The organism is Psychrobacter sp. TWR1-1-1, assembly GCF_049895865.1.
Classification (GTDB): Bacteria; Pseudomonadota; Gammaproteobacteria; order Pseudomonadales; family Moraxellaceae; genus Psychrobacter; species Psychrobacter immobilis_A.
Genome location: NZ_JAFCTE010000004.1, coordinates 173,015 through 280,691, shown reverse-complemented (window position 1 = coordinate 280,691; position 107,677 = coordinate 173,015). Strand labels below are relative to the sequence as shown.

Annotated in this window: 76 protein-coding genes, 1 other RNA gene and 2 pseudogenes (1 of these 79 only partly in view); 39 read left to right on the top strand and 40 right to left on the bottom strand. The window is 43.0% G+C overall.

The window, feature by feature from the left end; all coding sequences use genetic code 11:
* Nucleotides 1-113 precede the first annotated feature (113 nt).
* Nucleotides 114-725, top strand: a pseudogene (locus tag ACP69U_RS06375) (IS3 family transposase); the annotation flags it as partial.
* Between the two features lie 498 nt (nucleotides 726-1,223).
* Nucleotides 1,224-1,922, top strand: a complete 699-nt coding sequence (locus ACP69U_RS06370) for a hypothetical protein (RefSeq protein WP_426138143.1) — start codon at nucleotides 1,224-1,226, stop codon at nucleotides 1,920-1,922.
* Nucleotides 1,923-2,000: 78 nt separating this feature from the next.
* On the opposite strand, the gene ssrA is transcribed toward ACP69U_RS06370, so the two are convergent.
* Together ssrA and ACP69U_RS06360 are read right to left on the bottom strand one after the other, a co-directional pair.
* Nucleotides 2,001-2,378: a transfer-messenger RNA gene (ssrA, locus tag ACP69U_RS06365) on the bottom strand.
* Nucleotides 2,379-2,463: 85 nt separating this feature from the next.
* Nucleotides 2,464-3,135, bottom strand: coding sequence for an alpha/beta hydrolase (locus ACP69U_RS06360; RefSeq protein ID WP_426138142.1), 672 nt, complete (start codon nucleotides 3,133-3,135; stop codon nucleotides 2,464-2,466).
* 363 nt (nucleotides 3,136-3,498) lie between these two features.
* Here ACP69U_RS06360 and ACP69U_RS06355 point away from each other — a divergent pair, with 363 nt between their 5' ends.
* The 3 genes from ACP69U_RS06355 (at nucleotide 3,499) to ACP69U_RS06345 (ending at nucleotide 6,470) form a co-directional block, all read left to right on the top strand.
* Entirely contained in the window at nucleotides 3,499-4,293 is a 795-nt protein-coding gene (locus ACP69U_RS06355) for a response regulator (RefSeq protein WP_426138141.1), read from the top strand.
* A gap of 69 nt (nucleotides 4,294-4,362) precedes the next feature.
* A complete protein-coding gene (gene creC, locus ACP69U_RS06350; RefSeq protein ID WP_426138140.1) occupies nucleotides 4,363-6,153 on the top strand; it encodes a two-component system sensor histidine kinase CreC in 1,791 nt (596 codons plus the stop codon).
* A 116-nt stretch (nucleotides 6,154-6,269) separates the two neighbouring features.
* On the top strand, nucleotides 6,270-6,470 hold the full coding sequence (locus ACP69U_RS06345; RefSeq protein WP_426138139.1) for a hypothetical protein: 201 nt from the start codon (nucleotides 6,270-6,272) through the stop codon (nucleotides 6,468-6,470).
* Nucleotides 6,471-6,620: 150 nt separating this feature from the next.
* Here ACP69U_RS06345 and aroC read toward each other — a convergent pair whose 3' ends face one another.
* Together aroC and prmB are read right to left on the bottom strand one after the other, a co-directional pair.
* Nucleotides 6,621-7,724, bottom strand: coding sequence for a chorismate synthase (gene aroC, locus ACP69U_RS06340; RefSeq protein WP_426138138.1), 1,104 nt, complete (start codon nucleotides 7,722-7,724; stop codon nucleotides 6,621-6,623).
* A 104-nt stretch (nucleotides 7,725-7,828) separates the two neighbouring features.
* On the bottom strand, nucleotides 7,829-8,995 hold the full coding sequence (gene prmB, locus ACP69U_RS06335; RefSeq protein WP_201501570.1) for a 50S ribosomal protein L3 N(5)-glutamine methyltransferase: 1,167 nt from the start codon (nucleotides 8,993-8,995) through the stop codon (nucleotides 7,829-7,831).
* Nucleotides 8,996-9,285: 290 nt separating this feature from the next.
* Between prmB and ACP69U_RS06330 the strand changes: the two genes are divergently transcribed.
* Nucleotides 9,286-10,725 carry a L,D-transpeptidase family protein gene (locus ACP69U_RS06330; RefSeq protein WP_426138137.1) on the top strand — a complete coding sequence of 480 codons (1,440 nt, stop codon included), beginning with the start codon at nucleotides 9,286-9,288 and terminating at the stop codon, nucleotides 10,723-10,725.
* Nucleotides 10,726-10,840: 115 nt separating this feature from the next.
* Here the strand turns inward: ACP69U_RS06330 and ACP69U_RS06325 are convergent, their stop codons facing one another.
* Entirely contained in the window at nucleotides 10,841-11,053 is a 213-nt protein-coding gene (locus tag ACP69U_RS06325; protein ID WP_087814154.1) for a hypothetical protein, read from the bottom strand.
* 290 nt (nucleotides 11,054-11,343) lie between these two features.
* On the opposite strand from ACP69U_RS06325, the gene ACP69U_RS06320 reads away from it, so the two are divergent.
* The 5 genes and pseudogenes from ACP69U_RS06320 to ACP69U_RS06300 all read left to right on the top strand — a co-directional run bounded on the left by ACP69U_RS06320 (nucleotide 11,344) and on the right by ACP69U_RS06300 (nucleotide 18,604).
* Nucleotides 11,344-13,122, top strand: coding sequence for a DUF389 domain-containing protein (locus ACP69U_RS06320; RefSeq protein WP_426138136.1), 1,779 nt, complete (start codon nucleotides 11,344-11,346; stop codon nucleotides 13,120-13,122).
* A gap of 162 nt (nucleotides 13,123-13,284) precedes the next feature.
* The gene (alaS, locus tag ACP69U_RS06315; protein ID WP_426138135.1) at nucleotides 13,285-15,957 is read left to right on the top strand and encodes an alanine--tRNA ligase; all 2,673 of its coding nucleotides are present in this window, start codon (nucleotides 13,285-13,287) and stop codon (nucleotides 15,955-15,957) included.
* A gap of 325 nt (nucleotides 15,958-16,282) precedes the next feature.
* Nucleotides 16,283-17,569 carry an aspartate kinase gene (locus ACP69U_RS06310; protein WP_055124395.1) on the top strand — a complete coding sequence of 429 codons (1,287 nt, stop codon included), beginning with the start codon at nucleotides 16,283-16,285 and terminating at the stop codon, nucleotides 17,567-17,569.
* A gap of 369 nt (nucleotides 17,570-17,938) precedes the next feature.
* Nucleotides 17,939-18,106, top strand: a pseudogene (gene csrA, locus ACP69U_RS06305) (carbon storage regulator CsrA); the annotation flags it as partial.
* A 123-nt stretch (nucleotides 18,107-18,229) separates the two neighbouring features.
* Nucleotides 18,230-18,604 carry a HopJ type III effector protein gene (locus tag ACP69U_RS06300; protein WP_045445094.1) on the top strand — a complete coding sequence of 125 codons (375 nt, stop codon included), beginning with the start codon at nucleotides 18,230-18,232 and terminating at the stop codon, nucleotides 18,602-18,604.
* A gap of 86 nt (nucleotides 18,605-18,690) precedes the next feature.
* Here the strand turns inward: ACP69U_RS06300 and ACP69U_RS06295 are convergent, their stop codons facing one another.
* Both ACP69U_RS06295 and ACP69U_RS06290 read right to left on the bottom strand, forming a co-directional pair.
* Nucleotides 18,691-19,002 (bottom strand): YeaC family protein, encoded by a 312-nt coding sequence (locus ACP69U_RS06295; RefSeq protein WP_045451872.1) that lies wholly within the window; start codon nucleotides 19,000-19,002, stop codon nucleotides 18,691-18,693.
* A gap of 81 nt (nucleotides 19,003-19,083) precedes the next feature.
* Nucleotides 19,084-20,088, bottom strand: coding sequence for an NAD(+) kinase (locus ACP69U_RS06290; protein WP_227675922.1), 1,005 nt, complete (start codon nucleotides 20,086-20,088; stop codon nucleotides 19,084-19,086).
* Between the two features lie 299 nt (nucleotides 20,089-20,387).
* On the opposite strand from ACP69U_RS06290, the gene ACP69U_RS06285 reads away from it, so the two are divergent.
* Nucleotides 20,388-21,110 (top strand): Bax inhibitor-1/YccA family protein, encoded by a 723-nt coding sequence (locus ACP69U_RS06285; protein ID WP_045445091.1) that lies wholly within the window; start codon nucleotides 20,388-20,390, stop codon nucleotides 21,108-21,110.
* Between the two features lie 204 nt (nucleotides 21,111-21,314).
* On the opposite strand, the gene ACP69U_RS06280 is transcribed toward ACP69U_RS06285, so the two are convergent.
* Nucleotides 21,315-24,095: a heavy metal translocating P-type ATPase gene (locus tag ACP69U_RS06280; RefSeq protein WP_426138134.1), complete on the bottom strand. Its 2,781-nt coding sequence runs from the start codon at nucleotides 24,093-24,095 to the stop codon at nucleotides 21,315-21,317.
* A gap of 480 nt (nucleotides 24,096-24,575) precedes the next feature.
* Between ACP69U_RS06280 and mrcB the strand changes: the two genes are divergently transcribed.
* From mrcB to purH, 6 genes are all read left to right on the top strand, one after another.
* Entirely contained in the window at nucleotides 24,576-27,053 is a 2,478-nt protein-coding gene (gene mrcB / locus ACP69U_RS06275; protein ID WP_109590361.1) for a penicillin-binding protein 1B, read from the top strand.
* Nucleotides 27,054-27,088: 35 nt separating this feature from the next.
* Entirely contained in the window at nucleotides 27,089-27,898 is an 810-nt protein-coding gene (locus ACP69U_RS06270; protein ID WP_426138133.1) for a tetratricopeptide repeat protein, read from the top strand.
* A gap of 122 nt (nucleotides 27,899-28,020) precedes the next feature.
* Nucleotides 28,021-28,947, top strand: coding sequence for a 50S ribosomal protein L11 methyltransferase (gene prmA / locus ACP69U_RS06265; protein WP_201501574.1), 927 nt, complete (start codon nucleotides 28,021-28,023; stop codon nucleotides 28,945-28,947).
* Between the two features lie 196 nt (nucleotides 28,948-29,143).
* Nucleotides 29,144-30,436 carry a DUF3426 domain-containing protein gene (locus tag ACP69U_RS06260; RefSeq protein ID WP_426138132.1) on the top strand — a complete coding sequence of 431 codons (1,293 nt, stop codon included), beginning with the start codon at nucleotides 29,144-29,146 and terminating at the stop codon, nucleotides 30,434-30,436.
* A 275-nt stretch (nucleotides 30,437-30,711) separates the two neighbouring features.
* Nucleotides 30,712-31,071 carry a DNA-binding transcriptional regulator Fis gene (gene fis, locus ACP69U_RS06255; protein ID WP_087816165.1) on the top strand — a complete coding sequence of 120 codons (360 nt, stop codon included), beginning with the start codon at nucleotides 30,712-30,714 and terminating at the stop codon, nucleotides 31,069-31,071.
* Between the two features lie 153 nt (nucleotides 31,072-31,224).
* Nucleotides 31,225-32,805 carry a bifunctional phosphoribosylaminoimidazolecarboxamide formyltransferase/IMP cyclohydrolase gene (gene purH / locus ACP69U_RS06250; RefSeq protein WP_426138131.1) on the top strand — a complete coding sequence of 527 codons (1,581 nt, stop codon included), beginning with the start codon at nucleotides 31,225-31,227 and terminating at the stop codon, nucleotides 32,803-32,805.
* A gap of 202 nt (nucleotides 32,806-33,007) precedes the next feature.
* Here purH and ACP69U_RS06245 read toward each other — a convergent pair whose 3' ends face one another.
* Nucleotides 33,008-34,882: a SurA N-terminal domain-containing protein gene (locus ACP69U_RS06245; RefSeq protein ID WP_426138130.1), complete on the bottom strand. Its 1,875-nt coding sequence runs from the start codon at nucleotides 34,880-34,882 to the stop codon at nucleotides 33,008-33,010.
* A 382-nt stretch (nucleotides 34,883-35,264) separates the two neighbouring features.
* On the bottom strand, nucleotides 35,265-35,537 hold the full coding sequence (locus ACP69U_RS06240) for an HU family DNA-binding protein (protein ID WP_045445077.1): 273 nt from the start codon (nucleotides 35,535-35,537) through the stop codon (nucleotides 35,265-35,267).
* Nucleotides 35,538-36,056: 519 nt separating this feature from the next.
* Here ACP69U_RS06240 and ACP69U_RS06235 point away from each other — a divergent pair.
* From ACP69U_RS06235 to fdx, 8 genes are all read left to right on the top strand, one after another.
* Entirely contained in the window at nucleotides 36,057-36,701 is a 645-nt protein-coding gene (locus ACP69U_RS06235; RefSeq protein WP_045451866.1) for a hypothetical protein, read from the top strand.
* A gap of 541 nt (nucleotides 36,702-37,242) precedes the next feature.
* Nucleotides 37,243-37,752, top strand: coding sequence for an Rrf2 family transcriptional regulator (locus ACP69U_RS06230; protein ID WP_045451863.1), 510 nt, complete (start codon nucleotides 37,243-37,245; stop codon nucleotides 37,750-37,752).
* Nucleotides 37,749-38,975: an IscS subfamily cysteine desulfurase gene (locus ACP69U_RS06225; RefSeq protein ID WP_201501579.1), complete on the top strand. Its 1,227-nt coding sequence runs from the start codon at nucleotides 37,749-37,751 to the stop codon at nucleotides 38,973-38,975. The genes ACP69U_RS06230 and ACP69U_RS06225 overlap by 4 nt, the downstream gene beginning before the upstream one ends.
* A gap of 198 nt (nucleotides 38,976-39,173) precedes the next feature.
* On the top strand, nucleotides 39,174-39,584 hold the full coding sequence (iscU, locus tag ACP69U_RS06220; RefSeq protein WP_201501580.1) for a Fe-S cluster assembly scaffold IscU: 411 nt from the start codon (nucleotides 39,174-39,176) through the stop codon (nucleotides 39,582-39,584).
* Between the two features lie 248 nt (nucleotides 39,585-39,832).
* Nucleotides 39,833-40,153: an iron-sulfur cluster assembly protein IscA gene (gene iscA, locus ACP69U_RS06215; RefSeq protein ID WP_045445072.1), complete on the top strand. Its 321-nt coding sequence runs from the start codon at nucleotides 39,833-39,835 to the stop codon at nucleotides 40,151-40,153.
* A 118-nt stretch (nucleotides 40,154-40,271) separates the two neighbouring features.
* Nucleotides 40,272-40,853 carry a Fe-S protein assembly co-chaperone HscB gene (gene hscB / locus ACP69U_RS06210; RefSeq protein WP_055124405.1) on the top strand — a complete coding sequence of 194 codons (582 nt, stop codon included), beginning with the start codon at nucleotides 40,272-40,274 and terminating at the stop codon, nucleotides 40,851-40,853.
* Nucleotides 40,854-41,127: 274 nt separating this feature from the next.
* The gene (hscA, locus tag ACP69U_RS06205) at nucleotides 41,128-43,008 is read left to right on the top strand and encodes a Fe-S protein assembly chaperone HscA (protein ID WP_426138129.1); all 1,881 of its coding nucleotides are present in this window, start codon (nucleotides 41,128-41,130) and stop codon (nucleotides 43,006-43,008) included.
* A 91-nt stretch (nucleotides 43,009-43,099) separates the two neighbouring features.
* Entirely contained in the window at nucleotides 43,100-43,438 is a 339-nt protein-coding gene (gene fdx, locus ACP69U_RS06200; RefSeq protein WP_045445066.1) for an ISC system 2Fe-2S type ferredoxin, read from the top strand.
* 120 nt (nucleotides 43,439-43,558) lie between these two features.
* Here the strand turns inward: fdx and ACP69U_RS06195 are convergent, their stop codons facing one another.
* The 5 genes from ACP69U_RS06195 to ACP69U_RS06175 all read right to left on the bottom strand — a co-directional run bounded on the left by ACP69U_RS06195 (nucleotide 43,559) and on the right by ACP69U_RS06175 (nucleotide 51,527).
* Complete coding sequence (locus ACP69U_RS06195) at nucleotides 43,559-44,836, bottom strand: adenylate/guanylate cyclase domain-containing protein (protein ID WP_227681671.1); 1,278 nt, start codon at nucleotides 44,834-44,836, stop codon at nucleotides 43,559-43,561.
* A 659-nt stretch (nucleotides 44,837-45,495) separates the two neighbouring features.
* Complete coding sequence (locus ACP69U_RS06190; RefSeq protein ID WP_045445060.1) at nucleotides 45,496-45,927, bottom strand: HIT domain-containing protein; 432 nt, start codon at nucleotides 45,925-45,927, stop codon at nucleotides 45,496-45,498.
* Between the two features lie 249 nt (nucleotides 45,928-46,176).
* Nucleotides 46,177-49,950 carry a transcription-repair coupling factor gene (gene mfd, locus ACP69U_RS06185; protein ID WP_426138128.1) on the bottom strand — a complete coding sequence of 1,258 codons (3,774 nt, stop codon included), beginning with the start codon at nucleotides 49,948-49,950 and terminating at the stop codon, nucleotides 46,177-46,179.
* Nucleotides 49,951-50,188: 238 nt separating this feature from the next.
* Nucleotides 50,189-50,722, bottom strand: coding sequence for a ribonuclease E activity regulator RraA (gene rraA, locus ACP69U_RS06180; protein WP_426138146.1), 534 nt, complete (start codon nucleotides 50,720-50,722; stop codon nucleotides 50,189-50,191).
* A 103-nt stretch (nucleotides 50,723-50,825) separates the two neighbouring features.
* Nucleotides 50,826-51,527, bottom strand: a complete 702-nt coding sequence (locus ACP69U_RS06175) for an NAD-dependent epimerase/dehydratase family protein (RefSeq protein ID WP_426138127.1) — start codon at nucleotides 51,525-51,527, stop codon at nucleotides 50,826-50,828.
* 540 nt (nucleotides 51,528-52,067) lie between these two features.
* On the opposite strand from ACP69U_RS06175, the gene rpsT reads away from it, so the two are divergent.
* On the top strand, nucleotides 52,068-52,334 hold the full coding sequence (gene rpsT / locus ACP69U_RS06170; protein ID WP_426138126.1) for a 30S ribosomal protein S20: 267 nt from the start codon (nucleotides 52,068-52,070) through the stop codon (nucleotides 52,332-52,334).
* Nucleotides 52,335-52,479: 145 nt separating this feature from the next.
* Here the strand turns inward: rpsT and ACP69U_RS06165 are convergent, their stop codons facing one another.
* From ACP69U_RS06165 to ACP69U_RS06075, 19 genes are all read right to left on the bottom strand, one after another.
* Complete coding sequence (locus tag ACP69U_RS06165; RefSeq protein WP_426138125.1) at nucleotides 52,480-53,316, bottom strand: histidine phosphatase family protein; 837 nt, start codon at nucleotides 53,314-53,316, stop codon at nucleotides 52,480-52,482.
* A 184-nt stretch (nucleotides 53,317-53,500) separates the two neighbouring features.
* Nucleotides 53,501-54,298, bottom strand: a complete 798-nt coding sequence (locus ACP69U_RS06160) for a metallophosphoesterase (RefSeq protein WP_372815952.1) — start codon at nucleotides 54,296-54,298, stop codon at nucleotides 53,501-53,503.
* A gap of 155 nt (nucleotides 54,299-54,453) precedes the next feature.
* Nucleotides 54,454-55,152, bottom strand: a complete 699-nt coding sequence (gene pyrF / locus ACP69U_RS06155) for an orotidine-5'-phosphate decarboxylase (protein ID WP_426138124.1) — start codon at nucleotides 55,150-55,152, stop codon at nucleotides 54,454-54,456.
* A 74-nt stretch (nucleotides 55,153-55,226) separates the two neighbouring features.
* The gene (locus ACP69U_RS06150; protein ID WP_045451852.1) at nucleotides 55,227-55,640 is read right to left on the bottom strand and encodes a lipopolysaccharide assembly protein LapA domain-containing protein; all 414 of its coding nucleotides are present in this window, start codon (nucleotides 55,638-55,640) and stop codon (nucleotides 55,227-55,229) included.
* 172 nt (nucleotides 55,641-55,812) lie between these two features.
* Nucleotides 55,813-56,118, bottom strand: a complete 306-nt coding sequence (locus tag ACP69U_RS06145; protein ID WP_045445047.1) for an integration host factor subunit beta — start codon at nucleotides 56,116-56,118, stop codon at nucleotides 55,813-55,815.
* A 326-nt stretch (nucleotides 56,119-56,444) separates the two neighbouring features.
* Entirely contained in the window at nucleotides 56,445-58,136 is a 1,692-nt protein-coding gene (gene rpsA, locus ACP69U_RS06140) for a 30S ribosomal protein S1 (RefSeq protein WP_055124414.1), read from the bottom strand.
* A gap of 310 nt (nucleotides 58,137-58,446) precedes the next feature.
* Nucleotides 58,447-59,229 carry a (d)CMP kinase gene (cmk, locus tag ACP69U_RS06135; RefSeq protein WP_426138123.1) on the bottom strand — a complete coding sequence of 261 codons (783 nt, stop codon included), beginning with the start codon at nucleotides 59,227-59,229 and terminating at the stop codon, nucleotides 58,447-58,449.
* Between the two features lie 171 nt (nucleotides 59,230-59,400).
* Entirely contained in the window at nucleotides 59,401-59,976 is a 576-nt protein-coding gene (gene tadA, locus ACP69U_RS06130) for a tRNA adenosine(34) deaminase TadA (protein WP_426138122.1), read from the bottom strand.
* Between the two features lie 12 nt (nucleotides 59,977-59,988).
* Nucleotides 59,989-60,726, bottom strand: a complete 738-nt coding sequence (locus tag ACP69U_RS06125; protein WP_055124416.1) for a uracil-DNA glycosylase — start codon at nucleotides 60,724-60,726, stop codon at nucleotides 59,989-59,991.
* 175 nt (nucleotides 60,727-60,901) lie between these two features.
* A complete protein-coding gene (locus ACP69U_RS06120) occupies nucleotides 60,902-63,475 on the bottom strand; it encodes an AAA family ATPase (protein WP_198329768.1) in 2,574 nt (857 codons plus the stop codon).
* A gap of 722 nt (nucleotides 63,476-64,197) precedes the next feature.
* A complete protein-coding gene (locus ACP69U_RS06115; protein ID WP_087814601.1) occupies nucleotides 64,198-64,605 on the bottom strand; it encodes an ATP-dependent Clp protease adaptor ClpS in 408 nt (135 codons plus the stop codon).
* 102 nt (nucleotides 64,606-64,707) lie between these two features.
* On the bottom strand, nucleotides 64,708-65,574 hold the full coding sequence (locus tag ACP69U_RS06110) for a hypothetical protein (RefSeq protein ID WP_426138121.1): 867 nt from the start codon (nucleotides 65,572-65,574) through the stop codon (nucleotides 64,708-64,710).
* A 101-nt stretch (nucleotides 65,575-65,675) separates the two neighbouring features.
* Nucleotides 65,676-66,743, bottom strand: coding sequence for an N-acetyl-gamma-glutamyl-phosphate reductase (gene argC, locus ACP69U_RS06105; RefSeq protein WP_055124420.1), 1,068 nt, complete (start codon nucleotides 66,741-66,743; stop codon nucleotides 65,676-65,678).
* Nucleotides 66,744-66,853: 110 nt separating this feature from the next.
* Nucleotides 66,854-67,990, bottom strand: a complete 1,137-nt coding sequence (gene hemE / locus ACP69U_RS06100; RefSeq protein WP_426138120.1) for a uroporphyrinogen decarboxylase — start codon at nucleotides 67,988-67,990, stop codon at nucleotides 66,854-66,856.
* A gap of 293 nt (nucleotides 67,991-68,283) precedes the next feature.
* Nucleotides 68,284-69,456, bottom strand: coding sequence for a glutamate 5-kinase (gene proB, locus ACP69U_RS06095; protein ID WP_045445028.1), 1,173 nt, complete (start codon nucleotides 69,454-69,456; stop codon nucleotides 68,284-68,286).
* 79 nt (nucleotides 69,457-69,535) lie between these two features.
* On the bottom strand, nucleotides 69,536-70,753 hold the full coding sequence (gene cgtA, locus ACP69U_RS06090) for an Obg family GTPase CgtA (protein ID WP_426138119.1): 1,218 nt from the start codon (nucleotides 70,751-70,753) through the stop codon (nucleotides 69,536-69,538).
* A 293-nt stretch (nucleotides 70,754-71,046) separates the two neighbouring features.
* Nucleotides 71,047-72,492, bottom strand: coding sequence for a glyceraldehyde-3-phosphate dehydrogenase (locus ACP69U_RS06085; RefSeq protein WP_201553594.1), 1,446 nt, complete (start codon nucleotides 72,490-72,492; stop codon nucleotides 71,047-71,049).
* Nucleotides 72,493-73,003: 511 nt separating this feature from the next.
* Nucleotides 73,004-74,254 carry a lipocalin family protein gene (locus ACP69U_RS06080; RefSeq protein ID WP_426138118.1) on the bottom strand — a complete coding sequence of 417 codons (1,251 nt, stop codon included), beginning with the start codon at nucleotides 74,252-74,254 and terminating at the stop codon, nucleotides 73,004-73,006.
* A gap of 440 nt (nucleotides 74,255-74,694) precedes the next feature.
* The gene (locus tag ACP69U_RS06075) at nucleotides 74,695-75,798 is read right to left on the bottom strand and encodes an NUDIX domain-containing protein (RefSeq protein WP_193009486.1); all 1,104 of its coding nucleotides are present in this window, start codon (nucleotides 75,796-75,798) and stop codon (nucleotides 74,695-74,697) included.
* A gap of 296 nt (nucleotides 75,799-76,094) precedes the next feature.
* Between ACP69U_RS06075 and hemP the strand changes: the two genes are divergently transcribed.
* Nucleotides 76,095-76,253, top strand: a complete 159-nt coding sequence (gene hemP, locus ACP69U_RS06070; RefSeq protein WP_227672156.1) for a hemin uptake protein HemP — start codon at nucleotides 76,095-76,097, stop codon at nucleotides 76,251-76,253.
* A gap of 259 nt (nucleotides 76,254-76,512) precedes the next feature.
* Here hemP and ACP69U_RS06065 read toward each other — a convergent pair whose 3' ends face one another.
* Both ACP69U_RS06065 and ACP69U_RS06060 read right to left on the bottom strand, forming a co-directional pair.
* Complete coding sequence (locus tag ACP69U_RS06065) at nucleotides 76,513-81,507, bottom strand: translocation/assembly module TamB domain-containing protein (RefSeq protein WP_426138117.1); 4,995 nt, start codon at nucleotides 81,505-81,507, stop codon at nucleotides 76,513-76,515.
* A gap of 165 nt (nucleotides 81,508-81,672) precedes the next feature.
* Nucleotides 81,673-85,272: an autotransporter assembly complex protein TamA gene (locus tag ACP69U_RS06060; RefSeq protein ID WP_426138116.1), complete on the bottom strand. Its 3,600-nt coding sequence runs from the start codon at nucleotides 85,270-85,272 to the stop codon at nucleotides 81,673-81,675.
* 464 nt (nucleotides 85,273-85,736) lie between these two features.
* Here ACP69U_RS06060 and ACP69U_RS06055 point away from each other — a divergent pair, with 464 nt between their 5' ends.
* The 7 genes from ACP69U_RS06055 to ACP69U_RS06025 all read left to right on the top strand — a co-directional run bounded on the left by ACP69U_RS06055 (nucleotide 85,737) and on the right by ACP69U_RS06025 (nucleotide 95,374).
* Nucleotides 85,737-87,068: an MFS transporter gene (locus ACP69U_RS06055; protein WP_426138115.1), complete on the top strand. Its 1,332-nt coding sequence runs from the start codon at nucleotides 85,737-85,739 to the stop codon at nucleotides 87,066-87,068.
* Nucleotides 87,069-87,267: 199 nt separating this feature from the next.
* On the top strand, nucleotides 87,268-87,906 hold the full coding sequence (coq7, locus tag ACP69U_RS06050; protein ID WP_201539625.1) for a 2-polyprenyl-3-methyl-6-methoxy-1,4-benzoquinone monooxygenase: 639 nt from the start codon (nucleotides 87,268-87,270) through the stop codon (nucleotides 87,904-87,906).
* A gap of 279 nt (nucleotides 87,907-88,185) precedes the next feature.
* Entirely contained in the window at nucleotides 88,186-89,355 is a 1,170-nt protein-coding gene (locus ACP69U_RS06045) for a hypothetical protein (protein WP_060490700.1), read from the top strand.
* 320 nt (nucleotides 89,356-89,675) lie between these two features.
* The gene (locus tag ACP69U_RS06040) at nucleotides 89,676-92,150 is read left to right on the top strand and encodes an esterase/lipase family protein (protein ID WP_426138114.1); all 2,475 of its coding nucleotides are present in this window, start codon (nucleotides 89,676-89,678) and stop codon (nucleotides 92,148-92,150) included.
* A 503-nt stretch (nucleotides 92,151-92,653) separates the two neighbouring features.
* Nucleotides 92,654-94,150: a cytochrome ubiquinol oxidase subunit I gene (locus tag ACP69U_RS06035; RefSeq protein ID WP_426138113.1), complete on the top strand. Its 1,497-nt coding sequence runs from the start codon at nucleotides 92,654-92,656 to the stop codon at nucleotides 94,148-94,150.
* Complete coding sequence (cydB, locus tag ACP69U_RS06030) at nucleotides 94,150-95,166, top strand: cytochrome d ubiquinol oxidase subunit II (protein ID WP_045445007.1); 1,017 nt, start codon at nucleotides 94,150-94,152, stop codon at nucleotides 95,164-95,166. Before ACP69U_RS06035 ends, cydB begins: the two co-directional genes overlap by 1 nt.
* A 91-nt stretch (nucleotides 95,167-95,257) precedes the next feature.
* Complete coding sequence (locus tag ACP69U_RS06025; RefSeq protein ID WP_372815413.1) at nucleotides 95,258-95,374, top strand: DUF2474 domain-containing protein; 117 nt, start codon at nucleotides 95,258-95,260, stop codon at nucleotides 95,372-95,374.
* 161 nt (nucleotides 95,375-95,535) lie between these two features.
* Here ACP69U_RS06025 and murU read toward each other — a convergent pair whose 3' ends face one another.
* Entirely contained in the window at nucleotides 95,536-96,279 is a 744-nt protein-coding gene (murU, locus tag ACP69U_RS06020; RefSeq protein ID WP_045451815.1) for an N-acetylmuramate alpha-1-phosphate uridylyltransferase MurU, read from the bottom strand.
* 115 nt (nucleotides 96,280-96,394) lie between these two features.
* Nucleotides 96,395-97,477, bottom strand: coding sequence for an aminoglycoside phosphotransferase family protein (locus ACP69U_RS06015; protein WP_426138112.1), 1,083 nt, complete (start codon nucleotides 97,475-97,477; stop codon nucleotides 96,395-96,397).
* Between the two features lie 417 nt (nucleotides 97,478-97,894).
* Between ACP69U_RS06015 and ACP69U_RS06010 the strand changes: the two genes are divergently transcribed.
* Entirely contained in the window at nucleotides 97,895-101,044 is a 3,150-nt protein-coding gene (locus tag ACP69U_RS06010; protein WP_426138111.1) for an LPS-assembly protein LptD, read from the top strand.
* 150 nt (nucleotides 101,045-101,194) lie between these two features.
* Complete coding sequence (locus ACP69U_RS06005; RefSeq protein ID WP_201503077.1) at nucleotides 101,195-102,598, top strand: peptidylprolyl isomerase; 1,404 nt, start codon at nucleotides 101,195-101,197, stop codon at nucleotides 102,596-102,598.
* A gap of 495 nt (nucleotides 102,599-103,093) precedes the next feature.
* On the opposite strand, the gene ACP69U_RS06000 is transcribed toward ACP69U_RS06005, so the two are convergent.
* Entirely contained in the window at nucleotides 103,094-104,218 is a 1,125-nt protein-coding gene (locus ACP69U_RS06000; protein WP_426138110.1) for an endonuclease/exonuclease/phosphatase family protein, read from the bottom strand.
* Nucleotides 104,219-104,601: 383 nt separating this feature from the next.
* On the opposite strand from ACP69U_RS06000, the gene asd reads away from it, so the two are divergent.
* Complete coding sequence (gene asd / locus ACP69U_RS05995; protein ID WP_426138109.1) at nucleotides 104,602-105,735, top strand: aspartate-semialdehyde dehydrogenase; 1,134 nt, start codon at nucleotides 104,602-104,604, stop codon at nucleotides 105,733-105,735.
* A gap of 164 nt (nucleotides 105,736-105,899) precedes the next feature.
* Here the strand turns inward: asd and ACP69U_RS05990 are convergent, their stop codons facing one another.
* A complete protein-coding gene (locus ACP69U_RS05990; protein ID WP_426138108.1) occupies nucleotides 105,900-106,550 on the bottom strand; it encodes an SOUL family heme-binding protein in 651 nt (216 codons plus the stop codon).
* Between the two features lie 236 nt (nucleotides 106,551-106,786).
* On the opposite strand from ACP69U_RS05990, the gene tgt reads away from it, so the two are divergent.
* Nucleotides 106,787-107,677, top strand: partial view of a tRNA guanosine(34) transglycosylase Tgt gene (gene tgt, locus ACP69U_RS05985; protein WP_426138107.1) — the 5' portion only. 261 nt of this gene lie beyond the right edge of the window; only the first 891 of its 1,152 coding nucleotides appear in the window; its start codon is at nucleotides 106,787-106,789; its stop codon lies beyond the right edge, outside the window.

Sequence of the window (107,677 nt, the reverse complement as noted above, 5' to 3'; positions counted from 1 at the left end):
GCCTGCCGCTTCAATCAGCATGCGAACGGCGCGTTCTTTAATCTCAGGAGTATAGGTTTGTCTTTTCATTGTCGTATTCTCTCAGAATATTAGGTCTCCGACAATCCCGGGGCGGTTCATGGCGTGGTAAAGGCAAGATTACCACCAACAGCCGTGACGACCAAAAACGCGCTGATGATCTAGTCAATCGTAACTTTAGCGCCCATCGCCCTAACCAGCTCTGGGTGGCGGACTTTACCTATATCAAGACCATGAGTGGCTGGGTCTATACCGCCTTTATCATTGATGTGTTTGCCCGCGTCATTGTGGGCTGGAAAGTATCTAATCGCATGAACAAAGACATGGTGATGGCCGCTTTAAATCAATCGATAACAGATAGGAACAATCCTAAGGATGTCATTCATCATAGCGATAGAGGGGTTCAGTATTTATCTATTCGCTACACGGATAAAATGAAGGACTCTGGAGTTATCGCCTCTGTGGGTACAACAGGCGATTCATACGACAACGCATTGGCTGAAACGGTTAATGGGCTTTATAAGACTGAAGTAATCCATTATTTAAAAGAGAACTGGAACGGTGTAAATGATGTTGAACTGGCAACCCTTGAGTGGGTAGATTGGTCCAATAAAACACGACTACATAGTACGATTGGTTATGTGTCACCTTTTGAGTTTGAAAAGCGGTATTATGATAATTTAACCCTGTCAGGCATCGCTGCCTGACTCAAGTAAATCACTCTCCGATATACTTGGGGCGGTTCACCATTACTTACTGGTGGCTTTAATAAAAAAATACTTACCAAATCCTCATTCTGAAAACAAACCTACACCTTATCGTAATAGTAAGCTTATACTTGATCCAAGATTTCCTGAGAGATGAGAAATGAAAAAAATATTTATAGGATTTTACTAACAATATTATCTATTACATTAGCAGGTTGCAGTAATGCGGAGAATAAAAATCAATCAGTGCTACCTCAGACTAATAAAGAAGATATTTTTTTAGATAAACTAAAAATGCAATCATTAAAAACATCCAAACCTCAATTAAAATGCGCATAGTTTAATCTAGATAATATAGATAACACTGTATGCACCTACTGGAAAGACTCTGAGAAATTTGAGAAAGAGATAAAAATCCAAGAATATGAAATTTACCCTTCGCTTATAGAGGTCCATGAATTATCTCCGACTGAATATAATTTTTTTACAACTACAAATATGTATTATAAAAACAAGAGTTATGAGGCTAATATTTTTCCAAATTCTAGAGTCCAACTATCAAATGGAAATGAAGTTATCAACTTAATCTGTAATAAAGATAGTTGTTCTAAGCCATTTTTATGGGGCTTTGCTACAGAGTCAACTATAAGAGATAATCCTAAATTAGCTGATGCGATGATGACTAAGATATCATCTATATATAACTATAACTATAACTATAACTATAACTATAACTATAACTATAACTATAACTATAAAACCTACCTTAATAAAATGAGCAAGCAATCAATTAAAGATAAACTAGCGGTCAAAGTATACTTTATAAAGCCAAATATAGATGACTATGTCTATGTTATTCGACATGTAGATAAAGATTCACCACTAAAGAACACTATTCAAGAATACTTGAACGGTTTAACACCAGAAGAGAAAAAACTAGGGTTTGAGTCTAGTAATTTCGGCAATGAAAATTTTACAGTGAAAATTGAGAACCACATCGCTAAGATTCATTTTACTTCTAATGACTTAACTAAAGATTTGAGATCGCCACAGCAAGTGATCGATTTTACAATGGCTATCATTGTAACAGCCGAGCAATTTGATACTGTTAATGATGCACAGATTTGCGTCAATAATACTTATAATTACGAAATAACTTTTTTTGCTAATGAAGAATCAGTTGATTGTCCCTTTTAACTTTTATTTCAACTATCTACATTTAAAATTAAACCAAAAAAAAATCCGACCACATTAAGTGATCGGATTTTTAATATTTGGTGGAGATGGCGGGAGTTGAACCCGCGTCCGCCAGCATTACGCTCATGAATCTACATGTTTAGTTTCTGTCTTTAGTTTTAATCCGCACCGATCCGACAGTCAGGATGAATTGGACGATTCTCTACTTTTGAACCCAAGCAATTGAGACAATCACTTGTGGCGAGCCTACATGCGGACGCTTCAACTTAGTTGACCAACTGTAGGTGATCAGCAACTAAGTAAACAGGTTTAAACCATGTAAACAGGGTTTAAGCTGCTAGAGCGTAATTTTCGTCGTTTGCGACTATAACAATATATGTTTGATTAACGAGAGGACATATACTCTCGACATGCATCATTGAGTTTCATTACCAGCGTCGAAGCCAGAACATCCCCAATAAGGTTATATATTATATAGGACTTATAGGTCGACTTTCAACCTATATAATATCTATATTACATTACGTTACAGCTGCACTCTCTAAGCCAGTACTTTATTGAGCCATTTACCGATATTTTGAATCTGCGGCATGCAAACTTGATGTGCCATCGGATAAGTATGATAAGCAACATTATAGCCTTTAGCGGATAATAACTGCTGCGCCTGCTCGCCCAAAATTACAGGAACAACTGGATCATGCGTACCATGCTCAATCAATACTGGCATGTCTTTATTAGCAGCGCTATAGCTAATATTATCATTAGTCGCTAGATAAGTAGAGAGTGTCATCAAACCAGCTAAACGCTGCGGGTAGCCAAGTGCCACATGATATGCCACTGCCCCACCTTGCGAAAATCCTGCGATTACAATGTGTTCAGGCTTAACACCACGCTCTATCTCACGGCTGATCAAATCACGGATTTGCTGCGCAGACTCTTCAATCTGAGCGACATCGACTTTACGCTCTAGGCTCATCTCTAAGATGTCGTACCATGCTGGCATGACCATACCACCATTCACCGTCACTGGGCGCTTTGGTGCATGCGGGAAAATAAAACGCACTGCCATATTATCCGCTAAACCGAGCTGTGGTACCACTGGCTCAAAATCATGACCACTCGCGCCCAAACCATGTAGCCAAATAACGGCTCTATCTATCTTTTTTTGCGTTGGGTTATGCTCAACGATGACCGCATCTAAATAGTCACTCATATTTTTAAATTCCTTTAAATAAAAATGGTAGGTACATCAAACTTATTTTTAGTAAAACTGACATTCGCACTATATTTCAATATTTTTTATAATAATACTGATTATTTTACAGCCTTTCATCAAAACCGCTAGTCAAAAAAGTCTTCGCTAATAATGCCAATTTCCATCAACTTTTCACATCTTTTAAGGCCTGATAGCAAAAGCGAGTGCGACTTTTGTGCTACGATAAATTCGTCAACTTAGATAGCACTCTAGCTACTACTGTATGATACCCTACTATCATTTTTCAATGTTCGTATCTCATTAGATATTAATAACCCCTTCATCTTAAATAGTTTCTCTTTATATAGCGATATAGAGCTTATGACCCATATTTTACTGGTAGAAGACGATCCTGCTATCGCGATGTCACTGAAAGTCACTTGCAAGCTTGAAGGCTGGCAAATCACTTGGCTTGATAACGCCAGTAACGTGTTGCCTTTTCTGCGCAATTTACATAATAGTGCTGAAGCGCAAGATCTATCGGCAATTATTTTGGATGTTGGGCTGCCAGATGGTGATGGTCTCAGTCTCTGTCAACAAATACGCCACACCCCTGATATTGCTGGCTTAAAGGACATTCCTATCATCTTCTTGACGGCTCGTAGCGATGAGGTCGATCGTATTTTGGGTTTAGAAATGGGCGGCGATGACTATTGTGCCAAGCCATTTAGCCCGCGCGAGTTGGTTGCTCGCCTAAAAGCCATTTGGCGACGTGAGCAATTATTGTCTCAGTCCTCCACCTCCCCTACAATAGAAGCCAGCGATACAGTCAACCCTGCCTCTCCAAATAATATGTCGGGGCAAGCCTTAACCTTTGAATGTCAGTCTGGCATCTGGCACTACCAACCGCTTAATTATTCGTTAATGTGGCAAGAGCAGAAGCTTGAGCTGAGTAACACCGAACGCAAAATCTTATTGACCTTGTTAAAAGCGCCCAATCAAGTCTTTAGCCGTGAGCAACTGCTGAGCGCGGTGAGCGATTACCCTGATCATCGCTTGGCGAGAACTATAGACAGTCATATCAAGTCCATTCGTAAGCAACTAGCGACCGTCAATGCCAGCATCGATGTCATTCATACGCATCGCGGCTTGGGTTACGCCTTGTGTCCCGCCTAGCTGCACTACCCATAGCCATATTTTGATTAAAACCGACCTTCTATAACGTCAAATAATATACCTAAAAATATGAATCATAAAACCAACGATAGTGCTAACAGCCATCCTAATACTCATATTAATAAGGCTGATAACAGCGCGCATGCCAGCCAAAGCAATTGGTATGCAAAACTGCATCCTATCGGCACCGCGCAGCAAACGACTAAACCAAAACGACTACTGAATTTAAGTATATTTTTTAGGATTTGGCTCGCGTTGGCGTTAGTGCTGATTATCTGCGGTGTGGTCGCATTTACTCAGCTGTTTGGTTATGTCAAACCGACGGCGCAGCAGGTCATCGAAGATACGTTGTTAGACACCAGCAAATTGCTGGCAGCAAGTTTGCAGATGCCATTATCTTCAGGACAGCTATACGATGAGCAGTATCAAACGAAACTCGATGCGGCATTTATCGGTGCGCCCACGATAAGTAAAACAACAGATCCAGAATATAAAAATAAAAGCCCTAGCAGCTTTCGGGTATATGTCACCGATGATAAAGGGATTGTCATATACGACTCACTACCCGAACCTGACAATGATGAAGGACAAGATTACAGCCGCTGGAATGATGTCTATCTAACATTAAATGGTCAGTATGGCGCGAGAAGTACAACGCTAGATCATAATCAGCGAGATGGTACGGTGATGTATGTGGCACAGCCGATAAAGGATGAAACTGGCAACTTGATTGGTATCATCAGCGTTGGCAAGCCTGTCGCTAGCGTGTTGCCTTATTTAGACGATACGCGCAATCGCATGCTGATCACAGCACTGCTCATGAGTATTGCTGCCCTTATATTAGCAGGACTGGTCGCATGGTGGCTCAAGCAAAGCATCAGTTTAGTGACCCAATATACCAGTGCGCTGGCAGAAGACACCAAAAAACCCTATTTTTACTTAGGCCATGAACTTAATAGCCTAACGGATACCATTGAGTCTATGAAACATCGATTGGAAAATCGCGCCTATGTCACCGACTATGTTCATACCCTGACCCATGAGCTCAAAAGTCCGTTAACCGCCATTCGTGCTAGTAGTGAGTTGCTAGAAGACGACGGGCTCGATAAAGAAGATCAACAGATGCTCATCCAGTCCATTGGTGAACAAAGTATCAAAATGCAACAATTGATTGATCGGCTGCTATTACTTGCCAAAGTTGAGCAACCGACTTTTAAGCTGAATCGCCAGCTGACCCCTCTACTACCGTTGTTGCAAACCCTTGCAAAAGACAATAGCGCTAAATTGCAACAGCAGCACCTAGCGCCTATCGACATCTATCTTAATGATAAATGGGTGACTGAAACAGCGACTTTATCACCAAATGCCTTGGCAAATACCAACGTTTTCGCTGACCAGTTTTGGTTGGTACAAGTGCTGCAAAATGTATTGGACAATGCCATTCATTTTGCCGATAGCACAGTTTCTATTTATCTGCACAGCATCGCGCAACATGGTTCAGCGCAAACTGTGACTATTGACATCTTTAATAATGGTAAATTGCTCCCTGAGTATGCCGTTGATAAAGCGTTTGACCGTTATTTTAGCTTATCGCATCAGAGCCAAGCTGCTGAAAAAGCCTCAGAGCATGCACCAGATAAATCTTCCAAGTTAGAAATCAAACAAGCACAGCAGCCCAATGTCACAAGTAATACCTTAAAAAAAGGCACTGGCCTTGGTTTAACCCTTGTGAAGCAAGTTATTGAGCATCATGGCGGTCAGGTAACTATTAATAACGTCCATGATAATAACGATAAAATTGGTACTGATAAGAATCAGCGTTCTGGTGTCATGGTTAGCTTAACCCTACCCTTGGCTTAAAAATAAACATCTATGCCAGTTCATGAATTTTCCATCATTCCTACACAGGTTTTCTATCTGCTTGTTTTACGATAGCGTTATTCAAATTCGTAACCCATATTAAGGATAGAAAGACGATGAAAGACGCTATTGAACAAAATAAAATTATAAAAAACTGTTTAGGCGGTAGTCGTCATTTTTGCTTACAAATGCTGTCAGGTGAAGGGATTGATAGTATCGCTTTTGGGCATTGGTTAGCCATTCCTAGTCAACAACTGCTATTGGTATTTCGCCACCAGCAATGTGTGACTATTGACCACTATCAAGTAGCGGCTTAAAAATTCATTCAATGTACTGATTAAATCTTATCAATTAAGTTGCTGGTTTTTCAATTGTTTATAAAAACCAGTCAAAAAAAACCTCTATCATATCTAGTTAGAAACGCTGGTTAGAAGTGATAGAAGGTTTATAATTTTACGGTAAACAATCTAAGTAATAGATGCTACTGGCGGCTTAACATCCGCATTTTGACCGCGATGGCGCAAATAGTGATCGAGCAAAACGATAGCCAGCATGGCTTCTGCGATAGGTGTGGCACGTACCCCTACACAAGGATCATGACGACCTTTGGTCAGCATATCAACCGATTCGCCTTGTGTATTGATACTCTTGCCAGCCGTGGTAATGCTAGAGGTTGGCTTAAGCGCAATACTGACACGGATGTCTTGCCCTGACGAGATGCCGCCCAAAATACCACCAGCATGATTGGCAGTGAAACCGTCTGGCGTCAGCTCATCACGAGAGCTATGACCGAACTGTCCTGCCACTGCCATGCCATCGCCGACCTCAACGCCTTTAACAGCATTGATGCTCATCATCGCATGGGCAATATCTGCATCCAAACGATCAAATACCGGCTCACCTAGTCCAACGGGTACACCGCTGGCAATAATCTCTAGACGGGCCCCGCAGCTAGTGCCTTCACGGCGCAAACTGTCTATCAAGGTCTCAAAACGACTGACAGCATCGGCATCGGCGCAAAAAAACGGATTGCTATTCACAAAGTCCCAATCAATTTGGCTTGAGTCTAGGACATTGCTGTACTCATTGCCAATTTGGGTGACGTGACCACGGACTTGTACACCTAAGCGCTCTTGTAGATATTTCTTAGCGATAGCACCTGCCGCCACGCGCATCGCAGTCTCGCGCGCTGAGGAACGCCCGCCGCCACGATAATCACGAAAGCCATATTTCATGCTATAGGTATAGTCGGCATGACCGGGGCGAAACGTGTCTTTAATCTCGCCATAGTCTTTGGACTTTTGATTGGTATTACGAATCAGCAGGCCAATAGAGGTGCCGGTCGTCTTACCCTCAAACACACCAGAAATAATCTCAACTTCATCGGACTCACGGCGCTGGGTAGAGTATTTAGACGTGCCCGGTTTGCGGCGATCTAAATCGATTTGCAAATCATCTGCGGATAAGGCTAAGCCAGGCGGCACGCCATCGACGATTGCCATAAGACCTGCACCATGCGACTCACCACAAGTCGTGACTGTAAAAACCTGTCCAATGCTATTGCCTGCCATATTTATCCTTAAACAAATGAAGTCGATTTTTGAGTATCGCGTAAATCTCGATGGTTTTATTGCTCAATAGTTCTCTTGCTTGATAGCTCTATTACCTGATAGTTCTATTGAATGCTATCTAACAGTTGCACGTAAGCATTGAACAGCTCACGATGCGCCATGAGCTCATCATAAGTAATCGCAAAGACACCGTGACCACCGTGGGCAAATTTCAACCAGTCAAACTGGATTTCAGGATAGGCTTGCTTTAATGCCCACTCACTATCACCTACTTCACAAACTAACAAGCCTTCTGGACTTAAATAATCTGGCGCTTCAAACAAAATACGATGCACCAAATCCAGCCCATCTTGACCCGCGGCTAGCGCATGCTCTGGCTCATATAAAAATTCAGGTGGCAGCTCTGCCATAATAGCCGCATCAACATACGGCGGATTGGTGACGATCAGTTCATACTGGTGTTCAGCAGGAATCTTAGCAAACAGATCGGACTCAATCACATTAACCTGATGCCCAAGATCATGATGATCGACGTTAACCATAGCTACTTCAAGCGCACTTTTATCGATATCAACAGCATCAACCAGCGCATCAACGAAACGCGTCGCAAGCGCAATAGCAATACAACCAGAACCAGTGCATAAGTCTAAAATACGCTCAGGCTGTGACAGCTGCTTGACCTCTAAACCGTGATCATAAAATGCAGCAGCCTGCTCGTTGACGCTCTTACCAAGTGGTTTGGCAAGCTCATTGACATCAAAATATGGATGGAACTGCTGACGAATCAATTCTGCGATAGGCGATCTTGGAATTAGCACCCGCTCATCGACATAAAAAGGCAAATCACAGAAGTATGATAAGTTGATCAAATAGCTTAATGGTTTACGCTCAGCGATACGCTCTTCTAACAAACTCAGTACCAACTGCTTCTCTGATGTGGTCAAGCGACAATCGAGAATCTGCTCATTGGCTGACCAGTCTAAAGCCAGAGAATGCAAAACAATGGCGGATGCTTCAGCAAACTCATCGGTGGTGCCTTGTGCAACGACCACATCATAATTACGAAGCTGGGTGACCGAAAAGCGAATAAAATCACGAATACTGACCAATTGCTCGCGGGCCTCTTCTAATTCTGCAGGCAAATTGGCAAATTGCTCGTCTTCACTCAGAATCCCACTCTCTAAATCAAACACCATTTCACTCTCTAGACCATCGTCATTGAAGTATTGATTTTGAAACTCTTCTGCGCTCATTGTTTGGTCTTCTGACATATCGCACCTTGCTGATTACATGTTCACTGACTACATGCGGATGGGTTAAAACGCCTTTTATTAAAAGCCGATCTATTAAATAAAAATTTATTCACCATTATAGACATAAACGCTAAGTTGCGCCAATTTTTGCAGTTTTATATTCATAAAAATGGTTCTAAAAACAATGTGAATAATGAGGATTGTAGGTAAGAATAGCGCATCATCTTATGCATACCCTCGCTCAGTTATTGCCCAACTGTAGTGAATACGTCAACGGTTGACGTTTGGCAAGACTTTAATGAAAAAAGATGTGTCAAAAGTTTGCGAAGCATTCAAATTATGCGCATAATAGCCCCATTAGTTATAACCATAAGTATCCCAATATGATGAAAATGAAGCCTCTTATTACCGCTATATCAATTGCTATCGTTACTACCAGTGTCAGCGCCGTTGCCGCACCTGCTGATAATACGCGCACCCTGCCAGTACGAACTGCTGACTCAATGCCTAGCATTGCCAAAAAAGTTAGCCTTGATGTACAAGAGAACCGCAGTAGCTCAATCGATGGTCGTGCGCCTGTTGTAGCCACGCCTGCCTTGAAGCCTAATTCACCTGATCGTATGACTCAGCTGATTGACGAAAAGCAGGAAGTCGATGTAGAGACAGCGCAACAAGCAGTCAGTGCTGATAATATGACGGTAGAAGAGCTGGCTCGTAAAGATGTGCAGTCTGATAGCACTGACGATATTAGTGAAGGTCAAGCTGTCGCTGCCCCTACCGCAGCCATATCTGATGCTAGCCCAGCAGATACGTCTATCAAAAGCATCGAAGATGTTAATGGTAAAAAACATACTACGCTGAATTTGTCGAATTACGCCAAACAGGTAAACGGTGCCACATGGACACCGAATATGAAAGTTAACTCGGCAATGACGATCAAAATGCAGGCACTGCTTGATTGGAACCATGCTTCTCCTGGTGCCATCGATGGCGGCTGGGGCATGAACAGTAAAAAAGCCCTCATCAACTTCCAAACCATGAAAGGTCTGCCAGCCACAGGTAAAATGGATCAAAAAACGTGGGATGCGTTGAATAAAAATATCCCAGCGAATAAACCAGTGCTCGTGACTTACACCATCACTGAAGATGATATTAAGACCAACTTTGCCAGCACACCTGCAGGTTCAGAAGCCAAGTCAAAAATGAAAGGCTTATACTATCAAGACATTAAAGAGATGTTTGGTGAGCGCTTCCATATGGATGTGCGTTATTTAGATAAGCTGAACAAAAATAAGCAGTATAAAGCCGGTGAAACCATCACTGTTTTAAATACCCGTGCACCACTTAAGCAGCGCATTAACCGTGTGGTTGCCAATAAAGCCGATAAGACATTATATGCTTATAACGGCGATAAGCTGGTAGCTACTTACCCAACGACAATCGGTAGCGATGCCACACCATCGCCACAAGGTTCGTTTAAAATCATTAACAAGGTGAAAATGCCTTGGTATAAAGCAACCGTTGGTAAAGGCGCAGACAAACAAATACATATGCTACCACCAGGACCAAATAGCCCTGTTGGCGTCGTATGGATGGGCTTATCTAAACCTTCATATGGTATTCATGGTTCACCAAAGCCTGAAGGCATCAGTCGCCAAGCCTCTGCAGGTTGTGTGCGTTTGACCAACTGGGATGTGTTAGAGGTTTACGCCAATATCGAAAATGGCGCGACTGTTGAGCTTAAATAAATTGAGCTTAATTAATAAGTCATAAATGATGAATAAAAAAAGACCTTACTATCAAGGTCTTTTTTTATGGCTGATAATCGGATTTATTGATTTAAATTGACAACATTATTCATTTTTATGCTTTATAGCCTTCTTCATTACCAGTAATGCTACCGACTTTTTTGGTAAAAAACATGCCTGCAGGGATGGACACCAAAACGCCCAATGCTACTGCTATTTGGATATGAGGTATTTCATTAAAACCTGTGACTAAAGCGCCAATCATAAAAACGCCAATGGTAACGGTTGCTGCGATTGAATAGATAACAGAGAATAATGGCCAGTTCATAACTTATTCCTCATTTTTATTGTGGATATAGTACCTTTATACACTAAACCCACAAAGAAAGTAAGTATTTCCTATAAACCTGCGAGCCAGCTATAGTAGGTGACTAAGCATAAAAACCCTGTTAAAGTTAAGGTTTTTATTATCGTTAGTTAATGATGCATAATTTTACTATTTTAAGTATTACTATTTAATGACACTGCGCTGTATTTAGTCGTAAAAAACCCATACGTTGTCCTCGTTTTATCATTACAATAATGTCTTTCTTTTACTTTTTAAGAAAGCCATCTGCCATGACCTCATCTGAAAACAAACCCTCTAATGATTCTTCATTTATAAAAGATGCCTCAAGCACAGCCAATTATCCAGACAAAAAAGCGGCGCTAACTGACGCAGATGGTAGCTCTGTACTAGATAGCACTGTCGAACATACTGAGTCTTCAAAAAGCTCAGAGACTCGTGATGATAATGACTGCGGCGAGGATATGGCTTGTGCGCAGCCGCCTGAAACAACGATAGCGATAAAGTCCATTGGTGCTGACGAGGTAGTGGCAACGTTAGAAACCGCCAAGCCCAACAATGAGTCTGAAATAACTAAACTTGAAATCACTGAGCCTGAGACACCACTATCCAATGAATCGTTAAAATCCACAACAGCGCCCAATCATAAAAATCTAGAAAATGCATCAGCAGAACATGCTCAAGAAGAAGATAACGCTTCAGAGCAAAATTCTCAAAAAGATGCTGACGCTGATGCTGAGATAACGGTAGAGGCAGAGGATATTGCACCCGCTGATGCACAGAGCACTTATCCTATCTCTGATAACCCTCAGCAAGAAAGCAAAGCAAATAGTGACAACACAAAACCGTCCTCAATTGATAAACAGCCAGACACACCGAAAAATAATGACACTATCGTAAAAAGTACTGTGAAAGATAAAGTCGATAATCAGGAAGAACTAGAAGACGAGATTAAAGAAAAAAAAGAAGCTAAATTGGAGTCTTATAAGCAATTTGTTGCCGAGCAATTTAGCAATCAAAAGGTAGACTATCCAGAAGTACGGGTCAGAATCGAGGCCAACGCGCTGCCTAGCAAAATGTATTTCATTATGAATATACTTTCTGCCATCATCGCCAGTTATGGGTTAGTGACCAATTCAGCTGCCGTCGTCATTGGCGCCATGTTGGTTGCCATGATGTTAGGTCCCATTACTGGCATAGCGTTAGCGATTATTGATCATCGTATGCCATTGCTACGTAAATCACTGATTACGGTTATCGTTGGTGTGTCCTTAGTGGTATTGGTTGGTTTTATCGTCGGCTGGTTACACAAAGATCAGCCACTGACCGCAGAGATATTATCGCGCACTCAGCCAACCTCGATGGATTTAATGATTGCTCTAGCGGGTGGTACTGCTGGCGCTTACGCGATGGTTTCACCGCACCTATCTGTGGCAGTGGTCGGCGTGGCGGTAGCCACTGCATTGGTGCCACCTCTTGCCGCGAGTGGGATATTATTCGCCAATGGCGAGACGCAGCTTGGACTTGGGGCACTGCTACTGGCACTAACCAATATTATTGCTATCCAGTTTACCAATGCTTTAGTACTTTGGTTATTAGGCTTTCGCCGTTTGGTCGATGATGATTATAAATCCAGCACCTATTTGACCTTTTTACGCCGTAATGCGGTGACGTTATTATTGTTAGGTGGCTTAGGGACGTATTTGTCCATCAATCTACAGACCAATGCCAAACAACAGGTTTTTGAGAGTAGCGTCAAAGAAGCTATCAATAGCTACTTTATCGACAAAGGCAACGTACTGACCAATACTCAGTTTGATACTTCAGAAGAAAATAAGGTCGTACGTGCGGTCATTCGCGGAGAGACGACGCCTACTTCATACGATGTACGGCAAATCGAAACCGTCATCACTCAAGATATGGCAGAGAATTTCCCTGAATATTTACCCATTAAGCTACAGCTACGCTACTTGCCAGTACAAGTCATTGAGTCCAATCCATTGATACAAGATAAACTAGACGAGACTGATGCGGCGATTTTGACCAATTAGCTTTTTTGACCAACTGGCTTTGATGCACTACAAATCCATCGAGCATCTACATGCGCAGAATAACCTAGCCGTTGTAACTCTTGTACCAAGAGCTTGGGCGTTTGTGCTAAAATCGTTTGCAAAATTATTTTACTCAATTCTATTCGCCAGTAAGGAGCCGCTGTGAGCCAGCCATTTCGCTCAGCCGATATTCGTCAAGCTTTTATCGATTTTTTCATAAGCAAGCAGCACACCCCCGTCGCCTCATCGAGTTTGATTCCACACAATGACCCGACATTGCTATTTACCAATGCCGGCATGAATCAATTTAAAGAAACGTTTTTGGGTATGGAGCCACGTGATTATACCCGTGCGGTAACCTCACAAAAATGTGTAAGAGCGGGCGGCAAGCATAACGATTTGGACAATGTTGGCTACACGGCGCGCCATCATACCTTCTTTGAAATGTTAGGCAACTTCTCGTTTGGCGATTATTTTAAGCAAGCCGGTATTGGATATATTTGGGAGTTTTTGACCTCAGATGAATGGCTAGCAATCGATAAAAATCGCTTGTATGTGACCATTTATGAGACTGACGACGAAGCCTTTGATATTTGGCATAAAGACATCGGTATTCCTAGCGAGCGCATTATCCGTATTGGCGATAATAAAGGCGCGCCTTACGCCTCAGACAACTTTTGGACGATGGGTGACACTGGTCCTTGCGGCCCTTGTACTGAAGTCTTTTATGATCATGGTGCCGATATCGAAGGCGGCCTACCGGGCACACCAGAAGAAGATGGCGACCGTTATATCGAGATTTGGAACTGCGTCTTTATGCAGTTTAATCGTCAAAAAGATGGCACTATGCTACCACTACCAGCGCCAAGCGTAGATACTGGCATGGGGCTTGAGCGTATCAGCGCCATCATGCAAGGCGTCCATGGCAACTACGAGATAGATTTATTTGTACATTTAATGGATGCGGCAGCTGAGATTTTAGAGATTGAAAACCAGCAACAATCGTCATTAAAAGTCATCGCTGACCATATTCGCGCTGTTTCATTTTTGATTGCTGATGGCGTTACTCCAAGCAACGAAGGTCGTGGTTATGTACTGCGCCGTATCATTCGTCGTGCGGTACGTCATGGCAATAAACTTGGTGCTGACAGTGAGTTTTTCTATAAAATGGTCGAGCCCTTGGTTGCTGAAATGGGTACGGCGTATCCTGAGCTCAAAGATAAGCAAAGCATCATTGAAAATGCCATTCAAAAAGAAGAAGCACAGTTTGCCAAAACTTTGGCACAAGGCTTACGTCTACTTGCCAGCGAACTGGAAGGTCTAAAAGATGGCGACACGTTATCTGGGGAAGCTGCATTTAAACTGTACGATACTTATGGTTTCCCGGTCGATTTGACTGCGGATATCACTCGTGAGCGCGGTATTGTGATTGATGAAGCTGAATTTGATGAGCATATGCAAGCGCAACGTGAGCGTGCTCGTGATGCTGGCAAATTTGACGTTGATTATAGCAGTGTCATTCAAGTAGAAAACCCAACGACCTTTATCGGTTATGAGCAGCTTGCAGAAGAAGGCGTCACGATTGATGCGCTGTATCAAGATGGCAGTCCAGCCGATAGCTTAAACGAAGGTATGGAAGGCGTCGTGGTACTTGACCGTACACCGTTTTATGCTGAAGGTGGTGGTCAAGTTGGTGAGCTTGGCGAAATTCGCACTGCAACGGGCGTTTTTGAAGTGCAAGACACCAAAAAATCTGGTCAAGCCATCATCCATTATGGTGTCGTGACCATGGGCGACATTAACACCAAACAAAACGCTGATGCGCAAGTCTTGTCAAGTATTCGCGCAGCAAGTGCCAAAAACCACTCTGCCACGCATCTATTGCATGCCGCATTAAGAGAAGTATTGGGTGATGAAGTCACGCAAAAAGGCTCGCTAGTATCAAGCGAAGTCTTACGTTTCGATTTCTCGTATGACAAGCCCGTCAGCACTGCTGAAATTACGCGTATCGAACGCTTAGTCAATGAGCAAATTCAAGCCAACACCCCTGCTCGCATCGAGAATATGTCTATCGACGAAGCGATGAAACAAGGTGCAATGGCATTGTTTGGCGAAAAATATGGCAGTGACGTTCGCGTTTTAACCATGGGCACTGACAGTATTGTCGATGGTCAGCGCAAGCCCTTCTCTATTGAGCTTTGTGGTGGTTTGCACGTTAAACGTACTGGTGATATTGGTGTGCTAAAAATTACCAGCGAATCAGGTATTGCTGCTGGCATCCGCCGTATTGAAGCGGTCACTGGCATGAATGCGATTAAAAACATTCAGCAAAGTGAGCAGCAGCTGAGCGAGCTTGCCAGTCAGCTAAAAGTGAAACGTCCTGAAGTGGCGCAGCGTGTGCGTACCATGGCGGATAAGCAGCGCGAACTTGAGAAACAACTAGAGCGTTTAGAGCAAAAAATCGCCAGCGCCCAAGCAGCCAATTTACTCGATGAAGTACAGACCATCGCAGGCACGCCCGTGCTTATCAGTACCTTAAGCGGTATCGACGGCAAATCTATCCGTACCCTGATGGACGATATTAAATCTAAACTCCCTGATAGCGTGATTGTATTGATTGGTGATAAAGACGAACAGTTAGCCCTAGCTGCAAGCGTGGCAAAGTCTGTGACTGCTAAAGTAAAAGCTGGTGATATCATTCGTCATTTGGCAAGTGAGCTGGGCGGTAAAGGGGGTGGTAAGCCAGATTACGCACAAGGCGGCGCGCCAAAGTCTGGCAACAGTACCGCGGTTATCAACGCCCTACCTGCTTGGATTGAAACTCAGCTTAGCTAGTCCTGAAAAAGACATGAATACAGCGCATCACTCTGGTCTACAACGCATAAGATACGCGATTGGTTATGACGGTTATAACCAATCGCCATGTATCTAAGCGCTACGGGCACTTAACGTTGTGACGTAGATATGATATAAAGGTCAACGTTTATATGCATCGTGCGTGCATTACCTAGTCAGCACTACTGAATACATAAACGAAAAGCATGGGCGCAATTCTTATAATACGGCTTTATCTATACAATCATTGATTGAGCGTCACATCCGCATATTGGCTCTCATTGATGATAATAAAAGGCCATTAATGAATAATAGGTAGATTTTTATGGCGTTAATAGTACAGAAATACGGCGGCACCTCGATGGGCAGTATCGACCGCATCAAAAACGTCGCCAAACGAGTCAAACGCTGGCATGACAACGGTCATCAAATAGTTGTTGTCGTCTCTGCCATGAGCGGCGAAACCAACCGTTTGATTGATCTAGCACGCCAAATTAGCACTCAGCCTGATCCCCGTGAATACGACCAAATGGTCTCAACCGGTGAGCAAGTATCGATTTCATTGCTTGCCATGGCGATTAAAGAGCTTGGTGTAGGCGCTCGTTCATTTACTGGTCGTCAAGTAGCGATTAAAACGGACAATGCCCACAATAAAGCTCGTATCGAAAGCATCGATGACAAAAACATACGTGAGCAACTTGATGCAGGCAATGTCGTCATCGTTGCAGGCTTTCAAGGTATTGATGACGAAGGTAATGCAACCACATTAGGGCGCGGCGGCTCTGATACCACAGGTGTCGCTATTGCTGCTGCCTTGGGTGCTGATGAATGTCAGATTTATACCGATGTTGATGGCGTTTATACCACTGACCCTCGTGTGACCTCAAAAGCCAAAAAACTTGAAAAAATTACCTTTGAAGAAATGCTAGAGATGGCAAGTCTTGGCTCTAAGATTTTACAGATTCGTTCGGTAGAATTCGCCGGTAAATATGGTGTACCACTGCGCGTATTATCTAGCTTTGATGAAAACAACGATGGTAGCTTCGACCAAGAATTTCAAGACAATGTCGGCACCCTAATTACGATAGACGAAGGAGACAACATGGAACAGGCAATCATCTCAGGTATCGCTTTTAATCGAGACGAAGCAAAAATAGTCGTGCGCGGTGTACCTGATCATCCTGGTATTGCCTCTGCTATCCTAAGCCCGATTGGTCGTGCCAATATTGAAATTGATATGATAGTGCAAAACCTCTCTACCAACGGCACCACCGACTTTACTTTTACTGTCAACCGTACTGACATGGACAAAACCATGAAAGTACTGGAAAATGAAGTCAAAGATGAGATCGGTGCTAAAGAGATATTGGCTAATGATGAAGTCGTTAAAGTCTCTTTAGTCGGCGTCGGCATGCGCTCTCATGCTGGTGTTGCGAGCCTCATGTTCCAAACGCTTGCTGAAAACAATATCAATATTCAAATGATATCAACCAGCGAAATCAAAGTGTCTGTCCTTATCCAAGAACAGTATTTAGAAAAAGCCGTTAAATCACTACATACCGCATTTGGTCTGGATCGTGAAGATGGCGAAAGTAAAATCGCTGGGCTATAACTTATTTTAAAACGCTTAAAATAATCGATTTAGCATTAACAGTTATGCATTAAGTCAGTATCAATTACTTTCAACAATGTATTAAATTAAATAGGGTCTTTTTAGATCCTATTTTTATTTTTTATTATTGCTAGGGTAACTATTTACCCAATAGTTTTGTGAAAACCCGTGACAGTCTCTGTTATGCCCCCTATAATGGGGCTTTCATTTGGGCTAAATGAATCTACCTATCATTACCGCTATTGGCACAACAGTAAGCATTGTGGTTTTCATTGATACATTGTCTTTCTAGGGCTGCGGTAATGTCCTGCAATTGAGAAGTAATCTGATGAGTAATAATTTGTTGATGCGACATAAGGAGTGTGACGCATGTTAATTTTGACACGCCGCGTGGGCGAAACGCTAATGATTGGTGATGAGGTCAGTGTGACTGTCCTAGGTGTCAAAGGCAATCAAGTACGTATCGGTGTCAATGCACCGAAAGATATTGCCGTACACCGCGAAGAGATTTACCAACGTATTCAGCATGAGCGTTCTGTACAGTCGCAAATGCAACATCTTGAGCAAGGCAATTTTGCGCCTTCATTTGATGACGAAGACTATTTCAATCGCTAAGTTACATACTTTCACTTTTTTAATCTGCTCTGAGGTCATTTATTTATGAGTATCCGCCAATCAGATGTATCGGCTCTACTTAATGGTTTGGATAAAAAAGCCATTGGATTCAATGATGTCATCAGTTTTATTGATGATTTTTATCGCTACGCACCTGCCCCGTTTGTGAATGGTATGGTACACAATGCAGCTGGTGAAAATGAAGGTAGTGCGAAAATTTTTGGCTTTGCCAAGCACCATGGTCTAAATCAATTGGATACGCTAAAACTGTTTGGCGAGCATTATGCCAAAGTTCAAGCAACTCCTAACGGTACTGACCATGCCAATATCCGCAATTTTTTACATTGGGGCTGGCAAGGATTTTTGATGCAAAAAAACCCATTAACGGTTCGCCCTAGTGTTGATACGACGGCGCTTTAAAAAGTTATTAAATGAGAAAAGGCCACGCTGATTAGCGTGGCCTTTTTTATGTGCTTCATTTTTTATCATAAAACTTAGCCTTTAGCCTATTTATCACGAAACTTGACGGGTTGGACTGCGCCTTTCGGATTAGGCATGTTTGGATAATGATGCTCATGCTCGACATCACATTCTGCCCCGACGATAGAACCATCGTCTTTGACTGGCTTATGAATATAGCCTGTGCGCTCAGCAGGTGGCAGATGCTCGTGCTCCCACACCATCACCGCTTGCATACAGGTTTCGCGCTGCTCAGCGGTCAGCTTGCGACCATCAGGCCACTTGCCCAACTCAATCGCCATGCGGAATTTATCCACCACTTCTGGCGTTAAACTTGCTAATATCGTTTGCTTGTCCATCCTACCTATTCTCCACCACTATTTTTTATAACATATTTTTTATAACATATTTTTTATAACGTTTTTATATAAAAGAGACACTTATTCGTCGTCCATAATATCATCATCCACGTCAAGACTGAATTCCTCAGCATGGACGTTCCAGTGCAATTTGGTGCGACAAGCTTCATAAAAATCAAAGCCCGGCGGATGGAGTAAGGTTAACTTATCAGGATGCTTACGAATATAGAGCCGTTGCTCTTGCTCAAGTGGCACGCTTGGCTTGCCGTCGGCACTGACCATCGGCTGAGTGCGATTGTCTTCGTGAATGCGAATGCAAACTTCGCTATTACCGCTCACCACAATCGGTCTGCTAGACAGCGTATGGGGATGCATGGGCACCAAACAGATAGCATCCATACTCGGGTGAATAATGGGGCCGCCACCAGAGAGTGCATAGGCCGTTGAACCAGTAGGCGTTGCTGCAATCAAACCATCACTATGCTGACGGTAGACATCTTGACCATCGATTTTCATCTGAAAATCTATCATATGTACCGATTTCCCCGCATGCAATACGATATCATTGAGTGCCATATCTTCATGAATGATAGTGCGCCCTTCTCGTATCTCCATCGTCAATAGAAAACGATGATCCAGCTGGTAATCACCCATCAATACTTGGCGCAATTTAAACGCCGCTTCATCAGGTTTTACATCAGCTAAGAAACCAAGCCGACCACGGTTGACGCCGAGCACGGGTACACGGTAGCGTGCCAACGCTTCAGCCGCGTGCAATATCGAGCCATCACCGCCAACAACGATGACCAAATCACAAATCTCGCCGATTAGACTACGCTTAACGATTTTGACCTTTTCAATCTCAGTAAGGTTCAAAGTGGGCAAGTTCGCCGTCTGCACATCCATAATTAATGTGAGATTCATCTCATTGATAGTCTGGGCAATTTGCACCAAACTTTGAGTGACACTGCGTTTACCAGCGCGGCCCATGAGCCCGATACGCCTAAAAGCAGGGTTTTTGATAGCGTGGAACAGCTCTGATTCATGTAAGTGCGGCAATCTTGCGGATTGCGCTGAGTTTTCCATAAAACGACTCGGCATAACGGTAAAGTACTCGCCAATGATAGCGATAAACGAGCGTTTAGACTAGCATGTTTATGAATTATCGTTGTTAACTGTCGTAATCAACCCCATATAAAAGCCATCGCACGTTACTCTTAAACGTGTTTGTTTAGCTAGGCAATACGCCAAAATACATCAACTAATAATAGCTCTATAAGGTCGTGAAGCCTTGATGGCTGTCACGTAAACACAGTTGACAATAATGGCGGTTTTGCTAAAGTAGCTAGCATCATTATTATTTACATTTTATTAAGGACAACTTTATGGCCAATCCTATTGTCAGTCGCGCAGAACTTGCGATCGGCGGTAAGCCAATGACGGTCAAGGGCGTGATTCAAAAGACCAGTCTATTACTTGGATTATCTGCGATCACTGGTGTGGGCTTTTTCTTTTATGCCCTTATGGCAGGCTTGTCGCAAGGCTTTATCACGATGGCTGCCTTCGGTAGTATGTTTGCCGCTTTTGGTCTCGCACTTTTTATCACTTTTAAACCACATAAGGCCAAAACCTTTGCTGTGCCTTATGCACTGTTAGAAGGCATATTTTTAGGCGGCATCTCGCTATTCTTTATGCGGATGTATCCGAGTGTACCAGTGACCGCTATGTGTGCCACTTTTGTGACGGCAGCCGTTATGCTAGGGCTATATCGCTCAGGTCTGGTCAAAGTGACTGAAAAGTTCCGCTCAATTGTGACTTCAGCATTGATTGCGATTATGCTGGTTTATGTGGCGCAATGGGTACTTTCTTTAGCGTTTGGCTCAAGCTTACCCTTCTTATTTGAAGGTGGCGCTATCGCTATCGGCTTTAGCTTATTTGTGATTATCATCGCCTCTTTTACGCTTTTACTAGACTTTGATAATATCGATCGCGGTGTGGCAATGGGCGTATCAGAAGATTACGAATGGTTATTCAGTATTGGTATTCTTGCCACGCTCGTGTGGATGTACATTGAATTTATGCGTTTGCTTAGCTACTTACAAGACTAATTTAAAAACCAGTTAATCGTTATCTAAATAAAAAACTGCCTTATCTATTCATATAGTTAAAGGCGGTTTTTTTATGGGCAAAGCCAAATACTTACTAATAGACATACTGTTTGAAAAAATGTGAGCAGCAAGGAAAATGAATCTCAGTACTACATTAGTAGGCTAAGTAAGTTTGACGCAGCTAATCGTTTTTTTGAATGGGTATTAAGCACGCTTTAAGCGCAGCGCATTTAAAACCACAAACAATGAACTTAATGACATACCAATAGCAGCTAGCCAAGGTGGCACATAGCCTAACGCTGCTGGTATTAGCACACTGCCATTATAAATGAGTGCCCAGCGGAAGTTTTGCTTGATGATACGTTCCGTTTTATCAGAGATACGCTTAGCCGCAGTAATAGCGTCGATTTGACCATTTAAGATAATACTGTCACTCGATACTTGTGCCAAATCTGCCGCCCCCGCAATAGAAGTCGAGACATCTGCTGCGGCTAGCACTGGCGCATCGTTGATACCGTCTCCCACCATCAATACTACGCCACCTTTCGCCTGTAGTTTTTGAATGTGAGTGACCTTGTCTGTTGGCGATAGACCATTGTAAGCAGAATGCATCCCTAAACTTTCAGCCAATACCAGCGCTTGCGGGCTTGGGTCACCAGTCAACATAACTGTCTCAATACCCAACTCTTTAAGCGTATCGAGCATGGCTTTGGCACTATCACGCACCTTATCATTGAAATAGAAGCATGCCAGCGCTTGCCAAGTGACTGAGTCATTTTGTTGACAAGATAAAACCACCGCTGAGCTAGCGCGTTGTGCTACTAGATCAATGACCATATCATTATTGGCATCATTCAACGCAAAATCTACATGACCAATTCGATATAATACGCCATCAATCATTGCCTCGACACCGCCTGCTGGATAATGCTGTAAGGCCTGCGTCGATGGCAAATGCAACTGATAGGCAGCGGTAAGCAGCGCGTGTGCAATAGGATGACGGCTCCCTACTTCTAGAGCCGCAGCGATGGCTAGTAGCGTATCTTTTTGCTCATCTGTAGCCGTTGCAATATCATTATCTTTAAGCAGCTCAATATTTAATAAATTCGGCTTACCATAAGTTAAAGTGCCTGTTTTATCAAAGGCCACATGAGTGATTTCAGCGAGCGTTTGTAGCGTATGTCCACGCGTCGTCAAAAAGCCATAGCTTGCCAGTCGATTGGTCGCGACCGTCAGCGCAATCGGCGTCGCTAAAGACAGCGCACAAGGGCAAGTCGCGACCAATACCGCGACCGTAGCCCAAATCGCTTGGCTTGGGTCAACGATATACCAGCCAATGAATACCAAGACAGACAACACCAAAATACGCGCCACAAACCATCGTGCCAGCTTATCGGCTTGCTGTGCCAGTTTGGGCTTTTCACTCATGGCACGGTTCATCAGCCGATCAATCAAGCCAATTTGACTGTCTGCTGGCAATGCTGTGACCAGCATCTCAAACGGTTGGCTGTCATTTTGTGCACCGCCAACGATATAGTCACCTTGGCTCTTGATAATCAAGTCGCCCTCACCCGTCAATAGGCTTTGCGACACGGTAGCAGTCTGACTCAGCAAAATACCATCGCTGATGATTTCAGAGCCAGCCTCAACTAAAATGATATCACCCACTTGCAAACTATGGGCGGTGACCATTTGTTTTTCTTCTGCCTCATCTGCTGTTGTCGATAAAGCTGATTGTTGAGTACGCGCGCGTTGCCAGTCTTGTGCAATTTTTGATGTGAGCTGATGAACATTGGCATCCATGCTTTGCATAAAATTAGGCGTTGGATTGGCTGATGTGCTCGCCTCATTTTTATCCAAATTACTGACTTGATTACTCACGTCTTCATTTACAGCTGTTTTTTCGAGCTCATTTTTCTTTAACTGCTGTAATATAAGCTCGGCGGCTTCTTTATCTTCCGCAATTTTTTGTACCAGTACTGGCTCAACCACGACCAAGTCATTGGCCATGGTGGCGGCTTTTAGGCGTGCATTATGCTCAATGTAACGCCCTGCCAGTAAAAAGAAAATAAACATACTGACCGAATCGTAATAGGTTTCCCCTTGCCCAGTGATGGTGGCATATAGGCTCGCGAAAAAAGTCACAATCAGCGCGATACTGACGGGTACATCCATATTAACTTGACGGGCACGAATCGCCGACCACGCTGAGGTAAAGAACGGGATACCCGCATAGAAGAAAACGGGCGTACTGACAAATAAAGATACCCAGCGCAAAAAATCGCGCTGAAATATTAGCATATCGCTGTATTCACCAAAATAGATGGCAACGGCATACATCATCGCTTGCATCGAGCCCAACGCGGCAATGCCCAATCTTATGAGCATTTGGTTGTTATGACGCGCCAGCATCGCCTCATGCGTATCTTGACGATAAGGCTTGGCTTCATAGCCGATTTCATTAATCACCGCTAGAATGCGGCTAATTGGCAGCTTATCCTCGTTCCATATCACTCGCATACGCTGATTGGTCAAATTCACCTGACATTTACTGATGCCCTCTAACTCATCGAGACGCGACTCAATTAGCCAAGTACATGCCGCGCAGCGTAGGTTATTGACGGACAGTTCTGCAACCGACAGTCCGTCTTGAGCATAGACAAATTGTGATTTGATCTCGTCATGGTCATACGCCTCAAGGCGAGTCAACTGCGTTGGTAGACTTGCCGTACGATTAATCTCTGAGCGGTCCAGGTAATACTGCTCAAGCCCTGCCTCTACAATGCTTTGAGAGGCTAACTGACAGCCCATACAGCACATCTCACGCGACTTACCCAATATCTTGGCATGGAACGGCGGCTGCGGTACAGGATCACCGCAGTGGAAACAGTGACCTGCGAGTGGCAGTACTAAACCTTCGATGATAGAGTTATCTTCATAATGCTGGCTGGTGGTCGATGCCATTGATGATGGGACATTGGACATAATCGCGCTTACTTCCTTTAGACAGGTTTGCTCGAACCTTATTCGCTTTAAGTAAACTTACTATCATTAACGAGACTCAACGCCTATGCAGAAGACCTATCTAAAACAGCTATTTTAAATAACTCTCAGCACGGCTCACAAAAAATAAAACAATAACAGTAGCGGTTAATTCATAAAAAACACATCGTTGGCGCGTCTCTAAACTGCTATCGTGCATGGCTATATGACATGGTGACATGAAGCTAATATGACACTTATATGACACTTATATGACAATGATACTGTCAATCTAAAGCTTTTAATGCTTTGTTAGCAATGACCGTGTTTTAACAGAGATTATACTATAAGCAAGTGCTGTGAAGAGCATAACGACTCACAGCTTAAAATCAATGAATGCCTGCGTTGACGATGATAGATTGAAAAATTTGTCAATTTGCGTCATTATGAGGCAGTTTTTTATACCAAAATGGTGCGACATCAGTGCAAACATCCAATTCCAAGTTACCAAATACCAAGTTAACACAGTCCTCTAAATCTGTTAACCACACGCTCCCTTCACAGCAGCGTGGGTTGGTATTTAGTAGTCTTATCTTAATTGTCATTATTGCTGGCATGGTGCTCTTGGCGCTATATTTAATCAAACTTGATCGCACCATTACTCATAAGTTCGAGGGTAAGCGCTGGGATATCCCTGCTAAAGTGTATTCGCAGCCGCTTGAATTGTATCAAGGCGCGAGTGTCGACAAAGATACGATGAAGACATGGCTGGAGTTGCTGAACTATCAAAGCAACAAAGCTTATGATCGCACGGGAACTTATCATAGATCAGGTAATACCTACTTTATTCATACTCGCGGTTTTACTTATAGCGCCAACGATGTGGATAAAGAGCAAGTCATAAAAATGACCATTGCTGGTAACAAGATTGAGTCCGTACAAAGCACTTTGCCTGCCAAAAGCGGCATCATTCGCTTAGAGCCGGTGAGTATCGGTGGCATTTATCCTGACAGTAATGAGGATCGTTTGGTCGTCTCGTTAGATGAAGTGCCACAACCACTCATTGATGCGTTAATAGCCACGGAAGACCGTGCGTTTTATGAGCACAAAGGCGTCTCTATACGAGGCATTGCACGTGCCGTACTGAACAACTTCTCTGGTGGCTCTAGACAAGGCGGCTCAACCATCACTCAGCAGCTGATTAAAAACTTCTATCTCAACTCAGACCGTACGCTGAAGCGCAAAGCCAACGAAGCGTTAATGGCAGTATTGCTCGAGCTACATTATAGCAAAGATGAAATTCTACAAACGTACCTCAATGAGATTTATTTGGGTCAAAACGGTAACCGCTCTATTAATGGTTTTGGCTTGGCATCACAGTTTTACTTTGATAAACCACTGAATGAGCTGCGCTTGGATCAGCAAGCACTGCTAGTCGGTATGGCAAAAGGCCCGAGTATCTACAACCCACGTCGCCATCCAAACGATTCAAAAGCACGCCGTGACGTCGTGCTGGGCAATATGCTGGCCGTTGGCTCACTCAGTCAAGAAGACTATGAGAAAGCGCTAAAGCAGCCACTTGGTGTCGTGGACAAACCTGTCGAAGGCAAAAGTCAATTCCCTGACTTTTTGGATATCGTCAAGCGCGAGCTGAATACCGTGTACTATTCTGATGATCTCAAGAATGAAGGTCTTATCATTATCAGTACTTTGGACCCTATTGCACAATTAGCCGCAGACAAAGCAGTTGATAGAAAATTGGGTGAGCTGCGTCGTAACAGTAGCAAAACCAAAGACTTGCAAGGTGCTCTAGTGAGTGCCAATCCTGAGACTGGTGAGCTGGTCTCTGTGGTGGGTAGTGGCAGTGAATTTACCGGCTTTAACCGTGCGGTCGATGCCAAGCGCCAAGTGGGTTCGTTATTGAAGCCTATTATTTACATGACAGCGCTTGAAAGTGGACGCTATAATCTTGCAAGCTCAGTCGATGACTCACCGATTACCGTGAATCTAAGCGATGGTACTAAATGGAACCCCAAGAACTATGACAATCGTGACCATGGTTATGTGCCATTTACCACCGCTTTATCAAAGTCTTATAACCAAGCAGCGGTACGCTTAGGTATGGAGTTTGGGGTCGATACCTTTGCCAAGCAGTTACAGCGCATGGGTATTAAAGAAAAAATACCACCCTACCCGTCAGCATTGTTAGGTTCTGTTAATCTTAGCCCAATGGACATGCTTGGTGTCTATCAAGTCTTTGCAACTGGTGGCTTCCGTACGCCTATCCATAGTATTCGCACCGTCATTGATGACCGTGGTCGTATTTTACAACGTACTGGACTAAACACTCAGCGTAGTATTCCGCCTGAGACCAATTTCTTAATTAACTATGCCTTACAAGATGTGGTCAAAAACGGTACTGCCAAACGCGTGCAATCACTTGGTAGTAATCTAAATCTTGCTGGCAAAACAGGTACTACAAATGATTACCGCGATGCTTGGTTTGCAGGTTACAGTGGTAACTATGTCAGTGTGGTTTGGGTTGGCCGTGATGATAACAAGCCAATTGGTTTAAGCGGCGGTACTGGCGCATTGCCAGTTTGGGTTGACTATATGAATCGCTTGAAGCTAACGCCTGTGGCACTACCAGAGCCTGAAGGTATTGAATGGTTGTGGTTAGAGAACAACTCAGGCAAGTTGTCTAATGAGCGCTGTGCAGATGCACGCTATCTGCCTGTCCTGTCGGCATATTTACCAGAAGAAGCCAGCAGTTGCGCTGTCGGCTTATATCAACAAGATCGTGCTCGTGAACAAAACCAGCAGCGCCGTAGTGAAGGTTTAGAAATTCCAAATGGCGAAGCTGTTGATAGTGACAACCAAGAAAACAGTGATGGGTCAAATGGTAATGATGCAGAAAGTCGTGCCGATACTTGGTATGATCGTGCCGTTGAATGGTTCTAAAGTTATTTGTGAAACTTAAAAAAGGTCTCAAGCTAATGTTATCTCTCAAGCAAACTGTGTCAGCTAGGTCAGCCGTCATAACGCGGTCTATCAAAGTCAAGCCAGCCAATAAGATGCTGGCAGTCAGTGCTCTAGCTGGCATGTTGAGTTTGAGCGCTTGCCAGACTGCGCCGACTGCATCTACCGTGATAAAAACCGTACCGACTCAAACGCTGCCATCATCGCAAACAGCTAAAGCCCCCATAGCGACTGTGACGCAAGCGCCCATTGTCAGAACAGAGGACGAAGACGACTACCCCATTGAGCCTTATAATTCCTATGAACCAGCCGAATCAACCAATCCATTGACTCAAGAGACGCCTGTATTTACACCATCTAATCCTGTGTTGACCCAACCTGATCCAGTTATTATCATCCCTTCGCGTGATGACTACATCATCTCTGAGCCGTCAGCACCGTCACACAACGAATTGCTAGAACAGGCAAGAAAAAACTCGCAGCAACGGACACAGCAAGCTACTACCAACAATAGCAACTTGCCAGCATTCCGCAATTTGATGCAAGCAGGTATCAGTCAACTAAAAGCTGGCAAACTGACCAATGCTGAAAACAGCTTTACCCGTGCACAGCGCCTAGCACCTAAATCTTCTGCGGTGTATTTCTATTTGGCGCAAGTGGCATTAAAAAAGAACCAGCCGCGTAAAGCAGAAGCCATGGCACGCCGTGGTCTGAGTGTTTCTCAAGATACCAGTCGTCGCCGCGCGCTGTGGCAAATTATTTTGCAATCAGGACAAGCCCAAGGCAACGCTCGCGTCATCAGTGAAGCGAAGCAAGCCTTACGCTAATATCAAGACACACCGCAGTGAATAGAGACCAAGTTTATCACTTGGTCTCTATTCACTTTTTATATTGTGCACACACATCATTTATCCAAAATAGACATTTATTTTTAATTAAGGTTATCGTTATGGCATGGCAACAACTGCATTTACAATGTGAAAAAGCAAACGTCGATTTGGCTGAGGCACTGCTCCTAGAAGCAGGTGCATTATCCATCGCCTTAGACGACGCAGGTGACCAGCCTTTATTTGAGCCATTACCTGGTGAATCACCGCTATGGGATGAAGTTATCCTGACAGGGCTATTTGATGCGACCACCGATGCTGGCAGTCGTCAGGCAGTCGAGCAGCTCAGTCATGAAATCGCAGCACAAGTGCAAGCCACCCGTATCTGGCTCACGGCTGTAGATGATAAAGACTGGGAGCGCGAATGGATGAGCAATTACCATCCTATCGAATGTGCCAATAATTTATGGATTGTACCCAACTGGCTGACGCCGCCCAATCCTGAGGCAACTAACATTATTATGGATCCTGGTCTAGCCTTTGGTACAGGCTATCATGCCACTACCCGCTTATGTCTTGACTGGTTAACAGAACAAGATCTAAAAGACAAAGTGGTGATTGATTATGGTTGCGGTTCAGGTATTTTAGGCATCGCTGCTTTGTTATTAGGTGCACGCCACGTGTATGCTGTCGATATCGACCCACAAGCAGTGCTGGCAACCAATCAAAATGCCGCACGCAATCACGTTGGGGATCGCCTGCAAGCGTTTTTACCAGAAGACTTCACTGACTACTGCGCACAAAACGATGTATTACCTGTAGACGTAATCGTTGCAAACATTCTAGCCAAGCCGCTCATTGGCTTAGCGCCTTACTTCGCCACCTTAATCGCACCAAAAGGTCGCATTGTATTGGCCGGTCTAATAGAGTCACAAACCGAACAAGTAACGGCGGCTTATCAACCTTATTTTGCGCTTGATGCAAAGCATGCTTTTACAGCGCAAGAAGACCAACATTGGCAGCGTTTATCTGGTACATTTACAGGCTAGCAACATTTAATTACATCTGTTACGATAGAGGGCAGTCAAATGTCATGCATTTGACGCCACTCTGTCCTTACTCATGATTTATGGACATTTACAGCTAATATTTAAAGCTGATACGAAAGGCAGTATTAGCACTATAGGCAACTATTAGCGAGTGGCTAAGCGGTATTGATAACCATAATTTTTTGGATTCGACCCTATGACCACGCCCATAAAAACTCAGTGCCCTCATTGCCAAGCTTGCTTTAAAATACAGCAAACACAGTTGAATAAAGTAAACGCCACGGTTAGCTGTGATCAATGCCAACAGAGTTTTTTGGTCAATAAACATCTTATCCTCACTGCCGATGCTGTCAGTACTTCCGCTATTCAAGAAAACACAACGACTGACACCAATACGCTAGCCGATTCAAATCGACATTCTGCACAAACCGCTGACAATCATAATAAAAATCAACATGCAGCAGGCGCTGCTAAGTCACCACTCACTCCTCCATACTCAAAAAATGCTTCATCTGATACTTTAATTGAGGATGATTTGATTCATGACGGCTTAATCTATGATGATATGGATAGCGATGAACCAGAAGAAAGCGTTTTAGAGTATGATTCTCTAGATAGTATGGATGCTTGGCTGACTCAAGCAAGCAATATGAACAATAGCGGTTATACTTCTACAGCAGACAACCAACCAACAAGCAACCTCTCTAAAAAAACAGATAAAAACAATGCGTCATCAGCGAAAGTATCATCTGGTGATACAACAGAAAATTCCTCATCGGCACAAATGGCGCTCAGTTCAGCAGCCGCTAATGATATTCATGCCAATGTGGATGATACTGCGGATAATTCTTGGCTCGAAAAACTCCTAAAAGAACAAAATAAAAGCGAAGAGGTTCGACAAGACGATACCGATTTATCACAACTGTTGCTCGATATGGGTGTACCACTGAAAGATGAAGCGTCAACCTCCGAAGAGCGTGTGAGAAAAGCACAAGCAAAATTTACACCTACGCCGCAGAGACGTTCTATCGCATCCTTACTATGGACGCTAGGATGCTTAGTATTAGCACTGCTGCTTTTTGCTCAATACGTCATTTTTAATCTAGAAACTTTGATGAAAAACCCAGTGCATGCAGAGCGCTTACAATCAGTATGTGCAGTCGCTGCCTGTAGTTTACCTAGTGCCGATCTAACAGCATTCACGATTACCAACCTTAATCATAAATCGAGTAAGATTAAGATGGATGGAAAGTCGAGCGATGTCAGTGCCACATTAAACAATCAAAGTGCCAAAGCACAGCTGTATCCGAATATTAAAGTCAGCGTATACGGCGCAAATGATATGATTGGAGAATTCATCGCCACGCCAGCTGATTATCTATTAAGCAAGCAAAGCCAATTAGCGGCGGACAGTAGTCGAAACATATTATTTACCATCCCTGTTGCTAATAGACAAATTCGAGAAGTGACTATACGTCCCCTGTATTGAATAGATAATTACCAACAAAATACTGTCTATCTATAAACAACCTCGTCTCTTAAAACTTCAGCCCTCAGAAAAACGTAGGCAGGTCGCAAGTTCAGTAGTGATGCAAGTGCGACCCAGCCAGTTATATTTTGCGGCAATGTTATAATAGTAAGCGTCTACCCTAGTCATACTGCTGCCAATATAAGGTTAATCTGTCAGCGCTAAACGGTATTAATTTGATATAATACCCTGATATCTTATGGTTTGACTCTTTCCAATCCCAAGGACATTATCTTATGGCACCTCATGCACAGCATAATGCCAATCATTTTGCCACAAGCTCTGAGCATCCTGCCGATTATAGTACAGCTAACCATCATTCAACTCGTCATGTTGACTCCTCATTAGACAGCGATGCGAGCCAGCGGCATGAACCACTGCGCGTACATGTGGAGCGTGTGGTACGACAGTACTTTGCGATGCTAGGCGATGAGATGCCGACCGACTTGTATGAGCTTATTTTAAAACAAGTTGAAGAGCCACTATTATCGGTTGTCCTTGAAAAAACGCGAGGCAATCAAACCAAGTGTGCACAAATCTTAGGTCTGAATCGTGGCACTTTACGCAAAAAACTCAAAACTTATGACTTAATGTAGCATCTGCTATATGCATTTCTCTGTCTTTATTACCAATCATTATGTATGGCAATTTAACGTTATTGACGCTATCCACCATGATATTGTCTGCAACAATTGTCATTGTCACCTTGCCAGACGTTTACGTCAGGCTTTTTTTATGGAAATTTTCTTATGAGTACAACCCCACTTGCTCTATTGTCAGTCTCTGATAAATCCAATATCGTTGAATTTGCGCAAGGCCTTATTAAGTCAGGCTTTGGCTTACTGTCTACTGGCGGTACTTATCGTTTACTCACAGAAAACAATGTTGCTGTGACCGAAGTATCCGATTACACAGGTTTTCCTGAAATGATGGATGGCCGTGTCAAAACGCTACATCCTAAAATTCATGGTGGCATCTTAGGACGCCGTGGTACAGACGATGCCGTAATGAGTGAGCACGCGATTGAGCGTATTGATTTGGTTGTCGTCAACCTTTATCCGTTTGCAGAAACCATTGCTCGTGCTGACGTCACCATGAACGACGCTATCGAAAACATCGACATCGGTGGTCCTACGATGGTGCGTTCTGCGGCGAAAAACCACGCTCATGTGGGTATCGTGACTGATCCAGCAGATTATGAGCGCATACTTGCCGCTTTAGATGATGGCACCGAGCTGACACCTGCTTTGCGCTATGACTTAGCAGTGAAGGCTTTTGAGCATACTGCACAGTACGACGGAATGATTGCTAATTTCTTAGGTAGCCGTGTCAATGAAAGCCAGCAGCCTGAGAATTTCTCACGTATCTTTAATGTGCAGCTCGAAAAAGCACAGGATCTACGCTACGGCGAAAACCCACATCAAAACGCCACTTTTTATACAGAAAACCATCCGCTAAAAAGCCAACAAGCCTCTATAGCGACTGCTAAGCAACTGCAAGGCAAGGCGCTGTCTTATAACAATATCGCCGATACTGATGCTGCCCTTGAGTGCGTGAAAGCCTTTAGTGCCCCTGCTTGCGTTATCGTTAAGCATGCTAATCCTTGCGGTGTCGCTGTCGATAACGATCAAGTAACCGCGTATAACACTGCCTTTAGTACTGACCCTGAGTCTTCTTTTGGCGGTATCATTGCTTTTAACCGCCCATTGACGTTGGCGGCGGCTAAAGCCATTATCGACAATCAGTTTGTAGAAGTTATTATTGCACCAAGCATCGAAGATGGTGTACTTGAAGCGACAGCTGCTAAGAAAAATGTCCGTGTATTGGTGTGCGGCGAACTGCCAGCGCCAGATCAACGCGATAGTCAGCTTGACTACAAGCGTGTCAATGGTGGCCTGCTAGTACAAGAGCAAGATCTTGGTTTGATTACAGCCAATGACTTAAAGATTGTCACTGATGTACAACCAACAGAAGCGCAAATCGCCGATCTATTATTCAGCTGGAATGTGGCAAAATACGTCAAATCTAATGCGATTGTTTATGCCAAAGGTCAACGCACTATCGGTGTTGGCGCAGGTCAGATGAGCCGCGTTAACTCAGCTCGTATCGCTGCCATCAAAGCAGAGCACGCTGGACTAGCGACTGAAGGTGCTGTTATGGCATCAGATGCCTTCTTCCCTTTCCGTGATGGCATCGATAACGCTGCCCAAGTCGGTATTGCTGCTATTATCCAGCCAGGTGGGTCTATGCGTGATGATGAAACCATTGCTGCGGCAAATGAGCATGGCATCGCGATGGTATTCACTGGTATGCGTCATTTCCGCCATTAAATTGTTCCGTATCACTTTGAATAGTAGCATTGATAGCAATATTGAATTTCGTATCGCCATTAATGCTAAATCTTTATGATAAAAGTAATACTCATTAAAAAAGCCACTGTAGACAGTGGCTTTTTTATGCTTCAAACTTGAGAAGATTATTTAGAAAGAATGACTAAGTAAGTATCTCAAGTTTTCCTTAATAGCTTTATTTCTAACGCCCTTGCGCGTTTGCTATATTGGCGTCATTAACTTCAACTTTATATACCAAGCGTAGATAATCCAAGTAATCTTGTAGCTGATCTTGCCCCAAGTTATCACGAATGATGGCAGCCGTTTGTGCTCTTTGCACATCAGATAATGGCGACTGCTCCTCTGTTTTAATACGATCACCGACCAACAAAGTCGCGCCCATCTCAGTCTCACTGGCAATAGCAACGACGCCATTATTAGCTGCTTGCTGACTAAAGGCCAGTCCGCGTTCTTTCTCTGTCAATAGAGTGGTTTGGCGATTCACTTCACCTAATGATTGAAAACGTACTGGCTGTTTATTGATATCAGCAGGCGTTTTAATACCAGCGGCTAATTTCTTCGCCTCTTTTAGCGCCAATGCCGTGGCCTTTTCTTGACGTAATATCTGAGTGATTTTTGGCGTAGCAGCAGCTAAGCTAAGCGTTTTCGTAGGACGATAGTTGCTTGGTTGCACCCATACCGTCCCGTTACCAACCTCGATACCTGCGGTTACTGCCTGATCTTGAATCGTAAACTCATCAAAAGCCTGCTTAATCACTGCTGGTTGTGATAGCTCCGATTTGTTGTTTTCTTTACGATAATCCTTGATACGTTTTAGCGTTACGTTCTCTTGCTGAGCGATGTCCTCGATACTAAAGCCATCTGCCGCCAAGTCATTAATCGCTGTCACTTTATCTGCATAGATTTCTTGACGCTTATATTCTTTCGCTTTTGCTGTCAGCTCTGCACGCATACTTTCTAGGCTTGGGATTTTACTACCGTTATCTTCGGTTACGGTAAATATCTGGTAGCCAAAGCTAGTCTTAATAGGTGCTGTTACATCACCCACGCTTAAGCCCTCTAAAGCCTGCTCAACTGCTGCGGCATCATTACCAAACACAGAGGGATTAAAGGTACCAATATCGCCACCTGTTGCTCCTGATGGATCATCTGACTCGGTTTTAGCCAATGCCGCAAAAGACTCACCTTTATCCAAGCGAGCTTTGATTTTGGTCGCTCTGGTCTTCGCGTCTTTACCCGTTAATAGGATTTGACTGATCTTACGTTCATCGACGACCGCTAGCCCTTGCTTATAAGCTTCATATTGCTGCTGCAAATCTTCTTCCGTAACCTCATTCACTTGAATTGTTTTAGGACTTAATTGCAAATATGCCAAATCTACCATCGCCGCACTTTTTAGCGTGTCTTTATTGGCATCATAATAGGCTTGTATATCGCCTTTGCTTAACTTGACCTGATCTGCATAGTCTTGCCAATTAAATCGATGCAGCCAGATATTGCGCGACTCAAGTTGTAAGTCAATCAATTGACTTACCGCTTGCATTGGATATACTGCCGTGCCAACAATACTGGCATTGAGTTGGTCGAGGCTTAACTGGTTACGAAACTCAGCAAATAGCTGATCTTTGGTCATGCCGCGCTGGCGCAAGAAGTTTGAGAATTGGTCGTTAGAAAAATTGCCTTCTGCGTCCTTAAAAATTTCTTCTTCACGCAATAAACGATTAATCGTGTCATCAGAGACTGTCATACCAAGCTTGCCCGCTTGCTGCTCCAATAGCGTACGATCAATGAGACCTTTGAGCACCTGCTCGTGCAACACATCTTCATTTAATAGACTGGCATCATCAACTTGTTCTAGTATTTCAGTACGACGGTTATTTACGGCAGTCTGATACTCGGACAACCCTACGCTTGCTTCACCCACCTGAGCGACTTGGTTGGGATCGACCCCGCCTCCAAAATAGCTTTCGACACCCAATAGAGCGAGCGGCGATAGGCATAAAATCAATAAAATGCGACCTGGCCAGCTTTTTAAGAAATCGCGCAATTTATCCATAGTTATCTCTGCTTTATAAACCTATATTGATGAAAAACCATTGTAATATTACTATTAATATCAATGCTATCTAAGCAGGCAATGGTAAGAATAAGAACGTGTGAATTTGATATAGAATAACAAGACTGAGTAAAACAGCCTTTTTAAACAACGCATCTATCGCGCGCCCTATGATACGTGATTTTTGATGCAGACTCAAAATATTCACGTGGTATGATACAAACTATAGCGATAAAAAAAGCACCTAATATCTAGGTGCTTTTTTATGATTCATATTATGACTTTTCAGCCATGCTATAAATCATATAGTGCTTTACTAAGTAAATGCTGTGTTCGTTCGTATATCACGTCGTTATACAGCATCCGTTTTTAATAAAACGGCTTAGTTTAAACGCTCTTTTAAGTTTTTACCCGCTTTAAAGCTTGGTACTTTACTTGCTGGAATGCTAAGCTCTTCACCCGTCTTAGGGTTACGGCCAGTACGTGCTTTACGGTCTTTTACACTGAAAGTACCAAAACCAACCAATGAGATGCTATCGCCAGCTTCTAGCGCTTCACCAACACTTTCCATAACAGCATTCAATGCATCGCCAGCTTGGGTTTTGTTTAGGCCACTTTTGTCTGCGATGCTATCAATTAATTCTGACTTATTCATAAAATTTCCTTCAAGTTTAAGGGGGATAATAAACGCTCACGCCAAGCATTGTAACGCTCTCATAGCATTTAAGCAATAAAAACTGCCTGACTGGCGTATTAACAGGTTTCGCTTTGTTATCGTCTTTATATCAAGGCAGCATAAGGAGCGCAAGCGATTTTACATATTTTTGCCTACTGTACTACGTATTTGACACTCAATGTTACGCAAAGCCTCTGCAACTGTCATAACTGCTAGTCACCTTGGCTTTTCGTAACTTCGACTTAGCGAGTCAACCTCTATACTGCCTTATCGTTCAAAGAGATGTCATCTCATACTGAGGCATCGCCAGTCATAAATATCTGTGTCCTTGTTGATTACCAAATTGTAAAGTAATAATTTCCCAACTGACAGAAACTAGCGTTACTTTTTATTATAAAGGCGTTACTATAAGCAAAATATCACTGCACCTTTTGGGTCAATTTTGACTCTTGTTTGTCTTTTGCCTCTAATTTGCCAAATATAAAACGGATTATTTACATGAAGCGTTCTACGTTGTCTCACTCTTTTCTTAATATCATTCTGGTGTTCATCGAGTCGGCGCTGACACTATTGTTACGTTTAGATCCCGAACTACGTAAGGCCGCTTACCCACTTGCCAAGCAAGGTACTGTCGTGGCGCTACGCTTGTATCTACCTCATGTTGAGGTGTTTGCCACGTTTAGCACCAAAGGCGTATTATTAGACGCAGAGTTACCTATTGACCGCAGCGAACCTGACGTCATCATTAATGCTTATAGCATCCAAGTGATCAATGCGATCACCACTCATGACAGCGAAACCACCGAAAAACTACAAATGCGCGGCGAGTCTGTTCAAGTACAGTTGGTCAAGCAGTTTATTATGCAACTCGGTCTTGGCAGCTTAATTCAAGGTCTTATTAAAAAGATAAAAGGTGGCAAAGGTAAGACCAAGCCTACTGAAGCTGAAATGGCTGACAAAAAGGACAGCTATAAATTACGCATCAAAGAGCAACAAACCCAAATAAACACCTTGACTATTAAAAACCGTGAGCTTGAAATCACGGTTAAAGAGTTACAGAGCAAACAAAAAACCCTGATAATCGTCACCGTGGCTGCTCTCGTTATTATGATCGCAGCCATTATCGCGCTATTAATGAATTAATGTCGCCAACGACGACTTACCAATGTCAGCTTACCAATGACAGCTTACCAATAACAAGCTACTTACTTTACCAAACGCGTTTGATGCCGATTAAGGCATATTAAGCGCTTAATATACTAAGCGCTTAGATGACTGGGGCGTATTGAACATTCAGCACGCCCTAATATAATTGATAGAAGTTAAAAAAACGTAATACTCGAACTTCAAGACTGTATTTTAGTATTTCAAAAATGCTAGGAATCAATGTTCTCAATCTTATAGTCCCTCCTTTTAATACCATTGTTTTTATCAATCATAGTGATAAGCTCGATTAACCATTCAACCACACTTTAATCTTGACTAAATTACTCAGGATTAAGTATAATTGGCTTAATCGTTGCACACATCGGGTTAATCATCTGCTGTTTAATAACGATAAGACACAACTTAGCGGTTATGTGATTCCATCAGTAGCTTTCATATTGCGCTACAAGCTACCACCACTATCATTTTGCTAAGGTCGTTGTTAAATAAAAATGACTTAAAAGTTTGGAGATAACACATGCGTTTGACTACTCGAGGCAGATATGCCGTTACTGCGTTACTGGATTTGGCATTACAGACCAGCCAACAAGACACTGCAGTCTCCTTATCTGATATCGCCAAGCGGCAATCGATTTCTATCTCTTACCTTGAACAACTGTTTTCCAAACTTCGTAAGCGTGGTCTGGTCACTAGCATCCGAGGTGCGGCCGGTGGCTATCATCTAGCCAAACCATTGCATGAAATAGACGTCATGAGCATCATATCTGCCGTCGATGAGTCGGTTAATGCGATGCAGTGCGAAGGACGCGGCGACTGTCAAGGTGGTACAATGTGCTTAACCCATGATTTATGGTGTGCACTGTCCAATCATATCGAACAGTACTTGAAAAATATAACATTAGCGCAATTATTAGACATGGAAAATGTGCAATCAGTGTCAGAGCGTCAGCACAGCTCTACCAAAGAGATTTCCATAAAAGATATCAACACTATTACCCTATCGAACAGCGAGGCAAACCCAGCATGAGCCAACATAACAACCTTATATACTTAGATTATGCCGCCACCACACCAGTTGCAAAATCAGTAGCTGCTAAGATGAGCGAGTATCTGACAGTAGATGGCATCTTTGGTAATCCAGCCTCGCGCTCGCATGGCTATGGCTGGCAAGCAGAAGAAGCGGTAGAAACAGCGCGTCAACAAGTGGCTGAAGTCATTAACGCTGATCCACGCGAGATTGTCTTTACCTCTGGTGCAACAGAATCAGATAACTTAGCCATTAAAGGTGCCGCCCACTTTTATCAATCTCGTGGTAAGCACATCATTACCAGTAAGATCGAACATAAAGCCGTATTAGATACGTGCCGTGAGCTTGAGCAAGAAGGTTTTGAAATTACTTATCTTGAGCCACAGCCAAGCACTGGGCTAATCTTACCAGAGCAAGTGAAAGAAGCATTACGTGACGATACTATCTTAGTATCACTCATGATGGTAAATAATGAGCTTGGTACGATTACTGATGTCGCTGCCATTGGTGAAATCACTCGTGAAGCAGGTGTGGTCTTCCACGTCGATGGCGCACAATCTGTTGGTAAAGTATTGATTGACCTTGAAACCACGAAGATCGATTTGATGAGCTTCTCAGGTCACAAAGCCTACGGTCCTAAAGGTATTGGTGCATTATTTGTTCGCCGTAAGCCACGTATCCGCTTGAAAGCAGAGCAGCATGGCGGTGGTCATGAGCGCGGTATGCGTTCAGGTACATTACCGACGCATCAAATCGTTGGTCTTGGGGCAGCATTTGCTTTAGCCAATGAGCGTTATGAAGAAGACCATGCACATGCAGCCAAGCTACGCCAAAAACTGTGGGACGGTCTACAAGATATCGAAGAGATTTACCTAAATGGTGATCTTGAGCACAGCGTACCTAACATTGTAAACATCAGCTTCAACTTCGTTGAGGGCGAGTCTCTCATGATGTCACTCAAAGACTTAGCCGTATCATCAGGCTCAGCCTGTACATCAGCGACGCTTGAACCATCATATGTATTACGCGCTATTGGTCGCCCAGATGAATTAGCACACAGCTCAATTCGTTTCAGCTTTGGTCGTTATACCACCGAAGAAGATATCGATACTGTCATCAAACAAATGCATGAAGCAGTCGATAAATTACGTGCCTTATCACCACTTTGGGATATGTACCAAGAAGGTGTTGATTTAGATTCAGTCGAATGGGCTGAGCACTAAAATTACCGAAAACAACGACACAGTTATCAAACAGAACCATTAAACGATTGATCAGACACTTATAAATCCAGTTTTTATAAATACCGTTTTTATAAATACCGTTTCTATTAACTAAATGTTTGACCCCAATTATCGATGAGTAGTTAGACATTTAAAGTCAGTAATTGACTGCTCGTCATCTAACTAGGAGAAAACCCCATGGCCTATAGTGACCAAGTTATTGATCATTACGAAAATCCACGCAACGTCGGCAATCTTGATAAAAATGCCAAAAACGTTGGTACTGGTATGGTTGGTGCCCCAGCTTGTGGCGATGTAATGCGCCTACAGATTCAAGTTGATGATAATGGCATCATTGAAGATGCACGCTTTAAAACTTATGGCTGTGGTTCGGCAATCGCTTCAAGCTCGCTCGTGACTGAGTGGCTAAAAGGCAAAAGCTTGGATCAAGCGGGCGAAATCAAAAACAACGATATCGCGAAAGAGTTGGCCTTACCACCAGTAAAAGTGCATTGCTCTGTACTTGCTGAAGACGCCATTAAAGCCGCTATTAGCGACTATAAAGGCAAGCATAGCGCAGCAGTAGAGACAGAAGAAGTGGCTAGCTAAACCTATTAGCGTAAGTATTGTACTTCTAAGTACACGGTCTTAATGAAAGTACTTTAGTAGTCGATGTATTGAACAGCTACTAACGCTAAAGAGGTGACAATAACGCTAATGTAATTGTCACCTTTTATTTTCTAGTGATTCTTAACTGGTCGTTATTAAGATTTTTTTGGCAAATGCGCTATTTTCATTGCCAGTTTATACAGATTTTTTTGATTGATATTTATTATTTATAGTCAATGGGAGTTGGCATGATTGAAATGACAGAACGCGCCGCTCAGCATGTTCGAGACTTTTTGGACAATCGCGGCAAAGGCGAAGGTATTCGAGTGGGTATCCGTACCGCGGGTTGCTCAGGCTTAGCTTACGTTTTAGAGTTTGTAGATACCCCTGATGAAAATGACACGCGTTACGAAAGCCGCGGCGTTAACATCTTTATTGATCCTAAAAGTTTGGTCTATTTAGATGGTTTGTTGATGGACTACGAAAAAGAAGGTCTTAACGAAGGCTTTAAGTTCACCAATCCCAATCAAAAAGGCGAATGTGGTTGCGGCGAGTCTTTTACCGTTTAATGGTTCAAAGGTTAAAAACCATTGAGTTTAGAGTTTCCTGACTCTATATTCAAGCCATAATAAATATGTTCTCAGCTAAAGAAAACTTTCAAAATAAATAACAAGCAAGGCGTATGATATGACAGACATTACTGCAGAAGCCCAGTTTGATAACTTCTTTGCCCTATTTGAGCAGCCTGTACAGTTTGAAGTCAATCAAGAGAGTCTCGATCAGCATCTACGTCTGCTACAAAAACGTTATCATCCTGATAATGTCACCAAGAATCTAGCCAATACTACGCAAGCGCAACAGCAGTCTGAGCAAGCCTCAGCGTTAATCAATCAAGCCTACCAAGCGTTAAGTGCGCCTGATAGTCGTGCTAGCTATCTACTAGACATGGCAGATCAAGCACAGAATCTAGAGCATTCAATTGCAGACTTGGACTTTTTAGAAGATGCGATGCAGATGCGCATGGATTTAGATGACGCTATCGAGGGTAAAGATCGTGCGACATTGCAACAACTACACCCTCAAATCACCGAGCGACTGGCAAAACAGTCTAAGCGTTTTAACGATGCTTACCAAAACCAAGATTGGCAAACGGCGATTGATGCGACACAAAAACTAAAATTCTTAGTCAAATTAAATGCTGACGTGACTACTGGTATCGATGAGTTAGCGACTGCTGAGCATTCAGATGATGATGATTTATACGTCTAACTAACTGACGTATAAGCTTGTTAATTTATTTTATATGCCAAATTTATTTATAAATACTATTCGCTTATAACGCTTATTTGAAAACTATATTATAAGCGATGGTTAAAATAGTCATAGCGATGCCGTATAATCCCTTATTTTAAGCACTTTTAATCGCTAAGTATCTTCGTTTTCACGTGCATACAAAGCAGTTAAACTACAATAGTGCGCTTATCATATTTGTTTCATTTCACTTATTAATTTTATCTCTTTCATTTTATCTTTGAGTTATCTTATGTCTTTATTGCAAATTGCCGAACCCAATCAAAGCGCCCAACCCCATCAGCATCGTTTTGGCCTAGGAATTGATCTTGGTACTACGCGCTCATTGGTCGCGGTAGTACGCTCAGGCAAGGCGCAAGTCTTAGAGGCAAGCGCAGCTACCGATACCTTATTACCTTCTGTGGTCTATTATCCAAGTGTAGATAAGCCCTTGGTTGGCTCTGATGCATTAGCTCACTTAGCGGATGATCCAAAAAATACGATCGTCTCGGCTAAGCGTTTTATGGGTCGTAGTAAAGCTGATATCAAATTCTCTCATCCTTATGATTTAAGCGGCAGCAAAGATGACATGCCAGCATTTGTGACGGCTCAGGGTAAAGTATCGCCTGTTGAAGTATCAGCACGTATTTTAGCAGCGCTTGAGCAACGGGCAGCGAGCGCATTGCCTGCAGACAGTATTGAGGGTGCGGTCATTACTGTCCCTGCTTATTTTGATGAAGCACAGCGGCAAGCGACCAAAGATGCAGCCCAAGCGGCTGGTATCAATGTGTTACGCCTGCTAAATGAGCCTACTGCTGCTGCCGTCGCCTATGGTCTCGACCAGTCAACGCAAAACGGCGATAAAGAAAGTTATTATTTAATTTACGATCTGGGTGGCGGTACTTTTGACGTTTCTATCTTAAAGCTGACTGATGGTGTCTTTGAAGTACTGGCAACTGGCGGTAATAGTGCATTAGGCGGTGATGACATCGATCGTCTAATGACCAATTGGCTTATCAAACAATTAAATATCGATCCTAAAGATGTGAGTCGTCATGACAAGTCAATACTGGCGCAACAAGCCAAAGCTTATAAACAAGCCCTGACGGATGCTGAACAAGTCAATATTGACATCACTGTGAATGAGCAATCTTATCAAGGTGTGCTTCGCCGTACAGATTTACTGGCTATTGCAGAGCCAGTTAGCCGCCGTACATTGAGCGTATGCGAACAAGTACTGCGTGATGCCAAGCTTTCGAGTGCTGATCTAGACGAAGTGATTTTGGTCGGTGGCTCTACTCGTATGCCTGCTATACAACAAGTCGTGACAGAGTTTTTTGCCAAGCAACCACTTTGTCGTCTAAATCCCGATGAAGTCGTGGCTTTGGGTGCTGCCCAAACGGCGCATCAATTGGTCAATGGCGATAGTAATAACAACCTACTATTGTTAGACGTAACGCCGCTATCGCTTGGTCTTGAGACCATGGGCGGCTTAGTTGAAGTACTGATTCCACGTAATACGCCTATCCCTGTCAAAAAACGCCAAGTGTTTACCACCTATCAAGATGGTCAAACAGGCATGGTGATTCATGTGGTACAGGGCGAACGCGAGACAGTAGACAACTGCCGTTCATTGGGTCGTTTTGAGCTATATGGTATCCCGCCGATGAAAGCTGGATTTGCTCGTATTGAGGTCACCTTTAGTATTGATGCGAATGGACAGCTAACCGTCAGCGCACAGGAAACCACAACCAAGACAGAAAGTAAGATTGAGATTGTGCCTTCTTATGGGTTATCAGATGAGCAAAAAGAGCAGTTGCTCGTCGCAGGATTCAAGCATGCAGAAGAAGATAAAAATACACGTTCTTTAATCGAAACCAAAGTAGAAGCGGAGCGTGAAGTATTAGCGCTACAATCTGCCCTTAAAGAATTTGCAGCTTTATTGTCGTCTGAGGAGCAGCACTCATTGGCTGAGCAAATACAAGTGTTGCAAACAACGCTCAGTACTGATGATTTGGCACTTATCGAGGCACAGCAAGCAAAGCTTAAGCCTCACAGTGATGCCTTTGCTGCCCGTATTATGAATCAAAGCGTTAAAGCCAGCATGGCAGGCACGAATGCCCAAGATTGGTAGCAGATACATTTAAAATGTGGCTTAGTCACCATACTAAGCTCATTTCTTATATTTTTATTCTTTTAATTGATTAGCACTGGAAAGACGATTTATGCCAAAAATTACCGTACTACCGCATCATGAAATTTGCCCTGAAGGCGCCGAAGTCGAGCTAGAAGCTGGCAGCAACTTATGTAAAGCGCTATTGGAAAAAGGCATTAAAATTGAACATGCATGTGAGATGTCAAAAGCCTGTACCACGTGCCATGTGGTCGTCCGTAAAGGTTTTAATAGTTTAGATGAAATGGATGATATTGAAGCCGATTTATTAGATCGTGCTTGGGGATTAGAGCCTGACTCACGCCTATCTTGTCAGGTCATGCTCGATGATGAAGATTTAACCATCGAGATTCCTAAATATACACTCAACCATGCAAAAGAAAACCACTAAACGCTAACCGTAAAATTCATCTGACTGTTATATTGCAAAAGCCAGCTATCATAATAATAGCTGGCTTTTTTGTGCTTGATTTTATAAACATTATTTTTGGATGATTATTTATGACGATTGTCATTGATTGTCATTACGTTTGCTTGCTGCCGCTATGTCAGTTGCCACTTTTTCTTGCTCCTGCTCGACACGTTCAAGCGCAAAATTTAAGCGTGCTCTGATATCTTGATAATCATTATCCTTCATATCTTTAAAATTTAGATGCAAATTGAAACCTGGTAGTGTGTGATCAACCCACTTTGATAAATGACCTTTATACGTATCTGGATCCAGCACTTGCCATGCATTTACCTTGCTATCAAAACCTTTTAACTTGAACGCACCTGCATGCTGACAGTCATAATTATGACAAATATAATCGTAGGTACTCTCACTGACCAGTATCTCATCTTTACCAGCGCTCGATTCAAGTCTTGCCGCTAGATTGGCCTCTTTACCAATAAGAGTATAGCTTAGACGATTATTACTACCAAAATTACCAACATGGCAATAACCTGTGCTAATACCGATACGAATGTACAACCCCTCAAAGCCCATCAAGCGCCATTTTTGCCTCAAAGTTCGCATCTCGCGACGCATATCTATTGCCATTGCAATACAGTCTAAAGCATCTTGGCGCGCACCGCGACTATTTGGCTCACCGAAAAAACACACCATGCCATCACCAATAAATTTATCAAGTACGGCGCCATGCTTGTTTGCTATCAATGTCATACAATGCATATAAGTATTTAAGATATCAGCCAAATTGTCAGCGCTCAAACTATCTGACAATTCCGTAAAGCCAACGATATCTGAGAACATAATCGTCAGCTTAGCGCGCTTATTAGCAACGGTAACTGGGCTGTCAGATTTTACGATAGGCTCCCAAACTTGTGGAGGTATGAAGCGCGTTAACTTATTAATGACGGAGACCATCGTGCTTAATCGCCCAACGGCCTGATGAGCACGAGTTTCATAACCAATATACTCTTGGTACACATGCCAAAACTGATACAGTATGACGATCATACTGGCTAATAATATTATTGGTGTGGTCCAGCCTTCATGGCAATCTATATCAGCACTGCTTAGGGTAACGCTAACATAATAGAAGACAATGACGGTGATTATAGAGACGGCAATCAGTTTTAAATGATTTTCAGGGCTACTAATAATAATTCTGAGTGCTATAAGCGCGGCTAAGCTAAGCGAAATAACCGTGCAAAACTGTATCGACCCAATAACCACCGATAGTAAAATGATAACAATGTTAGACGTCCAAAAGCTTTTTTGGCGGCGATAGTTATAAATCAAAATCATTAAACTTGGCAGACAAACAATAACGAGCAGTGCCATTGAAGTAGGTCTAAAATTAAAATGTACAGCGAGGAGTATGACCGTAAGCATTAAAACGAAGACTTCTGGATAGTCAAATCGATAAATCCCTTCATTTTTTGAAGAGTGATTTGGTCTCAGCGTGTCTAAAAAAGGCATATGAAGTATTCGCTTACGTAAAACAGGCTATGTAAAAAACTAAAAGGCTTGAGGATAGCACACGCGTACTACCTACCTCTATGCCAAGTTATGTATAAAATTAATCAATGATTACATTATACTTTTTAAATGCAACAAAACCCATGTCACTGATAGCCAAAAGCCTACCACTCATCACTCATCTTGTCTTAATATGCTACTAAATCGGGATTATAAGACATATCGTTTAAACCAAACACAAAAAATCCAGATAATATTTATCTGGATTTCAAATACTTAAAACCTATTAATATATAAAAATTAGGGGCTGTAATAACTGAGCATAACGTTGGCACATAACCGTAAAACGACTAAGACACCAAAATAAAGCCTAACTTTAAACGTTTAGCCATTTTTCCAGTTATTTTGATGGGTCAATCGATGCCCAGCTAATCGATACCTAGTTAATCAATGCCTAGCCAATAGAGTATCATTATCAATTTGCCAATCAACTTACCGACCTGTTACTAATCAGGTATTTATTACATTTGCCAGTCAAACGGCATTTGATGATGACCACGCAATGCCATCATTAACGTCTGCTGCATCTGCGCCAACACTTCTTTAGTATAAGGAATAGCAGGAACTCCCCATACTGGATTTGGCCATTGCATGTCGTTTTGATAGCGAACGATATGATGAAAATGTAGCTGTGGTACTTGATTACCGAGTGCAGCTACATTCATTTTATCAGCTTGAAAGGTCTTGGCTAGCTGACTCGACAACCAGCTTGACTCACGTAAAAACTGTGTTTGATCGGCTTCAGATAACTCATATAACTCTTTGATACCTGATACGCGCGGCACTAATATTAACCAAGGAAACTGGCAATCATTGATTAAACGACAAGTCGATAATGGGAAATCACCCACTAAAAAACTATCGGCAGCAAGTTTATGATGAAGTTGGAACATAATGACGGTTCTCTTGTTATGACACTCAGATAAAAGGAATATAAATCTAGAAAAGCAGAATTTAATTTACTAAAAAACAATAGGCTAAATATAGGATGTTGCTATTTTATCAGTTATCCGACCGATAAAATAGCGCTATGACTCATTGTCTTGACGTCCTACTTGGGCACTGGCTAGCTGACTTATTGAGCTGATTGAATCTACCGAAAATCATTGCTAAGCTCTCAGAATGCCGAAATGCCAAAACAACTACGCTGACTCTGCCACCATATGCTCGCTAAAATAGCGTAATAACTCTTGAATCGCGGTGACGCGCTGTTGCGGCGTTGCCAGTTTATCAGCATCTTGATAACGAATACCAGAAGCACCGTTCATACGATAACGCTGACCATTTGATTGAATCAACTTAATAATCGCCAAGGCATCGACTGGGGTATCAGGCGCAAACTCTAATGTCATGCTATTACTATTGGCATCAATCTTATTAATCTTCAGCGGCTCAGCTTGTATACGCAGTCCGTGGATGGCGAACAACTGCTTAGTTTGCTCTGGTAATGTACCAAAACGGTCAATCATTTCGGTACGAATATCAATCAATGCCTCTTTATCATCGGCATTACTGATACGCTTATAAAATAACAAACGCTGATGGACATCATGTAGATATTCTTCTGGTATCAATGCTGAGCTATGCAGATTAATCTCACTAGTCAGCGACAACGGTGTGCTTAAATCAGGCTCTTTACCCGCTTTAATGGCTTTTGTCGCTCGCTCCAGCATGTCCATATATAAGCTAAAACCAATCGCCTGCATATTACCACTTTGCTGCTTACCAAGTATTTCGCCAGCACCGCGAATTTCTAAGTCTTCGCTAGCCAGCATAAAACCTGCACCTAAGGTATTGGCACGTTCAATCGCATGCAATCGGCGCTTAGCATCGCCTTTTAGACCTTTGATAGAAGGCACAAGTAGATAACAATACGCTTGATGATGACTACGACCGACACGACCACGCAGCTGATGTAATTGTGCCAAGCCAAACTTATCAGCACGCTCAATGATAATGGTATTAGCATTCGGTACATCAATACCGGTTTCGATAATGGTGGAGCATATCAGGACATTGAATTTTTTATGATAAAACTGCTGCATCACTTGCTCAAGTTGGCGCTCTTGCATTTGCCCGTGAGCAACCCCTACTCTCGCCTCAGGCACCAATTCACGTATGGTTTCTGCCATACGCTCAATGCTCGCCACATCATTATGTAATAAATAAACCTGCCCACCGCGCAATAGCTCGCGCAAGATAGCCTCTTTCATTAGAGCGTCGGTCTTCTGCATGACAAAGGTTTTAATCGCCAAACGACGTGCTGGCGGTGTCGCAATAATGGACATGTCACGCATACCTGAGAGCGCCATATTAAGCGTTCTCGGGATCGGCGTTGCTGTCATCGACATACTATCCACATCAGTCTGAATCGCCTTGATACGCTCTTTATGGCGCACCCCGAAGCGATGTTCTTCGTCGACAATCATCAAACCTAAATTAGAGAATTTCACATCAGGTTGTAACAGTTTATGGGTGCCGATGACGATATCGACTTTACCTGCTGCTAGATCTGTCAACACCGTTTCTTGATGCTTTTTTCCGCCAAAGCGCGATAGCGTCTCGATACGCACTGGCCAATCAGCAAAACGGTCGCGGAAATTATCTTCATGCTGACCGGCCAACAAGGTCGTCGGCACTAGCACCGCCACTTGATAACCGGCGCTGACGGCAATGAATGCTGCCCGCATAGCCACTTCTGTTTTACCAAAACCCACATCACCGCAGATGAGCCGATCCATTGGCTGGTTTTGTCGCATATCTTCCATCACCGCATGAATGGCATTCGCTTGATCAGGCGTTTCTTCAAAGGCAAACTGACTGGCAAAGAGCTCATACTGTGACGCATCTATTTTAAAATGAATACCGACTTTAGCTTCACGACGCGCTTGCATATTAAGCAGCTCAGCCGCTACATCATGGATTTGCTCAAGCGCTTTTTGCTTAGCCTTATCCCATTTTCCGCTACCGATTTTGTGCAATGGCGCAAGCGCAGGATCACCGCCGCTATAGCGATTAATCATTTGCAAATTAGCAACGGGCACATAAATACTGGCATCATCGGCATATTTTAAGTGAATAAACTCTTGCTCGCCATCACCCACATCTAACGTAATCAGCCCATTGTAACGCCCAATACCATGCTCGATATGCACCACTGGGCTGCCTTCGGTTATCTCGGTGACACTCTTAACCAAAAACTCTTCGGACACCCCGCTTTGACGACGACGGCGTGTTTGCAATACTTGGCGACCAAATAATTGCGTCTCACTAATCAGCACCAAACGCTCAGGAACATATACCCCACGTTCAATGGGCGCAACGGTTAAACCAACTTGCGGCAGCTTATTACCTTTAACGCTGTTGGTTTTGTCCGCTGCTAGAAACGCTGCAAAGCTGTCATAAGCCTTAATGTCAATCTTGCCTTTAAACAGTTCAATGAGAATTTCGCGGCGACCAGCTGTTTCAGCAACGATCAATACTGGCGTCGCTGTTTGCGCTTGTAACGCTAAAAATTCTAATAGCTGGGTAAGAGGCTCAGCCTTTTGGTGATTAACAGCCAATTGTGGCGGCTCTTGCGCACTGAGCGTCACCAAGCCTTGCTGCTTACTTGGCGCAAGCGGCAGTTGTGGCTGTGAATCTGACTGCTCTTCAACTTCCAGCAATGAACCATCTGCTAACAATGAAGTATCTTCCAATAACGAATTATCGCTGTCAATCGCAGCGACATCCGTCATGCTAGCCAGCTCATTGCGCGCACTGAGAATCACGCGTGGATAATGATTAAGATGCTCATTTAAGGTATTCGATAGCAAATATAACCATTCAGGCGCGACAATAGGTTTATCGATATCATGACGGCGCTCTTCATAGCGGCGCTGAATTTGTGACCAGTAATCTACCTGTTTTTCATTAATCAGTTCATCAGTGATAAAAAGCGCATCGCTTGGTAAGTAAGCAAACAAGCTACTCTCTGCTGTCCACGCTTTTAAATCAAAAAATAGCGGCTGATAATATTCAAGTCCGCTACTAGCGATACCTGCCATTACGTCTTTATGTAGCTCAAACTTGCGGCTGCTCGCATTAGGGAACATCGTGGCGAAGTTGGTACGAAACGTCTCACGCCCTTCATCAAGCGGGAACTCTTTTGCTGGTAGTATTTGGAATTGTTCGATAGGTTTTGAGATATCTGGCAGCTTGTGTAGCAGCGATAGTGACTCTTTGCCCATGCTACTATCGTTGCCGCTCATCATTGTTTTGAGGTCATCAACGGTTAATGTCCGCTGGGTTTGCGGATTAAAAAAACGAATGGTCTCAATCTCATCATCAAACAAATCTAAACGTAGTGGAAACGGCTGACCCATAGCAAAGATATCAATGATGCTGCCACGTACCGCGAATTCACCCGGCTCAAACACATTCTCAACGGCGCGGTACCCTGCCTTTGCCAGCAATCCGCGCTGGGTATTGATATCAAATCGATCACCAACGCTCAAATCAAAATGCTGCCCAATCAACCAGCTTGGCGGTGCTACGCGATGCATTAATGCTTGTACAGATATCAATAGTACGCCTGTCGTTGGCATATCTGTTAATAGATTGATACGCTCACTAACAATATCTTGATGCGGTGACAGCTCATCATAGGTCAACGTCTCCCAATCGGGGAACACATAAGCATCGACGCCGCAAAATGCCAATTCCGTCTCTATCTGATTGAGCTGGTTTTGGTCACGCGTCACCACCACTTTTAATCGGTCGGCAACATTCCATAGCGGTGTTTGCACCAGACTTGCTAGCCACAAGCTGCTGACTGCACCATGCACAGGTGCTAGCCAACGCCGCTCGGCATTCTGGATAGGAAACAACTGCTGGTTAATTGGTTCAAAGGCGTCAGTCAAAGCAATGATAGGCATAAAGAGTAGGATCAATGTTAAGAGTCAGAGAGCTATTATACGAATATTTCAGCAATTACCAAAATTTATGCCGTAACGGTTTGTCACTTAGCATTTTTATTAAAAAACCAATAGCCAAATAGCTGATAAAGATTATATTCGTATATAAAGACAGGATGATTAAATGTAAAAACCTCAACGGCTAAGCTGAGGTTTTTGAGTTATATGCATTAAGCTGCTTTTAAATTATAAGCCATTTTTAAATTAGTGGCTTGTCGCTAGCGATAATACCGTTATTGTCTGCGTAGACAAACATACCAGAATTTAGTGTTAAATCACCAAAGCTGATTTCGAGATCCGTCTGACCTTCATCGCGGCGATTCGATTTACGCGGAATGCAACCAAGCGCCATAACACCGATGTCCATTGCTGCCATATCATCAACATCACGGACGCAGCCGTACACGATAACCCCCACCCAGCCATTATCAATCGCTGACTGCGCAATCATGTCGCCTAGCAGCGCACAACGCATTGAACCACCACCGTCAACCACCAACACCTTACCGTTACCATCCTTGTCTTTACCATCGCTATTTAGCAATGATTTGACGCGACTATTGTCTTCGAAGCATTTCACCGTCACAATTTCACCGCAGAATTTATTTTTGCCACCAAAGCTATGAAAAGACTTGCCTTCGATATTAGGCAAACACACCTGCGACTCAGGATTGGCATCCAATAAATCACAGGTCACAAAGTTCTTTTTATCCATTGTTATTGATTCTGGCATATCTGACATAGTGACGCTCCTTGTTATGTATGATTGGTTATTCATGACTGATTATTTATGACTAGGGCTTAATTTTAATTGTTTCTTCAACTTAATACTTAGGCTATTTTTTAACTTTAGTCATCGCTAGCATTTGCTTATTTTCGATGATATCAGTGGTTCGGATAGCTGGTTCATTACGGTATTTATTACGCTGATAAACATCATGCGCACTCATCGCCATGGCAATGGCAACGCGTTTGGCGGAAATGGGATGCAGTGACAATGATTCTGAAACTAAGGGCGATATCAGCTGAAAGGCTTTTTGACCAATACTTTCAAGCGGACGACCTTTATGCTTGCCAAGTAACAAGGACGGACGGAAAATAACTAGCTGCGTAAAACCTAGCGCCATAATAGACTGCTCAGTTTCAGCTTTTACGCGATTGTATAAAAACCGACTATGAATATCAGCATTCATGGATGATAACAAAAAGAAATTTTCAACACCTTTTTCTTGGCACAGTTTGGCAAAATTGACATTATAATCATGATCAACCTTTCGAAAGGCCTCATCGCTACCAGCCTGCTTCTTAGTCGTACCAAGACAGCTAAAAGCGTCCGTCTTTCGATCAACACCAACGCTGGCAAATATTTCAGCCAAATTATCAAAATCATTAACCTGATAAAAACGCATACTGGTATTGATATAGCGTGGCGGACGCCTTGCAATCACAATTAACGTGTCATAAAGCTCACTAAGCTGTTTGACAAGATGCTGTCCGACCAATCCTGTCGCGCCAATTACAATTGCTTTTCGCTGCATAGCCTATCCATTTATATAGTGTGGGAAATTTTATAATGATGCCAATTTTGGTTTTTGAAAGCCAATCGCTGACGCTTATTACCCTAGTATCATACCTAAATTAACGCATAACTGAGGGTATTCTGTAGAATTTATTGTAAGAGATTTTATCGGCTAAGCGATTTATTCACTCATAAGCGGTTTTTAGTGCAACAATATTGATAAATATTTCAAAAAACAGCTGAGCAAAGACACAAAAACTGTCATATATATGATCACACAACTTCTTTAAGCATTAATCATCAAATATATTGTTCTAAGGGCGATAATTTGCTAAGATAACCGGCTTTACACGTTAACGCTGTTTAATTATTCCAAACAGTTTTGACGCTTGCGATGCTCTATTGCTAATTTAGGTGCCTTTAATAACAGATAGGTACTTTAATATTAGACATCGACATCATGTTTGGCGAGACGGCTGCTCGTTACCGATGATGGTTAAACCCTTTTTTATTGTAATCCACATTCATATTTTTATCTGTCTTTATCAAGGAGATTCGCGTGGCTAATACTGCACAAGCTCGTAAACGCGCCCGTCAAAACACCAAACGTCGTCACAACGCTGCGTCACAACGCTCTATGGTTCGTACTTACTTAAAACGTGTTGATGCGGCTATCGCAGCTAAAGATTATGACGCGGCTACCGAAGCTTACAAAAAAGCGGTACCAGTTCTTGATCGTATGGCTGACAAAGGTATTATTCATAAGAATAAAGCTGCTCGTCGTAAGAGCCGCCTGAACAAAACCATCAAAGGCCTACAAGCTTAAGATTGTTAACGTTTAGACCACATCTCGCCTTTATAGCGTGATGACTAAAACCTTGTTACTGGTTCTAATACTGGGGCAAGGTTTTTTTATGTCTGATTGAAAAGTGAGTAGTAATCTTTTAAATAGTATCTAGATTAAATAGTATTTAGATCCATTTTACTTCTGGTGGTAAGAGCAATGTATTAGGATGAAAGCCGGCAGCACGGTAGTCTTCTAATAAAGTATGAATCGGGCGCACATACACTTCACCGCGCCAAACGAAGTGTGCACTGGCTTGTTCAAACGGCTTATCATCAAACCACAAAAACACGCCTTCCATCATCTTTGGCCAATCATTCCAATCAATCTCGACCACATCAAACATCACTGCTAAAAAAGCAGATAACAACGTATCATGACTAACAGCAAGCATGAGATGCCCTTGCTGCGGCTGATATTGATAAAACAGCGATAAAATATCGAGACCGCCTTGGTAAGCGTTTTTGGTCCCCTCTAAATTACCTTGCAAAAATCGATTGATAAAGTTGAGCACGCCAATTTCTTTAAATACTGGATTTGCTATTTCAGGCTCAGTCACTAGGCTACCAGGCTCTACCAACAATGACTGATGCGTAATATCACGTTGTAGTCCCGCACCTGCTTGCATCAGCTGCGCCGTGTCAATACAGCGTCCAATCGGACTTGAGATACTGTCTACATCGAGCGAGTACGGTAAATGCCCTGCCAACCAACGCCCCCACGACTTCGCTAGTACTCGACCTTTAGGTGTTAGTGGTAATTGATAACTGGCAAAACCATTGCCATCAGAGCGTTCACGTAAGGAATGTCTGGTAAATAAAATCAGCCGTTTATCTTCAGGCAATAAGCTGACTGAGGAAATCATACTATTAGGCAGGTGCGAAGGCGCCGGAGCACTTGGAGTATGACTCGCAAGTTTTTCAGCAGACAGTTTTGAGGGATTGTTATTGAGATATTTGCTCATGGTAGCAAGCGTAGCAGATTTTTTGATATGAATGAACAAAATAACAGTTCGATTGCAATATTGCTTACGAGTCTAGGCGGTTAGACTTTAAAATAAGCACTATTTTATATTCACTATTTTAAAAAATGCGAATCAAGGTGACAAATAACTAAAAACATTTTTACTTTCAAGAGGCTAAAATTACTTAGCCGATATCAATGACTTTGTCCCACGCAAATGCTAATGCAGTGCTGCTCACCTCATTTGGATACGCACGTGGATTGACAATGATTCGTGTATTACCAATACGGTAATCAAATGCTTCGTGTGTATGTCCATGTACCCATAGTATTGGCGCCCAATCTTCATGCATCCAGCCAGATAAATCACTGATAAAAGCTGCGTTACTTGGTAGATTCGCATACTTCTCAGACACCGATAATGGACTGATACTATGATGGCTCATCACAACAGTTTTTTTGCCAAGTGTTTTGGCGGTGATCAATGCTTGCTTTAACCATTGACGCTGCTTAGCATGGATTTGCATCGATACTTCAGGTGAAAAAAGCTCTCCTCCAGCATAGATTTGTTTATAGTCACGCATAAAGCGCATAGCAGCAGCTATAGTATCTTCATTGGCCTGATATTGGTAATCTGTCCATAAAGTACAACCTAGGATACGTATGTCACCAATATCAATATGTTGACACTGTAGAAAACGGACGCCTTGCTGCGACTGGGCATTATAATTATCCCAAGTCGCCAGCTTTTTATCAAAATGTAGCACATCTTCATTAAAGTATTCATGATTACCAGCTATCGTAATCACAGGCACTTGCAAACGTGCTGCCTGCTCTTGTAGCCATGGCATACCACTATCGCTGTTAGCAGTATCGCCCGCAACTAATACCACGTCTGCATCAGTTTTGGGAATATGCCCTAGCGGATGTGACTGACGCGCATAACTGTCAATATGTAAGTCACTTAAAATCTGTAATTTCATAAGTTCTAATATCATTAAATAAACGTAAATAGTTTAGCACTTTTTGATATACCCGCAAAAATTAAAAAAAGACAGCGGATTAGGCTGTCTTTTTTATCATGCTGACACTATAAAATGCTAAACGCTTTGTAAATATCCAAATATTTTATAAGTATCTAAATACCTTGGAGTATCTTTTGTAATTTAGCCGCAGGATCTGCTGCCTGAGTAATTGAACGACCAATCACCAAATAATCAGAACCATCATCTAACGCCTGTTTTGGCGTGCAAATACGCTTTTGATCATCTGCATTGTCGTCTAGCAAGCGAATACCAGGGGTAATCAATTTAAAATCCTGACCACATAGTGTCTTGAGCGTTTTAGCTTCTTGCGCTGAACAGACCACACCATCAAGACCTGCTTTCTTGGTTAATTGTGCCAATCGACTCACTTGCGCATCTAGACCATCGGTAATACCTGTTTGCATCAATGCTTGATTATCCATAGAGGTCAGCACGGTGACGGCTATCAGCAAGGTATCAAAGTTACCGTCTAACAAGCGCTGTTTAGCCAATGACATCGCCTCTAAGCCCGCGCTGGCATGCACATTGACCATCCATACGCCAAGCTCAGCTGCCGCTAGTACCGCTTGAGCGGTAGTATTAGGAATATCATGAAATTTCAAGTCTAGAAATACGTCAAAATTACGCTGATGTAGCGCCTTAACTATCTCAGGACCACAGCGAGTAAATAGCTCTTTACCCACTTTTAATCGGCATGATGTTGGATCTAACTGATCAGCTAATGCTATTGATGCCTCCATCGTCATATTATCTAAAGCAACGATGACTGGGGAATTCATTGTATTATTCATGGTTTTACCATATCTATATCAGAATTATCAAAACACTATATATGGACTGCTCATAGATCAGTACAAAATATAATTTATTCTCGCTTTTGTTTGGTAAGTGTCGCGCCTTCATCTACAGTAAGTACTTCTGCGTCTTGCACTTGCACATTGGTTGCTGTCGAACCATAAACAGCTTCTTCCACCGTTGGTGCACTTGCTTGGCGATCAATGACAGCATTGGCTTGTGTCAATTGCGCTTGCAAGTTCACATTCGCTTTTTGCAAACGCGAGATTTCCCACTTATTCTGTAAAACACGGAAAATAAGTAGTGCCAACAAGATGCCAATAACAATACCAAGCATAAGGCATAAAATCAGCAGCAATCCTAGATTCATCGTCGGTGCTTGCGAGAATAATAAATTTACGCCAACTTCGGTATTGTTTGCCAACACCAAACCAAGTGCATAAGCAAAGCTCAAAAACAGCAATACAAATAGTAAAAAGCGCATGAGACGTCTACCTCGATTTGGAATGTCGTTAGTGTTTTAAAAATAGCACTCTAAAACCTTCATCAACCCACACATTTATATGCTTATAAACTCACTAGTGATAAGTTCTAGAAAAGGTGGCTGGCAAGCACTCTTGTTGGCAATTTTACCCAATAAATACTTTATAACACACTTAGCTATTTGCTACTGTATCATTGACTGCTTCACGTAATGCTTTACCTGGTTTAAAGTGCGGTATCGCTTTGGCTGGTACAGGTACGCTTTCTCCTGTCTTAGGATTTCGACCCATACGGGCACGACGATGGTGCAGACAAAAACTGCCAAAACCACGAACTTCTACGCGTCCATCATTGGCTAACGTATCGGTCATCAAGTTTAATATTTCACGTACTGCATCATCGACTACAGTATCAGTCATATTGTCACAGTTCGCACTTAAATTACTAATAAATTCGGACTTGTTAATCGCTTGCTGCATTATTACGCTTGCCTTGTTGATTAATGGATAAGATGACTGTGAATTGAACCATCATTTTCGATAGCTGGTTACTTTTAAGACAAGCTATACATCAATATCATAAGGATAAATAGCCATACACTAAAATAATCTCAGTGTCTTAAATAAGTAATAATTCACATCTCGTTACTCAATGTTGCAAATGATAGCGGATATTACGGTAAATGGAAATAAGAGTTTGCCTGTTTGAGCAAAAACCTCATTGATTAATAATACACTTAAAATTTAAGCAAAAAAAAAGCGACCATAGTCGCTTCTTTTATAATCTTATATCAATAACGTGCAGCTTACTGCATTTGCTCTTTGATCAAGTCGCCAATTGTTTTTGGCTGTGCATCAGAACTGGCAGTAGTACTAGTCGTGCTAGTGCTGCTTAGCTCTTTAATCGCTTGACGCTCTTCAGCTTCGTCTTTCGCTTTGATAGACAAGTTGATGTTGCGAGTTTTACGATCAACACTGATGATTTTAGCTTCAACATCATCACCAACGCTCAAATGCTTAGTCGCATCTTCAACGCGATCACGTTGAATTTCAGAGGCACGTAGATACGCTTCAACTTCGTCAGCAAGCTCGATAGTAGCGCCTTTAGCATCTACTTCTTTTACTTTACCATTAACGATAGCACCGCGGTCATTGTTGACTAGGTATTCGTTGAATGGATCAGAGCTTAACTGCTTCACGCCTAGGCTGATACGGTTTGCTTCTGCATCTACTGACAATACCATTGCTTCAACGGTGTCGCCTTTATTGTAGTTACGGATAGCGTCTTCGCCAGTTTCGTTCCAAGAGATATCAGATAGATGAACAAGACCATCAATACCACCGTCTAGACCGATAAAGATACCGAAGTCAGTGATTGATTTGATCGTACCAGTGATTTTATCACCGCGCTCATGTTTCTTATCAAACTCATCCCATGGGTTAGCTAGAGTTTGTTTGATACCTAAGCTGATACGACGACGTTCTTCATCGATATCAAGAATCATTACTTCAACTTCATCGCCCACTTGAACAACTTTTGATGGGTGGATGTTTTTGTTGGTATGATCCATTTCTGACACGTGTACTAAACCTTCAATACCTTCAGAAATCTCAGCGAAACAACCATAATCAGTTAAGTTGGTTACGCGTGCTTTAACCACACTACCTACTGGGTAAGTGCCGCCAACGTTATCCCAAGGATCAGTACCAAGTTGTTTTAGACCTAGGCTAACGCGATTGCGCTCACGGTCAAACTTCAATACTTTAACTTTTAGGTCTTGACCAACTTCAACAACTTCAGATGGATGCTTGATACGGCGCCATGCCATGTCAGTGATGTGCAATAGACCATCGATACCACCTAGATCAACGAATGCGCCGTAATCAGTAAGGTTCTTAACGATACCTTCGATTTCGATGCCTTCTTCAAGCTTGTTCAATAGCTCTTCGCGCTCAGCTGAATTTTCAGCTTCCATAACTGCACGACGGCTAACAACAACGTTGTTGCGTTTTTGATCAAGTTTGATGACTTTGAACTCTAGCTCTTTGCCTTCAAGATGCGTGGTGTCACGGATAGGACGAACATCTACCAATGAACCTGGTAGGAACGCACGTACTGAACCGATATCTACAGTGAAACCGCCTTTAACTTTGCTTGAGATGATACCTTTTACGATTTCATCATTATCAGCGATTTTTTCAAGGAAGTTCCAAGTTTCAACACGTTTGGCTTTTTCACGTGAAAGCAAGGTTTGACCCATGCCGTTATCAACCGCTTCAACCACGACATCAACGCTATCGCCAACTTCAACTTCAAGTTCGCCTTCTTCGCTTAAAAACTCTTCACGAGCGACGATACCTTCAGATTTCAGACCAGTATCAACAGTGATCCAGTCGTTATCAATGGCCACAACAGTACCAGTGATAACCGAGCCACGCTCGATATCCAGACCTGTTTCTTCGATGCTCGCTTCAAATAGTTCAGCAAATGATTCCATTATGTCTACCTTTGTATAGCCGTATCCTGTCCAGCACAGTACGGATCAAATTTATGATTGCATAAAACGAGAATACTGGTTTTATATCCCATACAATCATATATAAAAACGTTTGTTGTTAGTAAGCACATAACTTATTAAACTCACTAGCAACAACTGTCTTGTGTTGCAATTTCTTATACTTTTACTTTTCTATCACTTAGAAAGAATATTTTTATCACTCTCTACATATTATTAGCGTCTACTACTGTGATTTTATACTAAAATCAAGCGTATAGGAAACTTTTTCATACTTACTAACTTGTTTTTATTAGCTATTAAAGAAAATACCTTTATCCTGACAATGTCTTTTCACTTGTGCATAAACTGCATCAGCATCTAAGTTAGAGCTATCTAGTAGTAGAGCATCTTCTGCAGGCTTTGATGGTGCAGTCGACCGATTCTCATCACGATCATCACGAGCTTTAATCGTCGCTAAAATCGCGTCAAAATCTGCCGTCTGACCAGCATTTATTAACTGTGTTACGCGGCGCTCGGCACGCGCTTCAGCACTGGCCGTCAAATATACTTTTACATCCGCATCTGGGAACACCACCGTCCCCATATCGCGACCATCAGCGACCAATCCAGAACGAGTTGCCATATCTTGTTGCAACTTTAGTAATGCTTGACGAACTTTTGGAAATACTGCTATTTGTGATGCATAGCCGCCCACGGTCTCATTACGAACCTGCTCACCAACCGCTTCACCATTCACTAAAATATCAACACGTCCTGATGCATTGTTAGGTACAAAAGCAATCTCTAGGCGCTGCGTTAATGCTAATACAGCCATCTCGTCAATGGCTTGGCTTCCGTCTGCCGCAACTAATCCCGCTTCAAATGCTTTGAGTCCAACGATACGATACAGAGCACCTGAATCTAGCAGTTGATACTTCAATGCTTGGGCCAAACGCCACGTCACCGTACCTTTACCTGCCCCACTTGGTCCATCAATGCAGATAACTGGATAGCGCAACACTGGCGCTTGGTTATCATTACTACCAGAACTAAATTTATCAAGTATAGCGTTATCAGCTGTAGAAACGGTCATAATACTCACTTAATAGTAGACGATACTGATACGGCTTAGTGCATGCTAGCTGCAGAACAATATTTACTTATTTATCAAACGCTTGACAATTAATTCATCATTTCGTCATCAAATAGGGCGATATTATAGCAAAGAAACCTACCCATCACTAGCAGCAAGACTGATATCTTGTTAATTGCTTATATTGTCTTTCTTTTTTGCCGCTTTTCGTCGTTCACGGAAAAAGGTCTTAAGCATCTGGCTGCTATGCTCACGACATAAGCCATTATGTACTTCGATAGCATGATTATAAAAAGGCTGTATCGGTAAATTTATTTGACTACCAACCATACCCGCTCGTGGCTCGCTTGCTGCATAAACCAATCTATCTACCCGCGCATGAATGAGCGCTCCGATACACATCGTACAAGGCTCTAAGGTAACATATAACGTTGTCTGTAATGGTAAACGATAGTTTTTTAAGCGCGCACACGCTTCTCTTAATGCGACAATCTCGGCATGAGCGGTCGCATCGTGACGACCAATTGGTTCATTAAATCCTTGACCAATAATCTGCTGGTCGTGTACCAGTATCGCTCCTACCGGCACTTCTCCACGCTCAGCACCTTGCCTAGCAAGTTTAAGAGCTATGTTCATCCAGCTCATATCTTGAAGTGACCAAAATGTGCTGGCTTGCATATCTTCAATAACTAACTGGCTATTTGCGGTTGGATATGGCTTCAAGCTTATATTTTGTTTATGTTTCATTTATTTTGACAACTATTGCGGTAATTGCCAATCGATAGGCGTTTGCCCATACTGTACCAGATAATCATTGGTCTTAGAAAACGGCTTGGAACCAAAGAATCCACCACGATTGGCAGCAAGTGGTGATGGATGTACAGCGGTCAGAATGAGATGCTTATCAGTATTGATATATTTGCCTTTTTTCTGTGCTTTACTGCCCCACAATATAAATACGGTATGTTCTGTTTGTTCATTAACCACATCAATCACCGCATCGGTAAACTGCTCCCAGCCTTTATTTTGGTGACTGTTTGGCTCACTTTCTCGCACGGTCAGAGAGCTATTTAATAGCAAAACTCCTTGCTGCGCCCAGTAAGTCAGGTCGCCATGTTTTGAGGGTGCGATACCAACGTCGCTCGCCATCTCTTTTAACAAATTATTGAGTGAGGGTGGCTTTGGAATGGCTTTGGGCACTGAAAACGATAAGCCCATTGCCTGCCCTGGTCCATGATAAGGATCTTGACCTAGTATCACGACTTTAACTTGTGATAAAGGGGTCAGGTTTAACGCGTTAAATATTAAGGGTGCTGGCGGATAGATACTGTTTTCTGATTGATAGGCTTCTTTTAAAAACGCACGCAAGTCGTCCATATTGTTAGAAGTTAACTCGTCTGCTAACGCCGTTTTCCAATCTTCTGGCAAGCGCACATTGTCTAAAATAGCCTGCTTTTGCGCTGGCGATTTTGGCGTTTGTTCATCGAATAATTCCATAGTATGTCCTGTTATATTTGTTATCGATTAGATAAATATCGAATGGAGGGCGTGAACCAATCTCGCACATGAGAGCTCGTGATTTCATACCTTGATGTTGTTATGAATTATAGCAATAAAAAAACGGCTACCACAGTAACATGGTAACCGTTGTTATTACATTAGTAGCAAAAACTTAGCTGGCGAGTGACTCAGAGTCTGGATGTGGCTCATGAGTCTCAACGACCGTCAAGATAATACGACTATCTGCTGATCCTTTATCTGTAGAGTTATAATCCGTCTTACCACTGTACTTATCAAGCTTGACAGAATCACCATCTTGCTCATCATTGGCTTCAGGCTCCAAAGTAAGATGTACTACCCCGCCATTGACCAAATTACCAAACAAAATCATACTTGCCAATGGCTTTTTGATTTCATCTTGAATCAGACGTTGCATTGGGCGGGCACCCATTAGGCGATCATAGCCTTTTTTAGCCAAGTAATCGCGTACTTCGTCATCAATCTCTAAGGTGACTTGTTTGTCATCAAGCTGGACTTGCAACTCAACCAAGAACTTATCGACCACAGACACCACCACTGAGGTATCTAGTGGGTTAAATTGGATAATTGCATCTAAACGGTTACGAAACTCTGGCGTAAAGACACGTTTGAGCGATTCCGTATTATCACGACTATGGTCTTGGTGAGTAAAGCCCATCGAAGAGCGGCTAATACTATCAGCACCGACATTGGTCGTCATAATCACAATCACTTGCTTAAAGATAGCCACACGACCATTGTTATCAGTCAACGTACCATGATCCATGACTTGCAGTAACAAGTTAAAGACATCAGGGTGCGCTTTTTCAATCTCATCAAGCAATAACACACAATGTGGATGTTGATTGATTTTTTCAGTCAACAAACCACCTTGATCATAACCGACATAGCCAGGAGGTGCACCAATCAGACGTGAAGCAGTATGCGCTTCCATATACTCTGACATATCAAAACGAACTAACTCGACACCAAGTAGGTTCGCTAACTGACGTGAAACTTCGGTTTTACCCACCCCAGTAGGACCGGCAAACATGAAGGAACCAATTGGCTTATCTGGTGCTTTGAGACCGGCACGTGATAGCTTAATGGCGTCGGCTAATGTTTCAATGGCCTCATCTTGACCAAACACTAAGTGCTTAAGATCACGATCTAAGTGCTGAAGAATACTCTTATCATCACTCGATACTGACTTGGGCGGAATACGTGCAAGCTTGGCAACAATCGCTTCAATATCTGCCACATCGATTTTCATCGGTGGTTTTTTCTTAGCCTTGGCACTTTTTGACTCACTGAACGATTTGGCACGATCATTGGCTTTTGCAGTTTCCGCTTCATCCTGCATTTCGCTATCGCTATACGTGTCACCACCGAGTCCCTCAACATCGGCATCAATCTGAGCATCAAAATCTTGCTCTATATCTGAAATAAAGCTTTCTTCTGCATCAATATCATCAGCATCAGGAATAACGCCTAAACGCTTATAGGCACCTGCTTCGTCAATCACGTCAATCGCTTTATCTGGTAAAAAACGCTCGTGAATATGCTTAGCAGATAATTGAACGGCGGTGACCAACGCTTCATCGGTATATTCAACATTATGAAATTCCTCATAACGAGGCTTCAGACCGCGTAAAATATCAATTGTATCGTCAACACTCGGCTCTTTGACATCAATTTTCTGGAAACGACGTGACAGTGCATGGTCTTTTTCAAACACTTGACGGTATTCGGTAAAGGTAGTTGAGCCGATACAACGCAGCTCACCATTAGCAAGTGCTGGCTTAATCAAGTTTGATACGTCCATATTGCTACTCATTGACGACCCTGCGCCAATAATCATATGAATCTCATCAATAAATAATATTGCATTGGGCTTTTTCTTTAGCGCATCAAGCAGTGACTTCATGCGTTTTTCAAAATCACCACGGTATTTAGTACCAGCGATTAATGAGCCGATATCAAGGCTATAAATCACGCAGCCATTCAATGGTTTCGGTGCTTTATCATTAATAATCAACCACGCCAAACCTTCAGCGATAGAGGTCTTACCGACGCCAGGCTCACCAACCAATAACGGGTTATTTTTACGGCGACGACACAGTACTTGCGCGGCGCGCTCAATTTCAGGGCCACGTCCAATTAATGGATCCGTCTTACCTTCAGCCGCACGCTGGTTCAGGTTGGTCGCAAACTCAACCAAGGGATCTTTACTGGTTTTTTCTGAGGCACTACGGCGCTCACCCGTCATAGAAGCACGTGGCTCGGATGGCTCGTCTTTATCTTGACCATGTGATAAGTATTGGGTTAACTCAAGACGACTAATACCCTGTTTTTTGAGCAAATAAACCGCATAAGTATCGTGCTCTGAAAACATAGATACTAAAATGTCTGAGCCTTCAACAAGGCGACCACCACCAATAGATTGTACATGGAAAATAGCACGCTGCAGAATACGATCAAAGCTTTGGGTTGGCTGCGGTGACTGCTCGGTGTCTGCGTCTACCGTTGGCGTGTGCTTATTGATATAAGCTTCTAACTCGGTACGCAGTGTTGAAACATTGGCATTACAGGCAGTTAATGTATTGGCAGCGTGAGTATTCTCTAATAACGCCAATAATAGATGCTCAACAGTGAGGTACTCATGCGATTTTTGGCGCGCAAGTGTCATTGCTAAACGCAAAGAAACTTCAAGATGACGACTTAACATAACGACTTCCTACGGTTATACCTATCTTTATAATTGATAGCTTTATGAATGAGTTAGTAAGTAAATCAGGGCGACAGATGGATTGTTCAAGGGCTAAATCTGTATTATCAAAAGACAGCGCTAAATGATATTGACCATGTATTACTCAAGTAGCAGTGCTATCTACTTATCACCAATTAAGCGTTTTGATCACTCATACTTGCTTTTCTTTATCTCAACACGATACTTAAGAAGAGTCAATCTATTAACACAGACTAAAATGTATCAAGGCGTACTGCGCATCAATATTTATAGTAACGAAATAGTATGAAAGCTTCAAAAACTGAGCAAATAAAGGAGAAATCGGTAATAGAATAATAAATGAGAGAGTGAAGGATACAAATGACTTTTTTAAGCCATCAGCTGATTAAATTATAGAAAAACTCAAGTTAATAGGATGACTAGAAAATGATACGAGTGCAGCAATCATTTCTATAAAATTTAGACAGCTGTTTGATGTGATGACTTAATATAGATAAGGGTATATTAAAGAAAAATCAAGGTTAGGAAATTTTTATAATAAGGAATTTATGAGTGACTGCTTGGATACAGAGTACCTATCAAGCTCACAATGAGCAGTTTTTAGAGCTTGAAAGGGTTTCTAAACGATAAAACCATTGGAAATAATAAGATAGAAACACGAAAAGAAGATAGAACTTTAAATTCATATTTACGCTATTTTCTTATTCGCCTTGATGTGGCTCAATCTGGGTCAATAAGGGATAGCCTTCACGATGTGCCAGACTGTTTACTTTTTTGGCTTTGGTCTCAGCAATATCTTTAGGATAGATACCAGCAATGCCTTTGCTACTGTTATGAATCGTTAGCATAACTTCGACTGCCGAATCCATACTATGACGAAATTCGGACTGCAAAATATAAACGACGAACTCCATCGGCGTATAATTATCATTATACATAACGACGGCATACATAGGCGGCTTAGCCACTTCTGGCTCTGCAACTAGTACATCTGCTTGTGGCGAGGTTTCGCCGTCCGTATCGCCATCTTGCGCACGGTGAGCAGGTATAGTTGGAAAGTGCCAATCAGCAACAGTTGGCAACGCTTGCAATAGGGTTTGTTTTATCATAATTGGCATACAAATTAATGGTTATATTTATAACAGAATAAAGAGCGCTAACAGAGGTTGGCAAATGCAATGCTTATTATAGCGCTCTTAAATATGAATAGATTAAGGCTCAATCGGACTTTCGTCGACTTCAGGTAAATCTAAAAGTGATAGCGGCATATTATCAACTCGGTCGCCAAGCTTCCAATCATAGAGCTGCTCTACTTGTTGTCCGCCAGCTTGTAAGCTAAGTTTGACTTGTAACGGTTTAAAGCCTGATGGCATCATGAAACGACCACGAATACGAACGATACCTTCAATAGTATAAACTGGAGGATCTAGCGGCACCTCTACAAAATCATCGTCATTGAGCAACGTCAACGTTGGCTTTAGGCGTTTGGCTTTGCCATCGCTAGCAAGCATGCCTATATCGAAACCATATTCAAAGGCATTTTCAGGTAATGGCTCAATCTTTGCCGCTATTACCTGTAAAGGCATGCCGCCTTTGTCACGAAGGACATCAGCATATAATTCATTCAGTTGAGAGACTTGTCTATTCTCAACCGTTAATTCTTGCTGGTTTTCACGCAACTCTTTGATGTTAGCCAAGCTAATCGCCAGCTCCTGCTTAGCAGTAGCCGCTTGATTGGCCGCTATTTTATGACTAAGACGTAAATCTTCAAGCGCTTCTGTTGCCTCAGTGCTATTGATCATCGCTTGCTTGGTTTCAGTTTGCATAGAATGAAAGCCACGCTGATATCCTAATTTATGACCGAATATCAATCCAACAATGGCAGTCACCAATATGACAACGACAAAGAGAGCCAACACCAATGTGGATGCCCCTTGTTGGGTACCACCTACCTTAGTTACTGAACTAGCATTGGTTTTAAGAGAATGCGGACTACGCTCTAAATGATAAAAATCAGAGTCTTTGCACGATGAAAGTGCGGGCTGTGAGCAAAAGCGTCGTACAAGCTTGACACGCATTTAGACAATATCTCTTAACAGTAATGGCAATATTATAGCGGAATTTATAATCAATACCTAGCACCATAAATGTGAATGATTTGACCACAGCTAAACATCTGCTACGGAACAATAGGTGCAAAGTTTAGACCCATTGTTTCATCGAATCCGAACATGACATTCATGTTTTGTACCGCTTGTCCTGCGGCACCTTTTACCAAATTGTCTTGTACGACAATCACTGTCAATTCCGCACGTTCATTGTCTTGATGCACAGCAATGCGTAAACGGTTGCTGGCGCGGACACTACGGGTATCTGGATAAATACCTTTTGGCATGACATCAATAAACGCTTCTGATTCATAGCATGTTTCAAATATCTGCTGCCAATCAATAGCAGCACCCGCATCCGTCAGCTCAAGATGAATAGAGCTCAGCATGCCACGTATCATCGGCACAAGATGCGGTAAAAAACGAATGCGATGGGTGAACTGGCTGTCTAATAACTGCGCCACGCCTTGCTCAATCTCGGGCAGGTGACGATGTCCTTCAACGCTATAAGCTTTAAAGTTATCAGTAGTTTCAGCATAATTAAGCGCAAGTGAAGCTTGGCGACCAGCGCCAGAAACACCAGACTTTGCATCGATAACGATGCGTGATTCCACCAATCTCTCTGCTTGCTTATTTTGCATATCGATTATTGGTTTCAAACCCAAAATAGCAGTGGTCGGATAACAACCAGGATTACCGACGACTAAAGCAGTGGCAAGTTTATCGCGATTCACTTCAGGTAAACCATAAACAGCTGTCTTTAGTAGCTCAGGACAAGCATGCGACTGCTGATACCAGTGTTCAAAATCGGACAGTGACTGCAAACGAAAATCAGCAGCCAAATCAATGACTTTCACACCAGCTTGCGTTAGCGCCTCTGCTTGCTTCATCGCTACGCCATGTGGAGTGGCAAAAAAGACCACATCACACTTCTGCAGCGTTGCAAGCGTCTCGTCACCCAAGTCGCTAAAGACAATATCCGATATACCGCGTAAGCTTGGAAATATCTCATCAGCGCGTGTACCAGCTTCGCTACGCGAGGTTAGCAAATCAATAGATACTTCAGGATGCGCAGATAACAAGCGAATCAGCTCAATACCCGTATAACCTGTGCCACCAACAATCGCTGCTGAAATCATAAGATATTCCTTTTTCTTTTACTTGATAAATATCAGTGTTTGTTAAACAAATCTTAGATAGAAAACTCGATTATATGCCTGAACTTTGTCATTTTTAGATTCTAGCGGCTTTAGATTTTATAATCGTGCACCGCATCGATAAATACTTTGGCATTGTCAGGATTGACCCACTGCGTAATACCATGACCTAAGTTTGCTATATAACCCGTTTTTTCGCCGCTTGCATAAGCACTATCAAGCATTGCATTTACTTCAGCACGAATCGTCGCAGGTGAACCATACAATGTTGCTGGATCCAAATTGCCTTGAATGGCTTTACTACTCTGTAGTTTTTTATGCTGTTTGGTCAATTGACGCTGACTCTCAGCCAATACTTGGCGTGCACGATCAATGGGCATCGTCCAATCTAATCCTAAAACATCGGCTTGACTATCTGCTTGCACATCCAACCATAACCCACCGCCTTTGGTAAATAATACCACTGGTATCTGCGGATGGCGTACTTTTAATTCAGCGACGATACGCTTATTATAAGCATGAGAAAAATCGATAAACTGACGATGACCAAGCGCCCCACCCCAACTATCAAAGATCTGTAAAATTTGAGCGCCAGCGACTACCTGTGCATCTAGATAATCAATGACAGAAGTGGCTAATTTATCTAATAATTGATGCAAAAAATCAGCGTTGCTATACAAAAAGCCTTTAGTATAACGATAGTCTTTTGAGCTGCCGCCTTCGATCATGTAGGTGGCCAATGTCCATGGACTACCAGAGAAACCAAATAACGGCACTTGACCATTTAATGCTTTGCGGATGCTCGTCACCGCACGCATGACATAATCAAGAGAATCATTGGGTTCAAGTACTGGCAATCTATCTAAGTCTGCTTGCGTACGAATAGGATGTTTAAACTTAGGGCCTTCGCCCGCCTCAAAGTATAAGCCCAATCCCATAGCGTCAGGTATGGTCAAAATATCACTAAATAAGATAGCAGCATCTAAATCATAACGGCGTAGTGGCTGTAAAGTAACTTCAGTGGCGCGGTCCGTATCTTTGCACAGGCTCATAAAGTCGCCGGCTTCTGTACGAGTGGCTTTATATTCTGGTAAATAACGACCAGCTTGACGCATCATCCAGACTGGCGTGGTGTCTATTGATTCAAAGCGTAATGCCCGTAACAATCTGTCGTTCTTTAAAGGCGCAAACTCTTGCTGAATCGAGTTACTATTGTCTGAAGCACTCATGTACAAATCTCCAAAACAACACCGCATTCATGATCATCAATGAATACGGTGCTGGATAAAATAAGTTGAATAAAAGAATATTAAAACGTTTAGATAGCGACAATCTATGCTAAAAAACCACAAATAATGAGATATTCGCTAATAACAATTTATTGGTTAATATCTCTCGTGTTAACAATCATAAAAACAATAATCATTAAAAGTATTTGTGTTTCTTAGAGCGTTATTTGCCGTTAGTCTTTAATCAATAATATCGTGCTCATATTTGAAATCGGATGTATACCATCAATGGTCTACATGGTCAACGCTAAATTATCACGGTGTACCATGACCACACGCTCTTCATTATTACCAAGAATTCTATCAAACTGCTCAGTACGCTCACGAGCCACTCGGCAAGCATCACGAGAGGAGAAGTTCACTTGTCCAACCGCTAAACGCTCGCCCGTATCTTGGTGTACCACCTCAACCACGTCACCTTCGTCGAAATCACCGCGTACTTCCACAACGCCGACCGGTAGCAAGCTCTTGTGATGCTCGACTACTGCTTTTGCTGCGCCTGCATCGACTATTAGAGTGCCTGACATACGTAAATGTGCGGCAAGCCATTGTTTGCGTGCAATGATTTTGTCTTGATCATTGGTGGTCAATAAAGTACCAACCGCTTCGCCTGATACCACACGAGTAATAACATCATCGATAGCACCGCTCACGATAACGGTTGGACAACCACCCATCGCTGCAAGACGACCAGCACGAATTTTGGTCAGCATACCGCCACGACCAAGCTTGCCACCATCCCCTGCAATATCAAATAAGTAATCCGCCATCGCACGCTCTTGGCGAATCATTTTTGCATTAGGATTGTCACGTGGGTTGTCCGTAAACACCCCATCTTGATCAGTCAAAATGATATATAAATCGGCATTGACCATCGCCGCCGCCATCGCGCCCAAAGTATCGTTATCACCAAATTTAATTTCATCAATGGTAATGGTATCATTTTCATTGATGACTGGGAGCACGCGCCACTCTAGTAATTGTGTCAACGCGCCCGTCGTATTGAGATAACGGCTACGATTAGACAAATCATCATGTGTTAGTAGCAGCTGCGAGCTTTGGATACCATGCTGAATTAATGCTGACCACCACGTTTCAATCAAACCCATTTGACCAATAGAAGCACAGGCCTGTAGTGCGGCTAGTTTCTTCGGGCGCTCCTCAAGGTTCATTCGTACCACACCTTCAGCAACGGCACCTGACGATACTAGCAGTACTTCGACGCCTTGCTTGTGCAATTTAGCGATCTGCTTTGCCCACTCATATATGGCAGTTCGATCCAGCCCTCGACCGTTATTGGTTAACAACGATGAGCCAATCTTGACAATAACGCGCTGAATATCAAAGTTGCGAGTTTGTTTAATAAACCTTGCTTCTTCGGTCGTGTTTTCTATGTCACCTGCCATATAAACTCCTGTCTCTCATGTGAATTGATTACGGGGATTGATCTAAAAAATTCAAGTATATCAGCTCAAGCCTGTTAGCTTAAGGAACATAAATGACCTCAACACCATCTTCGTCGTCATCGTCAAAATCAGCATCGTCGTCGCTTAAATCTACACCTTCGCGAGCCGCTTTGCGGGCCGCACGATATGCTTCACGCTGCGCCTCAGTGTTTAGACGTACTTCTACTTCTAAGCGCTCAAAACGGGTTCTTTGTGCTTCAGCGAAGATAGGATCTTCTAGTTCACGCTCACGCTCTAGCTCAATCTCATTCATTAAATGATATTTAACTGCATCAGTCCCTTCACCCATTAAGGTTGACGTGCGAAATACATCGCCTGTCCAATCAAGCTCGGCGACAATATGAGTACAAAGCTCATCTAACTCTTCGTCAGACACCTGATCAATTTTGTTTAATATCAAAATCTGGGGCAAGTTGGATAACTCAGGCGAAAAACGCTCAAGTTCATTCAAAATAACACGAGCGTTGGCTACCGGATCGCTGCCATCAATTGGCTTTACATCAACCACATGTAACAGACGACGAGTACGAGCCACATGTTTTAAGAAACGAATGCCAAGTCCAGCACCTTCTGAAGCACCTTCGATCAAACCTGGAATATCTGCCATCACAAATGAGCGATGACGACCGATATCAACCACACCTAGATTCGGAACGAGGGTGGTAAACGGATAGTCAGCAACTTTTGGTCTAGCAGCAGAGACTTGACGAATAAAGGTAGATTTACCAGCATTAGGCAAACCAATCAAGCCAACATCCGCCACAACTTTTAGCTCAAATTTAAGAACTTTTAACTCACCTTCAAAACCAGACGTCGATTTACGCGGTGCTTGGTTGGTAGAGCTCTTAAAATGGGTATTGCCCAAACCACCATCACCACCTTTGGCAATCAGTAACGTCTGACCAAGTTCAATCAAGTCACCCAACACTTCGTCAGTTTCGGTATCAACTACCGTGGTACCGATAGGTACTGGTAAAAACAAATCATCAGAGCCCTTGCCTGAACAGTTTCTACTGTGGCCATTCTCTGCTCGCATAGCATCGTGACGACGGGTATAACGATAGTCCACTAGGGTGTTGGTGTTATCCTCTGCAATGACGTAAATATCTCCGCCCTTGCCACCATCTCCACCATCAGGTCCACCACGTGGGACATACTTTTCTCGGCGAAAACTGGCGATTCCGTTACCACCGTCACCTGCTTTTACCGTTACGACGGCTTCATCAATAAATCGCATCTTACGTTCCTTTATTTACACTCTAGTTTATAGACTCAATAGCAGTCATATACTGCTTCTTTTGCCTATAGGTATCTTTTAAAAAATAGGAGACTTACGTCTATGTTGCTATATATCATTATATCATTGCTTTATTTATGACAATAACACCCGATAACCAATTGGACTATCGGGTGCGGTATATATTAACTTAAAAAATCACATCTATTTGTCCATGCTAAAAGTGACTATTAAAGTACTTTCTTATAAAGAGTACCTCAATATTAAAAACTCACTACTGCTGTACAAATGTATTAAGCTGGAATCTGTGTATAACTGATGCCTGCCATTTGTGTGGCTAAACGTAATACTTGCGTACTATAGCCAACTTCATTGTCATACCAGATATAAACAATGGCATGATTGTCGGTCAAAATAGTCGCTTGGGCATCAACGATACCTACATGGGTATCACCAACAAAATCCGTCGATACCGCTTCGGTAGAATCTGTATAAGCAATCTGTGTTTGCCACTGACTGCTATTAGATACTTTACGCATAAACTCGTTTAATGCATCAGCATTTTCTGGTGCTGTTTTAAGATTCAAGTTTAAAATCGCTAAGCTGACGTTTGGCGTTGGTACACGGATGGCATTACCCGTTAGTTTACCACTAAGCTCTGGCAGTGCTTTACCAACCGCTTTAGCAGCACCCGTACTGGTAATAACCATATTTAATACAGCACTACGACCACGGCGATCCGCTTTATGATAATTATCAATCAAGTTTTGATCGTTAGTGAATGAGTGAATCGTTTCAACGTGACCGTTTTCGATACCGTATTCATCGTTCAATACTTTTAACGTTGGGGTGATTGCGTTGGTGGTACAGCTCGCCGCACTGACGATGGTATCTTCACCGACTGTATCGTTATTTACACCATAAACAACGTTTTTAATCTCACCGCCAGCTGGGGCTGTTAATAGGACTTTTTTCACACCAGTCGATTGCAAATGCTTACCAAGACCCGCTTCATCTTTCCAAATGCCCGTATTGTCAATCACTAACGCATCATTAATACCGTAAGTCGTATAATCAATCTCGCTTGGATCTTTAGCGTAGATGACCTGAACAAAGCGACCATTGATAATCAAGCCATTGTTTTCATCATCAACCACCACGCCACCAGCAAAGCTACCATGAATCGAATCACGCTCTAGCAATGATGCGCGCTTGGCCAAATCGCCCGCTGCCGCAGGACGGACGACGATGGCTTTTAACTGCATACCTTTAGCGCTTGACGCTTGTGATAATAGCAGGCGAGTTAAGATACGACCGATACGACCAAAACCATATAGCACGACATCAGTCGCCGGATTAACAGTAGTGTCATCACTATTAACGGCTTGAAGTGCTGCTTGCAAATCACTGTCATTAGCGATTAATTGACCAACATCAACCTGTGCAGACTGAAGCTTATCATTAGCCGCTAGCGCTTTAACCATGGCTAAAGTGTCAGCGATATCAATAGATTTAGCCTCTTGGTTACGCAAGGCTACTTTTTGATGCAATGCCAATATTTGACCAACTGACGTCGTATTTAACGTGTCACCGAACAAGGTTACTTGTACGTCTTGCTCATTATAGAGCTTATTCAATAGCCCCATCAGCTCAATCGCTTGTTGCTCTTGATTGTTGTAGTTGCTTAAGTGGTCTTGATGTAATTGGCGTAAGGTATCAGCGTTGCTCACGAGAAACATCCTTATGGTCAGTAATGTGTGATCAGTAAATGATAGAGAATACAGATTAGATAGATTATGTGTGGTCTACGCAATCACTCTAGTATGGCAACCGCACGATATCGGTGTCAGTTATTGATATAGAGTATTGAGATCGCCTAGATTTTAGCCTAAAACGGCCTATTTTGCCAGTGATAACCGATCTGCTAGCGCTTATAAAGCATTTTATTGAGTTATGCAGGCTATTATGAAAATAAAGGCAGCCAATTATGCTGCCTTATTGTTCATTATTGCCAGTATCAAATAGTGGACGATGAAGTAACACTACTATTTAACCCAGTATCTAGGGCGTGCCTTCATTTCAAAAATGGTGATAAAAACAAGATAAATTGCCGTCAAACAAGAAAAATAGCGCAGATAATATCGGGATATTAACCAACTATTTGACGATGTTTGGCAAGATTTGACCATTTTTAGCCCATTTAGATGACTATCGAGTGAATTGAAGACACGTTCTAGTCAGTGATGCTCATTATGGAACGAGGCTAACAGTTTGATTGGTCTGCGAGGTTAACTTAAATTCTTTTAAGTCATAGCCTTGCTGTTGAGCGATTTGACGATATTTGGCATAGGTTTCTTGAGTGACGTTTGGCGAACGCGCCAATAACCATAAATATTTTTTATCAGGTGTTCCTACTAAAGCGGTCTTGTAATCAGCATCACGTGCTAGTACCCAATAGTCAGCACGACCAACTGGCAACCAACGAATCCACGATGGTAAAAAGGTGACCTTTAACTTACTGCCTGACTCATCAACAGGCTTAGCGATACCCTCAGAAGTAATACCAGAACCGTCTTTCTGTACGCATTTATTAGTGACTATGATACCTGAACCGTCGGTTTTTTCCGTATAATTGGCGGTGACATCACTGGCACAATTGCGCTGAAAATACATGGGCAAACGACCTATCTCATACCATGTTCCTGCATACTTTTTTAGATCAACGCTGTCCACTGTGGTCGGTGTACTTGCAGACTTATGAATGATAGCATTTGGCTTAATTGACAACGTCTCTGTGGTGATTCTATCCGTAGTGGCGTTAGCAGTCATGTCAGCGGTAGCATTAACATTAACCGGTGGCGTCGCCGCATACGCTGAAAATGCAGCTAATGGGATGATAATAGCTAGGGCTATACCCGTATGCTTGATAAGTCCATTCATAAATATACGCTCCGGTATTTCTTTGTATGATGAGTAAGTAGAGGTTGATGATGAATCAGCATTTTGCGTTGAATGGTGGTTCTGTCCAGATTCTTTTTGCACAGGGTGACTTATTGAACCATTTATCTTATCCCTTAAAAAATCTGATATTAACGGTTCTTTTTCGCTCAACTCTTGTGACCATTTATAATCGTTAGTGCAGTGACCACTATCCTTGGTACAGTAATCACTAACAAAATTACTGCTTTCGCTATGTTTTGAATCGCCGTCTTTGTTATTGTTGCTGTTAATCATAGCAGACTCTTTTGCCTGTACAAGGCTCTTATCGGCGCTTTTATATCCAAAATAGTGATCTTGCGAAGACGTTTTTTTTGCCAAATGGGTAGAATATTGGTCGTCTAGATTATCATGGTTGTAGCTAGCATCGTTGCTGGCGTGACCTGTCTGCCGTGTACTATCCTCATTCAGAGGATAGTGGCGCGACTGGTTAGTCTGCTTAGATTGAGAACCAGCTTCCTTTGTATCAGACCATGCTGATTGAGGTAACTTATTGGTTTTCATAGAGGTACCATTATTGATAGTGACTGTTAACTATTCTTCTTATATGCCCTATATGTACTCTCATCTTCTGTGCGTCTTCAACTTTTAAAAATATATTAAATGTAAAAGCTAGCGCTACAAAAACCAAATATTATGAGAGGGCTTAAGAGGTATATTGATAAGCAATTCGCTTATAAGAATATAGAGTAAGTACTCTTTGTTTAGGTGATATATATTAATGGCAGCTCGACTATTAAAACAGTGTCGCAATGTAGGAAAAAGCAACGGTTTGTAAGTAACTATGCGTTTATGCAGTAGAATAAATACCGAATAAACACATAGTTACTGATTGGATAAATATATTAAAAATCAATTATTTGCCCTGATAGATGCCAATTAATGGCAATTCTGGTTCAGAACTGGTCAGCATTGGTGCCAACACTCCCTCTATTAGTTTTTTACTATTCAAAGAATTGTCGAATACCAGCAACACTGATACCACCATGCTCTAATACTTGATGAATCATCACAGGTGATAAACCACCCAAACCGATAATCGGCATATCAGCCAATTGTGCCAATGCTGACCATGATTCCCAACCAAGTGGCACAGTATCAGGATGTGTATGGGTAACTAGTACAGGAGACAAAAAGGCGCCAATGACGGGCGGTAATTGCTGCTGTAACCGATTATGAGCCAGTTTATTGGCAGCATCAATACTGGCGGCATCATGACAACTGACTATTAACGGGTAATTTTTAGACAGCACTCTATCTTGTGTATCTTCCGACCATTGCAACAATGCGGTATGAGACAGCTGATTGGCAACGATTGAATTGGTAGTGGTTGTATCTTTCATTGCTAGCGGCGCTTCAATGGTTAGGGTCTGTCCATTGACATCACAAGGGACAATCGCCTTAATATCTGGACGCATATGCATCAACTGCGCTGCCATACTTTCTGAGCCAGCTGCCTTTATTCGAATATATACCCAAGCATTGGCTGTTAGCTTGTTTTGATGAAAAGTCAGCCATGCGGCCATTGGATCAGGTGAGGCATCAAAATGCGTCAATGGATAGGTAATTGCTATCGTTGTTGGCACACTGAGCCATTCGAGAATCGTCTGGTTAGCAGCGGGTAAATGATACTTTCCTGCTAATAAATCTGCCTTATTTACCCACGTTAGCGCCTGACCTTCTAGCCCATATTGGCGATGCTTATGCTGCTCATACTGCTGCGCGGTCAGCTCAACCTTATAAATCTGTAAACTGACCTGCTTATCACCATAATCATGATGCAGACGTCCAAGCTTGACCATCGTATTGTCACAAATTTCAATGCCTGTCTCTTCAGCGACTTCCCGAATCAATGCCTGCTCGGCGTTTTCATTGGCTTCTATTTTGCCACCTACAAATTCATAGCGATTGCCTTGATGCTGGGCGGCGTTTCTAAATCCAAGTAAATATTGGGCTTTATGATGAATGACCGCAACTGCCACGTTTACGATGAGTACTTTTTCGCTGTTAAATGAGCCATCAATGTGGTTGTCTGCTTCATTTGGCATCGGCGTCTCCTTTATTACTGTTTTTTTAAAGTGCGATTTGATAGGTTTATACCTTCAAAAAACCAAGTCAATTTAAAACCAACTTATTGATTTATAATAACAATTAGATAATTTTTATTTATTTAAACCTCATTTACAAAAGTTGCTTTAGATAAATTTACACAATGACTGCATTTTATTTTATCAATTACCTTGCAAAATTCTTCAATGTAAATGATAATTATTATCGTTAAAGATAGTTACTGTATCGCCATTACTATTCAGCCATTTTTTATCAAAAGGAATTTACTATGAGCATGGTTATCTCTCGTTACTTGAATTGCCGTGAAAACCGTTTACCAACTTTGCAATCACAACACTTATTTGCACTCACTAAAGAAGTGCGTATTGAGCATGAGGGTGAAGAGTATCGACTACGTTTGACACGTAATAATCGCTTAATCCTGACCAAATAGATTAATATCATTCATCATCAATATTAGGGTGTGTCCTCATTTTAAAAATGGTGATAAAAATGAGATAAATTGCCGTCAAACAAGGAAAATAGCGCCGATAATATCGAGATATTAGTCAGCTATTTGACGCCGTTTGGCAAGATTTGGCCATTTTTAACCCATTTAGATGACTATCGATTGAATTGAGGACACGCCCTAGCCTACCTATAAAAAAACGCCTTCATTCAAAGGCGTTTTTTATTGGATAAAACAATGCGATTTAGAACTGCCAACTGTAAACCACATCCACCGCGTTTTCTGCCGCTGAGGTTGCCTCTACATAAATACGTCGAGTTAACTGATAACGAATGGATAAGCTATTTTGAGCATTAAACACCCCTACCCCGTAGCGTATATACAAGTCAGGCGTCACGTAACCGGTGACGTTGACATTGGTGTCTTCACTACTGCCTGAGGCATCAACGGTCAAACTCTGAAAACCAAAAATCTGACCAATTTGATTGGTTAGATTGCGCGTGCCACTCAGTCCAAAGCTTAAGCCCGCGGCGGCTAGGTTATTCGTCACTTGCGATTTAAAGCCTTGCTCACTGATTTGGGTGGCGCCCTTATTATTAATTCGACCTGTCACCAAAGCATTCATTGCCTGCTGCTGGGTCAAACCTGCATTATTAAAGACAATAATATTGGGGCTTTCTGTATTGCCTTTGACACGCACACCTACCGTTTTGCCACTGATCGTTTTAACCGCCTCAATACTGAGGTTAGGTTTCATCACATCACCGTTAAAGCGCACTTGTCCGTAGTTAAGCTCTAGGTTCTGACCAAAAGCATTGATATTGGTACGACGTGATACTTGCACCACCCCTTTTGCACGCATAACACCCGTGCCATTTTGAGTGATATTAATCGCACCAGCTAAAGGAATAACGGCACCAAAACCACGGAAGTTGATATCATCACCCAAGTCGACACCGATATCCGCATTGATTGACCAAGGTTTCGATATTGCCAATACCTCGTCAATATTGCCAATGAGACGACGATCAAGAACCACTGCATCCTCGGTTTGAGTAATAATATCTTCGCTGGCTTCTGGCGGACGAATGGTCGCTGACGGTACGCTGACCGCTCCTTTAATATCAACATAACGATCGCCTGGACGCACGATGATATCAATATCAGGATTGATTTCTGCCACTAACAATGGTGGCTGAGTAATCACCAAACGCTCGCCGCTAACGCTAAGCTTGGCTTGGAGTTTTTGTTGCCAATTAACTGTCCCAGTCAAAACCCCTTTACCCGTACCACTGCTAAAGGTTCCATCAATAGTGGCTTGCGTGCCACGAATTTTGGCGTCAGTATTTACATTGGTTAAATTAATGGGCAAATCAAGCATCGCAATACGACCATTAGCAAGTTTCACATCGCCATAGAATTGCGGCTTATCTAATGTACCGCCCAATCCTCCTGCCATCGTGACATTGCCCTCTAGCACTCGCATACCTGGGAAGAAAGGCTTGAATATCGCAAGGTTAAGCTCATTCAATACTAAAGCGCCCGAAATTGGCTTAGGCGTCTTATAAGGATCAACGACCACTTCCGCATAGCCACGCGCACCGCCACCAGTATTGATATCGGTACGTAGTTTGATGCCCTCAGGAACGGACAATGCAATTAGTGAGACCCGCTTATAAGGCAGAGTGACGGGTAGACTATCACCATCTTGAATCAAGCCGATTTTGCCGTTGTCTGAATACAGTGTGGTATTAATCGTCGGTGGACGACCACGTTGCCAGCCAACAATCGCCTTACCATTAATTTTGCCATGCCAGTCGATATCTTTGGGTAAAAAGACAGAGAGTAATGACGTATCTAGATTTTGCAAGGCGATATTCACCTCACCTTTATCAGGTGACGCGATTAAGTTTTCACGTAAGCACACCTTGCCCGTTTGATCGGTGGCTTGCCAGCAGTGCGCTGCCAACTGTACTTTTAAATCGTTATTATTACCATTTTTATTGTTGGGTAAATTAACAATTAACTGCGCTGGCTGTAACTGATTTAAGGTCGCATATTTGGATTGAACACGGCCCTTACCGATGACGCCAGACCAGCTCAGTTTATCCCGATTGAAGCCGCCTTTAAGCCTTGCGCCAATCGTGAGCTGCTCATTGGCAACGTCAAGATTGACCACATGCGCCTGCTCAGTACCATTAAAAGTTGCTTTAACGCTTTTAAAACTCTGTCCAGCTGCATCTAAGCCTTCAGCGGTGATAATAAGCTGACTTGGGCTGTTTGCCAAATTGACCAGCTTACCGCGCACGCGACCTTGGCGCAAAATAAAGCCCGGCAGTGCAATTCGCTCACCGACTAAATCGATATAAATGGTTGGAAGCGCTTGTCCTACTGGCTGTGATAAGGTCGCACCGCCAGTGACTTTGCCAGCCAATTTATCTGACAACTGATCCAGACTGGTGATGTTAATTTTGGTTTGTAATTGCGTAGCATTGCCATTAGCAGTAACATAATTATCACCCCAACGTAGCACTAAATTATCCGCGTTTAAGCTGTCTATCAAGGCATTTACTTGCTTATATTGCGCCTGTGCATCTTGCGTTTGTAGACGCTTGAAATAGCTTGCCAAATCTTTTGGCAGACGCATCTTCGCCGCTAAGCTACCCTTGGCACTAAGCGGTTGACCCTTTAGCATACCTCTTAAATCAATTTTTTTGATATTAATGATTTGCTGCGAGTCACTCCAGCGCCCATCCGTATCGATAGTACCGGTGATAAGGCTTGGGGTATCTTTGAGGAAATAACCAATATTAAAACGATCCATCACTGCGTCAATATCCCACGCAATGCCTTGACGTACATCAACCGTCCCTTTAGCATCAATACTGCCTGCCGCGCCCACATGACGGAAACGCTTGATACGAATCAGCTGATCATCACCACTGGCATCAATGGTCAGCTTGCCCGCTGGCAATTGCTCAGCATCTAGCACTCCATCGAAATTCACCGCAAAACGTTGCAGTTTGCCTGCGGCATTTTTACTATTCTTAGGCGCAGTTTGCCACTCGCCACTGGTTTTTAGATCACCTGTGATAATCGCTGGATTATTGGGCAAGAAATAACCCAAATTAAATTTATCAAAGCGACCATCTATCGTCCAGCCGATATTTTTACGCAAATCGATGACGCCCTTGGCATTCACTGCGCCCGCTTCACCGTTGTAATTGAGCTTACGAATACTGATAAACTTTGGCGTGCCAGCCGCATCAATAGATAGGCGTCCTTTTGGTACATCTGCAGTATCGACTTGTCCCTTGAAGCGCGCATCGAACATAGACAGCTCGCCACCAACGATATCGATTTTGGCATCACCCGCACCCGTTATGCCAATAGCACGGCCATCTTGAGTCGCATCAAGTTGCGCCTGCAAGTCGGTATTTTTTAAATTAATAATATGACGCTGACCACTAACGCCACCTTTAGTAATAGTTAATAAACGACCACGCGCGCTGACACTACCGGTTAGGCGCTCAAGCGGCAAATCACTGCGATACTGTTTGGGTAATAATCCATTGGTACGCGCATCTATCTGCCATGTGAGCGGACGCTTTTTATTTGCCAATTGAATCTGCCCAGTACCTGATAAGTCGCCCACGACTCCTTTATAATTCAGGCGATTGATGTCGATGACATCCCCAGCTTTGCGCACGCTCACGTCATAGTTGCCTTTAGGAGCGGCATTCAATTCATTAATGACTGCATTGGCATCTATTGATAACCGTGAGCCACGAATGATGACATCCGCCTGTCCACGCGGACTATCAATATTACCGATATTAGGCACATCGCGGCGGATTAGGTTTTGCCATTTGGCATCGATATACCAAGGCGCTACCTGTGTCGACTTCGCTGACGTTTTGCCTTGGACGATATTGGCATTCACATGCTCGCCATCACGTTGACGCAAATCTGCATCAAGCTCTATGTTACCAGTGCTGTTTTGCTGCTGATAATGTAATGACAGTCGACCATTCAGCTTTTGCGGTGCATATGCTTTGAAATCAGCATAGTCATCAGGAATAACGCGGCGAATATCAAAATTGCTCCCTGTCGCTCGTACTTTTGCATCAAAACTGTCTTGCCAATCTAAAATACCTTGCAGAATTAAATTTCCAGCTGGCACCTGAGCATCTAAGCGATCAATACGTAACTGACTGTTTGCAATGACGGCGCGACCTTGATAGTGGCCAGACGGAATGTCTTTAGCCGTCAGCTCAGTATTGATACGCAGACGTATTTCAGAGATAACCCCTGTCGCGGTAGCAGTACCACTTTTCAAACGAATTTTTTGGCTTTCAGCATAAGGGATCAAAATATCATCCCATTGCAATTTTGCCTGAAAAGGCGAATCCTGATCCAATCCTTGGACAACAAAATCACCGCTCACATCGCTGTCATTGTAGCGACTACGAACCTTACCAACCGTACGTTTTAGCGTCCCTGTTGCTGTGATATTCAATGGGTCAACATAGGCTTTTTCTAGCGCACTGACTTCTGCAATCGCGCTTAAATCTAGCGGATAGTCGCCTTGTAAATCAATTTCACCTTGTAAGGCACTGATTTTGACGATATCAGCATATTGTAAATCGCCGCGACCAACCGTTACCGTGCTACCGACCCATGTCAAATCACGGGCAACAATATCCTGCACAACGATGGGCTCTTTGGTCACTTGTTTATAAGTAATATTTTTTATTTTAGCGTGATCAAAGCGTAAGTTCACTGGTAGCTGTAACGTTTTATAATCGAACGGCTCACCCGTTGGTGGCTTGTTATTGATAATCTCAATGGTTTGTATGTCTGCATCACGCAGATGCACTTCTTTGGCAAATATGGCACGCCAGCCTATCTTGACGTAAGCTTTATCAACCAATACTTCAAGGTCTTCAGTCGCCTTGATATCGATATCAGTGACCCAGATACCATCACGTAAATTACCGCGACCATATTTAAAATCAATGCCCGTCTCAGCACTGACTTTCTCTAATATAAACTTCGTACCCGACTCTGTGCCCATTGCGTAAAAAAACACGGCAAACATGATGGCCAGCACAATTAAAATAAGCACGAGTAATTTGAGCAAAAATGACAGCGGATACCAACGTCTGACGGCACGAGCGTCACGCTGTGCTGGATCTTCATCTGGTGCGTTATTAGGCGGGGTATTTTTTGTCAGCATGACACTCAACTACGTTAAAGAATGGTCACCGGCAATCGGCACGATAAATAAGAAATACAACGGATATTGCTAATAGCGCGTATTGAACCTGTCTCTATGTCACTAACGGAGACGACTTAATAATGTTCAATACGCGCTAAATGATGTCACCACTGGATTACATGGCTATAAAGGCGAGCCAATAAAGAAATGCAGCCTAACGGGTATGCTTTCTTCTGTTACGCCAGCCGCCACATCAACTCGTACCACACCGACTGGCGATGCCCAGCGGATACCAACACCGACGCCGACCTTTGTCTCAGTCTCGAAGTTTTTGTCGTAAGCATTACCCACATCAGTGAAGAATGCCCCGCGGAATCCTGGTTTAAATTCATAATTATACTCTGCACTACCAACCGCAAGCACTTGCCCACCAGTCAAATAGCCCTTGTCGAGCGGTGACAAGCTCTCATAGTCATAACCACGAATACTTTGGTCACCACCCGCAAAGAAGCGTAATTTATAAGGCACATCATAAAAATCATCTGCCCAGATGTAGCCTGTATTCAGACTGCCCAGCACTTGATGCTTTTGCTCATCGCCAAAACTATAAATGCCGCTGACACCTGCGCGAATGATTGCCAAATTAGTGTCGCTAAGGGCTTTATCAGCCCCTGCTTCAAGCGAGTAATACTGACGCATACCGCGAGTCGGATTGGTCACGCTGTCTACGTCGGTTTTGTTCATACCATAACCAAATAGCAGCGCTTGCTGCTTAGGCTTAGAGGAAGTAAAGCGGATAGGTAGGTCGTCCAACTCTGTCTCATCGACCCCAGTCTCTAGCTCATCTAAACGGTAATTCACAGAGTAACTGCGATTCCAGCCACTGTCACGGCGAATATTACGCGCCAATGCTGCTTTTAGCGTCGTAGTAGAGAGATCGAAGTTGCCTTCACCTTGGTCGATGACCTCTTCTTCATAGGTAAGACGCGCATCTAATTTATCGTTAAGTGGATGTTTCCAAGGTCGACTGGCATAAACAGCGACGTTTTTAGTAATTCTGGAAACTTCGGTCTCTGCACCGGCTTGATAGCCTTTACGATTGAGCAAATTATAGTCTATTTTTGCCGTCGCTCGCACGCCGGTATCTGTGCCATAACCAAGACCTACTTGGGCATCGCGCGGCTTACTTGAAGAGACAAAAACATACAACGGTACTTTTTTACTTTCTGCCACTTGTTGCGGTGTTTTTCGACCAGCCAGCGTTGGTGGTACAAAGTTTTCATCAGTGATTAAGCTTTCTTCATCAGGGAATATTTTTTGCGCAATATTACTGATGCCGTCGCTTATTTTACCCAAAAGATTGTCCGCCTCTTGGTCTTTTTCATCCAATACACGGTCATTTGGTAAGCGGCTCAAACGCTCTGCTTTTTGTTTGATAGCTTGTAGTTTATCAAGTGTTGCTGCATCAGCTTCAAAATCGATCGCCGCAATGTCGGCGGGATTGACTGTTTCACCGCTATTGGCAGTCGTATTACCCTCACTCTCTGCGTTATTTTCATCACCATCATCAGCGTTATTGTCTTGATTAACACGGCTACTATTAGAAGCAGCTGAGCTTTCAGCACCATTATTGCCCGCAATGTCTAAGGCGCCATCACTATTAATATCGTCGTCGAGTGTGCCGCTATTATTGGTAGGCGTGTTATCAAAAGCCAAAGTACTGGCTTCACTGCGTTCATCTGGCGGCAATATCGACTCAACGTTGACCGTATTAAAATAACGAGTCGCTGATAAGTCATTGCTAAACTCGGTCACCGCTGGACGATAAAAAGGATCGCCGGACTTAAAGTCGAACAACTGTTGTAATAGTGACAACTCAACAGGTAGCTTGTCAGGATCTTGGGTTAAGGTGTTGGTTTCTTCATCGTATGTAAAAAACACAACGTCATCAAACTCATAACGATCACCAGTGTTGTAGACCAGCGACACATCCGCTGTATTATCTGGCAAGATAATATCAACGGATTTGTTGAGCCAATATTGATCAAAATAGCCATAAGTATTACTCAGCGACTCAAGGGCCGCCTTGCTATCTTTATAAACACGGTGATTGAAGATATCACCGACTTGTGGCGGCAAGTCTTTTTCAAGTGCTATATATTCTGGTTGTTCACCGCCTTCACCGCGAATCTCAACAATACGGCTATCCACACGTACCGGCTCGCCCAACTCTTCGATAATGACATCGATCGTGTCAGCATTGCGCTGACGTAGGCGTAACGTAATGTCATAGTAACCCACTGCTTGGGCTGCCTCTAATGCTGTTTGGCGCAGGCGTGGCAATGCGGCCGTAAAATCGGTAACTGACTGAACCGTCGTATCATCAAGGGCAGCCTTGATGTTTTTCATGGGCTGAACGTCATTATCCGCTTTGGTGAGCTTTGGCTTACCATTGACAGTACCTTCAGCGGTCGCCTGCCGTAGATAAATTGTGGTATCTACATGTGGTAATGCCATCACACCTGCATTGAACAAACGGTTATAAAGGCGTTTCACGATATTGCCTTTATTACGCGCCATTGGCTTGGGCTTACTGGCTTGTTCGATACTCTGGTTTATTCCCTGAGAGTCCGCTTGATAGTCTGGCAAGTAGTCATCAGGATTGATGATATCTGACGTTGTACCGTCTTCATTGGTCTCATCACTGGCATTGGCAACAATCTCATTATCGAAAGTACCGGTTCCATCCACGCGCCCACTACTGACAGAGTCGCTAACATCGATCGGACGCGACATAACTTCAGCCGTCTGTGCGCGTTCAGCGGCGCTCTCATTCCTACCAAGTGTCTCAAGGTTGTTAGGAGTTGGCAGATTGGTCGCATCCAAATCCACATCTAAACCAATAGGCGGGGTTGTATCATCTAATGTAGCAATTGGCGCGTCAAAATCGCGATCGTTATTGCTGATATCATTATTATTGTTATTGTTATTGTTATTAATGTTGGTACTATTAACGTTACTGCTATTAACGTCCGTACTATTATTGATGTCATCAATATCTTGGGCATTCTGCATGTCCATCGCAGCCAGCTCACGATCAATCTCCTCGGGCGTCATCATCTGATAACCCTGCTGCTGTATGGCTGCGGCTTGTTGCAACAAGTCATCATTGGCGCTATTGGAAAGATCGAGCTGAGCATCATTTGCGCCAGCCATATTATCCATGGCATTTGCCTGAGAATTGGCCATACCCTGAGACTGAGCAGCTGGTTTTTTAGCGCTTTTATCTTGAGCATCAGACTTCTTAATGCCTAGACTTTGTTCACTGTACTCATCCAATACTGACTGATCGATAATGCCCTGCTCTACTGCCTTTTTTAGGCGCAATGCATCCAAAGCGATATCAAGCTGAGTATCATCATCTGACAGTGTGGTCGATTGAGTGCTGGTTGATTGAGTACTGGTTGGTTGAATGTTTGATTGATCGACAGCTATTTGATTGCTCGTAGGTGGTTTAGGAGAACTGACATTATTTGTGGTATCAGCCAATGCAGCAGGTGCCATACCGAAACCCACCAGGCTAGTCGCTAGCGCAGTGAAAAGTGCTGAGCGCGTAAAATGAATGCGCGGCGCATTGCCATGAGTTGCCATAGCTGCTGCACGACGTGTTTTTTGAAAACGGTCACTCTGAAAATCTTGAATTTCAATATCCTCTCGAACATTATCCGTATCACACTGCATCATCGATACATTGCGCGCAAGCGTTGAAGGCTGGTGTTTCATGTGTATTTCCTATCACCTCACGCGGCACAATATTATGAACGATAACAATCGCCTAGTCTTACCGGTGAATAAACTTATAGCAGTTGGCTGAATTATGGTTTACTGTCTTGCTTTGGATAATGACCGTTTATAACGCAAACCTTGGTGTCAGATTAGCACCATGTTTTTATCAAGATATGGACATGCGTGAGTGGTAGCAAGCCTTTGCCATCACTCACACCTCGCGACGCAACCATGCAAAATTTACAAATCATAACTTAGATAATTATGAAATCATAGCGTCGAGCGCATGTATTTTTACCAAAGCCTTGCTATTATACGGCTTAATATTGATAAAACCTATGCTATATTTCGATAAGTTTTTGATACTGTTAATAATTATATCGATAATTACTTTCACTTTAAAAGCGGTATTCAGCGCTTTTCTTTGATCTAGCAACCGCGACCCGTCTGTAGGAATTTTCATGGCCAATCAGTTTCAATTATTTAAGCACCGCCGTTTTAGCGCCATGTTTTTTACCCAGTTTTTGGGCGCGTTTAATGACAATATTTTTAAGCAAGCACTCATACTGGTTTTGACTTACACCGCTGCGAGTCAGTTAGGCATGGAAGTCAGTATTTTGAACAACTTGGCCGCGATGTTGTTTATTTTACCTTATTTTTTGTTTTCTGCACTGGCAGGACAAATCGCGGATAAATTCGAAAAATCAAAACTCACACGATTGATTAAGCTGCTTGAGTTCGTAATTATGATAATTGCGGCAGTAGGGTTCGTGTTTGAGTGGTATGCATTATTATTTGTTGCGTTGTTTCTCATGGGCACTCAATCTACTTTTTTCGGACCTATTAAATACGCCTACTTACCACAAGCGATGAAAGAAGATGAATTGGTTGGTGCTAATGGTTTGTTTCAAATGGGGACGTCGTTAGCGATCTTGCTCGGTATGATTATCGCGGGCGTTTTAACCCAGATAGCACAGCCGCTCTATTGGATAAGTGTGACAGTATTGGTCATCGCCGTATTGGGTTATTTTGTCGCACGATTAATACCCCACATGCCAGCGATGCAGCCAAACCTAAAAATCAACTGGAACATTGTGACCACTAGTGTGGCGACGGTGCGCTACTTATATTCATTGCCTTTTTTGTTCTTTGTCATCCTTGGTAATAGCTGGTTTTGGTTTTATGGCGCGACGTTTTTGACCCAAACGCCAGAATTCAGCAAGGTCATCTTACATGGTGATGAATCAGTGGTTATTTTCCTATTAACCTTGTTTTCTGTTGGTGTGTCGATTGGCTCATTATTATGCAAATCATTAACCAAAAACCAAGTCAGCTTGCGTCTTTTGCCCTTTGGTATCGCGGGCTTAAGTATTTTTGCGATTGATTTGTATTTTTCACTGTCAAGTCTCAACATCAATGTAAATAATGCGACTCTGTTTGGCATCAGTGAGTTATTTGCGGTGAGTGGCAGCTGGCGCGTGTTTGCTGATTTATTCTTTTTGGGCTTTAGCGGCGGTTTATACATCGTACCGTTATATGCCTCTATGCAAGCCTATGCACCCAAGAGCCACCGCGCGCGTGTCGTTGGTGCCAACAATATCTTTAACGCGATATTTATGGTCACCTCAGCGATTTTCTCTATCGTTATCTTGAACGCTTTGGGATTCAATTTACCTCAGCTATTTTTAGTGACAGGACTCATAAACATTGCCTTCGGTGCCTTTTTATACAGTAAACTCAATAAGCATATTAAAAATGCAGTCATCCAAACGCACGATGAAGTGGCTCCATAAGTAAGATTGACATGCTGCTATAGCAATCGGTGTGTTATCAAATGGATAATATTGATGCTGATAATTTGGATTGTTTGCTATAGTAATACCTATGCGTTAATCACTATCATTATTTTAGAAATAACGGATAATGTTTTTAGCAGAACAGATAAGTTTAATTTTTTGATCGTATTTAAGCCATCAGGAGTGAATCATGACCCTGCGTCCCTTATCCAAAGTCGACCAATTATTACTTGGGGTCGATAAGGCATTACGAGCTGTCGTACCACATTCAAACCCTAGCACTCGTCCACTACCAGTCAGCAGTGACGAGATTCCTGAGCTCACTATCACCGAGGCGCGACATGTTGCCGGATTGATGCGTATCAATCATACTGGTGAAGTATGCGCGCAAGGTCTGTATCATGGTCAAGCATTTGCCGCCAAAGACAATGGCGTCAAGCAAGCCATGCAACAATCAGCCGAAGAAGAGGTCGATCATCTGGTCTGGTGCGAGACGCGATTAGACGAGCTTGGCAGTCATGCCAGTGTCTTTACGCCATTATGGTATGGCATGTCTTTCGGTCTTGGCGCAGTCGCGGGTGCCATCTCTAATGAATTTAGCTTGGGATTCGTCGCAGAGACAGAAGCTCAAGTCAGCGAACATTTACAAGACCATATCACCCAATTACCAGAGCACGATAAACGCTCGAAAGAGATACTGGCGCAAATGGATATTGAAGAGTTGCATCATCGTGAGCTGGCATTAGCAAGTGGCGGCGCAGCGTTATCACCGCCTGTACGTCATACTATGCGCTGGATGGCCAATCGCATGAAAGCCACGGCATATCACTTGTAATTGCCATCTGTGATAGCAGATTTTGAGCGATAGGTTGTGATGATAAGTGTGTTGTGATGGTAAGTGCAGTGCGCTTTATTATTGATATTGCTCTCATTTACCCTGCTGTCGCTGGCATGACGTACACGCTATCGCGTTACTATTAACAATCCTACTACTGATAGCGCTCAGCTGAATTTGTTAGGGTATTAAAAATTTGTATGATTTTGCCGCAAAGACATGAGCTAATAACCATTCAATTGCTAAATAACAACTAAATAAACTAAGGTAACGATTTTTATGAAAGCCATCAACCAATCGACTCTCTCTGCCCGTTCGTCTAGCAAGTCGCCTAAACTGGCAACTCTGACAGCACTGGCAACAGCTTGTGCCATGCTATTATCAGCGCCTGTCAATGCGGCAGAAACCAATGCAGCAACAGATGCTGCAAAGACCGATACTGCTGCCACATCGGTGCCTAGCGCTATGGATTCTAGCAAACGTGTGATTCGCCTTGCTCGACCGACTGCGGCTAGTACAGCACAAGAGGGTACTCCATCAACTTCACCGACTGCGGCAGTGACAGCCAATACTCAACCAACTGACCTTCAAAGCAGTAGCGTTCCACAAAGCGCTCCTTTGCCAAATAATGCTCAGCCGTATCGTGCGCCAATGAGTACATTGCAACCACAAGATGTTGTACCAGCACCAAAAATACCTGAGTTCACTGGCACCACTCGAGTTTATGAGCCTGGTCCATTGACCGCTACTGGTGTCGACCTGCGTAGTGGTCAGCTTGCCAATATACCAACGCCGCAAGTGCAATTGTCAGACGTAAGCTTTGTACCGACTGTGTTGATTCCTCAGCAAAACGGTAATAACAACGATAAGCTAGACGTGAGCTTGCTTGATGATTTCATCGAAGACGTCTCACCTAATGCCCGTCATTACCCACCAAACTTCCCTAACCGCTCACAGCGCCATTATACGCGTGAAAAAATCAAAGTATTGGCTGAATGGATACAGCCTTATGCTGAATCACCAAATGCCTCTTATGATGTATTGATTCGTGCCGCTAAACTCAATGGCATGGGACGTAACTTAGATTTGGGATCAGACTATACGATACGTGGTGGAAAATATGTTGACCGTGCCATTAAACTGCAGCCTGATAGCGGCGAAGCCAACTTCTTATATGGCATGATGTTGTCAGAAGGCGGCGGCTTCAAAGAAGGTCAAAAATACCTAGACCGCGCAGTGTCTCTTGGCTATACCGAAGCAGAGCAAAGCTTGGCGCAGTCAGACTTGTTAAGTGATCGCCGCGATAACGCACTAGAGCGCTTACGTCGTCTTGAACAGAAAAACCCTAACAATGACATCATTCGTCAGCAAATCAAACTTATTGAAGAGGGTAAATTCTACATTTGGGATATACCTGCGCCTGACATCAATGTTAAGCCTAGTGCTTAACATTGATTGGGTGTTTAAATGTCATTAAGTAAGTTCACCAAATTCCATGATTGCTCCATAAGCTAGATTGACTCGACTAAGCCCCTGACTTTATATAGAAATTACTTCAATATAGAGTCAGGGGCTTTTTTATGTCTAGCAAAACTCCATTGAATCCAACTTGCTGTCTACCTTATTTAAATGCGTGTTCGATTCAATTATCGAAGTTTAAACCGTATTTTTGAAATTTAAATAAAATAGTTTAATGCGAAAAGTTACGCTACACTTCTTCTTATAAATTACTGACTCAATCATGCTTTTACGACTAACTGGACTCACCTATGACTTTCGCTAGCCCTATCAAAAATATGGTGACGCATGCTAAGAAAACCCCATTTTCGATCACATCAGTCGCCTTGATAGCCGCGGTAGCATTACTACCTGCGTGCAGTACGGTATCAGTGAATAAGCAAGCGTCAGCGAAGACGATTACTGCGCAGCGCGGTAATATCGTCACTACCAAAAAATTAAGCAGTGACACGGCATCAGCGCTCTTATCGGCAGGGCTCAATGAGCAAGCCTGTATGCAGCAGTTTGATTTATGCCTCACTCAGCTTACTGACAGTATTTTGAATGAACACTACCGTCCTGCTTTGGCAGTTTTTGCAGAGTTACACTACGCAAAAGCGCGACAGCTTTCTGCCTCTCAGGACTGCCGCAATGCGCTGGCTCGCCCGCCACTTGATCCTTATTATGCCAACGCACCTTTAGAAGATACAGAAGCTAAAGTCCAGCAAGAAAATACCAATCGCTGTCTAACAGGTTATCAAGAGCGGCTATTCGATGCTATCAAATCCAGTTATACCTATTTATTTTATGACAGTTTGATGCATGACTTTGAGGGCGCAGATCAAGACAAAAGCCCCTCTCAGGCACAGAATCGTATTCCAAATGACACCGATATTCAGACCCAAGACATCTATAATGCCGCCAGTAATGATGTGATAACCCAGCTTTATAGATCAACCAACGGCTCAAATAAGTTGATGGGCGGCACCAAAGTAGATTATTTGCCCACATCCGCTAGCCATCTTAATGACAGTAACCAAGCCGCGATTGCCAATTACTCACCGCTCAAGGGCAAACCTACCGATCAAGTCAACGTCATGAAAATACAAATTGATGATTATGATCTTGGTGTTTATTTGCCTAATGAAAATAACTATTTGCAAAATGCACATAAGCAGACCTCTGCACTAGCAGACTTGGTTTCTACTTACGAATTACGCCTCTCTGGGCTTAACTCAATCAGCAAACGTCCAGGCTTAGGTATCAGCTTGGTGGCCTCACTGGATGACCGCTATACCACCACTATTCGCCAATTATTAGTGTCATCATTGTCAGGTCGATTGGCCAATGAGAAAGATGGAGACACAGATGAGAGCAAGCCAAGTTCGCGTATCTACCCTACTGGACATTTGCTGCTAACAGGATTGATTGAACCAAGCGGCGATAGTGTGCTGGATGTACTAAGCAGTCGCCAGCTCGATATTCATTTATACAACCCATACCAAAGCGAAAGCATTAATATCCTTAATAGTGACTATCCACTGGCGGCTAACTTTTCTGCAGGTTATGGCTTGTGGCTGTCAGAGAACCAGCTAGATGGTGTCGGTTATCTCAATTTAATCACTCGCCAGCCAGAGGCCAGACTGCCCAAATTATTCATGCTTGAGCCTTATGATCCCAATAAGCGTGTCCTGATTATGCTGCATGGTTTGGCTTCTAGCCCTGCCACTTGGGTCAATTTAACCAACGATATTCTCAACGACGATAAGTTGCGTGATAACTATCAAGTGTGGCAGATATTCTATCCAACCAATTTGCCCATTTTAGAAAACCGTTATCAAATACAACAGTTAATCAACAGCACCTACAAGCAAACTGATCCTAAAGGACAAAATCGCGCCAGCAAAAACAGCGTGATTATCAGTCATAGTATGGGTGCCATTATCGCCCGCATGATGTTATCTGATGAGAACTTAGTCGATGACCTAGATCGACTAGACGATCAAAATGTGCTGTCTGATAGTGAAAAACGTAAGATTCGTGACGCACTTAAAGCATCATTTGGCGAAGATCAGCTAAAAGAACGCTTTGAGCTAAAAGCCTTACCACAAGTAGATACGGCTGTCTTTTTATCAGCGCCTTTTCGTGGTACTGACTATGCAGATCGCTGGTTCACTCGGGCACTGCGCCGTATTGTCTATTTGCCAGTTGGTTTGGTAAAAACTGTCACGGACAACTTAGCCACCATTGCCACGCAAGGTGATTTGGCACAAAATCCTTTGGGTGCGTTATATTTACAAAATGGCGCAAGTCAGCTGAGCGACAAATCCTCTTTTATACAGCTGACGAAAGACATCACCATCAATGTTCGTGTGACCTATCACTCTATCATTGCCAATAATGATGCCGATATTACTAAAGGACTGGCGCAAATGCAGCCAGCCGGTGCAAAGGTTGATTTATCGCAAGCAGTAGAAGAAGACATTGAAAATGAAACAGTCGGTACAAGTAGCCCTTCTGATAGCTCAAAGCTCTCTGCCCAACCACTGGTTGCAGCCGTCACCGTCAATGAAGATATCAGCCAGGCACTAACTGAACGTTTATCAGATGGTATTGTTCCTTATACCAGCGCTCATCTCGATGGCGCGGCTTCTGAGACGATTATCAGCGGTGGTCATAGCATTCAAACTAACCCGCAAACTATTTTGACATTACGCCAGATTTTACATAAACAATTGCAGGAATAATGATTGCTTATGTCATATAGCACTGCACTGGTCTTTGCACTTTAAAATTAAGAGTAAAGCAGATGGCTTTGCAACTTTGTACTCTGTTGGATATTTGTGCCTATACTAGGACAAAAATAAAACATTACTGTTATTAAGGTAAACTTGATAACACCTTGTTTTCCCAAGCGATTAGTCTGATATATCTGGGTTTATCTCAGCAGTTTTTAATGACTATCAGGTATGCGACCAATCTGTTGCGCAGCTTGCGTGTGTATCGAGGGAAGCGCATAATATATTGACAGCACCTGACAGTAATGTATTAATTTATAGGGATATAAATTACTTAATTCAGCTAAACAGTCGTTAGCTTAGCCGCACTCTATCCCTAAGATTGCTCGCTAATCAACACTGAGCCATTGCCCGTACTACTTTTTACCTTAATCTATAGACGATTGCGGGCAGTTACTTGAGCGTTTTATGGAAGCCAGCGCTATTCAGCTAACAGATAAGGGTAACCGTTTATGTTCGCTACGTTTATGATTGACCAGCTCGATGCGCTGATGCTCGCGCGTATCCAATTCGCTTTTGTTATCTCGTTTCATATTGTTTTTCCCGCGTTTTCTATCGGACTTGCCAGCTGGTTAACGGTGCTTGAATTCCGTTGGCTCAAAACAGGCGAGCCAATTTATGCTGAAGTTTATAAACACTGGGTCAAGATATTCGCCGTTGTTTTCGGCTTAGGCGTGGTATCTGGTGTAGTAATGTCCTACCAGTTCGGTACTAACTGGGCGGTATTTTCTGACAAAGCCGGTAACGTCTTGGGGCCACTACTCGCCTACGAAGTATTGACCGCGTTTTTCTTAGAAGCATCCTTTTTAGGTATTATGCTGTTTGGTTGGGGGCGCGTGAGCAAACGTATGCACTTTGCTTCCACTGCCATTGTCGCCATTGGTACACTGATTTCAGGCTTTTGGATTTTAGCCGCCAACAGCTTTATGCAGACGCCGCAAGGCTTTATGATGGGCGCAGATGGTCTTTTATATCCTACCAACTGGCTTGAGATCATCTTTAGCCCTTCATTCCCTTACCGCTATGCTCATATGATGACAGCGGCATTCTTGACGACTGCCTTTGTCATTGGCGGGGTTGGTGCTTATTATATTCAATCCAAAAAACACACCGAACACCGTCAACATGGTCGTGTCATGCTAGGTATGGCCATGATTATGGCGATATTTGTCGCACCTGCTCAAGTATTGATTGGCGATGAGCATGGTCTAAATACTTTAGAGCATCAGCCAGCCAAAGTCGCAGCGATGGAAGGTATTTGGGAGGATGAGCGCGGTGCAGCGTTACGCCTATTTGCTATTCCTGACCAAGAAAACCAAACCAATAAATATGAAATAAGCATCCCCTATGTTTCAGGCTTGATTCTTACCCATTCGTTAGATGGGGAAGTAAAAGGTCTAAAAAACTGGGCACCTGAAGACCAACCACCGGTGATGATTGTATTCTGGGCATTTCGCATCATGGTTGGTATTGGCATGTTAATGGTGCTGGTCGGCTTATTTAGTCTCTATAAATACTTTAAAAAACAGCAATATAGTCCCGAAAGTGTCTGGTTCCACCGTGCTTGGATGATGATGACGCCACTTGGCTTTATCGCATTATTGGCGGGCTGGTTTGTGACCGAGACAGGACGTCAACCATGGACTGTATATGGTGTGATACGCACCGCAGAAAGTATGTCACCGCTCGCAGCACAGCAAGTGGCAACCACGTTGATTGGTTTTATTGTCCTCTATATATTTGTCTTCGGTGCAGGCAGTTTTTATATTCTACGCTTGATCGCTCAAGGGCCAAAACCGTATGAAGATCCTGCCGATGATAACTTCTATGAGCACTCAGTGACCGAAAGCCAAGGTCGTGCGCTCAGTGGCGATAGCAATCCTGCTAAGAGCACTGAAGAAGATATAGATACTGCTGCAAACGACGTCGATGATGGAGGGTTACGCTAATGTTTAACTACGGTGATGTATTAGACTTACCTTTAATTTGGGGCGGACTGATCGCTCTATCCGTCTTTATCTATGTATTGCTTGATGGCTTTGATTTGGGCTGCGGTATCTTGTTTCCCTTTGCTGGCTCAGATAAAAACCGTAGCCGCATTATGAACTCTATTGCCCCGTTTTGGGATGGTAACGAGACTTGGCTAGTATTGGGCGGTGGCGGCTTGTTCGCTGCTTTCCCAGTGGCTTATGGCATCATTATGACAGGGCTTTATCTGCCTGTTACTTTTATGCTATTCGGTCTAATAATGCGCGGTGTGGCATTTGAATTTCGCTTCAAAGCATCGTCACGTCGTCACGTATGGGACACTTTCTTTTTTGTTGGTTCAGTCGTTGCTACATTCTCTCAAGGTATTATGCTTGGGGCGCTTGTACAAGGTCTTGAGGCAAGCAACCGTCTCTATACTGGTGGGCCATTTGATTGGTTAACACCTTTCTCGATTGTGTGCGGCTTTGCCATGATTATCGGTTACGCCTTGCTTGGCTCTACATGGCTCATTATCAAAACTGAGCATACCCTACAAGTCTGGGCACGCAAAGTGTCTGGCTGGATGCTGTCTGCTTTAGTAGTGGCAATGATCGTCGTCACAGCGTTTATGTATTTTTCAGACATTAATGCCCTCGAAGGCTGGTTTGGCTTTCCAGGTCTATTATATCTAGCACCTATGCCAATTATAGTTTTACTATTATTTTTCTTGATGCGTAAAGACTTAAGTGGCGAGCGCGAATATCGTCCTTTCTTATTGACTGTGGCACTGTTTTTGATGGGCTATATCGGGGTTTGTTTCGCCATGTTCCCATATATCGTGCCGTATCAGATGACGATTTATGAGGCAGCCGCAGCTGACACCTCACTATCCTTTATGTTAGTTGGTGCCGTCATAATGCTACCGATTATCCTGAGTTATACCGCTTTTGCCTACTACACCTTTAAAGGTAAAACTGGACATGAGCATATGTACTAAGGGTAAACAAAGGATATAAAAATGTGGCTACTGCAAATATGAGCAGTGGCTACACTTTTTAAAGCGTATTAACACGTAGTAGGAGGCGAGCATGAAGAAGCTCAGTAAGAAACAGTCACAATGGGCATGGTTCATTGGGCTATATATAGCAGGGTTTGCAGTTATTTTTACGATTGCTCAATTAATTAAGTTGGCTATGGGTATCTAGCAGTCATTTACAGCCCACTTAGCCATGGCTATATCATATAAAAAAGCAGCGTCGATGAATCGACGCTGCTTTTTTATACGACTACTTATGTAAGATTGGTAATAATTAGGCATCTTAATCTAAGCCCTTTATTATAAATACCATAGTCTAAACGCCATAATCTAAGCGCCTTGATGGTGATCGACACCGTTGCTTTTGATAAATTCATTTACCTGCGCTAAGCGTTCAGGCGTGCCCACATCGATCCAATTATCAGAAATGATTTCAGCCGTGATTTGGAACTTTATCATCGCTTGCTTGAGCAATGGTGCCAACGCCGCTGGCTGACCTGATACCAACCCATCGACCAATCGTGGTGACATCACACTAATGCCAGCAAAGGTGTATTTGTCTGCATCACCAATCGGCTGCTCGCTGGCTAAACCATTATTAATCGCAAAATCACCGCCGTTATTATGCTCTGGATTGTCAATCAATAACAGATGTGCGCGCTGATCAGCGCCAAGCTTATAATCTCGCAATTGCGCAAAATCATAGGTCGTCCATACATCTGAGTTCACTAAGATAAATGGCTCATCGCGCAGCTTGCCAGTTTGTAACGCTTGAAAAATACCACCTGCGGTCTCTAGAGGCTCATCATCCTCTACTGACCAATGCAATTTAACACCATACTGACTGCCATCACCCAGCGTATCCATCAGCTTATCAGCCAGCCATGATGCATTAATGGTGATATCAGTGATACCAGCTGCTTGTAGCGCTTTAATGTGCCAGACGATAAGCGGTTGCCCACCCACCTCCACCAGAGGTTTGGGTGTATCCAGTGTTAACGGACGCAGACGCGTGCCCTTACCAGCAGCCAAAATCATTGCTTGGGTAATCATTGCTCGGTCAATCTCAGACATGTGCACTCCTTTTCTTATTTTATTGGATTATACATTCAGATTAAAATTTACTAATGTTTTAACGTAACTTATCAAATGAGCATTCGCGTCAAATGAAGCTCGCAAGTGATTCACCCTAAATATATTGCTGTACAAACTTACTCTGATAAGCTGGCAGTATATTATCCCTGAGACTCTCATTAAACGGCGCTACTGCTCGTTGCATATGCGGTCTACCGTGCGCCTCTAACCATTCTAATTCAAACATTAAATCACGCATCACCTTAGGAATATCCGCCAAATAGCGGTCTTTGCCATCTCGCTCAGACAAGCGAATAAAAATCCCCAACACTTTTAAATGTCGCTGCACGCCCATGACATTCATATCGTTTTCGAGCTGCTCTATGCTATCTGCCGTGGTCAAGCCTGCCTGCTTTTGCAACCGCCAAAAATCATTAAGCCATGCAGAGACTTGGCTCTCTGGCCATTCTACATAAGCATCTCGCAGCAATGACACCAAATCATAGGTATAAGAGCCGATGACGGCGTCTTGAAAGTCAATCACGCCTAAACGCGAGCTATCCGCTTGGTCTTGCATCAAATTGCGACTGTGATAGTCACGATGGACGATGACTTGTGGTTGCTGCAAAATCTCTTTTATTAAGGCTTCTTTTAAAGTATTCCATAATGCTTTATCAAGCTCGACACCGATATAAGGTATAAACCAATCGCTAAATAAATCCATCTCACGATCTAATAACGCGGTATCATAATCTGGCAATTGATGTTGCGACTTGGCTGTTTCAACTGGCACGGTCTGTAGCGCGACCAACGTCTGCATTGCCAACTGATAATGCTCATCTATCTGCGCAGGCGTCGCATCAACGAGCAGATGGGCGAACTCTATCGCACCAAAATCCTGTAACACCAAGAATCCTTTCGTCACGTCTTGCGCAATGAGCGTCGGCACATTGATAGCCGGTGCCATCAGCTTAGTCACGTTTATAAACTGGCGCATGGCGTCTTGTTCGTCCGCCGAATCCATGACAATATAATGTGCGACTGTCATGCCATTACTGTCTGACAGCTGGATTCTATGGTATTGGCGAGCACTTGCGTCACCGGGTAGACTATCGAGTTGGAACGCTTGGCCAGCAAATACTTGCTGCAACCAGCTCTCTAATTGTTGTAGACGGCTATTGAGTTTGTTATCGATCATATTAGGCTCTAAAAGTATTTTATCAGTCATAATGGGCATCGCAGGTTAAATATAAGTCATAAACAATTAAAGTAGTGATAAGTCAGGCAAAACCTTGTTAAAATAGCGACGTCTTGAGCCAAAAAAACTGCGGTAGCAGGCGTATTGGGATATCATTCGACATCTAGCGCTGAGCATAACCTCAGCAACCATTCAAAAAACAGCTCGGCTATATTATAAATTTTGGTAAATAGTGTAGCTGATTTGGTTTTTTTTGACTATGATTAGTCGTCATTATATGTAAAACAGCCAAATTCTTAAGATAGCATTATCAATCAGTGATTTTTTAGTCGTTTATTAACCGCCATACATGATTAATAATATGGTTACTAAATTCAGTATCGCAATTCAATAGGCTCTGCAATCATAGGTGTGCCCTTGTTATATTCTCCGCTTTACCAAAGCATCCGTTTGATCTTATTTGGTGCCTTAGGCTTGTCCAGCCTAACCGTTAGTGCTGCGCCCAGCAATGCTGACACACAGCAAACTGAGTCGCTAATCACTGACAGTAGCACCCGTTATGTCTCTGATGTTACACCTGATGCCAATCGCAGTAGTGTCCAAAAAGACAGCAACTATAACGATATCCGCTATCAAAATAGCAATAATCAAAAAACTGACTTTCAGCGTAATACGTCTCAAAAGGCTGCTACGGATAACAATGCGTCAGATAGTAGTTTTGACAATACTTTTAATGAAAGCACCTTTAGTGAAAGCACCTTTAACGACAGCATATCTAATGAGCTTGCTATTAATGAAAGCACCTTAGACAACCGCCCTCTAGAAATTACCGCCATTAATGAGAGTGATAATAAAGGTTTTGTACCAGCAGCAGATACGATTGCGACTACTCAAAACAATAGCACTGCTCAGCTTACTGAAACCACTGCACCTAAAGCCGCACAGAAGACTGGTAAAGTTGATGTGAGTGATGAAAGTATTCAAGATAGTCTGCTGCGTTTAGCAGAATTTTATGAGCTGACACCCGATACAGACGCCTCAACGTTAAACAATAGCGATAATGCTAACCAAGATGTCATTCAAAACGAGCTAACACCTATTCCGCAAACCATTCCAAAAGTGGGTAAAAACTTACAGTTATTACCGAATGCCGTAGATAGCGCCCAACGCTGCGAAGGTCAATGGGTTTATCCAAAGAGCAACCCTAACTATCAACGCGCGGTCAATGAGGCGGGAGCAACCAATGGACAGCCTGCGCCAAACTTAAATGGTCTTCCGAATAATCAAGCGCCGCTGTTTTCAGAATCAGATTATGGTTATTACGACAATGTCGACTATGCAGAGCTGTCGGGCAATGTCATCATCAATCAGGGTACCCAGCAGATAGAAGCAGAAAAAGTCTTGTTAGATTTGAGCAATGGCATTGCCGCAGCTCAAGGTAAAGTCATGTTTACTGACCAAGCGACAGGTCAGCAAGTATCACCTAGCAACGCACTAGATAGCAATGCGCCAAACCGCTCATCGAATAACCCCCAAGCCAATTTCACTGAAAAAGCATCAAAAGGCGGGCTTATTGGGGTTGCCGATAGTTTAAATTATAATACTGAAACTGGGCAGTCGACAGCCAATGATGTGGCTTTTGCTAGTGTAGAACTGCAAGCTCATGGTTATGCCAAGCGCTTGAACAGACCAAATGACAGTCAATATGAGCTAGATGATGTCATGTTTAGTACCTGTCCACCAACCAATCGTAAATGGCAGTTTGATGCCAAAAGCATTGATTTAGATACCGATACAGGTCGCGGCGAAGCCTATAACACTACTTTCCGTATCGCTGACGTGCCTGTGTTCTATTTGCCTTATTTCAACTTTCCGATTGATAATCGTCGCACCAGTGGTTTTTTATTGCCGAATGCCAGCATCAGTAGTGAAAGCGGTCTTGAGGTTGATATACCCTACTATTTCAATTTGGCACCCAATTATGATGCCACACTCAATACCCATATTTATACCGATCGCAATCCTATGGTGTCAGGCGAGTTTCGCTATCTGACCGAAAGTTATGGCGAAGGTATTTTTAATGGTTCATATTTGCCTAATGACAAAGAGTACAACGACGAAGACCGCTCTAGCTTCTTTTATGATCATTATTGGTCATCTAAGAGCATTCCACGCTTAAGCGGTGATGCAAAATACAGCTATGTGTCAGATTCAGACTACCTCAATGATTTTGATACGCTGGGTCTATCAGACAGCACCATAAACTTACCACGCCGTGCGCGTGTCAATTATTATAATGACTATGTTGATGGTGAATTGAAGGTAGAAACCTTTCAAACTCTAGACGCTTTTACCAGTAATGGTAAACCCTTAGAAGATAAAGATAAGCCTTACTCAAGATTGCCGCAGCTCAAGCTCGATTATCGACTGCCTTGGGCGAAGAGCTTCGATATCACTGGTGTACACGATTCCGCTTATTTCAAAAAATCCATCGACGATGGCTCTGAGAATGAAAAAAGTGGCGGGCGAATTTATAATAAACTCAGCGCCGTTTATCCAATGGAAAAATCTTGGGGTTATATCAAGCCCAAACTGAGCTTGCAACATCTCTATACCTCTTATGATGAGGATAGCTTAGCCGACAACCAGTTGAGTGATAAAGACGGTAGCCAGTCGGTATTTGTACCGCAAGCCAGTATCGATGCAGGTCTGAATTTCTATCAAGCAGGCTCGCCTTTTGGCGCATTCGACGATACCATGGGTGGCTATCGCTTGCTTAGTCCGCGATTGAAATACACCTACTCGCCATATGAAGACCAAAACGATATTCCGAACTTTAATACGCGTATTGCCTCTATTAACTATGAACAGCTGTTCTCTGACAGTTGGTTCTTAGGGCATGATCGCTTGCAAGATTTGCATTCGCTTACTCCTGGTATCAATTATCGTTACATCGACGCAACGGGTGTGACACGTTTTGATGGTAGCATTGCAGAGCAGTTTTATATCGATAATGGACGTGTTACGCTTGATGATCAGCAACCTGTCTTCACCTCTTCATCTTCAGGGATGGTTTGGGATACCAGCACGCAGCCTTACAACAATTTTTGGGTTGATGTTAGTGGCGCACTGACCAATGATTATGATTTAAATTATATTACGACTGAGCTGCGTTATCAGCCGTCTGACAACAGCTTGTTTAATGTTGGATTTGTCAAACGTCAACGTGATGAAAACACCGATCAGCTGCCACTCTCTGCTTTTACCGCATCGGCTGTCTTTCCAATCAATAACAGCTGGCGAATTTTGGCTCAAGGTCAATACGATTACAATCGTGATAAAGTTCTTGATTCGTTGGTCGGTGTTGATTACGAAGATTGCTGCTTTGGTTTTGCAGTTTATGGTCGTCGTTACTATAATGACTTAAATGTCAAAGACAAACCAACGCAAGCCATTATGGCAGAGATTAGATTGAATGGTCTGGGTAGTGGTAGCAGCCGCCTGACTCGCTTACTCTCTGATAAAATTTTGGGCTTTGAACCTGTCCAGACTGCTTGGAAAGATTAATACCGTGCTTGTATAAATATTTTTACTATATATTTCATAACCCAGTTTGTAACCCTATTATGGTCAACCCTGTCTAATATTTGACTGTTAAAAGTATTAAACAGCGTTGACCAACTACCATCCGATGCGATGACATTGATGAGGAGCATCATGAGATTTTTTTCTTTACGTCAAACCAGCCGTGCTGTATTGCTATCTATGAGTGCCAGTCTTGCGCTTACATTGAGCGCCCAAGCTGCCACCGTTAAACCTGCAAAAGCACAAGCGCCTCAAGCAAATGCCGTGACCGCGCAGAATAACGTCAATCGTTTGACGCCAGCCAATAGCACCGACGGTATTATTGCTTTAGTCAATGAAAATGCTATCTTAAAGAGTGATTTGATCGATGCTATCACCCAAGCACAAGCACGTGCACAAGCGGCTGGTGAGCCAATAGCAAACTCAGCACAACTACAGTCTGAGGTGTTAAATGCGCTCATATTGCGTGAGTTACAACTATCTATGGTCAAGCGCGTCGGTTTAAACCCTGATGAAGCGGCTATCAATCAACGCCTTAGTCAAATCGCTCAAGCAGAAGGGCTGACGAGCATCTCAGCTTTGCAACAGCGTTTGGACGCAGCAAAACCTGGTAGCTATGCGGCGCTACGTGCGCAATTAATCGAAGATGCAGCCATTCAAGCCTTGCAACAGCGCCAAATCGGTAACCGCGTGCGCATTAGCGAACAAGATATTGATGCATTTTTGGCCTCGCCTGAAGCCAAGCGCTTAAACCAGAGTGAGTATCAAACGATTCATGTACGAGTGCCTTACATGGATGACTACAGCCGACTATCAGAAGCCCAACGCAATGAGGCGTTAAAGGTAGCAGAAGCTCTGCGTACTCGCCTGCTTGCACCAAACGTTGATGTCGCTGAAGCGGTCGCTGCTAGCCAAGGCAACTATCCTATTCCGCTACAAGGTGGCGATATGGGCTTTCATAAAGCCGCGTCTCTACCTACAGAGCTATCAAGTGAGATTACCAAACTTGAGGTTGGCGCGGTCAGCGCACCATTAATAACGCCTGAAGGTATCGATATCATTAAACTTGCTGACAAAAAAGCCAGCGACACCATGCTGATACCGCAGTGGCGTACTCGTCACATATTGGTAAAAGTTGATGAGCTACAGACAGACGCGCTTGCTGAGCAAAAGATTAATGATTTGTATGAACAGCTACGCAGCGGCGCTGATTTTGCTGGTTTAGCATCGACCTATTCAGATGATCCCGGTTCCGCTGGCCGCGGTGGCGATCTTGATTGGGTGAGTGAAGAAGATATGATTGGTCCATTCGAAGCCATGATGAAAAACACGGCGGTTGGTGACTACTCTGCTCCTTTCAAAACCCAGTTTGGCTGGCATATCTTGAAAATAGAAGGCAAACGCCAACAAGATGTTAGCGATCAATATCGTCGCAATATGGCACGTCAAGCGCTTTACCAGCGCTTAGCACCGCAAGCCAAAGAAGACTGGCTACAAGAGCTACGCGCAGGTGCTTACATCCAAGTACTTGGCTAACTGATATAGGCATCGATAAGTCAAATCTAATAATGCTTTGTCAAAAAGGGTATATGCTAATGCATGTACCCTTTTTTTATTGACGTTCATTTATGCGCTAAAAATAATCAGAAGGTAATCTCAAATATATTGCAGTATGTCCAAACACAAGAATATCGAATAAAATAAATGTAAGCATTACACACACAAAGAAAAGCCCCGAACCTAGGGCGATTGGTTCGGGGCTATGGCGCTTCATATTGTTGTTATTATTTCTTCCATGCTGACTCATCCTAAGTCATAAACAGTATCCTATAAGACAGCGGGCTGACCTGTGCTTTTATTGATACTGTCTCAACACTGCATCCATGCGTATCCTTGTGTTGATGCAGGTATTGTAGGATAATCAGTTTGATGCGACTAGAGGCTAAAGACCTTATTTAACGTAAGCATATGCTTACAGCCTCTTTTAACATTGCATCATACGATGGCTATAGTATTGGCAGGCTATCAACCCTAACTTCTCTGCTCTTCTGCATGTTCCTTTGAGACTTTTTCACCTTCTTTTTTACCTTCTACTATTTTATGATCGGTCTCTTTGATATCTTCCGCTTCTGCAGTAGGGGCATTTTGCGCTTGATTGCTCTCCTCTTCTGGTTCGTATTGTAAAGTCGTCATAACAGGGAAGTGATCCGAGCCTATCGACGGCATACGCCGAATATCTACCACCGTAAAACAAGCACTATGGAAGATGTGATCCAGCGCCCAACGTAAAAATGGATAACTGACATGAAACGTATTGATAAAATGTCGACCAATACGCGGATCCAACAATCCTGAGATACGTTGAAAGCGTCGAGTCGTCTTTGACCATGCTACATCATTGAGATCGCCTGCCAATATCGCCGTTTGCTTGTTTTCTTTGATGTGTTTGCCAACCATCAATAGCTCAGCATCGCGGGTGGTAGATTTATCCGCTTCCGTCGGACTCGGCGGCATGGGATGCAAGCAATACAACCAAATCACGCGACCACTTTGCAGGCGCAGTTGGGCATGAATAGAAGGTATGTCATCAATCATCAAGTACTTAACTTCAGGATCAATCAACTCAAGCTTAGAATAAAGATGCATCCCATATAGATTGTCTAGTGGCACTTTTACGGTGTAAGGATAATCAGCTTCGATTTGATGCAGCGCTTTTTCCCATTTGTCATCACTCTCTAGCGTAATTAAAATATCAGGCTGTCTTTGCTTCACCAAATCCACCAATTTTTGGGTGTCATCATTGGGCGTTAGTACGTTTGATACCATTATTTTTAGTTGATGCACCTGCCCTTCTGGCTTGTCTTTTGCCTTTTGAACTTCTTTTTTCCATAGCTTGGTATAAGGCAATACCATCCTGAGCTGAAAGGCTAATGTAATGCTTAAGACGGTAAATAACAGCCACTGTCCCAGCTGCCACTCTGACCAAAAAATCAGCATACCAATCCAAGCGATGACACCCAACACCATGATCTGAATACGCGGAAATTCAACACCGCGCACCCACCAATTATCCAGTGGTATCCAGCCCCAAATCGTCACAAATGCGATGAACCCTGCTAGCCACTGTATGCTGTAATATACTAGTGAGAGATCCATAGTATGTATTAGCCGTCTATTAAATGATGAATATCGCCATGGTTTTAACTGAACTGACGTTAGCTGTTTACTTTAGCATTTCAGAAGGTTATCGCCTACTGATGAGCATGGATTATTCGTTAACCGCTATAAAACATTACACTTTTAATTCGCCCACCATAACGAGTACTACGGACAAACTTTATTTTTAGAGCTATCTACTTGTAACAAGTGAGGCGTCGCCACTATCGCCATTAGGTTAATAACTTAAAGTTATACTGAACATCATTAATAGTGTATGAAAAACCAGTAAAAACGGCCAAAACGCCTTGCTTTTTATGGCTATTCACGGCATTGTTATCGGCTGGCAATGCAACAATTTATGGTAAAAAGGATTGAGTTTCATGAGTAATTTAACAGTAGGCTTGGTAGGCTGGCGCGGCATGGTCGGTTCAGTATTAATACAACGTATGACTGAGGAAAAAGACTTTGACGGTATTACACCCGTGTTTTTCTCAACCAGCAACGCAGGTGGTGATGCCCCAAGCCTTGATGGTATTCATACCGGCCAATTAAAAGATGCTCATGATATTGACGCGCTAGCAGCTTGTGATGTCATCATTACCTGCCAAGGCGGCGACTATACCTCGCAAGTCCATCAACCACTACGTGATAGTGGCTGGAATGGCTACTGGATTGATGCGGCAAGCACCTTGCGAATGGAAGATGACAGCATCATCATTCTCGATCCAGTCAATCGCGCCGTTATTGACAGCGCCCTAGCCAATGGTAAAAAAGACTTTATCGGTGGTAACTGTACCGTGTCATTGATGCTCATGGCGATTGGCGAGCTGTTTAATAAAGGCTGGGTAGAATGGGTCAGCGCCATGACTTATCAGGCCGCTAGTGGTTCTGGCGCTAACAACATGCGCGAATTAATCGCTGGCATGGGCGTGCTACACGATGCGGTCAAAGACGAATTGGCTGATCCTGCCAGCGCCATCCTTGAGATTGATAAAAAAATCGCTCAGACTCAGCGCTCAGATGACTTTCCTAAGCGATACTTTGGTGTGCCACTAGCAGGTAGCTTGATTCCTTATATCGATGTTCAGTTAGAAAACAAGCAATCCAAGGAAGAATGGAAAGGCGGCGTCGAGACCAATAAAATCCTTGGTAACGCAGAAGCTGATAAGATTGCTATCGATGGCATGTGTGTGCGCGTTGGCGCGATGCGCTGTCATGCGCAAGGCCTTACCATCAAGCTCAAAAAAGACATTCCGCTAGAAGAAATCGAAGCAGTACTTAAAAACAGCGGCAATGAATGGCTGGACTTGGTCGAAGACGACAAAGAAGCGACTATGAATCGTTTAACGCCAGTGGCAGTGACTGGTACATTGACAGTTGCACTAGGTCGCTTGCGTAAGCTCAATATGGGCCCTGAGTATCTAGGCGCATTTACCGTTGGTGATCAATTATTATGGGGCGCAGCCGAGCCGCTACGTCGTATGCTGAATATCATCCGTGAGCAAAAAGACTAAGTTTATTTTCTTAAAAAGTTAGTACAAAAAAGACAGCAAATGCTGTCTTTTTTTATGGGCGTACCACTTCCAAAAATTTGAATAGCACGGCAAACAAATGCAAGTCCTACTTATAACAAGCTCAGAAAATGTGACAACGCTCATCTTATACTTTGAGGCTAGTATTACTTTGGCTTGTAAGCAATCATCACTTCATTACGGCGCAAAAAAGGCAGCGTCCAAGGCGGATTATAACGTGCCAGTTCAGGCTCGCCCGTTATAGTCAAATTTTGGGTTTGCATCCAAGATTGTAGCTCTTCCGTTTTAGTCGCTACTTTTTTACTGCCTGCCAACCCTGAGAACTTAATCACACCGTACGTCTGTGCTGGCACCTCGGTAATCGTGATGTTTGGATTATTTGGCTTTGGCAGTGTTTGCATCGTGTATTTACTGGGCATAGTAAATTGTACACGCCACTTACCATCGTCTTGCTGCATGCTTACTGGTGCTGTCATCGCAATTTTTTGTGATTCACCATCACTCTTTTTGTTATTAGGCTGCATCGTAACGGGCGCAGTCATGCTAATTTTACTACTGCCGCCAGTTGCCGCTGTATTATTGCCAAATATATAGTCGGCTAACACTTTAAACCCTTCGCGACTGGCGGAGTCTTGGTCTCCACTTACCAACGTTTGCGCCACTAGCTGCTTATCGTAACGACGCAGCTCAAAGTCATCCATTTGCGACAACACTGTATAATTCGGCTCTTCGGTCGCCATAGCTGCTCCTGAGGTTAATAATGAACCACTTAATAATAAGTAGGTTGCCTTTTTCATATGATATCTCCAGCAGTTAAAACATCGCTTAGCAATGGTTACTGTCTCGCCATTATGATTTCTACTTTACCAACTACTCATAAGTACTGTCTGTGTCTTTTGGTTATGACAAAATACTATTAACCAAAAGACATATTTGTCAGATATATAAATACCTCATAAACATCCATGTCCAAAAAAACTGCTAACAATGCTATAATTATCACCATTTTCATAGCGTAAATAGCGATAATCATATGCAATTTGTCTTACATAAAACGGCCAGCGGTGACACGCGTGCGCGCCGTGGTACGGTTCATCTCAATCATGGCGACGTACAGACGCCAGCGTTTATGCCTGTTGGCACTTATGGTACGGTCAAGGGTATGCTGCCACGTGATATTGAAGCCATTGGTGCGGATATTATTTTGGGCAATACCTTTCATCTATGGTTACGTCCAGGTACCGAGGTGATCGATAAATTCGGCGGTTTGCATAAGTTCATGCATTGGGATAAGCCTATCCTGACTGATTCAGGTGGTTTCCAAGTATTCAGTCTGGGTGCCATGCGTAAAATCACCGAAGAAGGGGTCGACTTTAAATCTCCTATCGATGGTGCGAAAGTTTTTCTGTCGCCAGAAAAATCGATGCAGATTCAGTACAGCTTGAACTCAGACATCGTCATGCAATTTGATGAGTGTACGCCCTATCCTGCGACTCATGACGAAGCCAAAAAGTCGTTAGAGCTGTCATTACGTTGGGGACAGCGCTGTGTTGATGAGCACAAAAGACTGGGCAGCACCAACGCATTATTTGGCATTATTCAAGGCAGTATGTATCCAGATTTGCGTCAGCAATCACTTGAAGGCCTGCTCGATATCGGCTTTGATGGTTATGCCATCGGTGGTCTGTCGGTTGGTGAACCAAAAGATGAAATGATAGATGTCCTAGACTACCTCCCTGATGATATGCCAACAGATAAGCCACGCTATCTAATGGGCGTTGGTAAGCCTGAGGATTTAGTTGAAGGTGTACGTCGCGGTGTCGATATGTTCGACTGTGTGATGCCGACGCGTAACGCACGTAATGGTCACTACTTTGTGACAGGCGATGCAGACAATGCTGGTGTGGTACGTATCCGTAACAGC

What these genes read in the sequence shown, in the direction of transcription:
- ACP69U_RS06310 (WP_055124395.1), top strand. Translation starts at nt 16,283, where the DNA reads ATGGCGTTAATAGTACAGAAATACGGCGGCACCTCGATGGGCAGTATC.
- ACP69U_RS06370 (WP_426138143.1), top strand. Translation starts at nt 1,224, where the DNA reads ATGTATTATAAAAACAAGAGTTATGAGGCTAATATTTTTCCAAATTCT.
- ACP69U_RS06280 (WP_426138134.1), bottom strand. Translation starts at nt 24,095, where the DNA reads ATGTCCAATGTCCCATCATCAATGGCATCGACCACCAGCCAGCATTAT.
- ACP69U_RS06260 (WP_426138132.1), top strand. Translation starts at nt 29,144, where the DNA reads ATGACCACGCCCATAAAAACTCAGTGCCCTCATTGCCAAGCTTGCTTT.
- cydB (WP_045445007.1), top strand. Translation starts at nt 94,150, where the DNA reads ATGTTTAACTACGGTGATGTATTAGACTTACCTTTAATTTGGGGCGGA.
- ACP69U_RS06345 (WP_426138139.1), top strand. Translation starts at nt 6,270, where the DNA reads ATGAAAGACGCTATTGAACAAAATAAAATTATAAAAAACTGTTTAGGC.
- ACP69U_RS06175 (WP_426138127.1), bottom strand. Translation starts at nt 51,527, where the DNA reads ATGCAGCGAAAAGCAATTGTAATTGGCGCGACAGGATTGGTCGGACAG.
- prmB (WP_201501570.1), bottom strand. Translation starts at nt 8,995, where the DNA reads ATGTCAGAAGACCAAACAATGAGCGCAGAAGAGTTTCAAAATCAATAC.
- argC (WP_055124420.1), bottom strand. Translation starts at nt 66,743, where the DNA reads ATGATTTCAGCAGCGATTGTTGGTGGCACAGGTTATACGGGTATTGAG.
- ACP69U_RS05990 (WP_426138108.1), bottom strand. Translation starts at nt 106,550, where the DNA reads ATGAAAAAGGCAACCTACTTATTATTAAGTGGTTCATTATTAACCTCA.
- rpsA (WP_055124414.1), bottom strand. Translation starts at nt 58,136, where the DNA reads ATGGAATCATTTGCTGAACTATTTGAAGCGAGCATCGAAGAAACAGGT.
- ACP69U_RS06355 (WP_426138141.1), top strand. Translation starts at nt 3,499, where the DNA reads ATGACCCATATTTTACTGGTAGAAGACGATCCTGCTATCGCGATGTCA.
- murU (WP_045451815.1), bottom strand. Translation starts at nt 96,279, where the DNA reads ATGTCTGAGATTGACCGAGCAATGATTACCCAAGCAATGATTTTGGCT.
- ACP69U_RS06125 (WP_055124416.1), bottom strand. Translation starts at nt 60,726, where the DNA reads ATGGAATTATTCGATGAACAAACGCCAAAATCGCCAGCGCAAAAGCAG.
- ACP69U_RS06195 (WP_227681671.1), bottom strand. Translation starts at nt 44,836, where the DNA reads ATGGCACTGCTCGTTATTGTTTGTCTGCCAAGTTTAATGATTTTGATT.
- ACP69U_RS06025 (WP_372815413.1), top strand. Translation starts at nt 95,258, where the DNA reads ATGAAGAAGCTCAGTAAGAAACAGTCACAATGGGCATGGTTCATTGGG.
- asd (WP_426138109.1), top strand. Translation starts at nt 104,602, where the DNA reads ATGAGTAATTTAACAGTAGGCTTGGTAGGCTGGCGCGGCATGGTCGGT.
- creC (WP_426138140.1), top strand. Translation starts at nt 4,363, where the DNA reads ATGAATCATAAAACCAACGATAGTGCTAACAGCCATCCTAATACTCAT.
- pyrF (WP_426138124.1), bottom strand. Translation starts at nt 55,152, where the DNA reads ATGAATAATACAATGAATTCCCCAGTCATCGTTGCTTTAGATAATATG.
- ACP69U_RS06285 (WP_045445091.1), top strand. Translation starts at nt 20,388, where the DNA reads ATGGCCAATCCTATTGTCAGTCGCGCAGAACTTGCGATCGGCGGTAAG.
- ACP69U_RS06005 (WP_201503077.1), top strand. Translation starts at nt 101,195, where the DNA reads ATGAGATTTTTTTCTTTACGTCAAACCAGCCGTGCTGTATTGCTATCT.
- hscA (WP_426138129.1), top strand. Translation starts at nt 41,128, where the DNA reads ATGTCTTTATTGCAAATTGCCGAACCCAATCAAAGCGCCCAACCCCAT.
- ACP69U_RS06290 (WP_227675922.1), bottom strand. Translation starts at nt 20,088, where the DNA reads ATGGAAAACTCAGCGCAATCCGCAAGATTGCCGCACTTACATGAATCA.
- tadA (WP_426138122.1), bottom strand. Translation starts at nt 59,976, where the DNA reads ATGAAACATAAACAAAATATAAGCTTGAAGCCATATCCAACCGCAAAT.
- iscU (WP_201501580.1), top strand. Translation starts at nt 39,174, where the DNA reads ATGGCCTATAGTGACCAAGTTATTGATCATTACGAAAATCCACGCAAC.
- ACP69U_RS06245 (WP_426138130.1), bottom strand. Translation starts at nt 34,882, where the DNA reads ATGGATAAATTGCGCGATTTCTTAAAAAGCTGGCCAGGTCGCATTTTA.
- ACP69U_RS06165 (WP_426138125.1), bottom strand. Translation starts at nt 53,316, where the DNA reads ATGAGCAAATATCTCAATAACAATCCCTCAAAACTGTCTGCTGAAAAA.
- ACP69U_RS06295 (WP_045451872.1), bottom strand. Translation starts at nt 19,002, where the DNA reads ATGGACAAGCAAACGATATTAGCAAGTTTAACGCCAGAAGTGGTGGAT.
- cmk (WP_426138123.1), bottom strand. Translation starts at nt 59,229, where the DNA reads ATGACCGTTTCTACAGCTGATAACGCTATACTTGATAAATTTAGTTCT.
- ACP69U_RS06300 (WP_045445094.1), top strand. Translation starts at nt 18,230, where the DNA reads ATGAGTATCCGCCAATCAGATGTATCGGCTCTACTTAATGGTTTGGAT.
- ACP69U_RS06000 (WP_426138110.1), bottom strand. Translation starts at nt 104,218, where the DNA reads ATGGATCTCTCACTAGTATATTACAGCATACAGTGGCTAGCAGGGTTC.
- ACP69U_RS06115 (WP_087814601.1), bottom strand. Translation starts at nt 64,605, where the DNA reads ATGATAAAACAAACCCTATTGCAAGCGTTGCCAACTGTTGCTGATTGG.
- mfd (WP_426138128.1), bottom strand. Translation starts at nt 49,950, where the DNA reads ATGCCTATCATTGCTTTGACTGACGCCTTTGAACCAATTAACCAGCAG.
- ACP69U_RS06080 (WP_426138118.1), bottom strand. Translation starts at nt 74,254, where the DNA reads ATGAAAACCAATAAGTTACCTCAATCAGCATGGTCTGATACAAAGGAA.
- hscB (WP_055124405.1), top strand. Translation starts at nt 40,272, where the DNA reads ATGACAGACATTACTGCAGAAGCCCAGTTTGATAACTTCTTTGCCCTA.
- fis (WP_087816165.1), top strand. Translation starts at nt 30,712, where the DNA reads ATGGCACCTCATGCACAGCATAATGCCAATCATTTTGCCACAAGCTCT.
- ACP69U_RS06330 (WP_426138137.1), top strand. Translation starts at nt 9,286, where the DNA reads ATGTGTCAAAAGTTTGCGAAGCATTCAAATTATGCGCATAATAGCCCC.
- ACP69U_RS06075 (WP_193009486.1), bottom strand. Translation starts at nt 75,798, where the DNA reads ATGCCAAATGAAGCAGACAACCACATTGATGGCTCATTTAACAGCGAA.
- hemP (WP_227672156.1), top strand. Translation starts at nt 76,095, where the DNA reads ATGGTTATCTCTCGTTACTTGAATTGCCGTGAAAACCGTTTACCAACT.
- cgtA (WP_426138119.1), bottom strand. Translation starts at nt 70,753, where the DNA reads ATGCGATTTATTGATGAAGCCGTCGTAACGGTAAAAGCAGGTGACGGT.
- ACP69U_RS06055 (WP_426138115.1), top strand. Translation starts at nt 85,737, where the DNA reads ATGGCCAATCAGTTTCAATTATTTAAGCACCGCCGTTTTAGCGCCATG.
- ACP69U_RS06320 (WP_426138136.1), top strand. Translation starts at nt 11,344, where the DNA reads ATGACCTCATCTGAAAACAAACCCTCTAATGATTCTTCATTTATAAAA.
- prmA (WP_201501574.1), top strand. Translation starts at nt 28,021, where the DNA reads ATGGCATGGCAACAACTGCATTTACAATGTGAAAAAGCAAACGTCGAT.
- ACP69U_RS06240 (WP_045445077.1), bottom strand. Translation starts at nt 35,537, where the DNA reads ATGAATAAGTCAGAATTAATTGATAGCATCGCAGACAAAAGTGGCCTA.
- ACP69U_RS06360 (WP_426138142.1), bottom strand. Translation starts at nt 3,135, where the DNA reads ATGAGTGACTATTTAGATGCGGTCATCGTTGAGCATAACCCAACGCAA.
- hemE (WP_426138120.1), bottom strand. Translation starts at nt 67,990, where the DNA reads ATGAGTGCTTCAGACAATAGTAACTCGATTCAGCAAGAGTTTGCGCCT.
- ACP69U_RS06045 (WP_060490700.1), top strand. Translation starts at nt 88,186, where the DNA reads ATGAAAGCCATCAACCAATCGACTCTCTCTGCCCGTTCGTCTAGCAAG.
- ACP69U_RS06325 (WP_087814154.1), bottom strand. Translation starts at nt 11,053, where the DNA reads ATGAACTGGCCATTATTCTCTGTTATCTATTCAATCGCAGCAACCGTT.
- proB (WP_045445028.1), bottom strand. Translation starts at nt 69,456, where the DNA reads ATGGCAGGTGACATAGAAAACACGACCGAAGAAGCAAGGTTTATTAAA.
- ACP69U_RS06190 (WP_045445060.1), bottom strand. Translation starts at nt 45,927, where the DNA reads ATGTTCCAACTTCATCATAAACTTGCTGCCGATAGTTTTTTAGTGGGT.
- ACP69U_RS06015 (WP_426138112.1), bottom strand. Translation starts at nt 97,477, where the DNA reads ATGATCGATAACAAACTCAATAGCCGTCTACAACAATTAGAGAGCTGG.
- ACP69U_RS06060 (WP_426138116.1), bottom strand. Translation starts at nt 85,272, where the DNA reads ATGAAACACCAGCCTTCAACGCTTGCGCGCAATGTATCGATGATGCAG.
- ACP69U_RS06160 (WP_372815952.1), bottom strand. Translation starts at nt 54,298, where the DNA reads ATGAAATTACAGATTTTAAGTGACTTACATATTGACAGTTATGCGCGT.
- rraA (WP_426138146.1), bottom strand. Translation starts at nt 50,722, where the DNA reads ATGCCAGAATCAATAACAATGGATAAAAAGAACTTTGTGACCTGTGAT.
- ACP69U_RS06065 (WP_426138117.1), bottom strand. Translation starts at nt 81,507, where the DNA reads ATGCTGACAAAAAATACCCCGCCTAATAACGCACCAGATGAAGATCCA.
- purH (WP_426138131.1), top strand. Translation starts at nt 31,225, where the DNA reads ATGAGTACAACCCCACTTGCTCTATTGTCAGTCTCTGATAAATCCAAT.
- ACP69U_RS06085 (WP_201553594.1), bottom strand. Translation starts at nt 72,492, where the DNA reads ATGTTTCTCGTGAGCAACGCTGATACCTTACGCCAATTACATCAAGAC.
- ACP69U_RS06235 (WP_045451866.1), top strand. Translation starts at nt 36,057, where the DNA reads ATGAAGCGTTCTACGTTGTCTCACTCTTTTCTTAATATCATTCTGGTG.
- ACP69U_RS06040 (WP_426138114.1), top strand. Translation starts at nt 89,676, where the DNA reads ATGACTTTCGCTAGCCCTATCAAAAATATGGTGACGCATGCTAAGAAA.
- ACP69U_RS06230 (WP_045451863.1), top strand. Translation starts at nt 37,243, where the DNA reads ATGCGTTTGACTACTCGAGGCAGATATGCCGTTACTGCGTTACTGGAT.
- iscA (WP_045445072.1), top strand. Translation starts at nt 39,833, where the DNA reads ATGATTGAAATGACAGAACGCGCCGCTCAGCATGTTCGAGACTTTTTG.
- ACP69U_RS06035 (WP_426138113.1), top strand. Translation starts at nt 92,654, where the DNA reads ATGTTCGCTACGTTTATGATTGACCAGCTCGATGCGCTGATGCTCGCG.
- aroC (WP_426138138.1), bottom strand. Translation starts at nt 7,724, where the DNA reads ATGGCAGGCAATAGCATTGGACAGGTTTTTACAGTCACGACTTGTGGT.
- fdx (WP_045445066.1), top strand. Translation starts at nt 43,100, where the DNA reads ATGCCAAAAATTACCGTACTACCGCATCATGAAATTTGCCCTGAAGGC.
- ACP69U_RS06145 (WP_045445047.1), bottom strand. Translation starts at nt 56,118, where the DNA reads ATGCAGCAAGCGATTAACAAGTCCGAATTTATTAGTAATTTAAGTGCG.
- ACP69U_RS06270 (WP_426138133.1), top strand. Translation starts at nt 27,089, where the DNA reads ATGTTATCTCTCAAGCAAACTGTGTCAGCTAGGTCAGCCGTCATAACG.
- ACP69U_RS06150 (WP_045451852.1), bottom strand. Translation starts at nt 55,640, where the DNA reads ATGCGCTTTTTACTATTTGTATTGCTGTTTTTGAGCTTTGCTTATGCA.
- ACP69U_RS06110 (WP_426138121.1), bottom strand. Translation starts at nt 65,574, where the DNA reads ATGCGTGTCAAGCTTGTACGACGCTTTTGCTCACAGCCCGCACTTTCA.
- ACP69U_RS06120 (WP_198329768.1), bottom strand. Translation starts at nt 63,475, where the DNA reads ATGTTAAGTCGTCATCTTGAAGTTTCTTTGCGTTTAGCAATGACACTT.
- ACP69U_RS06225 (WP_201501579.1), top strand. Translation starts at nt 37,749, where the DNA reads ATGAGCCAACATAACAACCTTATATACTTAGATTATGCCGCCACCACA.